Raw genomic sequence first — 95,624 nt, 5'->3', positions numbered from 1 at the left:
CCAGAATTTAAAAATTCATATTGCACTTGGGAGCACTGATATGCGTAAATCCATTGATGGGTTATCCATACTTGTGAGTGAAACATTGAATTTTAGATCCATTCTCAGGACACATGTTTGTATTCTGTAATCGGAAACAGAATATATTGAAAATCCTGTATTGGGATCGTAATGGATTCTGTCTCTGGCACAAGAGGCTGGAAAAGGATTGTTTTCAATGGCCCAAGTCAAAAATGAGATTTTAACCATTGGCGCAAAAGAACTTTCCTGGCTAATGGACGGGCTCTCAATTCATCAGGAAAAGCACATAAGCCATTAAAATATTCGGCTGTTTTTTGAAGAAAAAAACTGTCAAAAACAGCGTGGTTATGGTATATACAACGCATGAATCAAGAGGCTTTTGCGAACATAAATGACGTTGAGAAATTAAAAGAAATAATGGCTTCTTTTGTCAGTGATTTTTCAGATAGAGAACACAATTATAAAGCCGAAATAAAAATTCTCAACGAGCAGATTAAAAGCCTTCTGGACCGACTTTTTGGCAAAAAGACAGAAAAAATTCATAAGGATGACGGTCAACGCTCCCTTTTCGATACTTTTGAACCGGATACTCCCATATTAGACGACGAGCCCGAAGAAATCAGTGTGCCTGCCCATAAAGGGGAAAAAACAGGGCGCAAGCCTTTGCCTGCAAACCTTCCACGGGTTGAAGTGATCCACGATCTGAGCGAAGGAAGAAAAAACATGTGGCTGTGGTTGCATGAAATCGCGTTGTGGCCAGGAAGAATCTGAACAGCTTGAGATTATTCCGGCACAGATGAGAGTGATCAAGAATATCCGTTATAAATACGCAATGTAAAAACTGTGAAGGTGTTGAAGATGACGGCCCGACAGTGCCCATTGCCAGAATGCCGGAACAAATGAATCCCCAAAAGCATTGCAACCCCAGGACTTCTGGCTCATATCCTGACCGCCAAATTTGCAGATGCCTTGCCTTTCTACCGGCAGGAAAAACAGTTTCACCGAATTGGAGTAGACATTCACAGATCAAATATGTGCAATTGGGCCATAAAAGTGGCCCAGGGCTGTGAGATCCTGCTGGAATTCATGAAGGGTGAAATCCTTAACGGTCCAGTGATCAATATTGATGAAACAACTGTCCAAGTTCTGAAAGAACCGAAACGGTCAAAATGCTATATGTGGGTGTTCAAAGGAGGAACACCGGACAATCCCATTATTCTGTTCCAGTATCACCCAACTCGATCCGGGGACGTTGCCCGTAATTTTTTGAACGGCTATCAGGGTATTGTCCAAACGGATGGTTATGGTGCATATGACTTTCTTGATCATATTGAGGGAATCATTCATGTTGCCTGCTGGATACACGCACGTCGAAAGTTCATGGAGGTGGTCAAAGCTGCCGGGAATAAAGACGGCAAACCGACAGGAATCTCCGGCAAAGCCCTGAAGTACATCAGCAAATTATACAAAATAGAGAGAGAGGCCAAAGAACTTGGTTTGTCTGCTGATGGGACTTTACCGGAAAAGGCAGGAACAAGCCTTGCCTATCCTTGATGAATTTAAAAAATGGTTGGATGCTCAAGTTGAGAAGGTGCCCCCCAAAAGCCTTCTTGGCAAAGCCATCAACTACACCCTTAATCAATGGCATCGGCTGGTCCTGTATACGGAAAGTGGTCTGGTAATGCCCGACAATAATGTGGTTGAAAATGCAATAAGACCCTTTGTGGTCGGTAGAAAAAATTGGTTATTTTCGTGTACATCCGAAGGCGCCAGGGCCAGTGCCTGCATTTACAGCCTAATCGAAACCGCCAAGGCCAATGGACTTGAACCTTATTGGTACCTCAAATTTCTTTTTGAAAATTTACCGGAAGCCATGACGGAAGACGAATTTAAAGCTTTGATGCCACAAAACGTGGATAAAAACTTGCTGGAAAACTATACAACACCCCGATAGGCTTAAAAAGGTGTGGTTCATACACCGCTTACATTCAAAATTTAATGGTTATCCCAACGTTGGTTCGGACCAACGTTGGGGATTAATAAAATTATCACTCGATCATCAAGTTTTTAGGGAATTTGTTCAAATTCAAGGCGGAAACAATTTTTAACCGGATGAATATACAACATATTTTGAGGATTAAAAATTGTTTCCAACGCCGAAGTTGGGCAAATTAACAAAAACTTGATCATCGAGTATCAGGTCAATCCCCCGGTAATGAAGGAAAGCCCACTCATCTAAAGTCAACTATACACCTTTGGGTGCAATGTGCATCGGTGTTGCGTTCTGCGACATCGATGCAACAGTCTTTAATATTCGTATTAATCATGAAATCTTATGCTTTCAATGTGTTAAATAGAATTCAGATCTTGGTACACTCTTTGCTTTTACCATAACCAGAACAATCGACATCGTTTTTTATATGAAAGTCAAAGTAACTTATTGAATTACTTTTATGTTTCGTTGTGGGTTGAGTCTTGGTGCTGATGGGCCTGGTCGGCCCATGGCCGTTAATACAAAAAGGTTCCGGTAATTATGGAGAACAAAGAGCTCAACAATAACCTTGTTCACGTGTTTATCAATGAGGCGAACCACGAAGTATCGGCATTATTGTCTTCGCCGATACCGTCGATTTTCCATGATGTGTTGGACGTTACATATGAACAGATCCAAAAGGTTGCTGTAACGGTTTGATTGGTACGCACTTAGCGTTTTAGGGCAAAGGACCGCGTTAGGCGGATAATTATTATTAATATGGAGACCATGACTAAGATGTTTCTAAATGATGTGAAATCAGCCGAGAATCTATCAACCTGGTATTTTTGTCCGTATTGTCAAAAACGGCTGTTCAAGGGGAACGTTGAAACACTGAGAATGACCTGTCCCAATTGCAACCGGCTCATTGAGTCGGACGGGAAATCTTCTCTGAGTTTAAAAAGAAGAGGATCGCAATCAGTCCCTGGAAAACACCTAATCTAATGACTGTTTGAACCATATAAAATTCCAAAGAATAAAAAAACATCATTAAGGAAGCAATATGATTTTAAAAAATGAGCAAATGGATCTTTGCATCCATTGTATGAATATTCATCACTGTTTTTATTATAAAAATAAAAAGGAATCTGTCTTGTTTTGCGAAGAATATGCCTTGGAATATGTCTTCAAGGATATTGCGGCATCCTTGAATGATGTTAAACAGCTCAAAAGAACTGGGGTGATGTTTTTGCCTGGAGAAAAACCGGAATTGTTCAATCAGGAGGGCGTATAAATGAGTTCATTTTTCCTGACTGGAAGCATAGGGACCAGTGTGCCCCTTAAACGGGTGTGCCCAGAATGTTTAACTGTTCAAATTGTGGCCTTCAGCAACAGGTTTAAATACGTTAAATGCAATTTTTGTGGTTCGAAGATTCCGCCCGGGAAAGGCAGAAAATAAAACTAAAAAATTTGAAGTTACTGAAGCCTTTGGATAAAGAAATAGCGTGTAATGCAAGGAAAGTGAAATGGAAAAGGAAATATTGGTAACGGAGTTTGATTTAGAGCGTTTGGAAAGCCTTTTGGATATGTGCTGGGGCTGTAGCAGTTTTGATGAAAAAAATTTAGAGTCCCTGCAAAAAAAGATATCAAATTGTATTGTTGTGCCACCTGAATTCATTCCGAATAATATTATTACAATGAATTCGACCTTCACTGTTGAAAATGAGGTCACCAAGGAGAAAAAAACCTATACTCTGGTTTTTCCAGAGGATGCAGATATCAGAGGCAACAAGATTTCGATTCTGGCTCCAATAGGTATTGCAATCCTTGGGCATAAAGTGGGGGAATCCATAGAATGGATTGCCCCCTCCGGGTTGAAAAAAATGGAATTCATAGAGATTCATTATCAACCTGAAACCTGCGGACAGTTCAAGTTGTGATCAAGAGGAGACATTATACCAATTTAGACTAAGTGTTTAATTTTATAAGTTTATTGAAAGTAAATTCCCAATTAAAATCAATGAGTTATGAAAAATCGGTATAATGTCTAATATATAGAATTCAGGGCTTGGTCCTAACTTCGCTCATTTATAGGGGAGAATGATAAAAAAAATTTAAATTGAAATAGTACGAGATATTTTAAGCTCGATCTGATACGAAAACTTACTTATTTTCAACCACAAATACCAGATCGAGCCATGAATAAAGCGTACAGCGATTCATTAAATGCAGCAAGCAAAAAAAAGGTATGGGAACGAGCCGCTACGGCAAAAATAGTTTTTGATTTTGAATCAAGGGAACAAACTGTTACTCGATCATCAAGTTTTTAGGGGATTTGTTCAAATTCAAGGCGGAAACAATTTTTAACCGGAGGAATATACAACATATTTTGAGGATTAAAATTTTTTTCCAACGCCGAAGTTGGGCAAATTAACAAAAACTTGATCATCGGTGCGCCACGAGGCGCCTATACTACTCGTGGATGAAAGTTCCACCGGAAAAGCGTAGACCCAGCGCATTCCGTATCGAGTCTTGGGCTTGTGTCGGTAACGGCACAGGCTAAGCGTAGACAGAGAGATTGCAGGCCGTAAGCATTTGCTGAAGTGATTGAGCCCCGAAAAAAGTATGTTGGAATGGCCGATGATTTCGATGATTCAGAAGGCAATATTCCATGTGTCGTTTATGGGAAGATACACGGAGCATTCCCGGGGTCTGAGAGCATGGCATGTAATCAAAGCAGATAGGTGAACGTGGGAGATCCTGACGTCTCTTTCAAGGAGGAAAGTATTGACTGACAAGTGTAAAGGCGAGGAGGTCAAGATGGATGGCAGGAAGTCAGATGAGTCATAGTACCGTTGAACCGGGGTAACGCCTGGGGAGGGAAGGACACTGGGTAAAATCGATCTATGAGAGGACACGTTATGAAACCAACAGAGTTTCAGATGTTGACGGAAACAAAATTGAATAGAATAGCCTGGCTGTCCTCAAGGGATGACGAGAAGGTGTTTGATAATTTGATGCACCTATTCAACAAAGAATCTCTAAGGGGTTGTTTCAGCGAGCTTGATGGAAGGAAGGCCGTTGGAATTGATGGCATAGATAAGGATGCATATGGAGCCGAACTGGATAGAAATCTCGAAGATCTACTTGAGCGCATGAAAAAGATGGCTTATCGGCCCGGCCCCGTGCGTCAGGTGTTGATCCCCAAGGAGGGAAAGCCTGGTGCTACGCGGCCATTGGGCATCGGTAATCTCGAGGATAAAATGGTACAGATGATGACTCAGAAGGTTCTGGAAAGCATATATGAACCTCTGTTCTATGAATGTTCCTATGGATTCAGACCAGGCAGGGGATGTCACGATGCAATCAAGGCCTTGAATCAGCACCTCTACCATAACGAACTCCAGACGGTTATAGACGTTGACCTCGCCAATTATTTTGGATCTATTAACCATAAAAAGTTGGAAACTATACTTAGGCTGAAGATCAAAGATGAGCGTTTTATTCGGTATCTCATCCGAATGTTCAAAGCTGGAGTCTTAACTCAAAGAGAGCTGACAGTCAGTGATGAGGGGGTACCACAAGGTAGCCCCTGTAGTCCCGTTTTGGCGAATATCTTCGCCCATTATGTAATTGACGTATGGTTTCTGAACGTCGTGAAACAGCATTGTGACGGAAGGGTGGAATTGTTCCGCTATTGTGATGACGTGGTGATCTGCTGCCAGTTTGAATATGATGCAAATCGGATAACACAAGCCCTTGGTAAACGCCTCGAAAGATTTGGACTGAAGCTGAACGAACTCAAAACAAAGTTGGTATCGTTCTCAAAGCAGGAAATGAGAAGTGGTAAAAAGCAGGGTACCTTCGATTTTTTGGGTTTTACCTTTTATCTTGGTAAGGCTCGAAAGGGGTTCATCGTTCCGAAACTGAAAACTTGCGGAAAACGCTTTAGAAGTAAACTCAAGAAAATCGGGGCATGGGCTCGTAGCGTAAAAGACCGTTTTGATCTCAAGGAAATATGGCGAAGATTCTGCAGCAAGATGAGGGGACACATCCGATATTATGGGGTGTCCAACAATGGCAAATGCTTGAGCCAATTTCGAAATCATGCTGTTCTGATAATGTTTAAATGGTTAAATAGGCGAAGTCAGCGTAAATCCTTTAACTGGGAGAAATTCAAGTTGTTTCTTGAAGCGTATCCTCCGCCGAAAGTTAGGATTTATCATACCCTTTTCTAAACCAGACAGACAGGTGAATGATTATATCTCGAGCCCATTGCCTAAATAGGGCACGATGGGTTCCAAATGGGGGGGAGCCGGGTGACCGGCTCCTCTACCAGATAGTAACAAAAACGCATAGCTCCGCCTGGTCAATTACAAACTGACTCAAGAATGGGTCTTAAATAGACAACAGTCGAGAAGTCTCGACTGAAATTTAATTGAAATTTTAAAAAATCATACAGTCTTAATTTAGTTGTGAAAAAGTAAAAAACCTTTCAAAAAAAGAGAGATTGTATGCTCGAATAATTCTATATAATTCATTATTCGATTTTCGTAAAGTTTTTTCACGTCATCGCATATGGATAATTTTTACCATCATCGTTCTTGGATTTATTGGTTGCAGTGAGATGGTGGCAGTTACCTCACTTTACCGCTTGGTTCATGTCGCGTTTTGGGTCTTTTGAAATTTGGCAATACCGCAAAACTCACCCCCCAAAACGGTTGAATAGACGTATTCGCATGGGGGCGTGCAACCGTTTCTTGACGGACAGCAACAAGAACAGCGATTTCCTGATGCGACATCGATCTTTGGTGGAATAGCCGCAGTATACCAGAAGGCTGAGTGATATTTTTTGCCCGACCTTGAAAAACCTCGGGGTCTGCTATATTTTTTGAAGTTGGAAGAAAATTGTGTGATCCACTATAATTATTTAAAACTTTAAAACAAAGGAGATTAGACATATGGGAACCATGGAAAATTTAGCAGCAGCATTTGCAGGAGAAAGTCAAGCTAATCGTAAATATCTCGCTTATGCCGCCAAAGCGGATAAAGATGGATTTCCCCAGGTGGCCAAATTGTTTCGGGCGGCCGCTGAAGCCGAAACCATCCATGCCCATGCCCATCTGCGGGCAATGGGAGGGATTAATTCAACTTTGGAAAATCTTCAGGACGCCATTGCCGGTGAAGCCCATGAATTCACGGAGATGTATCCCGAATTTATTTCCGAAGCCGAAAAAGAAGGAAACAAAAAAGCTGTCACCACCTTTAAATTTGCCATGCCTGTGGAAGAAGTCCATCACGGCCTCTATGCCAAGGCATTGGACGCAGTAAAAGGCGGCGGCGATCTGCCGGAAGCAAGCATTCTCATTTGTCCTGTCTGCGGCCATACCATTGAGGACTGTGCCCCGGAAAAATGTCCGATTTGCAATACGCCCGGCACAAAATATATTGAAATATCCTGATCGTAAATAATTGAAGTTAGTGTCTGAACAAAAATCTGGAAATTTTACGGCTTTCAAACGGGCGAGCGTTAAGGAGTCTAATGGGCTGGCATATAAAACCAAAAATAGCGTACATTCTTGATAAATCCCTTGATGACGGCATCAGCCGGGAAGAAGCAGAAACCTTGATCCGGATGGATCTGCACAGCAAAGAAACCTATGCACTGATGGAGACAGCGGACCGCTTCTCCCGGCAAACTTTCGGATTGAAAGGGGAGAATCATCTGCACATCGGAGTGAACCTGGAACCCTGTCCTTTGAACTGTCGCTTTTGCTCCCTTACCAAAGAAGCCGGCATTTTTACAGAAAAGATTGAATTTGACTACCAACAGATCCTGGCCTGGTCCATGGAGGCCCAGGCCGCAGGGGCAGATGGGTTAAATCTTATGACCACGGGGACCTATCCCTTTAAACGGTTGCTGGAATTGGGCTCGCGGCTCAAACAAGAGCTGACCCTTCCCCTGGTGGCCAATACGCGGGATATCACCCATGCCGAAGGCGAACAGCTTTTGGAGGCGGGATTTGTCGGCGCCTACCACGCTGTCCGGCTGGGGGAGGGCAGGGATACCCCGTTGAAAAAAGAAAAACGGATCCGGACCATCCAGGTTTTTAACGATGTGGGCCTCAAATGGATGAACTGCGTGGAACCGGTGGGACCGGAACATACGCCTGAAGAACTGGTGGAATTAATGTTTCTGGCCCGGGAGTACCACGCCACTTATTCCGGTGTCATGCGCCGGGTGAATTTCCCGGGCAGCCCCATGGAAAAATACGGGATGATCACGGAATTTGAAATGGCCCGCCTGGTGGCAGTCAGTCGCCTGGTCATGGGACGGGTGCCAAAGGCCCATTGTACCCATGAACCCCATACGGCTTCGATGACTGCGGGCGCAAACCTCTTTTTTCCGGAAAAAGGCTCCAGCCCCAGGGACGATCAGGCCGATACGGGAAAAGGGCGGGCCAGGGACATCAATGAATGCCGGAGGCTACATTGGGAAACCGGCTGGGACCCGGGATTGCCCTCAAATTGTTTTTAAGGATATACAGGCATGGCAATATTAAAGGTGTTTGTGTCTGCTTTTATTTTTTTCCTGGTGGTCTGCTGCCCGGATCCTGGGTTTGCGTTTAACGCAGGCACCTGGAAGACGGCCCAGACCATCCAGCCGTTTTTTTATGACCGGTTCACCGGGACGGGACAAAATGTTAAGGTGTTTTCCTTTACCAATCCGGCTGATCAGAAAACTGCGCTGATGGCAGGCAACCTGGATATCTGCGGTACCACCATCGCCCATGCCATTCATTCTGCAGCCCTGGGTCAGCCCGTGGTCGTGGTGGCCGCGCTTTGTAACAAGTGCTCGGCTTTCGTGGTCGCCGCAGACAGTCCTGTCCAGTCTCCCGCCGACTTAAAAGGTAAAAAGATCGGATATGTGCCGGGTACCATGCATGAGATTCTTCTGAGGGAAACCCTTATCCGTTCCGGTCTCTCTCCGGACCGGGAGGTGGCCCTGACCCGTGTGGATTTTTTTGATATGGGCCTGGCCCTGGCACGCGGCGGTATTGACGCCTTTGTCTCGGGCGAACCCTTTCCCACCATCGCCGTAATCAAGGGGTATGGCAGAATTCTTTCCTATCCCTATTACGGGGAATCCATCGGTACCATCAATGCCGGGATGCTGGTTACCCGTAATTCAATTGAAAAAAATCATGGCCTGGTTCTTGAGATGGTCAGGGCCCATGCCCGGGCCACCCGGTTTCTCAAGCAGCACAGGCAATTATGGCTGGCAAAAGCATCGGAGTTCGGCACCCCTATGAAAATACTGGAGGGAGCGGCCGACAACATGGAATTGGCCTGGGACATGGATCCCGATTTCGTTGAAAAGGCCCGGGCCCTGGGGGGGCGCATGCAAGCCCTTGGCCTGATCCAGCGCCAGCCGGATTACAGCCGGTTGTTTGATTTGAGTTTTGTGAACCAAATCCGGGCGGAGATTAAAGATTAAGTTATATCGTATCCTTCCCTGGATTTTACCGGCCACAGCCTTGTGTGTATGGGGACTTGCATCAAAACTGGACTGGCTGCCGCCTTATCTGCTGCCATCGCCCGGAGAAATTTTGGATACTGCCGGGATCTATATCTTCGGGACGGACGGGCATGGGCCCTACGCCGGCCGTTTTGCAAGGGATGCACTGGCCAGTCTGGGGCGGGTAGGACTAGGATTCTGTCTGGCCACGGTATTTGGACTGACTCTGGGTGTCTGGTCCGGCCGGGTTCCTGCCGCGGCACGGTTGCTGAACACACCGGTGAACGGGTTGAGAGCTGTGCCCGGCATCACCTGGCTCCCACTGGCAATGGTCTGGTTTGGTATTGGTCTGAAAACCACGGTGTTTCTGGTGGCTTTGGCCGCGTTTTTTCCCATTTATCTGAATGCCGCCTCCGGGGCCGCCCAGGTCAACCCGTTGCTTCTCCAGGCCGGGGCCATGATGGGGGTGAACCGCCTCCGGGGCACATTTGCCATTCTTCTGCCGGCTGCCATGCCAGCCATTGTCACGGGCCTGCGGCTGGGCCTGGGGATTTCCTGGGCATACCTTGTACTCGGAGAGCTGTCCGGTGTCTCTGCGGGGCTGGGGGCCGTGATCATGGATGCCCGGATGTTGGGGCGCATTGATATGATCGTGGTGGGGATTATCCTCATTGCCCTCATGGGGCAGACCAGTGACTGGCTGCTGAAAAACGCATTAAAATTCTGTTTTCACAGTGCGGCGCGCCAGATATGAATATCCTGTCAAACCAGTTCGCTTCAGGCCCCATCCTGGATGTCCAGGAGCTTTCGAAAGCATTCTCGGTCAACAGTGAACAGACCCCGGTGCTATCGGGTTTAAGCTTTCAAGCTGGTCCTGGGGAGTTTATCTGCATTATAGGACAGAGCGGTTGCGGTAAATCCACCCTGATCAAATTGCTGGCCGGATTTGTTCCACCGACATCCGGCCGGATTTTGTTTAAGGGAAAAAACATAACCGCCCCTGGGCCGGATCGTTGTGTGGTCTTTCAGGAGGACGCTCTTTTTTCCTGGCTCACCGTGGCTGAAAATATCGGGTTCGGCCTGAAAAGAAAAGCCTTGTCTGCAGCTGAAAAACAGGGCCGGGTAAACCGGTTTTTAGATCTTGTGGGCCTGACCGAATTTAAAAATTACCTGCCACGGGAGATTTCAGGGGGAATGAAGCAGCGGGTGGCCCTGGCCCGGGTTCTGGTACTCAGCCCCGAGGTGCTGCTCATGGATGAACCCTTTGCTGCCCTGGACGCCCAGACCCGCGAGCAAATGCAGAATCTGCTTTTATCCCTGTGGGAACAATTGAAACAGACCATTGTATTTGTTACCCATGATGTACGCGAAGCGGTGACACTTGCGGACCGAACCATGGTAATGGGCAGGATAACAGGAAAAACAATTATAAATCCTACTCACCTGGTTCCCATTCCCCTGGAGCGTCCCCGTATTCAGAACAGTCGCGAATTCATGAAATTGGCAGCACAGTTGAAAGCCATGGTTTTCCGGATTTAATCATAACTGGGGAAAAGTCAATTTTCGCGCCAAGGGAAAATTCAACTAAACCCAGACGGTTTTAGAGATAACGGCTTCATCAGTTCACAAACTCATCTCTTATACCGTCTATTTCCTGGTGTTTTTGTTCGCCGTGAGAATGATAAACATTCCCTATCATCAATAAGCTATCTTGATTACAGGCATCGGGTATGCTATTAGACTCCAACCATGAAAATTGTACCCCGGCGCTGCGGACGTCGTAACGTTGGGGAGTAGCGTCAGTATATACGATAACACCTTGCACAGTATCCGCCAGGGACAATACACCACTATGACATCGCAACTTGATTTAGTTAGGGCTATTCATAATATCAGCCGGCCGCAGCTGCTTATAAAAAATTTTGACGGGATACATATCAGCCGGCCATCACAAAGTAATATGGCCTCGCTGTCAGAGCAGATCTATGTGCCGGCCATACGCCCGGAAAACCTTGGGGATTCGGAATTTAAGCGGCGTCATGGTTTAAAATATGCCTATGTGGCCGGTGCCATGGCCAACGGCATCGCGTCCACAGCACTTGTGAAGACCATGGGCGAAAACGGGATGCTCGGCTTTTTTGGTGCCGGCGGATTAAGCCTTGAACAAATAGAAACCGCCATTCTTGAACTCAAGACCGGTCTTGGGGACAAACCCTTTGGATTCAATCTGATCCACAGTCTGGCAGACCCGGACCATGAAATGGCAACGGTAAAACGCTATCTTGACCATGGGGTCACTCTGATATCTGCAGCAGCCTTCCTGCGTATCACCCTGCCTTTAGTATATTATCGTGTCAAAGGCATCCATCGAAACAATCAAGGTGACATTGTCACCCCAAACCGCGTTATTGCAAAAGTGTCACGCATTGAAGTGGCCCGGCAGTTTTTCGCACCACCACCGGAAAAGCTGCTTGAGCAGTTGGTTGACCGGCAAATGATCACTTCAGATGAAGCAATGCTTGCCGCTCACATCCCCATGGCCCAGGACCTCACTGCCGAGGCTGATTCGGGCGGACACACGGATAACCGCCCTGCCCTGACGCTTTTACCAACCTTCATTGCCCTAAAGAACGAAGCCATGGCAACATATAATTTTCAAAGCCCGCTATGTGTCGGGCTTGGCGGCGGCATTGCCACGCCGGAATCCGCCTCTGCCGCTTTCAGCATGGGTGCCGCATATATCCTTACCGGCTCCATTAACCAGGCATGTGTGGAGGCCGGTATCTGTGAAGAGGTTAAAAAACTGCTCAGCCAGGCAGAACAGGCGGACGTTGCCATGGCTCCTTCCGCAGACATGTTTGAAATCGGCGCACGGGTTCAGGTGCTTAAACGCGGGACGTTGTTTCCTGTACGGGCGGAAAAACTGTATCAATTTTACAAAAACTATGCCTGTTTTGCTGACCTTCCCCCGGCTGCCCAAAAGGAGATTGAGGATAAATTCCTATTAACTTCGTTTGATGCAGCATGGCAGTCCACCCGGGATTTTTTCCTGTCACGGGGACAACAGCAGGAGGTGGATCGAGCAGAGCGGGATCCGGCTCACAAAATGGCCCTGGTTTTCAGATCCTATCTTGGTCAGTCTTCCAGGTGGGCAATCCAGGGTAATCCCCAGCGTAAGATGGACTACCAGATCTGGTGCGGCCCTGCCATGGGTGCATTCAACCAATGGGCCAAAAGCAGCTTCCTTGAACCCCATACCAACCGGTTTGCAGCAGAGATCGCCATGAATCTGCTCACCGGGGCCTGTGTTGTCACCAGGGCCGCATTTGCAAGGGCCCAGGGCATTGAACTGCCCCCCGGTGCAGGACTTTTTTCTCCCATGCCCTTCGATGAAATATTAAAGCTGATTTCCTCATAACCTATGTAAAACTTTTGTCAATATCCTTGCTGGGGGATGCTCCGAGCCTCTTTGCCATATATATAGGTTCCATAAAATATATTTTAAACCAGCAACCATAATTACTTTTCATATATGACACCCAAAGCCGCAACAGAAACACAGACGCCTTGCACACCCAAAACGCCCATTGCCATCATCGGCATGGGCTGTATTTTTCCTGAATCCAGAAACCTGAAAGAATTCTGGAGGTTGGTGTTCAACGGCATTGATGCCATCACACAAGTTCCCCAGGACTCACACTGGCGTCTGAAAGATTATTTCAATGAAGACCCGGACTGCCCTGACCACACCTATTGCAGCAGGGGGGGGTTTTTACCGGACATTGCCTTTGATCCTTTAACCTACGGCATTCCCCCCAAAAACATCGAAGCCACGGACACCTCCCAGCTTCTGGGTCTGGAAGTGGTTCGCATGGCACTTGCCGATGCAGGCTACCCTGTGGGCCATGCCCATCTGAAAGAAAAACGGGTAAATGTAATCCTCGGGGTAACCGGCACCCAGGAACTGGTGATTCCCCTTGGCGCAAGACTGGGACATCCATTCTGGAAAAACGCCTTGGATGCAGCCGGCATCGCCCCGGATAAAAAGGAACGCGTATTAAAACTGATCAGCGATTCCTATGTCAGCTGGCAGGAAAATTCATTTCCAGGCCTTCTAGGCAATGTGGTGGCGGGAAGAATCGCCAACCGTATGGACCTGTCAGGTACCAACACGGTGTGTGATGCAGCATGTGCAAGCTCCTTTTCCGCCATTCATACGGCGATGATGGAACTTGAAACCGGACGGTGCGATATGTCCATCACCGGCGGTGTGGATACCCTCAACGACATTTTCATGCACATGTGCTTTTCCAAAACCGGGGTATTGTCTCGCACCAGTGACGCCAGGCCCTTTTCAGTAAACGCCGACGGCACGGTACTGGGTGAAGGTATCGGCCTGCTGGTGCTCAAGCGGCTGACGGACGCCCAACGTGATCAGGACCGGATTTATGCGGTCATCAAAGGCATGGGTACGGCCAGTGACGGGCGCACCTCGGCCATATACGCCCCGGAGGCCAAAGGACAGATCAAGGCCCTGGAAAACGCCTATGGCAATGCAGGTATTTTACCCGAATCCGTGGGTCTGATTGAAGCCCACGGTACAGGCACAAGGGTGGGTGATAAGGTTGAATTTACTGCACTGAAAAAATTTTTCAAAGACAAAGCAGCCGGATCCACGGCCATAGGATCGGTGAAATCCATGATCGGCCACACCAAGGCCGCAGCCGGTGCCGCAGGCATGATCAAGGCAGCCCTGGCCCTGCACCACAAGATTCTGCCTCCCACACTGAAAGCCCAAACCCCTGACCCGGATCTGGATATACTGAACTCCCCCTTCTATCTCAACCAGACCGCCAGGCCATGGATCGGCGGCGGCGCAATGAATTCCTTGAGGTGTTCCGGCGTTTCCGCCTTTGGATTCGGCGGATCAAACTTCCATGCCGTGCTTGAAGAGTATACGCCTGAAAAGGCCAATATCTCCTGGGACGGCACGGTCCAGATCCTGGCGCTTTCCGGAAAGAGCAAAAAAGAAATTATTAAAAAGCTCAACAGCATTTCTGAAACCATACAAACATATGATAGTAGGGACAAATCCGCTTTTAACCAGGCCATTGCCTGGCAGGCAGCGCAATCCAGAAAAGCCTTTTCATCAAAACATGATGTGAGGCTCTTAATTTTGCTCTCTGACCAGGATGATCTTTTTGAACGGATGACCCAGGCAAAAGGTACGGTCAATGGCGAACAACCTGCCAAACCGCCTATATTCTTCGGGCAGGGGAAAGCATCAGGGAAGCTGGGATTTGTCTTCCCGGGCCAGGGAAGCCAATACACCGGAATGGCCGGTCAGATTATCTCTGTTTTTCCCGAAAGCCTTCAAATACTTGAGATGGCCCAGTCCTGTGTCACGAATACGGATGCGGAAGATGACAGCGTGCTCTCCGCCTATATCTATCCGCCGCCGGAATATGCCATGGATAAAAAATCCGCCGAGGCAGCCCTGCGTCAGACCCGCATCGCCCAGCCGGCCATTGGTGCGGTCTCTTTATCCATGCTGAAAATTCTCTCCCGGTTCAAGGTAATCCCCCAGATGACCTGCGGCCACAGTTACGGAGAATTGTGCGCATTATATGCCGCCGGCTGGATTGATGAGAAAACGTGTCTTGAACTTTCGGCTGCCCGGGGCAACTTCATGGCCAAGGCCGGTCAAAGAGCCGGCGATCCAGGCAGCATGCTCGCAATCCAGGCCCCTATTGAAAAGATCAAAGCCCTCATTCAAGAAGAAAAACTCGATCTTGTCCTGGCCAATAAGAACAGCCCGGTTCAGGGCGTGTTATCCGGAGAGACCCAACAGATCCTCAAAGCTGAAAAAATTTGCAAAAGCCGCAACATGCGGGCCGTCAAACTGCCTGTGGCCGCAGCGTTTCACAGCCACCTGGTGTCAGATGCCGCAGCACCGTTCAATAAGTTGACACGGAAAGCAACCATCACGCCGACACAAATTAACGTATTATCCAATACAACCGGCTCGCCCTATCCTGAAGACTCAGCCCAGGCCCAGGATCTTTTAGGCCGGCAGTTGATGCACCCGGTGGATTTTATTGGTGACATCAAACAGATGTATGAGCGAGGCGTTGACACCTTTGTGGAGATTGGGCCCAAGTCTGTTTTGTGCGGCTTGATTCAATCCATTTTAAAAGACCGGGATGTACAGACCATTGCCTTAGATAAATCAGCTGGAAAATCAGCCGGAAGAAATTCGGGCATCCAGGACCTGGGGACGGGATTATGCACCCTTGCCGCCTTAGGTCACCCTGTGGATCTTTCCGCCTGGGAGGAAGATGCGGCACCGCCTGAGTCTAAAAAACTTATTATTATGCTCAACGGAGCCAATGCAAAGCCCCCGTTACCTGAAATACCTTCGACGAAAGGTATTCAGACTGAACAGGCACCTGTTCATGCCCATAGCACGCCATTACAAGCCCGGGCAGCGCAAGATTACAAAAACGAAAACATTGGACTGGATTCATCTGTTAATACAACGGTTTTAACCCAACGGAGATCCACCACACAAGGAAATACCATGACATCTTTTCCACACCCTGAATTTAACGAGACCCACCCCCAAACAACGTCAAATTCAATCCAACATGTGACTGCAAACCAGATTCCGGCGAACCCGGATATCCTTGTCCAGGGGCTCAATGCCATGCAGCAGCTCCAGGCCCAGACCGCCCGTGCCCATGAAAAGTTTTTGGAGACCCAGGCCCAGGCCGGCAAGGCCTTAGCCGCACTGATGTCACAAACCCGTGGACAGGTGTTCACCCCGGCAGCCCCTGCAATTCAACCGCCGGCCCCAGCCCCGGCACAGGCCCTGCCATACCGGCAGCCCCAGATCTCTGAGCCGGCTGCATTACCATCAATTCAGAAAACAACATCAAAACCCGACGCTTCTCAGGTCCGCCCCCCCCAGCCATCAGCAGCACCGGTGACCCCTGCGCCGACGGCGGCTGCCCCTGCTCCGGAGGTTAAAAACCTCCTGTTTGAAATTGTCAGCCGTTTAACAGGGTTCCCGGTAGAGATGCTGGAACCAGAAATGGATATTGAATCGGACCTCGGCGTTGACTCCATTAAAAAAGTTGAGATCATTTCGGAACTTGAAAAAGCATTTCCCGACAAAGAGGATCTATCCGCCCAACGCCTGGGTTCAGTCAAAACCCTTGGAGATATCTGTACGGCTGTTGAAACAGATCAGGGAAAGACCACTGTGCCCGAACAACCAACCGCGCCCACGCGCAATGGGCAAAACAAGTCGAAAAACAACCAGCCGGCCCAAGATACCCTTGGCATTCTGGTCAACATCATCAGTGAATTAACAGGGTTCCCCAAAGAGATGCTCGAACCCGAAATGAATCTTGAATCTGATCTTGGCATTGACTCCATAAAACGGGTTGAGATTTTGTCGCGACTCGAACAGGAGAAGCCCGACGCCAGGGCATTGTCGCCGGATGATATGGGCAGCTTAAAAACCATAGCCGACATCATAAATTACTTAACACCTGAACAAACAACGGTTTCCAAAGAAACCGCTAAAAAAAAACTTCGCATGACCCCATAAGTGACCCAAGCCAGGCGGGAAAGGCTGAAAAAACAAAAATAAAGGCGCTTGGCAGACAAGAAGTCGTACTTACAGCCCTCCCCACCCATCAGGTCCGCTTCTATAATGGGTCAAGAATTCACATACCTGCCGGTAAAACCATTTACCTGACAAGGGATAATGCAGGCATTGCCACGGCATTTGAAAAGGCGTTTAAAAAACTTAATATAGCCGCACGGATTATTGATGCCACCCCGCAGAACATTCCGGATCTGCCCGATGCGGCAGGGCTTGTCCTTATACCGGACACCTTTTGCCAACCCGGCGACGATGCTGTGGCAAGTCAGTTTCTTTTGACGGCTTTCAGCCTGGCCTCAAAAAACGGCCCCCACCTGACAGCAAGCGCCAAGGCAGGCGGCAGCTTCATGACCTGTATCAGCTTTCTTGGCGGCGGCTTTGGGTTTAAAAATTTTAAAACACAAATCAGCCCTGTTTACGGTGGCATGGCAGGCCTTGCCAAAACAGCCGCCCTTGAATGGAAATCGGTCCTTTGCCGGGCCCTTGACCTGCCATTTGATAAAAAAGCCATAAAAGAAAACGCCGAAGCCGCCGCAGGGCTGATGCTGACCCGGGGGGCCGTGGAAATGGGGCTTGACGGCGAGCAATGTTACATTCCAGAACTTGTCTCAAAACCTGTCAGGGAACCTTTGGAAATTTGCCTGGACAAATCCGATGTTGTTGTAATTTCCGGCGGTGCCAGGGGCGTTACCGCAGCGTGTGCCATTGCCCTTGCCGGGCAGTGTCAATCGAAAATAGCCCTTTTCGGCAGATCTGAACCGCCCTTTGACGAACCGGCATGGCTTAAAGGCATGGATACACCCGCGCAAATGAAAAAAGCCATTTTTGCCAATGCCTTTGAAAAAGAAAAGCCAACACCTGCCCGGGTGGAGGCGGAATATCGCCATTTTGCCTCAAACCGCGACATTAAAGCCAATCTGGAACGTATACAAAAATGGGGCAATGAGGTTGCCTACTACTGTGTGGACATCCGGGATCAAGCCCTTGTCAACGCGGCCATGGAGAAGGTGACCGAGCAGTTGGGTCCGGTGACCGCACTGATTCATGGGGCTGGTGTCCTTGAGGATAAATTGATCTGTGAAAAAACACCCGACCAATTTAAAAATGTGTTTGGCACCAAAATCAACGGGCTTTTTGCGCTTCTTTCATCAGTGGATCAAGATAAACTCAAGTACCTGGTGATGTTCTCATCGGTTGCGGCAAGATTCGGCAATACCGGCCAATGCGACTACGCCATGGCCAACGAAGTGCTCAATAAAATCGCCCAGGCCAAACAGATCACCCATCCCCATTGCAGGGCTTTGGCCATCAATTGGGGACCCTGGGACGGCGGCATGGTCACGGAGAGCCTGAAACGGGAATTTGAAAAACGTCAGATTGAACTGATCCCCATCCAGGCCGGCGCACAACAGATGGTCGCGGAAATGGGCAATGCCGACAGGTCCTGCGTTGAGGTCGTTGTCGGGGGCACGATATCTTCGGACGTGCCGGAACGATCTTGCGCAATGAATAAGGTTCTGTCCCAGACCTTCAGCAGCCGGGACAGTTGTATCATTGAAGACCATAAAATTGATAATGCACCGGTTGTTCCCCTGGCCTTAATGGTGGATCTGCTGGCCTGCGGAGCCGAGAGAAACAATCCAGGTCTGCAATGTGCCGGAATGGAAAAGGTGCGTCTGCTCAAAGGGATTGTGCCCGCCAATGACAAAACAGAGGTCCAGGTGGAGATTGGAAAATGTGTCTCCATTGATCATCAGCTCTTTACACCCGCTCGTATTACCTCTTTGGGTAAAAACGGATTAACAATCCAGCATGCCGGGGCCCAGGTGTTATTGGCAGAGAAGCTGCCCCAACCACCGGTTTTATCAAAATCAGCAGACATGGATCTTACCCCCTGGAACATCACTATGGAGCAGGCCTATGAAACCATTCTTTTCCATGAAGGCGCCCTCCAATGCATTACCGAAATTTGCGGGGTGTCGTCCAAGGCAATTGAGGTGATGACAACCACAGCACCTGACATCAGCCAATGGTATAAAACACCCCATGCAAAACAATGGACCATGGACCCCATGGTTTTGGATGCAGCCTTCCAGGCCGCTATTTTATGGACCTTCCATAATTGCGGACAAGTCTGCCTGCCTGCAAGCTTTGCCGATTTGCGGCTTTTTGACGCTTTTCCCAAACAAAGCGGACAGAAGGTTCGGATAGTCTTTACAGTCAACCACCAGGGTCAGCATAAAATCAAAGGATATTTTACATTCCTTGATGAAAACAAAACGGTTATTGCAAGCATGATGGGATTTGAAGCCATCATGGACCCAGGGTTGCTTGATAAATTCAAATCCAGACCCCTGTTTGACCGGGATAAAATTTTAGCTTTTGCCCAGGGCAATCCATCCGAGGCATTTGGAGAACCCTATAAAATTTTTGACAAAACGCGTGAAATTGCAAGGCTGCCAAGACCACCCTACTTTTTTATGGACGCGGTGACAAAAGCAGACCACCCGGCCTGGCAGACCGCACCCGGCGGGTGGATAGAAACCACCTACAAAATTGATAAAGACGCATGGTATTTCGCAGCGAACCATAGCGATACCATGCCTTTTTGCATTCTTCTTGAAGTGGCCCTTCAACCCTGTGGCTGGCTTGCGGCCTATGGCGGTGCAGCCCTGATCAGTGAAGAACGTCTGCATTTCAGAAACCTTGGGGGAAAAGCCAAACGGATCAAAAATCTGACCCGGAGCTCCGGATTGGTAAAAATCCGTGTCAGAATGACCGACGTTTCCAAGGCCGGCGGCATGATCATCCAAAACTTTGATATGGATGTGCAAAACAAGGGAGAATCTGTTTACACAGGCACCACCAATTTTGGATTTTTTACGGCTGATGCGTTATCCAAACAGGTGGGAATCAGGGACCCCCGAGCGCTATTGCCCCTTGAAAACAATACCCAACAGCCTGAAACAATATTTGAAGATCATGCACCCTTGACCCCGGAAGATCAAAATATCGGTCCCAATACGGGGATGCCGGCAAAAGCCTTGCGAATGATAGACAAAATTACCTTTCTTGATTTCAAAGCAGGCTTGCACGGCCAGGGGCTGATTCAAGGTGAAAAACAAGTGGACCCTGATGAGTGGTTCTTCCACGCCCATTTTTATCAGGATCCGGTCTGCCCGGGGTCGCTAGGCATAGAATCATTCATCCAGCTGATCAGATTTTTCATGATCAAAAAATTCGATCTTGCCCCGGAGAAGTTTGCCCCTGCCATTGATGAAGCAGATGAACATGAATGGACATACCGGGGACAGATCATCCGCTCGAATTCAAACATTGTTGTCCAGGCCCACATAAGCGCATGCACCATGGATGAAACAGGTTGCCGGGCAACGGCTGACGGGACCCTAAGTGTGGACGGGATATGCATATATGAAATGAAAAATTTCTGTTTCTCTTTCAAAGGAACGCCATGCAGCACTATGTTGCCAGACAGGACCGACTCCGGGTGGATGCCTCATCATGGCAGAAACCCCCATGGAATGCCGTCTCCAGCCAGAAACTGACCTGCCATATGGGAGAACGTCCCCGCCACTTCCCGGACACCCGGGTCAAGCTGGCCTATGACGACCAGGCCCTTTACCTGATGTTCCGGGTTCAGGACCGGTATATCCGGGCCCTGGCCCGGACCGATCAGGATCGCGTATACCAGGACAGCTGCGTCGAATTCTTCTTTACTCCGGGGCCGGACCCGGACCAGGGGTACTTCAACCTTGAGATGAACTGCGGGGGCACCATCCTGTTTCACTTCCAGACCCTGCCCAGGAAAGATCCCGTTGAAATCCCGGTATCAGACTGTGCCCGGATCCTTCGGGACGCCTCCCTGCCCAAGATTGTGAACCCAGAGGTCCAGGATCCAGTACTCTGGTTTCTGAGTGCGAAAATCCCCTTTGACCTGCTTTCCTCGTACACGGCCGTAACTCACCCCGAACCGGGCAAGGCCTGGCGGGCCAACTTTTACAAATGTGCGGACAACACCTCCCACCCCCACTGGCTGACCTGGGCGCCGGTGGACCTGCCGGCCCCGGACTTTCACCATCCCCGTGCCTTTGGCGCCCTCTGCTTCCAATGACGCCAGGAAAAAGCGTCCTTCCGACAGACGGTATCACAGGTAATTGTTGGTAGACGGATTCCATGCCGGCGCAATGCGGGTACCATTTGCATCGGCATTAACATAGCGTCACTTCGCCTGCCGATCAATCATTGAACCCTATCCAGCCCCTGGCGTTTGTGGTGATGTTACTGGTTGCAGTACCCACACTTGGATTTTGGAACGATTTTACCTTGTCAAACATATTGAACGTGTACGATATAAATTAACTGTGTTAAATTGGCATTTTCTCAACCCAAAAAGGTGTTTATAATGACAAACAACACAACCATCTCCTTCACGCCCATCGGTTTTGTGAGAACCAATGCAACAAAATTGCCCCGGCACTGGTCCGTGTCACAGGAAAAAGGGGTATTGGAAATTCAGCCTGAATTTGTGCCTGGCTTGCGTGATATTGAAATCGGACAAAAGATTGTGGTGCTTTTCCATTTTCATAAAAGCCCGGCATTCAATTCAGGATACCTGTTCCAGACCCCGCCCCACCGCTCCTCTTCCAGAGGCGTGTTCAGCATTTGTTCGCCCATCCGTCCCAATGCCATCGGCATGAGTGTCGTTGAGGTGACAGATAAAGACCAAGAACGCATTGGGGTCAAACACATTGATATGATTGACGGCACACCGATTTTAGATATCAAGCCCCTGATCACGGGAGAAGAGGATTGTCCAAGCGCAGAATAAAAAAGGAGTATCCATGTCCGACCCCGCCAAATTTCGTTTTTCCGTCGACCGCGGCGGCACCTTCACGGATATCTATGCCGAGGTGCCCGGAGAACCCGGGTTCAGAGTCATCAAGCTTTTATCCGAAGATCCCCGGAACTATCCTGACGCACCCCGGGAAGGAATTCGGCGCATCATAGAAAAGGTGACCGGCAAGCCCGTACCCAAAGAACTGTTCGAATCCGACCGGATTGAGTGGATTCGCATGGGGACCACCGTGGCCACCAACGCCCTGCTGGAACGAAAAGGCGCGCCCAGCGCCCTGGTGGTGACCCGGGGATTCGGTGATATTCTTCAAATCGGAAACCAGGACCGTCCCCGGATTTTTGACCTGGAGATCAAAAAACCCGAAATTCTGTACCGGGAGGTCATTGAAGCGGACGAGCGCCTGAGGATCTTGCGGGAGGATGAGGACGCCTCGGCAGTAGAAGGCAAAATCGTGAAGGGGATCACCGGTGACCGCCTGGCAGTGATTCGTCCCCTGGATACAGCGGCCATAAAATCCGATCTTAAGGCTGTCTATGATCGGGGCATCCGCACTCTTGCCGTCGTGCTCATGCACGCCTATGCCTGGCCGGATCATGAACGAACCATCGGCCGCCTGGCCCAGGAGATCGGATTCACCCAGATCTCCCTCTCCTCCAAAGTCATGCCGCGGGTGAAGCTGGTGGCCAGGGGAGACACCACCATGGTGGACGCCTACCTCAACCCGCATATTCGCACCTACCTTGACAGCTTTAAACACGGGTTCAAGGACAAGCTTACCCATACAGGCCTTCTTTTCATGCAGTCCGACGGCGGCCTGGCCGGTGCTGACGGGTTCACCGGCAGCCGCGCCATCCTCTCCGGACCGGCCGGCGGAGTGGTGGGATATGCCATGACCACCTTTGATTCTGAAAAAAAACAGCCCGTCATCGGCTTCGACATGGGCGGCACATCCACCGATGTCTCCCGGTTCGGGGGGGAATATGAGCTGGTCTTTGAATCGGAAACCGCCGGAGTGCGCATCCAGGCCCCCCAACTCCACATCAGGACCGTGGCCGCCGGCGGGGGCAGCCGCCTCTTCTTTGACAACGGCATGTTCCTGGTGGGTCCCGAATCTGCCGGGGCACACCCTGGTCCGGTCTGCTACCGAAAAGAGGGCTACCTGACGGTCACGGACGCCAATCTGGTGCTCGGCCGTATTCAACCTAAGCACTTTCCCCATATTTTCGGCCCCACCGAAGATCAGCCGCTGGACGTGGAAGCGGCCTGTACGGCCCTGGCCGGCCTGACAGAGGAAATCAACAGGTACTGCGCCGGTGCCGGGCTGCCGCCCATGACGGTGGAGGAGGCTGCCCTGGGGTTTATCCGGGTGGCCAACGAGGTGATGGTCAGGCCCATCCGTGAAATTTCGGTGATGCGGGGATTCGATATCAAGGCGCACATTCTGGCCACCTTTGGGGGCGCCGGTCCCCAGCATGCCTGCGCCATTGCCCGGACCCTGGGAATATCCAAAATTTTTATCCACCGATTTTCCGGCATTCTGTCCGCCTACGGCATGGGCATGGCCGATGTGGTCACGGAGCGCCAGCAGCCCTGCTCCGCTCTCTTATGCCCACAAGCGCTGAAAGAGGCTGAAGCGGTTTTTAAACAACTTGAAGAAGCGGCTCGCCGGGAACTTCAGGATCAGGGATTCTCCCCGGATGCCGTTGACACCACCCGGTTTCTTAACCTGCGATACCATGGGACAGACACGGCCATTATGATCTGCCGGCCTGAAGACAATGACTATACAAAAGCCTTCAGGACCCTCTACCGCAGGGAGTTCGGATTCGATCTTTTTGGCAGGGAAATCCTCATCGACGATATCCGGATCCGCGCCCGGGGCAAGTCTGAGAATCTGCGCCGGATCAGCATCCCAAAGGCCCAGGGGGCACCGCCGGTGCTGGATATGACCCAGTGCTATTTTGAAGAGGGCCGGCAGAAAACCTTGATTTACGATCTGGAAAAACTTGCCGCCGGCCATTGCATCCCCGGCCCGGCCATTCTGATCCACCATACTTCCACCATTCTCATCGAACCCGACTGCACCGCAGAGATTACAAAAAACGGGGATGTGGAAATCAAGGTGGGCTCGGGCACACGGGAGCAAATCGGCACAACGCTTGACCCGGTCCAACTTTCCATTTTCAGCAATCTATTCATGTCCATTGCCGAACAAATGGGCCGGATGCTTCAAAAAACCGCCATCTCTACGAATATCAAGGAGCGCCTCGATTTTTCCTGCGCCCTGTTCGGGCCCGATGGTGAACTGGTGGCCAACGCGCCCCATCTGCCGGTCCATCTGGGGAGTATGAGCGACGCGGTAAAGGCGCAGATCCAGATGCAGGGAAGCGGTCTTACGCCCGGGGATGTATTGGTCTCCAATCATCCGGCTGCAGGGGGCAGCCACCTGCCCGACATTACGGTCATCACCCCCGTGTTCAAGGACGATCAGGTCATTTTCTGGGTGGCAGCCCGTGGGCATCACGCCGACATCGGCGGCATCTCTCCCGGCTCCATGCCCCCTAACTCCCGCCGCCTTGAAGAGGAAGGGGCCTGCATCACCTCGTTCAAGCTGGTGGAGAACGGCATTTTTCAGGAACAAGGCATTTCGAAACTGCTGCTGGCCCCGGGCAAACTGCCCCCGACACCGGGGCGTCCGGCCATCTCGGGCACCCGCCTTCTGGCAGACAATATCTCCGATCTTAAGGCCCAGGTTGCCGCCAACCAGAAAGGGATTGAACTGGTGCTGGAGATGGTTGATCTCTACGGCCTCGACGTGGTTCAGGCCTATATGAAACATGTTCAGGATGCGGCTGAAGAGGCCGTTCGCCAGAGGCTCAGTGCGCTTTCCGTATCCAAGGGGATGGCCGAACGGGACACGATTCGCGCCATGGACTATCTGGATGACGGCAGCCCCATTGCCCTATCCCTCACCATAGACCGCAAGAACGGCAGCGCACTATTTGATTTTCAAGGCACCGGACCTCAGATCTGGGGAAACTGCAATGCTCCCAAAGCCGTGACTAAATCGGCGATCCTTTACTGCCTCAGATGCCTGATTGAAAAAGACCTGCCCTTAAACCACGGCTGCCTTATCCCCATCACCGTTGATATCCCCAAGGGCTCTCTGCTTGATCCCTCTTCGGAAGCCGCGGTGGTAGGCGGTAACGTGCTGACCTCCCAGCGGATCACCGACGTGGTCCTCAAGGCGTTCGGCGTGGCTGCCGCCTCCCAGGGCTGCATGAACAATTTTACCTTCGGCAATGACCGCTTCGGCTACTATGAAACCATAGCCGGCGGGGCCGGCGCCGGCCCGACCTGGCACGGGCAGACCGGGGTTCACACCCACATGACCAACACCCGAATCACTGATCCGGAGATCCTGGAGCGGCGATATCCCATAATTCTCAGGGAATTTTCCATCCGCCGGGGGTCCGGCGGCAGGGGGCGGTTCAACGGTGGGGACGGTTTAGTGCGTGAAGTGGAATTTTTAAAGCCCCTCAATGTCGCCATCCTTTCCGAACGCAGGGTTTTCGCCCCCTACGGGCTGGAAGGCGGCGAATCCGGCAGCAAAGGGGTGAACCTGTTCATCAGAAAAGACGGCACCTCAATCTGCATGGGTGCCAAGAACGAAATCATCGCGCAACCCGGCGAGCGTTTCCGTATCATGAGCCCCGGCGGAGGTGGATTCGGCACGCCAACAGTGACTAAAAAAAATACAAATAATAAACAGGACTTCAGCTGTGATCCCCGGCTTTGAGGAGAAAAATTCTTTTATCCTTGAGGCTGTCGATGACAAATGAGGACTGGATGCTCTGGATGCCCTGTATCCGGGTCAGTTTTCGGTTCATGAATTCTGCATAGGCTTTGATGTCCTTTGCAATGACCTTGAGGATAAAATCATGGGCACCGGCAATCTGATAGCATTCCACAACCTCCTCAAGCTCCGAAAACTTTTCCTTGATTAAAGAGACCGAAGAGAGCTTGCTCAAGCTCAGCGTAATGCTGACAATGACCATGATAGGGAATCCAACCTTTTCCGGATCCACCACAGCCATAAAATGGGAGATTACACCCGCTGTTTCAAGGCGCTTGACCCGTTCCAGCGTAGCAGGCGCTGAAATTCCCACCATCCTGGAGAGCTGGGCATTGGTAATTCTCCCGTTTTCCTGGAGAATATTCAGTATTTGCTTATCAATCCGGTCCAATCGCCTTGTTCCAATGCGTTGAGAATTTAGGACTGCAGGTAGTCTAAAAGAATGTCTCCCGATTCATCCAGAACACCGACATAAAAGAGATCTGCAGATGAATTCTTCCATCATCTCTTATTTTTCAGGGCTGCCCTGATAAATGCCTTGAAAAGAGGATGGGGAACCATGGGTTTGGACTTGAATTCCGGATGAAACTGGCAGCCCAGAAACCACGGATGATCTTTAAGTTCCACAATTTCCACCAGGTCATGGTCCGGAGATGTCCCTGAAATGACAAGTCCGGCATCCACGAGCTTGTCCTTATATTCATTATTGAACTCAAAGCGGTGGCGATGCCGTTCGGAAATATTTTCAGTCTTATAGGCATTCATGGCAAAGGTATCTTCAACCAGAAGACAGGGATAAGCACCTAACCGCATGGTGCCTCCTTTATCCGAGGATTCATCCCGTTTTTCCACCTTGCCGGTCTGTTCATCCACCCACTCTTTCATCAGGTAAATCACCGGATAGGGCGTGTCAATGTCAAACTCCTCGCTGTTGGCATCCTCCAGGCCGGCAAGATTGCGTGCAATCTCAATCACGGCCATCTGCATGCCAAGGCAAATGCCGAAAAAGGGCACCTTATTTTCACGGGCATACCCGGCAGCAAGAATCTTTCCTTCAATTCCTCTGTTCCCGAACCCGCCCGGTACCAGGACACCATCGACCTTGGACAGCACGTCAGCCACATTCTCCTTTGTCAGGTTGGAGGAATCCACAAATTGCAGATTCACCTTGGTGTCATTGGAGATACCGCCGTGGGTCAGTGCCTCGTTCAGGCTTTTATAACTCTCGGTCAAGTCCACATATTTGCCCACAATGGCGATGGTGACACTGTACCTTGGATTTTTCAGACGCTCCACCATCTCCCGCCAGCCGTCAATGCGCGGGGCCCTGGCCCAGATGTTCAGTTTTTTAAGAATCATGTCCCCTAAGCCTTCTTCGTTGTAGACAATGGGCACATCATAAATGCAGTCCACATCCTTGGCGGTAAATACGGCATCAGGTCCGACATTGCAGAACAGGGCAATCTTGTTTTTAATCTCCTGGGTCAAAAGACTCTCCGTGCGGCACAAAAGGATATCCGGCTGGATACCGATGCTTCGAAGTTCCTTGACACTGTGCTGGGTGGGTTTGGTTTTCACCTCACATGCGGTTTTGATATATGGCACCAGGGTCAGGTGGATGTAAATCACGTTGGCGGGACCGGCATCAGTCTTGAACTGGCGAATGGCTTCAAGAAAGGGAAGGGATTCAATATCCCCGATGGTGCCGCCGATTTCAACAATCACCACATCGGTATCCTGGGAAACCAGGCAAATGGCCCGTTTAATCTCGTCAGTAATATGGGGGATCACCTGAACAGTGCCGCCAAGATATTCGCCCCGGCGCTCCTTGGTGATGACCTGGTGATAGATCTTTCCTGTGGTAAAATTGTTGTTTTTGCCAAGCTTGGCATTGGTGAACCGTTCATAATGGCCCAGGTCAAGATCGGTTTCCGCACCGTCATCGGTGACAAACACTTCACCATGCTGGAAGGGGTTCATGGTTCCAGGGTCGACATTTATGTAAGGATCGAGTTTCTGAATGGTCACGGTCAGCCCCCGGCTTTCCAGAAGCATTCCGATGGCAGCAGATGCCAATCCTTTTCCCAATGATGATAACACCCCGCCCGTTACAAAAATATATTTAGTTATCTCAGCCATCCATTCCTCACTTCCACGCTTTTTTAATCATAAAGGTGAGGCATTTATCAAAATAAACACCTCACCTTTTCCTCATCGAATAAATAAAAAAAATTATTATTTTAAAACAAACAAATCTTCCGGAAATACGGCACAATCGCCCAGTTCCTCTTCTATGCGAATCAGTTGATTGTATTTTGCCACACGGTCACTTCTGGACATGGAACCGGTCTTAATCTGTCCGGAATTTACCCCCACAGCAAGGTCGGCAATAAAGCTGTCTTCGGTTTCACCGGACCTGTGGGAGACCACGGTGGTATATCCCGAATCTTTGGCCATCTGGATCGTGTCGAGGGTTTCGGTCAAGGTGCCGATCTGGTTAAGCTTGATCAGAATGGAGTTTCCCACACCCCTGACAATGCCTTGTTTAAAAATATCCGGGTTTGTAACAAATATATCATCACCCACAATCTGAATACGGTTACCCAGGCGTTCGGTCATGAGTTCCCAGTTATCCCAATCCCCTTCTGCCAGACCGTCTTCAATGGAAACCAGAGGATATTTGTCAATCAGACTTTCATAATAGTCAATGAGCTCAGCAGGGGACATTTCCCTGTTTTCCGAGGCAAATACATACTTGCCGTTTTTGTAGAACTCGCTGGCTGCGGCATCCAGGCCGATGCCGATGTCCTTGCCCGGACGATAGCCGGCAGCTTCAATGGCCGCAATAATGTTTTCAATGGCCTCTTCATTAGACTGAAGGTCCGGAGCGAATCCGCCTTCGTCTCCGACGCCTGTGGCAAGCCCCTTGCCTTTAAGTATTTTTTTCAGGTTATGAAAGGTCTCCGCGCCCATGCGGACAGCTTCGGACACATTGGCGGCCCCAAAGGGAAGAATCATAAACTCCTGGATATCCAGGTTGTTGGCAGCATGGGCGCCGCCGTTGATGATATTCATCATGGGAACAGGCATGACCCGTGCATTGAGGCCGCCGATATGGCGGTACAATGGCATCCCGTTGGCTGCAGCTGCAGCCCTTGCAGCGGCCATGGAGACGCCCAAAATAGCATTGGCACCCAGTCGTGATTTGTTTTCAGTGCCGTCAATGTCAATCATAGTCCGGTCCAACCCGGCCTGGTCCATGGCATCATAGCCGATGATCTCCGGGGCTATCACTTCATTGACATTGGCCACGGCATTGAGCACGCCTTTGCCCATAAAACGGTTTTCGGCGTTGTCACGAAGCTCAAGGGCTTCCCTTGTGCCGGTTGAGGCACCGGAAGGCACAGCGGCCCGACCCTGTGCGCCGCAGGCCAGGGTTACATCCACTTCAACCGTAGGATTTCCCCTGGAATCAAGAATCTCCCTTGCCCTGACATCAATCAGTTCCGTCATTTTTTTCACCCCTTATTTTTATATGAATAATTATTTTAATGTTTACACCGGATTGTCTGAATTAAGAATCTTGCGTATAACCTGCCCTTAATATCAATTTGCCGGGGCATATTCAAGGTCTTGTCCCAATTTAATTTCGACATAAAGGACAGATTATGGGGTTAAAATTGGAGATAAATATGGACTATACCTAAATCTTACAATCAGGTGGCTCGCACACGGCTGAGGTACTTGTGGCTTTCTGTCGATTTTCCTTGATAAAATTTCCAATATTGATATTTTTTTAAAAAAAAGACCGACTTACAAAGATTTCACAAGGCATATACGCCCGGATTTGCTGTTTTAATTTCATGAACAAAATTGCTTTCATAGATACAGAAATGGATTTAACAGGCAAAAACCTGCTTGATGCCGGAGGTATCTGTGACAACGGGGGGACCATCCACTGCGGTTCAGCCCCAGCCCTTTTCGATTTTATCAGTCGGGCTGAATATACATGCGGCCATAATATTACCGGTAAAACTGATCCAGACTAATGAATTATACAGTCTTTATGATTTACTTGAGGTCAGATATTTTATCAACCAACTAAACTTTTCAGATGACAGATATACCATCAGCGACCAAAACTGGACGAGCGCCAAAAAATTGTTGTGGCAGAAATATAAAAACAGCGAACAGATTGAAACCTGTATTCATCTGATAAACGATTTTGAGCTCAGCCATAATAAGCAAAAGTATCAGTCCGATTTCGAGGTTTTTGTGCGGGAGTCCAAAATAGAGGATTTCACGCAAACAAGGGGAGAAACAATTTTTGTTTCAACAATCCACAAAGCCAAGGGAAAGGAGTTTTCAACCGTCTTTCTCATGCTTGCCGAATCTTTTCCCGACAGCAATGAGAAAAACAGACAACTGTACGTGGCAATGACAAGGGCAAAAAATAATCTTTTCATCCACATAAACGGTAACTATCTTGACAATATTTCCTGTCGGGACATGAAAAAAAAACTCGATCCATTCCCTTACCAAAAATCAAATCTATTGATTATTCAGCTGACCCACAGAGATATCTGGCTTGATTTTTTTATTGAAAGGCAGAAACTGATATCCTGCCGGAAATAAGGCTCATATTGGGGGCAAGATAAAGTCAAAACTATTAATATGGTGGGAGCTGGAGGTTGGTTATCCTGCCGGCCATTTTGAGCATCCATAGCTACTTGATAGGATAGCACCGGCTGTTTTCTGGATTGCGCCTCCTTAAGTTTATCGGTGAGTTTGTCTCTTTGCGATACTTAGCCAAAGCATATACAGCACATGAAGGAAGGCCGCAATACCTTGACAAAAAAAGGGTAGTCCTATATTACGGATTCTTGATTATGTCGAACGTGTTCCGACAGGACATGAATATAAACCAACCTCAAGGAGTGAAGATGAACATTTTATTTTTCGGCCCCAACGGCAGCGGCAAAGGCACCCAAGGAAAAATTCTGAAAGACAAATACAACATTGCCCACGTTGAATCCGGTGCCATTTTCCGTGACAACATCAAGGGTGGAACCGAACTTGGCAAAAAAGCCAAGGCATATATCGACGCAGGCGATCTGGTACCTGATGAGATCACCATCCCTATGATGATCGACCGAATCAAAAAGGACGACTGCAAAAAAGGCTGGCTGCTGGACGGTTTTCCAAGAAATAAAGTTCAGTCTGAAAAACTGCATGCCGCGTTAAAAGAACAGGGCATTAAACTTGACTACGTTATTGAAATGCTGCTGGATCGTGAAGTTGCCAAAAACAGAATTATGGGCAGACGGTTGTGCGAAAATGACAACAACCATCCCAACAACATTTTCATTGACGCCATCAAGCCTAACGGAGACAAATGCCGGGTATGCGGCGGTGCATTGAGCACCCGTGCCGATGACCAGGACGAGGCTGCCATCGACAAACGCCACTCCATTTATTATGACACCAATACCGGGACCCTGGCCTCTTCTTACTACTTTAGAGATCTGCCTGATGCAGAGTTCAAATACGTTACGCTCAACGGCGAGCAGCCACTGCCCGACGTAACTGCAGAACTAATCTCCAAGCTGTAAAAATATATCCTGCCCGGATGCATCTATGCGTCCGGGTTTTTTAAAAACTCTGAAGAAACAAATCCCCCAAACCATTTTCTCCTTGCCTTAATGCATTCAATTTGTTAAAAGACCCTTTCATAAATATTTTTATGTGAAAGTCACAACATTTTTTTTGAATTACTTTCATGTTTTGTCATGGGTTACGCTCTAATATCAATAGACCACCTCAACCCATGCCGGTTATATTTAAATCCATTTTGAAAGGGGCGATGCTGCTTGAAAGAAATTACTGTCACAGTTATTGATAATGACGTTGAAAAAGCGTTGCGCATTCTGAAGAAAAAAATTCAGAATGACGGACTGTTCAAACGTCTCAAGGTTAAGAAAAATTTTGAAAAACCTTGTCAGTACAGAAGACGTAAGATGAGAGAGGCAATAAGAAGACAAAGAATTGCAGCCTCAAGATCACGCAGAAAACGTAGCTAACACACTGAAAATTATCCGGTGTATCACTTTTTTAGTTGATACGCCGGGTTTTTTTTCTGGACATCTTCAATGCCAAACGCCCCTTATGAACTGTGCCTGGAAAAAATATATAACCTGGGCCGGTTCGGTATCAAGCTTGAGCTGGATACCATTTTAAACATCCTTTCACAACTCAACACGCCTCAAGACAATTACAGCATGATCCATGTGGCCGGAACCAACGGAAAAGGTTCCACGGCGACCTGCATTGCCTCAATCCTCAGAGCTGCCGGGTTTAAAACCGGCATTTACACAAGCCCTCACCTGGTCCGATTCAATGAGCGGATCTGCGTGAACGGGCAACAGATCAGTGATGCAGATGTGGTCAGTGCATACGAGGCTGTGGACGCTGCAGATAATGGATTACGCCCGGCCACCTTTTTTGAAATTGTCACGGCCATGGCCTTTTACCATTTTGCCCGGGAAAAGGTGGAATGGGCGATCATTGAAACCGGCATGGGGGGAAGATTTGACGCTACAAACATTATTACACCACAGGTCAGTGTTATCACCAACCTCTCCATTGAGCACGCCGAATACCTTGGACATACCATCAGGGATATAGCCCGGGAAAAAGGCGGCATCATAAAATCAGGTGTACCTGCGGTTACGGCCGTATCCCAGCCATCTGGAATAGACAGGCTGAGCAAAATCGCCAAAGATCAAGGAGCCGCCCTCTACCGATTTAAAAAAGAGTTTTCCATCCGCAAAACCCCTGGCCAGGCAACATATAATTACAAGGGAATTTATCAAAATTTCAAGGGTCTTACCAAACCGTTATCCGGAGAACACCAGCGGGAGAACCTTTCTTTGGCCCTGGCCGCCGTGGAGCTGGTGTTTGAACAAAACCAAATCACTGATCCACGATATAAACTGACCCAGGAAGTGGTTCATAAAGGGCTTGCCCAGGTTAATTGGCCTGGACGCCTTGAAAAAATCATGGATCGCCCCCTGGTTATTCTAGACGGCGCCCACAATTTCAAGGCATGCGTTCTGCTGGGCAAATACCTTAACCAAACCTTAGGGGATAAAAAACTGACCCTGGTTATCGGCATCCTGGATGACAAACCCTATGAAGCCATGCTGGCTCAGCTTTTGCCCAGGGCCCAGCGGGTCATTGTGACCAAAGCCAAAATCAACCGCAGCATTGAACCTGCAATACTCACCGCAGCAATCAAAAAAATATTCAAAGGAGACCTGCAGGTTATCGAAGACGTAAAAAATGCAGTATCACATGCGATATCAACAAGTTACGATGATGACGCCATATGCATTTCAGGTTCCCTGTATGTGGCAGGAGAGGCCAAGGAAAAATTTGATATGGATTTTATCAACTAATATGGTATAACAGCGCGTAACTTTATGCGCCCGTAGTGCAGTGGATAGCACGTCAGCCTCCGAAGCTGAAGATCGCTGGTTCGATTCCAGCCGGGCGTACCATCTAAGATCCTCCCATGAAATCATTTTATAAAACAGGCCTACGCATCGGACTGATCTCCTACCGGTCCAACCCCCATTGCGGGGGACAAGGTGTTTATATCCGTCATTTAAGCCATGCGTTATCCGATCTGGGTCATCAGGTGGAAGTCATTGCAGGTCCCCCGGACCCTTTGCTCAATGCCGGGGTCAACCTGACCATGCTCGACACCCTGGATTTATACAACCCAGAGAATCTGTTCAGAACACCCCGTATTGATGAACTCAAAGATCCCGTCAACCTGATTGAATGGCTCGACATCTCAGCCATGGGGTATCCCGAACCCATGACATTTGGCATGCGGGTAAAGCGCTACATGAAAGGCAGAACAAAACGCTATGATATTCTCCATGATAACCAAAGCCTTTCCTATGGCGTTTTGTCCCTTACCCGGGATCTGCCCGTTACCGCCACCATTCACCATCCTATAACCGTGGACCGGCGTCTGGCGCTTAAGGCAACCAGGTCTTTTTATAAAAAGCTCCAAGTCCTTCGCTGGTACTCCTTTATTGGCATGCAAAAACGTGTTGCCCGAAGATTATCGTCTATTATCACGGTATCTGACAGCTCAAAAACGGATATTGCCAAAGAATTTAAAATACCTGAGTCAAGGCTCAAAACCGTTCCCAACGGCATTGATCTGGATAATTTTTTCCCCTTGGACCATGTAAAAAAGGAACCCGGACGCCTGATCGTCACCAACAGCGCGGATATGCCCCTTAAAGGCTTATACCACCTGCTTTACGCACTGAAAGGGGTGTTAACGCACAAAGAGGTCTCTTTAACGGTCATTGGCATCCCCAAAAAGAACGGCGGCATCGAAAATCTGGTAAAAAAACTTGATCTTGGACGCCATATTAACTTTACCGGCCGCATTGATCACCAGCGCTTTGTCCTGGAATATGCAAAAGCCCAGATTGCGGTAGTACCCTCCATGTACGAAGGGTTTGGCCTGCCGGTTGGAGAGGCGATGGCCTGCCGGGTACCGGTGATTTCAACAACCGGTGGGGCATTACCCGAAGTTGCAGGGGATGCGGCAAAACTTGTGCCCCCCGGGGATGCCAAAGCCCTTGAAAAGGCGATCATTGAACTGCTGGACGATGAAAAACAGCGTGAAAATCTGGCCTGCCGGGGGTATGAGCGGGTCAAAAGGGAATTTACCTGGGAAAAATGCGCCATGCGCACGGTCCAAGTCTACCGGGAGGTGATAGATGATTACCATGGACTTTAAACGTCTGGGCATTGCCCCCGGAAACCTGGTTCTGGATATCGGGTGCGGCGAGGGGCGCCACACCATCAGGGCCTGCCGGGAATCCTGTGCGGTTTGCATTGGTGGGGACTTCGGATATGACAACCTTATGGCCACCAAAAGCAAACTTGAATTTCACGCGGACCTTGATGACCTATCCTGCAGAAACTGGGCGTTGTCTGCCATGGATATCACGGCGCTTCCCTTTGAGGATAACAGTTTTGATGTGGTGATCTGCTCGGAGGTCCTGGAACATATCCCGGACGACGATAAAGCTGTTTCAGAACTGATCCGTATTGTCAAGCCGGGCAAAACACTGGCCGTAAGTGTTCCCCGGGCCTGGCCCGAATGGATCTGCTGGCAGCTGTCAGATGAATATTACAACGCCGACATGGGTCATGTGAGAATCTACAGTAAAAAAAATATTATTGAAAAATTTCGGAACAAAGGCCCCAAGTACCTGGGTTGCCACTATGCCCACAGCATCCACAGTCCCTATTGGTGGCTTAAATGTTTTGTGGGCCCCACCCGGACCGATTCGATTGCCGTCAATCTCTACCACAGACTTCTGGTATGGGATCTGATGAAAAAACCGGCACTGACCACCTTTATTGACCGCCTGCTAAACCCGGTGCTTGGAAAAAGCCTGGTTCTGTATTTTAGAAAACCGGGTTAAAAGTACCAGGCCAGGGTGCCGATCAGTATGTCAATTCCATCATTAGGCTCTTTTAACCCGGCGTTGGAATAATGCATGTAGCGGAAACTGATATCCACATTTTTAATTCTGATACCGGCCCCAACCCTATCTTCAAACAGAAGATTTGAGGACAGGTTCCTGTCATTGATAGTATAATCGTCAAGACAGGCAACACCAACCCCTGCCTCTATATATGGATACCAAGTCGCATTTCCTGCATAGAAGACATACTGAAAGACCGGAGAGAATGCAACGGCGTTAACATCTTCCCTGCCCGACTCCCAGCGGTTATATGACAACTCAAAATAACCGCGCGCATAACCGGTTTTGCTCTCAATCCATTTTGCATTCAATTGTTTTAAAAACCCTGCACGATAAATATCAACATGGTCTATACTTTGACCATATCCTAATGAAACGCCCCATTCCCCAAAATCGAAATGATCCTGGGCTGCGACATAGGTACTGGTAGCAAAAAAACAAATTAACAAAAACAGAACGCTTTTCATATCTGCCCTTTCTTGGAAAAACTGATTTGACACCGGAAAGGAGCATTACCGGCAGCATTGTATCTAATTAATAAAATGCAATAGTGGATACACTATTTTCAGACAAAAATAAACATTTACCATAAATTTTTTCTTAACGAAAACCATCAGGGGTAATTATCTCTCACGCGCTGGACAAAAGCCCAAAACACGGCAACTTTCATTCAGAAACCAAATCAGGTTTACCCTTGACATAAAATTGGGGGGAGTTTATATCCTTCTATCAATTGCGCAAATTAACCCGTTGACATTTTATAAATAAAGATTAATACACCGTGAAACAAATTATAAAAAAAAATCTGAATCAACTGCTGGACAGCTGGTTCCGTGCCACCATCAATACCTATCCTGAAGAATCCGCAAGGATTCTGGGCAAAAATTCCAACCGTTTTGACAATCCTATAGGGGCTGTCACCCGGGAAACCCTTGAAGATGTTTTAAACCTTATTACAGAAAATTTCAGCCGGGATGGTCTTGAAAAAGCCCTTGACCCGGTCATTCGAATTCGTGCGGTTCAGGCATTTGACCCTGCAAATGCCGTAAGTTTTGTATTTGCATTAAAGGAAATTGGTGAAAGCATCATTGAAAAGGCAGATATTATAAAATTTTATCGCCTGGTGGACGAAATTGCCCTGGCTGCTTTCAACCGGTACATGAAATGTAGAGAGGATATTTTCCTTTTAAAGGCCACGGAGAGCAAACGACGCATCCATCGCGCCTTTGAAAGGGCAGGTTTAGTAGCGGAGCTGTCAGAGGAAGACCTCTTAGGCTCCAAAAAATCTTAACATGTATGGCGCGATAATGGCGGGCCATACATAAAATAATGAGGTGGTTATAACATGAATCAAAGGTACTTGATCCCCCTTACTGCTGTCTTTCTGCTCTTCCTGTTGGCTTATGCAGGGGTTGAGGGACTCGGGCTTCAGGTGGTCTTTGGTGTACTGATTCCGTACCTGGCAGTTGCCGCATTCCTTATTGGCTTTGTGATCAAGGTCAAAGGATGGGCAGACTCTGCCGTGCCGTTTAGGATTCCTACAACCTGCGGCCAGCAGAAATCTTTGCCATGGATCAAACAGAACACCATTGACAACCCGAACACATCTACCGGCGTTTTTGTAAGAATGCTCCTGGAAATTTTTGCTTTCAGGTCATTGTTCAGAAATACAAAAGCGGCGTTTAACCGGCATGCGTCCAATAAACTCACCTATTCCTGGGAAATTTTTTTATGGGTAGGCGCGCTTGCATTCCATTACGCATTCCTGGTGGTTCTTCTCAGGCATGTAAGATTTTTCACTGCGCCTGTTCCCGGAAGCATTCAGTTTCTTGAATATCTGGACGGAATTATCCAGGTTGGTCTTCCCGGGCTGTTCATTTCCGGGCCTGTGCTTCTGCTGGCAGCGCTTTTCCTTTTAAGCCGCAGAATTTTTGATGCAAAAATCAGTTATATCTCCCAGGCTGCTGATTATTTCCCCTTGTTCCTGATCATCGGCATTGCCGCAACCGGTATTGCCATGCGCTATTTCACCAAGGTGGATATCACCGGCATCAAGGAACTGACCATGGGACTGGTTACCTTCCATCCCCATATTCCTGAAGAAGTCGGCGGACTGTTCTACGGCCATCTTTTCCTTGTGAGCATTCTGTTCGCCTATTTCCCCATGAGCAAACTGATGCACATGGGCGGCATCTTCTTGAGCCCGACCCGGAACATGGCCAACAACACCCGGGCCAAACGGCATATTAACCCCTGGAACTATGATGTGCCCATCCATACGTATGAACAGTATGAGGACCACTTCAGAGACAAAATGATTGAAGCCGGCCTGCCGGTGGATAAAAAGGAGTGATAGATGGCTGACGAACTTACACCGGATGAAGCATTAGACAAAATTAACTATCGTCCCCGGTCTAGCTCCGAGCCCAGCAACTGGCTGGACACTACCAAATCCGTTCAGATCCGGCCCGGCATGTACTGCTATGCCGCTAAAGCGGAAAGTGTCCAAACCTTGGGTCTTCCCAATGCCAGGGAATGGAATCCCCTAGATAGTGACTGGAAACTGCCTGAAAACTGGCAAGAGATCCTACATGAGGGGATCAAAGAACGGCTGGAGCGTTTCCGTACTTTTAAAATATTTATGGACATCTGCGTACGCTGCGGTGCCTGTGCAGACAAATGCCATTTCTTCCTTGGAACCGGTGATCCCAAGAATATGCCGGTGCTGAGGGCTGAATTGCTACGATCCATTTACCGTAACGATTTCACCATGGTCGGCAAGATCATGAAAAATATCCCGGGCGGCAAACGTCTTTTAGGCGCAAGAGAGATGACCCTGGATGCACTCAAAGAGATGTGGTACTACTTTTTCCAGTGCACAGAGTGCCGACGCTGTTCAGTATTCTGTCCCTACGGCATTGATACCGCTGAAATCACCATTATCGGCAGAGAATTGCTTAACCTTTTGGGCCTGAATATCGACTGGATTGCCACACCGGTTTCCAACTGTTACAAGACCGGCAACCACTTGGGTATCCAGCCCCACGCCTTCAAAGACATGCTGGAATTCTTTGTTGAAGATATCGAAGCAATCACAGGTGTCAACTGTGCACCCCAGTTCCAGAAAAAAGGCGCTGACATCCTTTTTATCACCCCATCGGGCGACGTATTTGCCGATCCCGGCACATATACTTGTCAGGGCTATCTGATTCTGTTCCAATATCTTAAAGATAAATACGGACTGGATGTCACCTGGTCAACCTACGCTTCCGAAGGCGGCAACTTCGGTTTCTTTACTTCCCATGAGACCATGAAACGGCTCAATGCCAAAATGTACGCCGAAGCAAAACGCCTGGGCGTCAAATGGATTCTGGGCGGGGAGTGCGGTCATATGTGGCGGGTCATCAACCAGTACATGGATACCATGAACGGCCCTGCCGACTTCCTTGAAGTACCGGTGAATCCCATCACCGGCACCCGGTTTGAAAATGCCGCATCCACCAAGATGGTTCACATCTGCGAATTCACAGCGGACCTGATTAAACACGGCAAGCTGGAACTGGACAAGAGCCGCAACGCCAACCGGATCCTGACCTTCCACGATTCCTGCAACCCTGCGCGTGGCATGGGAATTCTGGACGAACCCAGGTATTGTATCAAGGCATGTGCAGATCATTTTTATGAAATGCCGCCGAACACCATCAGAGAGCAGACCTTCTGCTGCGGTTCCGGTGCAGGTCTGAATGCCGGTGAAAATATTGAGCTTAGAATGGCCGGCGCCCTTCCCCGGGCGAATGCCGTTAAATATGTTCATGAGAAATTCGGGGTTAATTCTTTAGCCACCATCTGCGCCATTGACAGGGCTGCACTTCCTACCATGTGTGAATATTGGGTGCCTGAAGTCGATGTCATCGGTGTTCACGAGCTTGTGGGCAATGCGTTGATTCTACCGGGTGAAAAGAAAAGAACCGAGGACCTGAGAATGGAACCCCTGCCCGGGGTAGAGGAGGAATAAGATGAGTAAAAATATGATTATGGCAGGACTTGTGGTATTTGTACTCGCCGTTCTTTCTCCGTTCTGGTTTAACCTGATCACAAGCACACAGGCCGCCCCCAAACCGGAACTGCTGGGAAAGGCGGCAACAGCTAAGAAATGTGTTCTGGACAAATATGAAATGCGGACAGAACATATGTACCTGCTGGATGTGTGGCGCGATTCTGTTGTGCGCAACGGTGACCGAAAATACACCGGAACCAACGGCCAGACCTTTAACATGAGCCTGTCCACAGGTGAAAACTCCTGCCTGGGCTGCCATGAAGATAAAGCAAAATTCTGTGACAGCTGCCACGACTATGCCTCTGTGAGCCCCTATTGCTGGGAGTGTCACACCAACCCCAAGGAGATTAAATGATGATAAAGAGCAGAAGAAGCTTTCTTAAAGTAGCGGGTATTGCTGCCATCGGAATGGGTGCTGCTCCGGTAATGAATCTTGCCGCATCAGAACCCCACGGCAGTGCCCAACCTGTAATATCAAAAAACGAAGAGGCCCTGCATGCCAAACGCTGGGGTATGGTCATTGACACCTCCAAACTGAACGAAGAAGTTGCTGAAGCAGTCAGGGAAGCCTGTCATAAGGCCCATAACGTACCGGATTTTACCATGACCCCGGACCCTGAAAAGTATCCCGGCACCCGTCCGTTCAGGGATGGACAGGATATTAAATGGATCTGGCCCGAGCAATTCCACTATGCTTTTCCGGACAAGGAGGATGAATTTCTGGCTGAAAAGTTCCACCACCTTCCTTTCCTTGTGACTTGCAACCACTGCAAAAACGCGCCTTGTGTACAGGCATGCCCCACCCAGGCGACTTTCAAGCGGGAAGATGGCATTGTCCTTATGGATTTCCACCGCTGCATCGGCTGTCGGTTCTGTATGGCGGCCTGTCCCTACGGCGCAAGGAGTTTCAACTTCAGAGATCCACGTCCCTTCATTGAAGAGACAGTCCCGGGTTTCCCCACCCGCAGCAAGGGTGTGGTTGAAAAATGTAACCTCTGCGCCGAACGTCTGGCTAAAGGTGAACAGCCCCATTGTGTGGAAGCAAGCAAAGGCGCTATCGTCGTAGGCGACCTGGAAGATCCAGAATCTGAAATCCGTGGTCTGCTGAAAGAACATTATACAATCAGACGTAAACAGGAACTGGGTACAGAACCCAGTGTTTACTACATCGTTTAAGAGAGGCGACTATGCTTGAGATAGCTTTTAAAGGAAGTAAAAAATATTGGTTGTGGATCGTCCTTTTGCTCGCTGTCATGGGCGCAGGAGGCCTTGCCTACCTTGACCAGTTCATAAACGGTCTGCAGATCACGGGCATGAGCCGGGACGTTTCATGGGGCTTTTACATCGCCAATTTCACCTTTCTTGTGGGTGTTGCCGCAGGTGGTGTTATGGTGGTTATCCCCTATTACCTGCATGATTACGAACGGTTCCACCGGATCACCATTTTAGGTGAATTTCTGGCCGTTGCCAGCCTGATCATGTGCCTGCTGTTCATTGTTGCGGATTTAGGTCAGCCCATTCGTATGCTGAATGTGCTCTTGTACCCCACCCCCCACTCCATGCTTTTTTATGACATGATTGTTCTCAACGGGTATCTGTTTTTGAACATTGTTGTGGGATGGAAAGTGCTTGAAGCTGAAAGAAACCAAATAGAACCGGTATGGTGGACAAAACCCCTTGTGTATATCTCCATCCCCTTTGCCATCGGTATCCACACGGTAACAGCCTACCTGTACTGCGGTCTGCCCGGCCGCGGTTTTTGGTTGACGGCCATTCTGGCCCCCAGATTCCTGGCATCTGCCTTTGCCGCAGGTCCTGCGTTTCTGATCATCCTTTGCTACATCATTAAAAAATTCACCAAATTTGATCCGGGCTGGCAAGCCATGCAGACCCTGGCAAAAATTGTCTGCTACGCCATCATTGCCAACCTGTTCTTCTTTGCTTGTGAAGTTTTCGTGGTTTACTACTCCGGCATCCCCAGTCATCTGTCCCATATGCAATACCTGCTATTCGGTCTGCACGGGCACAACATGATGGTACCCTGGATGTGGAGCGCTCTGATTCTTATGAGTGTAGGTGCCATTTTCCTGCTGATTCCGAAACTGAGAAACAATCACGCACTGTTGCCTGTTACCTGCGCCATGATATTTTTCGGTGCCTGGATCGACAAGGCGCTTGGCATGATCGCCGGTGGTTTTGTTCCTTCTCCGCTGCATCACGTGAATGAATATGCCCCCACACTCCAGGAAGGAATAATTGCCTTGGGTGTTTACGGCACAGGTTTTTTTGTACTGACCATCCTGTACAAACTTGCCACCACAGTTAAAGAAGAGGTTCGCGGATAGTTAAAAAACATTTATCTGCAATATTTAGCTGATATTTTCAAGGGGGCTTTTTTTACAAAAGCCCCCTTGATATTTAAAAAGGAATTAATTTTGGGTTCATCTGTTTTTCAAAACATCATTGTCACACCGGATGCTCCAGTCGAAGACCTAAAAAACAGGGTTGTTGCAGCCCTTTTTTCCGGAAAGACAAAGCGACTCAAAACGCTGCTTGATCAGACCACGGGTTGGGCAAAACCCGCTGAACTCGGGGAAACAGATGAAAAATATCTGCGCCAGGTGTTGACCGCCCTTATAAGGCACAAACATCTGGTTGATGATCATCCTGATCTGAAAAAACAGACCAAAAATCTTAAACATCTGCTGGCAGACAAAGTACATAATGCCGATCCCGGCCACATGGCATATGACACATGGAAAAAGCGGCTGGATCTCGCCCCGTGGCAAAACCCTTATATATTCAGTGAGGCCATTACCTTTCAGATGACGTCGGGCTGTTCCAATTTCTGCCGTCGCTGCAATGAGTGGGCTTTGCCAAAGGTCCGGTGTCATTTCAACTTTGATGCGGTAAATACATTTATTGATACATTTCTGGCGCATGGAAACAGGGATTTAGCGCTCTACGGCGGCTCAGATCCCCTTGACTGGTGTGATGGTTCCCATGATATCATCCATGTGCTGAACCGCCTTGGAAAGACCTGCCAATTCAGTCTGCTGACAAAAATACCAAGAGGGAAAGGAGACCTTGCAAAAGCATTGATTAAGGCCGGCATCCCCTTGTCGGTCAGCCTGACCGACCGCAACCGGGACAGAATTCTATGCCTTGAAACCCAGATGGGAGAATCCTTTAGCAAGCAGCATGCCACTGCCGATCTTTTGATCCCGGCCGGCCTGGATGAAGACTTTTCCACGGTCAAGCCCTCCATTACGGACAGCTATGGCACTGAAATCTCCCTGGACGGGTGTTTTGCCGTCATCCCTGCATTCACCAGTGCATTACACCCCTTTGGCCATAAAAAAATCAGGATCACGGCCCAAAGCGCATTTATCCCCAGAAAAAAAATAGGCCGCCCTGCCCTTTTAGTGGATTATTTCAAACCCCTTGAAGTGCTTACCGAACAGGGCCTGTCCATTTTGCCCGCACTTTTAGATGTTCAGGTGGAAAATATCCTTTTTGATAACGGCCGGGATGAACTGACACCACCGGGCATGAGAAGCATCAGGGAGTATTTTGATATTTTTTCGGACAAGGCACGGCTGAAAAGAAAAAAAATGATCCCGTCAGTGGTCAAACGGATAAAAAACAGGTATCTGCATGCCACCCGTTTCCATGAGCTCTCTGCAGAAATGCAGACAGCCCTGAAAAACGAAATCCTTGACCATGTCCAATTTACAAGAAAAAATATTGTTGCAGGCGCAAAAACCTGCAGTATATCTTTTTTCCTTTCAGGCATTTATGCTTATACTCAGGTTCACCCGACAAAATGTCATATTATCCGTCATATGACCCTGCAGGAGTATATGCAGCGAAAAAAGCGGTTCCAAAATCCTGACCCGACGCTCCCCATCGCCCAGAGGCTTGAAAACCCGGACACTGATCCATGGGGTCTGTTCAGATATTATGCCTTAACCCTGGTTCACGAGGGCCCCGAAAAACAGGTGGCCCAGTTTATCCAAACCTGTCCCGCCGCCTTTCATCCGGAAAAGGACCGGTTTATTCCGGCAAATTTGGGCACATGCTCGAAATACTGTTTGACTCAAATTGAGCCCCCCTGATATACACACGACATAAGGAAGGCCGTCTTCATTTATATTTCATCGTGATACGTGTTTCACTGCATGAAAAAAATATTTTAAACCTTTATACAATCGACCGGAAATTTTGCTATGTCAGTTGAAAAAAATATGTGTCCCAAATGTAATTCACCTTATGCCTATCCTGATGGACTCCTGTGGATATGCCCGGAATGTGCTCATGAGTGGACACCTGATCAGACCGCCGATACACCCTTGGAAGGTGCGCTACGATTCTTAGATGCCAATGGCAATCCTTTGCAGGATGGAGATACCGTCACCACCATCAAAGATCTTAAGGCCGGGAAGGACACAATCAAATTGGGCACAAAAGTCAAAAACATCAAACTTCTTGATGACCCCGTAAATGGTCACGATATTTCCTGTAAGATTGGAGGATTCGGCGCCATGTACCTTAAATGCGCTGTTGTTAAAAAGGCATAAAAAAGAGATTTGCTCCATTCCGGAAGGATGGTTTTAAATGCTTCAATCATCTGAAAAAGAGAACGAAAAACTATTATCAGTAACCATCACCGGATAGCATGGAAATCAAAAATGAGAATTGACAATACAGGCAAATAGTTATATTATGCGGAGTTTTTTTTAAGTACCCGATATATGATGTCAGATTGTAAGGAGATAAACCCATGTATGCAGTAATCAGAACCGGGGGCAAACAATACAAGGTCCAGGAAGATCAGGTTTTGAAAGTTGAGAAGCTTGAAGGCACCGAAGGATCTGAAATTGAATTTAATGATGTCCTTTTATACTCCGATGGTGAGACCTTAACTTTAGGCGCACCCCAGATAGAGAATGCAAGCGTCAAAGCTTTTATCGTGGAACAGGGCCGGAGCAAAAAACAGCTTGTATTTAAATACAAACGGCGCAAAGGCTACCGAAAAATGAGAGGTCACAGACAGCACTACACTGAAATCAGGATTAACTCCATTTCAGCTTAATTGTTTGTCCTTAAGGTATAAATTTGTAGCGTGTTAATGAAAGAGAGAGAAGCATGTCACATAAAAAAGCAGCAGGCAGTTCAAAAAACGGTCGTGATTCAAACTCCCAGCGGCGGGGCGTGAAAAAATTCGGCGGCGAGCAAGTCACCGCCGGCAATATCATTATTAGACAGTGTGGCACCAAAATCCATCCCGGCAACAATGTCGGTATGGGCAAAGATTATACCATTTTTGCCAAGATCGACGGTGTCGTGACCTTTGAAAGAAAAGGTCGTGACAGAAAAAAAGTCAGTGTTTATGAAGCGTGAAATTTGTTGATGAGGCCATTGTTACGATCAAGTCCGGAAGTGGCGGTGCAGGATGCGTCAGTTTCCGGCGTGAACGTTTCATAGAAAAAGGCGGGCCTGACGGCGGAGACGGCGGCGATGGGGGGGATGTCATCCTCCGGGTGGATCCTTCAAAACGGACCCTGTATGATTATCGCCGCCAAAAAAACTTACGTGCACAAAACGGGGCTCCAGGCCTGGGTCGGCAGAAACGTGGCAAAAACGGCAGCCACTGCTATTTATCACTTCCTCCTGGTACCATTGTTTTTGATGCGCAAACCTCACAGGTCCTTGTCGACCTCACTGATCCCGACAAAGAAATAGTTATAGCCCAGGGCGGCATGGGCGGACGGGGCAATAAACGGTTTGCCACATCCACCAACAGGGTGCCCAGATTTGCCCAACCCGGAATCCCGGGCGTTGAGATGAAACTTCGCTTAGAACTCAAACTCATGGCAGATGTCGGGCTTGTAGGGCTACCCAATGCAGGCAAGTCCACCCTGATTTCAGCCATGTCAGCGGCCCGCCCCAAAATTGCGGACTATCCCTTTACCACACTGACCCCCACCATCGGCATGGTGGAACCGCCCTTTGGCGAACCCTTTGCCGTAGCCGACATTCCCGGGCTGATTGAGGGTGCCCATGAAGGCGTGGGGCTTGGGATAAAATTTCTTAAACATATTGAACGTACCGGTATTCTGGTGCATCTTATTGATTCCAGCGACATTGATCCGGAAAATCCGTTGGCACAATTTGCGCTCATCAACAATGAACTGGCAATGCACAGCGATACCCTGGCAAACAAAACCCAGGTTGTGGTTCTCAATAAAATTGATCTTACGGGCACTGAAAACCGGATTGAGGCCTTTAAAAACGCTTTGCCCGATCAGTCTATTTTTACCATTTCCGCAGCTACGGGCAAAGGCGTTAAAACCCTGATCAAACACCTGGCTCAACTGCTTCAACCTGCAGTACCTGAAGACAAGGAATAGTGCCGGGCAACGGATACAGCCAAGATGAAGGCAGGACTTTTCGGCGGCACATTCAATCCCATTCACAACGGTCATTTAGGCATTATCCAATATGTCAAGGCGCATTATGCCTTTGAGACAATCATACTTTACCCGTCAGCCCTGCCCCCCCACAAACCGAACCTTAACCTGGCTTCCGCCCGGGACCGGCTTACCATGGTAAAACGCGCGATAAAAAATCTAAATGGGTTTCAGGTGTCTGACATTGAACTGCAGCGTAAAGGTCCGTCATTTACCATTGACACCATATCCCAGTTTAAAACCATATTTGGCAGCCACACCCGTTTTCATCTGCTTTTAGGCTCGGATGCTTTTTTTGACACGCCCTCTTGGAAACAGGCCAATAGAATTTTTGGGGCCCTGCCCGTGATCGTTATGCAGCGCGGTGAAAAAACCGACATGGAACCTTATGCTTCCTTTATTGACGAACACGTTTCAAAAGGCTACAAACTTAAGAGCGATAATATTTTTGTCCATGACCGGCTTTTTCCCATCCGTATCTGCAATGTTCCAAGAATTGATATTTCATCGACACAGATACGGAACCGAATCAAATCCGGCAAATCTATCTCGGGACTTGTACCTGAAGATGTTGAGACTTTTATCAAAACAAAGGATTTATATAAATGATCGCCCTCCAAGAGGAATATATACCCTATCTTGCCCCCATATTTGACCGAAAACCCAAACGCGTAACCGCACTGATGGTCAGTGAATTAACCTCCTACACAGACATGGTGGTCATTGTGGAAGCCGGATCAAGCCGGCAGGTAACCTCCCTTTCCGAACATATTATAAAATCCCTTAAGGAGGCAAAGATAAAAACTTTAGGTACAGAAGGGGTCAAGGAAGGCCAGTGGGCGCTACTCGATTTCGGACACCTGATCATCCATATCTTTGAATCCGATGCCATGGCATTTTACGACCTTGAAGGACTTTGGAGTGATGCCGCATCGGTTGATCTCTCCGAATTTGGTAGGCAGACACAAACAGATATGGAGGATGACGATGGGTTCTGAAAAAAGACCGGTCAATATCTTGATGATACTTGACGGCTGGGGCATCAACCCATCGGAAGAAGGCAATGCAGTGGCCGCAGCCAATACACCGTTTCTGGACAGACTCATAGACGAGTACCCAAACACAACTCTTAAATGCTGCGGTGAGGCTGTGGGACTTCCCGACGGTACCATGGGAAACTCCGAGGTAGGCCACATGAACATCGGGGCCGGCAGGATCGTGGCCCAGGATTTTGTCCGGATCAACACGGCCATTCGGGATAATAGTTTTTACTCCACCCCGGCGCTTGTTTCAGTTATGGACAAGGTTAAAAAGAGAGATAAAAATCTTCATCTTTTGGGATTGCTTTCCGATGGCGGGGTTCACTCCCACATCAATCACCTGTTTGCTTTAATAAAAATGGCCAAAAATAAGGGCATTACCCGGGTTTATATCCACCCCATCATGGACGGCAGGGACACCTCTCCCACATCCGGCATTAAATTTCTAAAACAGCTTGATGAAAAAATCCAGGATATTGACACAGGAAAGGTGGCGACCATGACCGGACGCTTCTGGGCCATGGACAGGGACACCCGCTGGGAACGGGTACAAAGAGCCTATGAACTTTATACCGAAGGTATAGGCGTTGATGCATCCAATCAGTCACCAGTCCAAGCCATCCAGGCCGCCTACGACAGGGAAGAAACCGATGAATTCATCAAACCGGTATACTTTTGCCCAGGCAATGAAGGAAAAATTGAACAAGGAGATGGCCTTATTTTTTTCAACTTCCGGGCCGACCGGGCCAAGGAGATCACCCGGGCATTCACGGAAAAAACCTTTGACGGTTTTGAGCGTACCACCTGCCCAAGCCTTTGTGATTTTGTGTGCATGACCCAGTATGACGAACACTTTGATCTGCCTGCAGCCTTTGCCCCCGAACATCTGGACAAAATTTTCGGGCAGATCCTAAGCGAAAATAAAATTTCCCAGCTTCGCATTGCAGAAACTGAAAAGTACGCCCATGTCACCTATTTTTTTAACGGCGGTGATGAGGCGGTTTTTGACGGGGAAGCGCGTATCCTCATCCCCTCTCCCCGGGATGTTGAGACCTATGACCAGAAACCTGAAATGAGTGCGGACAAAGTAGCGGACAAAGCCTGCGAGCAGATCCGTTCAGGCAAATTTCAATTTGTGGTGCTTAACTTTGCCAACATGGACATGGTGGGGCATACTGGTATATTTGACGCGGCGGTAAAGGCATGTGAAACCGTAGACAGATGTGTAGAAAAAGTGGTGGAAGCTATCTGGGAAACCGGTGGTACCGCTTTTATCACCGCAGACCACGGCAACTCAGAACAGATGCTGGCCCAGGACGGGTCCCCCCATACGGCCCATACATTAAATCCGGTAAGGTTTATTGTTGCAGCCAAACCAGCACTTGCCATCAGCCTTCTGGACGGCAAACTCGGAGATATTGCGCCGACCATACTCAATGTTCTTGGAATAGCGCAGCCTTTGGAAATGACAGGCCAATGCCTGATCCAGGATAAACAAATAAAAGATAAATAAATAAAACAATATCAATAATGATTTTTTAATTTAACAGTTTATTAATTATGACACTTGATCAAGTTACCGACTATATTACCGGCAAAGAGATAGATAATGTCGGCGCTGAAGCCAGCCGACAGATTTTTGAAAAATTCCTGGTCGAGAGCAAAGGATACCCCAAATCAGATGTTCTTGTGGACGTTCCTCTGACCGTCCAGTTCAAGGGCGAAGATTATCCATCCGTGATTGATCTGATTGTAAGCGTGGAAGAGCGCCCCTTTATGGCCATCACCTGTGTGGCGGGGTCTATTGGATCCTATGAAAGGGAAATTCTGGCCGGTGCCAGACTGGTTTATGACCACATCATTCCCTTTGCCATATCCACGGATGCCAGAGACGCCATTATCAAAGATGCCTGCACAGGAAAAACCATCGGACAGGGACTTGACGCCATTCCGGATTATTCCCAGGCCCAGGCCATTCTAAAGAAAATTGAATCCACGATCCTTGATCCGGATAAAAGAAGCGGTGAGATGATTATCTACAGATCTTTCAACATAGAAAAGATCAACAAATTATAACGCCTACGGTTATCCCGTCAAGCAGGGTCTGAATTTCAGGAATCGTGAAATTCAGACCTTCCAGGTTTACTGCATCACACACAAACTCGGGCATCATTCTTTTCGTGTGCATGAATGCCCGGTTTTTATCGGGGGTATTCCCCAATAACGGCCCTGCAGACCATTGGCCTTGTTATGCCCGGGGCACATCCTTGCCGCAATGTTTGCATACGGTGGCCCGGTTTTTAATGATCTCGGCACAAAAAGGGCATTCCCGCGTAAAATGGCGTTCATGAAGCTGTTCAATTGCTTTTTTCACCCCTTCCTGTAATACCGGGGTCGGGAACTTATGGTTGATCAAATGCTCCACAGCCGTTGCATCACCTAACTCACCCACCATTTCTACGGCTTTCAGCCTTGCCTTGGGCGGAATTTTTGGGTTCAGACAGATCTTTAAAATCTCATCCCAGTCTTTGGAAATATAATAATCCGTGAGGATGGAAAAGGTCTGTTTCATCAGCTCTTGCCGGGCTTGTTCCGCCACAAGCGCCGCATCATCCAGAACAGAACCTGTACCGCCCAGGGGACTGAACACGGGCATGTATTCAAAATTCTTGGCGCCTGGCTCGCAAAAACATCTGTACGAGGCGGGTGCTTCCACTGAGTCCATCAGATGCTGCCAGCCCTTTTTATAAGAAGGGCAGTCATCGTTAAAACAGACAAAAAGATAGGGGGTCTGCCAGCCCAAACCGTCTGAAAAATTGATAGGCGGGATCTCCCACAGGGTCATGACCTCATCGCAATGAGGACAATGGGGTTTTTCCATTTTTAGATATTTTTCAAGCAGTTCTTCTTTGGTTTCAAATGCCATTGTTTTCTCCTTATGATAGTGGTGCCGGATCACACACCGGCATCAACTATCATAATAAGCACAGGGGGATGGTTGTCAAACCATCCCCCTCCCCCTATTGTGTTCTATTTGAGTTATTCTATGGTTGCCAGTACATCATCCTTGGCCACTGAATCACCTGTTTTAAAATTAATGGCGGTAATGGTTCCGTCGACTGTTGCCAGCAGGGCATTTTCCATCTTCATGGCCTCAATCAAGACAACAGTATCGCCTGCGTTCACCGCATCTCCCACATTTTTCGTATACTTGACAATCATGCCGGGCATAGGAGCCAAAACAGGCGTCCCGGAGCCACCTGCCGGTGCAGCAGGTTTGGGTTTTGGTGCGGGTGCGACCGATTTTGCTGATGCGGGCTTCGGAGCCGATACTGCAGGGGGTGCAGGAGGTGTTGGTGCTGCAGGGGCAGACGGTGCAACGGGAGCTGCCGCAGGTGCGACGGAAGCAAGGGCGGCATAAGAAATCATTGGAGAACCACCCACTTCATCGACACCAACTTCAAAACATTCACCGTCCACAAAGACATTAAAGGTTCTGGCAAACTCGCTTTTTTCAGGAAGATCCGCAGCAGGTTCAATGAGCTTGCCTGCTTTGGCTTTTTTAATCATATCATCTTGTTTTTTAACATCTTCCAGGGTAATGGGTTTCACCGTGTCAGGCACCTGTTCCTTACCGTATTTTTGCATCAGGTATTTTTTGCCGGTTACGGGGAACAGGGCACAGAGAATAAGATCCTCATCATCCACAGCCAGATCGCCGATCTCTTTCCTGGCTTTTTCAAGTTCGGGCATCAAAACTTCTGCCGGACGGCAGGTGATAGGCTCTTCGCCTCTTTCATAGCCCTTGAGCGCTTTTTTCTGCAGGTCAGCATCAATGGGAACTGCTGTTTTGCCGTACAGGCCGTAACATAAATCCTTGACCTGGGCGGTAATCATTTTGTAACGCTCTTCCTTGGTGTCAAAAAGCACATTGTTCACCGTCTGGGTACCCACAATCCGGCTGGTTGGCGTTACAAGGGGAATCTGACCCAGTTCTTTCCTTACCCTGGGCAGCTCTTTGTACACCTCATCAATTTTGTCCAATGCATCCATTTCCCGAAGCTGTTTTTGCAAATTGGCGCGCATGAAGTCAGGTGTCTGGTACATAAGCACATTGATATCAATCAGTGAGAGCTTGGTGTTATCCAGCAGATGCTTATATTTAGGTATCACATCTTTTTCCAGGGTCTCATTGATCCGGGTAAGGGCCTTGATATCAAATCCCGTATCCCGACTTGTGCCCAAAAGGCTCATCACAAGAGGCTCAAGTGCTGCATGGGATGTTCTGTATGCATAAGGGGTCATACAGGTATCAATAATATCAACGCCTGCCTCTACGGCCTTGAGATGGGTCATGGGGGACATGCCCGATGTAAAATGGGAATGCAGGTGAATCGGGGGCTTAACTTCTGCTTTCAGTGCTTTTACGAGCTCAAAGGCGTCATAAGGGGCCATCAATCCTGCCACATCCTTGATGCAGATGGAATCGGCACCCATATCCTCAAGCTCTTTGGCCTTTTTCACATAATATTCCAGGTTATACACCTCTCCGCCCAGGCGGGGCTCTGTCAGGGTATAGCAGATGCAGCCCTGAAAATGCGCACCACACGATTTGATTACCGGTACCACGGTTTCGAAATTTCTGTAATCATTAAGGGCATCAAAGGTCCTGAAAATATCCAGCCCGTTTTCCACGGTCTTTTTAACAAAAAGTTCGGCCAGGTCATCAGCATAATTACGGTACCCCACAAGTTTTTGGCCGCGCAGCAGCATGGAAATTGGCGTTTTCTTGAAATACCGTTTCAGGGTGCGAAGCCTCTGCCAGGGGTCTTCGTTGAGATACCGATGCATGATGTGAAAGGAGGCGCCGCCCCAAACCTCCACGGCCCAGAATCCGATTTCATCCATCTGCTCGGCCACAGGAATCATATCTTCGGTACGGCCCCGGGTGGCAAACAATGACTGATGGCCATCTCGCAGGGACAGATCCTGAATTTTCAGGGGATTTTTTACCTTTGGTCGCGTTTCTGAATAATCCATCTCAACCATTTTAACTTCATTGTGATCGGTCATAATATCCTACATAAATTATCTTTTATTGTATTTTATCATTTCAGCATTCTTTGCCGTATCATTGCGTTGGCATTCATAATTGCCTGCCGTCCGGAAAGCCCCCAAAGGTTGATCTGGCCAACCGGGGCAGGTTTCACCGCAGCATTGGAAGCCTGTTTTTGCAGTGCAATAATGGCTGCCTCTTCCTGCGTTCTGATGTACATCTGAACAGCAGCCATGGCAGCAGCCAATTTTTTATTTTTCATAAAAAAGGTCTCCTTGGCTTTAAACGGGTTAGCGTATTAAGCTATACCTTGCCAGGTCAGCCCATGGCTGTTATACAGGAATATTTCCATGTTTCTTGGCCGGCCGGAATTCCCGTTTGTTTGCAACGGCCTCAAGGGCATCTATGAGCCTTGGCCGGGTTTCACTCGGCACGATCACCGCATCCACATAGCCCCTTGCTGCGGCACAATAAGGATTGGAGAACTGCGTATTATACTCGTCTATTTTCTGCCTGCGCATGGCGGCCGGATCCTCGGCATTTTTAATCTCCCTTGCATGGATGACGTTTGCCGCGCCTTCAGCCCCCATGACCGCCACCTCGGCCATGGGCCAGGCAAAGGCCATATCCGCACCAAGGTGCTTGGAGCACATGGCGATATATGACCCGCCGTAGTCTTTTCTTGTGATCAGCAAAAGCTTGGGCACCGTGGCCTCGGAGTAGCACCACAGAAGTTTTGCGCCATGCCGGATGACCCCACCCCACTCCTGGTTGGAACCGGGCAGATAACCGGGCACATCGGCAATGGTGAGCATGGGAATGTTAAAGGCATCACAGAACCGGATGAACCGGGTGGCCTTGTCAGAGGCGTCAATATCCAGGCAACCTGCCATAACCATGGGCTGGTTGGCAATGATGCCGATGGGACGACCATTGAGCCGGGCAAAACAGATCACAATGTTTCTGGCAAAATACTGGTGGGGTTCAAAAAAGTAGCCGTCATCCACGATGGCGGCAATGACCTGTTTGACATCATATGCCTGGTTGGATTTGTCCGGAATAATGGTATCAAGGACCGGGGCCATGCGATACGGTGAATCGTCCGTGGGTTTGATCGGGGGATCTTCCATGTTGTTGGACGGCAGGAATGATAAAAGCTGCTTGATCTGTTCAATACAGTCTTCATCAGACTCACATGCGAACTGGGCTACCCCGGACTTTTCGTTATGGGTCATGGCACCGCCAAGCGCCTCGAAGGAAATTTCCTCGCCGGTGACCGCCTTGATAACGTTGGGCCCGGTGATGAACATATAGGAAGATTCCTTGACCATAAAGATAAAATCGGTCATGGCCGGAGAATAGACTGCCCCGCCGGCCGTGGGGCCCATGATAGCCGAAATCTGCGGAATCACACCCGAAGCCGCAGAGTTACGAAAAAATATTTCGCCGTAACCGGACAAGGCGTCAATCCCCTCCTGAATCCGGGCACCCCCGGAATCGTTCATGCCGATAACAGGTGCGCCGGCTTTTATCCCCAGATCCATTACTTTACATATCTTTTTAGCCTGCATTTCGCCCAGGGATCCGGCTGAGGCCGTAAAATCCTGGGCATAGGCAAAGACCAGACGACCATCCACCTTTCCATGACCGGTGATTACACCGTCTGCGGGAATTTCCTTGGTTTCCATGCCAAAATTGGTACACCGATGGGTCACAAACATGTCCAGTTCCCTGAAGGTTCCGGCGTCAAACAGCAGGTTAAGACGCTGCCTGGCGTTAAGAACGCCTTGCTCACGCCGTTTAGCCAGGGCTTTTTCACCGCCCATGGCCTTGATCTTTTTCTCTTTCTGCCTTAATTCCTGAATTTTGTCGGAAGTGACTCCCATAATTCCTATTTCTTCTTAAAATTTTATAGTTGTATAAGTTATTTGTTTATTTGACTGTTTTTCTCAAACTGAAGAAACCTAAGACACCGGGATTAAAACATCACGGTGTCAGGGTAAATCGCCATGCGCAAAACCACGTTTCAGGATGTGGATCCGGCGGGCACCCGATGCATTCGGTTTTAATTCTGTCATCAACGCCTTCGGCAAAACGGGCGTATTCAACAAGACCGCCGGACTTGCAGGGATAATCATCCAGACCCTTGCGCATCCTTGCCCGCTGGACCCTGCATTCATTCATCTGAAAAATAAAACTGTCGGAAGTTTCCTCTACAATGCTCTGCTCGTTGATAAATGCGTACATCCTCAAATTCAGCGCTTTTTTCAACCCCTCAAGTCCAGGATGTCTGCCCAGACCCAGAATATTTTTTATGCGGTGGGCTTCGAAGGGGGAAAAACGGGCCCAGCAGGAGTCATTGCACCGTTTGGCATCGTTCATGCCGTGCTCAAACTCCACAGCCTGAAACCAGACCCCGTCATTGGCCAGCCAGGCTTTTCCCACGGCTGCCATTAATTTTTCAGTTGTAGCGTCATCCAGAGACATCACCGCTTTGGGCATGCCCTGGTCCAGCTCAAATCCCAAGGTGAGGGACAGATGTTTCATGAGGCTTGCAATTGAAGATTGTGTGGCCTTATCCAGCGCGGTAAGTGCCTTTTCCATCCCCATCTGGTGCTGAACCTCATTGAACCAGAGGCCGTAGTGGACAACAATACGGGTAAACATGTCGATCAGTTGGGTTTTCTGCATATCAGGGGTAAGGTCCTGAGCTTGGAACGGAGTTGAATCTTGCATGAATCGTCCTCCTTGTTAAACGTTTGCTCACAAATTACTCAAAGTATCCCCCTGTGTCAAGATGCTTTGTTCACCAGAACAGGGTAACCGAATATAGCTTTTTTTAATCTATTTTCTTGTTTTTTTTACCACGAAGGAGCCGAAGTTCACGAAGATATCAGGGACTTAAACTTCCTCTCCTTCGTGATCTTCGGGGTGAATTAAATGATAAAACCTATTTGAGATTTACATTACTTTTACATCCGAATGTTCTAAATTTTTATGACCGGCCTATTTGTTCATTGATGTCGTTACTCAATTAGGTTCACGAAGCCAGTCCAGCTCTTTTTTTAAATAATGGAAAAACCGATCATGGACATTGTCGGCAAAGACCACAAATGATCATTTGACCATTATTTTTTATTGACAGCACAGCATAACGACCTATATTATGGTCAAATGATCAAAACAAAAAAAAACAACAAGCCAGCACTCAGACAAATTATGGAGGAAGACGTAAAGTTAGTTGAAATAACCTGATCAAAGTCAGTGGGAGAAGATATTACAAAATCCGGGGAGCAGGCCGTTGAAGATGCAGCCGGCTCCCTTAACAGACAGGGTGAAAAACCCTGGTAAAATAAAAATGAAAGGAGAAAACATCATGCCAGGATTTAATCAGAGAGGACCACAAGGATTGGGACCCATGACTGGAAGGGGTCTGGGTATTTGCGGAAACCGCAACATGGCCGGTGTCGGATATGGTGCAGGTTATGGAGCCGGATATGGCGGTCGGGGATGTGGCCGTGGATTTGGCGGTGGCGGTCGTGGTATGGGGCGTGGATTTGGTTTTGCTGGTGTCCCTGTTCCCGGGCCTTCAAATGAAGTTGCGCTCCAGGAGAGGGCCAGGATGCTGGAAGAGGAGCTCAACGCCATTAAGGCCCAGCTCAATACCACATCCGAGAACGAATAATCATTGATACAGCCCCGGGTAAAAAGGTAACCCTTTTTCACCCGGGGCATCTACAAAAAAGAAATCAGCCGTCGGGAGGCAACTCCGACGGCTGATTTCTTAAGGATACTAAGAAGGTTATTCAGCCAGTTTTTTCGAATTCAAAATTGGCGTTAAAAATAACCTACCATAATTCTATAATTTGTCAATAAAAAAGTTTTTCTATCATAACTTTATCTGATTTTTGCCAAAATTCGGGATGCCCATTTGTCATCACCCAGACGACCTTTAACGCTGGTGCCTAACTGAGACAATGTATCATTGGTCAAGGCATTGCGCTCGGCATCTTCATACACAGCAGCCGCGTTCTCTGCATCCTGGGCGTCGATCAAAAAGGTTTCAGCCAAAAAGAGCTGGTCACTGAATTCGGTCAATTTCTGGCGACCCAGGACCAACAGTTCTGAAAGCATGCTCTTGTCGGCAGTCTGCTGTTTAACCAACGCCACCAGACCGGCATAATCCTGCTTGGTACGGCAAAGGCCTTCGGCAGATTTATACAGCGCCAAAGCCCCGTCCCTGTTTTCAAGCAACTTGAGGGTAGCACTGCCTGCAAAGGTATAGTCGTAAACGGTCTTGGCCTTGCCGGCTACGGCACCCACAAGTTTTTGTGCCCACGCTTTGTCCTTAAACTTCTCAATGGCTACAGCGGCAAGCTTGATGAGATCGCCGTTGCCGGCAGCCTTTGTCTCTAAGCCGGCATAGATCTGTTTTACCCAGGCGCTGTCCCCAAGAGTATCCTGGATGGCATTGGTCAGGGTGTTGTAATCACCAAAGCTCTTGCATTTGTCCAGAAGTGCCGTATAGATCTCTTTGATCCATTCCGTATCCTTAAGATCACCATGGATGGCGGCAGCCAGCTTGATGAAGTCGCTGAAATGAATGGTAAGTTTTTCGGACTTTTTGTACAGTTTGGCTGCATAAAAGGTATCACCGGTCTCTTTAACCACTTCACCGGCCAGGATACGCATGGGTGCACAAGTTTTGATCTCATTTTCCTGGAGGGCAAAATCATCGTACAGTTTTCCGAACTCTTCACGTTTGGCTTTCTGAAAAGCAATGGCGTCTGTCCATGCTTTGTCATCCTTGGCCACCTCAAGAATGGCGCCAGCAGTTTTAAGGAAATCCGCATTATTTTTCACGGCAGCCTGGGCCTGTTTCAATACAGGCAGGGCAGCAGCGGTATCACCCAAATCCTTGGCCATGGCCAGTGCCATGGAAACCAGCTGTGTACAGTCGGGATTAGTGGCGGCGGCTTTCTGGTAAACACCTGAAGCAAAGGCTTTCTCACCGGTATTCTCGAAACTTGCCTTGGCCAGTTTGAGGTATTCATCAAACTTTGTATACTGGGCTTCTGCTTTCTTATATACAGACAAAGTAAATTCCTTGTCATCGAGCTGTTCCTTGACGATTACCGCAAACTTGAGCAGTTCATCCCCTTTTTCCAGAGACCCAACCGCTTTTTCATAAATGGCCCGGGCAAAATCCTTATCACCGAGATCTTTTATTGCGCCTGCGGCAAGGGCGCTGAATCCGTCAGCCGTAGTGGCGGCAGCGATGCCTTTTTCGTAAATCTCCTTGGCCTGATCCTTATCCTTGGTGCTGTCCAGGATGGATTTGGCAAAGGATACAAAATCTTCCGGTTTGGTACATTTTGCAAAAGCCTTGTCCATAACCTGTTTGGCCATGTCCGGATCGGTTTTTATCAGCTGGTTGCTCAGATTGAGGAAGTCGGTGAGCTTGGTGCATTTGCCCATGGCAGCCTCATTCATCTCCTTGGCCATATCCTCCAGGCCAAGTTTACCTGCAGCAGAGCCAAGGCCGATGAAATCTGCCGCACTCATGCACAGCATTTTGGCGTTGGAAAGAAAATTGCCCACCACATCATCGTCACCGATAATCTCTTTGGCCGCCTCGGCGTAAACCACGGCCTCATCATAGGTCTGGGCCCATTCAGCACCCGCTTCCATCAGTTCAACCGCCCAGTCCTTGTCATCCAGGCCTGCTATAATCTCTTTGGCCACACCAATATATTCTTCCGGTGAATCACAGCTTTCCGCTTTCTCTTCCAGTTCTTCTTTGAGTCCCATAATCTCTCCTTATTTGGTTTTGTTTAATGATTTAAGGGTATTATTCGTCAATTAATTATTTTTAACGGGAAACGCCCGTCAGCAAGCAATCATTCCATAGGGGTAACCAGCAAATATATAAACTTCCACGACTCTAATAACATACTGATATAAAAACAGACAATGGGGATTTTGAATAAAGTTAAATTTTTTAATTTAGAATGCGATTGCCCAAGCTGCACCGAAGTAGAAAGTTTCATCCTCACCGGTTTCTCTCTCATCAATCATACCGACTTCAGGGGTAACCGTAACACCCGGAGCCAGGGTAATGGGAGTCTGCAAATAATAGGACTGAGCAATATTACTTTCGCTTCCGGTCCAAGCATTATCATCAATTTCATCATAGATATAACCATAACCGGCTTCAAGGGTGAGCATGTCATTAACTACGAAAGTCACACCAATGGTACCGCCAATGGATTCACACTCGTAAACCTTATTACCGTCATAAATGGCCAGTCCTTGGTATCCAGCGGCACTATCAACACCCATGTTACTTTTACTTCGGCAGCAATTGCGGCGGCTTCATACAAATCTGCTGCATACGCAGAACCTGTCACCAGGGCGAACGCCAAAGCAGCTACAATAATTTTTTTTCATTTTTTCTCCTTTTAGGATTAATAACCTGAGTGATTCGTAGCAATCACCATAAAGTAATGATGAACTAACTATATTCAAAAAATGTTCTTTTTTCATACTGCACAAAGTTTGTCAAAAAATATTTAAAAGTATACGCCTTTGCCAAAAAACATTGACGGTATAATCCGGCTCCATTATTCTTACCATGCGTCAATCGGAAGCGGTCTCTGTCTTTATTTTTAAGGCTTTCAACGCCAAAGGATTTGGTTCATGCCAAAACGCTTTTTTTTTCTGTCAGACACCCCCTGGTCAGACATCTGTCTGATTTTTATTTTTATTACCCTTTTCACAGGCTGCAAAGCCGTGGGACCGGACTACAAACCGCCGGATCTTTTCCCTGAAGGATCCTGGCATGCCCCTATGCAAAAGGGGTTGGCCCAAGCACCGGTGGCCCCTGAACAGCTGGCGCAATGGTGGACGGTACTCGACGACCCGGTGCTTACGGAGCTGATTTCCCGTGCGGTTCAAAACAACCTGGATGTAAAACTCGCCCTGGAGCGCATTCGCCAGTACCGGCTGCTCAAGGGAATTGAAGAGGCAGACAGGCTGCCCACCGTCAATGCATCGGGCGGGGCCTCCTGGACCGGCACCAGCAATGAGGACGGCACCGGCACCACTACAAAATCTTACAGCGCCGGCCTGGATGCAAGCTGGGAAATTGACCTGTTCGGGCGGATCCAGCGCGCCATTGAAGCTGCTGACGCAACGCTTTCAGCCAAACAGGAGGCGCTGCGGGACGCCTTGGTCAGTCTTGTGGCGGATCTTGCAGACAGTTATATTAATGTACGCACGGCCCAGATACGCCTGAATGTGGTCCGGCAGAGCATTGACTCCCAAGCTGAATCCTTCCAGCTCACCCAGTGGCAGAACCAGGCAGGCCTGACCGATGAACTGGATATCCACCAGGCCCGGTACAGCCTGGAAAACGCAAAAGCCCAGATTCCGGCCCTTGAATCCACCCTGTCCGACGCCATGAACCGGGTGGCCGTACTCTCGGGTCTTGCCCCCGGCACCCTGAAGAAAAAACTGGCATCGCCCCGCCCCCTGCCCGCTTTACCGGCGACCATTGCCGTGGGTCTTCCCGCAGATACCCTGCGAAGACGACCCGATATCAGAGAGGCCGAATACGAACTCGTTGCGCAGACCGCCCAGGTCGGGGTGGCCACGGCAGACCTTTACCCCAAACTGACCCTGTCCGGCTCCATTGGTGTGGATGCCCTAAGTCCTGCCGCACTCATTGACAATACCTTAGATCCATCCCACTGGGCGCGATCCCTGGCCGCAAGCCTGTCCCAGACCCTGTTTGACGCAGGCAGCATCCGTAAAAATATCGAGGTCCAGAACTCTTTGCAGAAACAGGCCCTAATCCAGTACGAAACAGCTATCCTGTCCGCCCTGGAAGAGGTGGAAAATTCCCTGGTGGCCTATGCCAAGGAACAGATCCGGCTGGAACACCTGACGGTTGCCGCCCAACAGGCCCTGATTGCCGAAAACCTGGCCAAAAAGAAATACGAATCCGGCCTGATTGATTTCACCACCGTGCTGACATCCCAGCAGACCGTATTATCTTATGAAAGTGATCTTGCCACAAGCCAAGGGAGGTGTGTCTCCAACCTGATCACCCTTTACAAGGTCCTTGGCGGGGGTTGGACCCCGATCGCATCCGACGCCTCAAAAGGCGGACAAAACAAGTCTCAAATAGAGTCAACCCCCTAACATCTCTGGAGTTCACATGGATTTAACCGATGATATCAATGCCACATTAAAAAACACCGGTCCCCGAAAAAAAGGCAAAAAGCGTATCTTTATAATTCTTTTTATTCTGATTGTCGCTGCAGCAGGGGCATATTTTCTTCTGGGGCCCAAAGGCCGACCGGACGACGGTATGGGGGTGGATCCAGGCATCACGTTTAAGACATCTCCGGCCGCAATCACCGATATTCACGTAACGGTTTCCGCCACTGGCACCCTGGAACCCACCAATGAGGTGGAGGTGGGCAGTGAATTATCCGGCACCATCCAGGAGGTTTTTGTGGATTACAATGACCGGGTCACCGTAGGCCAGCTCCTGGCCCGGCTCGATATCACGGATCTGCAGGCCCAGGTGCGCAAAAGCAGGGCATCTCTGGCATCGGCCCGGGCATCGGTGCGCCAGGCCCAGGCCACGGTGGAAGAGACCGACCGGAAATTAAAAAACCTGAAAAAAGTCCGGGAATTGAGCGGCGGCAAGATGCCGGCCCAGACCGATATGGATCAAGCCCGGGCCAACTACACCCGGGCCCTGGCCGACCGCGCCATGGCCGAGGCAAGTGTCGCAGAGGTCCAGGCATCTTTGGACAGCACCTTAACCGAATTGTCCAAGGCGGATATCATCTCCCCCGTAAACGGCGTGGTCCTGACCCGGGAGATTGAAAAGGGCGCCACCGTGGCCGCCTCATTTGAGGCCCCGGTGCTGTTTACCCTGGCAGAAGATTTAACCCAAATGAAGCTGAACGTGGATGTGGATGAAGCAGACATCGGTGTGGTCAAGGAGGGACTTGACGCCCGCTTTACCGTGGATGCCTATCCCAAACGCAAATTTGAAGCAAAAATACTGCAAGTTCGGTTCAATGCCACCACCACGGACGGAGTGGTGACCTATGAAACCATCATGACCTGTGACAACGCCGATTTAGCTTTGCGCCCGGGCATGACGGCCACGGCAGACATTATTGTTAAGCAGGCCGACCAGGTATTGTCCGTACCCAGTGGCGCCCTGAGATTCTCAATGCCCAAGCCCGAAGAGAACAAAAGCAGCCCATCGCTGTTAAGGATGTTCATGCCCGGCCCGCCCAGGCGCGGCGACCGGTCGGCCAAACATGTCACCATCACAGGCGGCAATAACCAGGATACCATATGGATTCTGGACAAAAACAAGCGGCCAAGGCCTGTACCTGTAAAAACAGGCTTAAGTGATGGCATCAACACCCAGATTCTGGAAGGCGAGATCACCCGGGGCTCTGAGGTGATTGTTTCCGCAACCACAAAGGGCAAATGACGCCATGGCTGAAAAAGGACACCCTTTGATCTCCCTGACCCGGGTCACCAAGGCCTACGGCAGCAACGAAGCCAGGATCTTTGCGCTGCGCGGCATTGACCTGACCATTGACTCCGGGGAATTTATTTCGGTGATGGGGCCGTCAGGCTCGGGCAAATCCACCTGCATGAACATCCTTGGATGCCTGGATACCCCCACATCGGGCCAGTACACCTTTGGCGGGGTGGAAGTCAGCCATATGAGCCGCAAACAACTGGCCACCCTGCGCAGATTTTACCTGGGCTTTGTATTCCAGGGATTCAACCTGTTGAACCGGACCACGGCCATGGAAAATGTGGAACTGCCCCTGGTGTACAGGGGCATACCGCCTAAAGAACGCAAAGCGCTGGCGCGCAAGGCTCTCGAACAGGTGGGGCTTGCAGGACGCGAAGCCCACACCCCCGGCGAGCTTTCCGGGGGACAGCAGCAGCGGGTGGCCATTGCCCGGGCCATCGCCACCACCCCGTCGGTATTGTTTGCCGACGAACCCACGGGCAACCTGGACATGGCCAGAAGCCACGAGATCATGGAACTTTTAAAACAATTGAACCGGGAACAGAAAATCACCGTGGTCATGATCACCCATGAATCAGATATGGCCGCATACTCGGACCGAATTGTTTACTTTGTGGACGGCCAGGTGGCAGACATTGAAAACGGGCATGCCCCGGCAGTAAAAGGAGGTCAGGACCGATGATCTGGAACACTTTTATCCTGGCTTTGCGGGGCATCCGGCGCAATGTCATGCGCTCGGTGCTCACCATTTTAGGCATCATTATCGGCGTGGCGGCCGTGATCACCCTTGTGACCATCGGCAACGGCACCACGGCCCAGGTGACCCAGCAGATCGCCGCCATGGGCACCAATGTACTTCTCATTAGCCCGGGCCAGCGCCATGGCCCCGGCGCGGCCTCGACCGCGCCCAGTTTTTCCATTAAAGATGTCCAGGCCATTGAACAGCATATCACTGATCTGGCCGGTGTGGCCCCGTCCGTATCCGCATCTGCCGTGGCCGTGGTGGGCAACCAGAACTGGAGCACCACCATTACCGGCACTACCAACGATTTTTTTACGGTACGCAACTGGACCATGAAAGCCGGACGAACTTTTTCCGAAAATGAGATCAACTCCGGACGAACCGTGTGTGTGGTGGGGGACACCATCAGGGAAAACCTGTTTGGGGACGGGGACCTTGTGGGGCAGAAACTTCGACTGGGCAAGGTATCCTGTCAGATCATAGGCCTTTTAGAGGCCAAGGGCAACTCCTCCATGGGCCGGGACCAGGATGATTGTGTGATCATGCCCATGAAAGCGGTCCAGCGCCGTTTTTCAGGCAACAAGGACATCCCCTTTATCCAGGTGGCAGTAAAAAGCGACGCCTCCACCACTACGGCGTCAGCCGCCATCCAGTCGCTTTTGAGAAAACGCCGGCATCTATCGGATAATGAAGAGGACAATTTCAGGATCATGGACACCAAGGAGCTTGCCACCATGCTCACCTCCACCACCAAAACCATGACCGCCCTGCTTGGTGCCGTGGCTGCGGTCAGCCTTCTGGTCGGAGGCATCGGTATCATGAACATCATGCTGGTATCCGTGACCGAGCGCACCCGGGAAATCGGCATCCGCCTGGCCATCGGCGCCTATGAGCACGAAGTGCTGCTCCAGTTTTTAGTGGAATCCGTGGTACTCTCCTCCTTTGGCGGTATTTTCGGTATCATCCTGGCCCTGGCAGCCTCCTTTGGTGCCGCAAAAATGCTGGCGATTCCCTTTGTCCCGGACCTCTCCATCATCATTATTGCGTTTTTCTTCTCTGCGGCTGTGGGGGTTGTTTTCGGGTATTTTCCGGCCCTGAAGGCAGCCCGCATGGATCCCATTGACGCTTTGCGGCATGAATAACGCATCGGGAAGGTGAATCTCCATAAATTGATTCTCAAACAACATAAAAAACATCAAAAAATAAGGGTTTCCATGATAGACATTTATCCTGGTTAGTGATACGAAATCAATCGGGGTTAATCTCTATTTTATCTTGATTCTGTTTTTGTAATGACCGGGTGTAATCGCTTAAATCATTCTAATTTTAAAACTTGGAGCCCATTCTACTTTGGAAAAATGAAAACTGAATTGCAAAATATAAAAGGAATAAACAGAATCCACAAACAGCGCGGGTCCGGTGAGCCGGAACGTTCACGGCGGCTCCGCCGCCGTGAATCGCGGTGCCGGACGCAGTCAGCACCGCGATTATGTAAAAATAAAGGAGATCAATGGAATCATCTACACTTATCTTACAACTGCTTGGAAAATTTTGGTATTTCATACCTATTTTCATTGTCTTAAGGGTATTGAAAACGCCATGGTTCAAAGGAATTTTGGGAGAATTTATTATTAATGTCAGTGCCAAAATATTCCTGGACAAAGAACAATATCATCTCATTAAAAACGTAACTCTTCCCACGGAAGACGGCACTACTCAGATAGACCACATTATCGTTTCAAAATTCGGTGTTTTTGTAGTAGAAACAAAAAATATGAAAGGCTGGATATTCGGAAATCCAAATCAAAAAACGTGGACACAGAAAATATATAAACATACCCGCAAGTTTCAAAATCCCCTCCACCAGAATTACAAACATATCAAAACTATAGAAGCCTTGTTAGATCTAAACGATCAACAAATTCATTCTGTCATAGTATTCATTGGCGATAGTACTTTCAAAACAGACATGCCGGAGAATGTCACATATGGTGGCGGATATCTCCGCTATATTAAATCTAAAACCAAACCATTGTTATCCGAAGCAGAAGTTAAGGAAATCACGAATAAGATTGAAAGCGGTAGGTTAGTGCGATCTTTCAAAACAAATCGCGAGCATGTGGCGCATGTGAGGAACATTATCGCGGAAAATGAAATAAAATAATAAATCGCAATACCGTAAAGGAATCGGGGTAGAGTAGAGCACTGATTCGGCCGGTTTCTTCAGCCCTTTTTATATTCGAGACGCCTTGCCGCACGCGGCTACTACGTGTTCCAAAGGCCTTGCATCCTCAGTGCTCCCTCATCAAACCGTGCATACGGTTCTCCCGTACACGGCTTTCCGATGTTCTTCATTGTAAGGCTTGCGCCCTTTTCCACTTTGCGTAAGTTGGGATTCTATACAAATACAACTTGTTGTACAGAAAATCTGTAGAAAACCGTTTATACCCATTTGTCCTGGTACGAACTTTATGCCGTACGCATAAATGCTTACGGACCCTTTCTTCGGTAAACCATTTGACCCGAGCCATCACTTTCGTGCTGTGCTGGTAGTGAAAGTAAGCTGACCAGCCTTGGGTCGCATAGTTGATCTCATCAATCAAGTCCGGCACCGATACCGGTGTTCTTCGGCGGTGAGTTAACCTTTTCACCGTTGCCTTGATGCGCTCTTCCGAGCGTTTGGATGGCTCAGTGTGTGGGTACCACTTCCCGCTTCGGGGGCTGCGTCTCATTTGAAATCGGAACCCAAGGAAATCAAAGCTATCTTGATAGGCATTGATTATCTTGGTTTTCTGATCATTGAGCCTGAGTTCGCATCTATCCAGAACCATCTTCACCATTTGTATCGGTGCGTCTATTTTACCTTTACAGAGTATCACAAAGTCATCGGCATATCTCACCAGTCGCCCCCCGTAAAAACGGGGCAGGTCATGGCGTTCCCATATTCTGTCAAGAAGATGAAGATACAGATTTGCCAGGAGTGGTGAAATAACTCCTCCCTGTGGGGTGCCTAACCGATTCTTCTTGCCTCCACCAATTATTCGATGCTTGTTTCCATCCTGTTCGACAACCGGCGCTTTGAGCCATTGCTTGATTAAGGATAGTATCTCCTTGTCTGCAATTCTCGTCGCAACTACTGTAAGCAGTTTTGAGTGCGGAATGGTGTCAAAGTATTTGGATAAATCAGCATCTACAACTTGACGATGCCCTGTCAGCAATGCTTCGCTTATTGCGTCTACTGCATCATGGGCAGACCGTTTCGGTCGAAAGCCATAAGAACTATCGCAGAAATCAGCTTCAAATATCGGTTCAATCACAAGCTTTACAGCCATCTGAACAACCCGATCACGAATTGTCGGAATACCCAGTGGCCGTTGGCTACCGTCAGGTTTCGGAATCCACACCCGCCGGACTGGTTGACAGCGATATTGCTTCTCCTTTAGTTCCTGTTCCAACTTTTGCACAAATTTGATTTCTCCTCCATCCTTCTCTATGGACTTAAAGCTGACACCATCTATTCCAGGTGCACCTTTGTTTGCCCGGGCAAGGCGATAGGCATGACCAAGGATGTCAGCCCGGTAGACCTTGTCATATAAAGAATAGAAACGAAAATCCGGTTCCTGCTTGGCCTTACAATAGAGCTTCCTCTGAAGCGTCCTGATCCTATCCGGAGTTAGTAGCATATTGCAATCTCCTGATCCTCCGCTCGTTAGTTACGTGAACAAAGTAGGGTCCCTTTCCTTGGCCGGGGTTATGTTGTCCCTCAGCCTCAATCGGTACTATGAACCCCTCCGACTCCCAATACAGCCCCATGGAATTTCGGATCTCCTTATATCCATCAGTTAACGGCCCTTCACCGTAACCGCATTGGGTCTCCCGCACTGCACTGCAATTCTTCCGATACATGCCATCCCTGCTACCCCGGAAGATCACCTGAAAGGATTTCCGTTTTCTACTCCCAGGCACTACGGCCTTCCCTTGATGTCCAAAAGGTCGGCATCTTCAATTAGTTGACGAGGCTACATATAGGTTCACTTTCGTTACGGCCTGCATCTTTGCCCATAAGAAACTTACAACCTCTGGTTACCCAGACGCTGCTTCCCGGTGCTAAGAAGGCGTACGGACAATTCCTCCTTCAGGACTTTAACCTGTTAGAACTACAGTTGTTACGGCATACTGACACCTTACTTAATTATGGGTAATTAAGTAAGGTGTCACCCGATTACGAACCCGATTACGATTAGTATGGGTATAAATAATTTAGAAATACCTTTTTCATTCTTTGAGTCTGACAGCAAATGATTCCAGGGAAGCTGGATAAACAATACATGTCGACGACTGCCTGATCAGCGCTTTTACAGCTTATGAAAACAGTTGATACACTCAAAGATTCAGTTAGAAGAAGACTAACTCTTGAAAATGATGACAGAAGTTATTCTCCTATTGATCTATTGCCAGTCTGCTCAAAACTGAATATTCCGATGGTATATGATGTTCATCATCATCGATGCCTTCCGGACACTTTATCTATAGATGAGGTGACACAAAAAAGCATGAAAACCTGGGACCGTGAGCCATTGTTCCATTTATCATCTCCCAAAGACGGTTGGAACTCTACTAACCCCAGAAAACACCACGACTATATAGATATCAATGATTTTCCCAAAGAGTGGTTATCTCTGGATATCACTGTAGAGGTGGAAGCAAAAGGAAAAGAACTGGCCATAGAAAAATTGATTAAAGATTTAGGATCTCTTTGATCGGGTCCGATTGGCTCACAATTGAATTATAGTTTTAAAGGCTATCGACATAACGCGGGAGATTTTCACCCTAAACCCTAAACACTACTAAACACCAGCGTTGACCTCAAAAACTAAATCTTTATGCTTGGCTGCGATTGATATTATCGTATTTTCTATGGCGAAAAATCCATCTACAAGTTTGGGATCAAATAAGGATTTTCTCCCCTCAAGAATGATGTTCATCGCTTTTTCATGGGAAAACGCCGGTTTATAACATCTTTCACTAATCAGCGCATCATAAACATCACAAATGGCCATGATTCTACCACAAAGTGGAATCATTTCGCCACAAAGACCGTCCGGGTACCCCTTGCCGTCCCATCTCTCATGGTGTGTGCCGGCAATCTGAGCCCCCATCATTAAAAAATAATTATCATGGTCACCCCTTGCGGTTCTTTGGAGTGTATCTCTTCCAAGAGAAGAATGGGTTTTCATAATTTCAAATTCTTCATTGGTCAGCGTACCGGGCTTTAACAATATTTTGTCCGGGATACCCACTTTACCGATATCATGGAGCGGTGAAGCGCGATAAAGCGTCTCGATATAATCATCCGTCAAAATATCGAGGAAGAATCCGGACTCTTTTAAATGAACAGCCAATGCCCTTGCATAATTTTGGGTTCGCACGATATGCTGTCCGGTTTCCGGGTCGCGTGTTTCAACAAGGCTGACAATAGCTTCTATTGTAATTTGCTGGGCTTGGGCCAACATTTTAAACCAGCCAAAAGATGCTTTCCTGGCAGCTGTAAAACGCACAAAAGAGGCAAAAACAAATGTAAAAACCGTTAAAATAAAAGGCGATACAGGAGAAACAAACACGGATAATTTAATAAAACAAAGCAAACTGGATATCAGCAAAAGACTCCCCCAGACAACGGTTCCTGTTAAAAGAACTATGGGGGAGGATGAAAAAAAAAGCAAAAGCATCATGAGAATGCCGGTAAAAATACAAACCCCGGAAATAAAAGCGTTGAACCAGATGGGCTTAATGACCTGACAATTTTCATAAATACTGCTTAATATAGCTGCATGTATTTCCAACCCCGGGTAGCCTGGGTCAAAAACAGTATGATGGATATCATTTAAACCGATTGCAGAAGAGCCAATAAAAAGAATTTTGCCCTGGATGTCGGCCGGGGAATAGTTTTGATTTAAAATATCAGCAGCACCGATAACTTTATGGGCTCTACCCGGACCGGTAAATCTTATGTGGATATATCCATCCCGTGTTATTGGAATTTTGTATTTATCTGCTTTTATATAAAGACCGAAAAAATTTTTTAATATTTCCACTTCCTTAATTTGATGGGCCTTTAAAAAAGTCGAAAGAGATAAATTCGTAAAGATCTGGTCTTTAAATGAGATCAAAATGGGCGTAGATCTTAACAGACCATCTATATCAGATTTATTATTTAGGAATCCCGTATACTTGAGCGCCTTTTCAATTTGAGGGGTATTGGTCAAAACACCTTCAGCCTGATTGGCGTTTAAACGTCCTGATTTATCAATAACATCGAAAGCGACGCGTAAAGGGGGCGGTTTTTTGTTGAAATGATCAAAATAAAAATACCTGGCACCCACGATGTCGCTCTGCCTGAAAATATGCGCCAGGAATAAATCGTTATCCTGCATTTCAGGCGGAATCCCTGTAAATCCAAGATTAAGAACGAAATCTTTCCGGAATTGACGTTGAATGTTTTTCAATGAGCTCCGGTCCGGTTCAGGAAACAGTATATCAAGCCCCATGGCGGCAGGTTGATTGACGGACAACTCTTTTACAAGATTAGCCAGCAAATATCTTGGCCATGGCCACTGCCCGACTGATGATAAGCTGGTTTCATCAATATCGATAATGGTAACCTGGCTTGATACGTTTCCTGTTGCAGTAATTTGAAGCAAAAAGTCATAAAAAAAATTATCTGCTTTTTTGAATAAAGCACTTTGGGTGTATGACCCTATACACCAAAACAGTGTTATGAATAAAACGACCGTAAATTGCCACCATTTTGACGTACTGTTTCGAAACAAATTTTCAAATTTTGCTTCCAAAAAGAACTCCGCGTTTATGCGTTTAGGCGCATGGCCTAAGAGCCTGTTTAAAAATTAGGGAATCGAAACGAAATCTGCGGGCCTTACTTGACCATTATCTCAACTCTTCGATTTTTTTCTTCTGATACATTGTCACCCGTAATCACTAAGGGATCATTTTCACCATGGGAGGTAACCGACATATTTTTCAAATCAATATTTGCATCTTTTATAATTTTTTCCACTAGTTTGGCTCGATCCAGGGCCAGCTTATAATTATAATCCGCTTTTCCCATGGAATCAGAGTGGCCAATAATACTTACCTCAGAGGGTTCCCGCTCTTTAGATAGTTTGAGTACATCGACAATTAAGGCTGCAGACTCAGGTAACAAACGATCCGAGCCAAATTCAAAATAAAGAAGAATAGAGACAGGTTTTAACGGTTCTGCCTGAAAAAGCGCTTTGTAGTCATCCTCAACTTTGTTCTTTTCAATTATTTTTGTATCAATCCTTGATTTCGAATTGCCGACCGTTGCGCAGCTATAGGGTTTTTCCAGCGCTATAGAGGACCTATCGTTTGATACGATTACAGCACTTGCATTATTATCCTGCTCCGGCAAAAGGATTACAGAGGTCTTCGCACTGCAGGAAATAAGAAAAAGAGCTCCCGCAAAAAAAAGAATATAGCGAATCATTTCAGTTTCCTTTCTTAATTTACTTGAATAATAAAATGCGTTCCCCTGGTGCCGACAATTGCATTTGGCGTCTTTAACGAGACTTTGTCCGGCGCAAGTTTTCCAATTCTGCCTGAATTATAGATCGCTTTTCCCTTTTTAAGATACAGGTTAAAGGCATATGCATTTGCTTTAGGTTCAAACATATAGTTCTCAATGTTACATTCCGTATTCTGGCCTATGGCAATCGTTGTCCCGTCCGTAAATATGATTCCAACAGAACTGTCAGTTTTTGTAATTAACACATCTGATTTAAGAATCGGATCCCCTTGAGCAGTAGCAACGATTGTTTCTCCCCGTTTGATTGAAACATCGCCGGAAAGCTTTTTGATAAATCCAACCTTTCCATCTTGAGCAAATGCAGTTGCCCAACACCCAACCATAAAAAATATAACAATCTTTATAATATGCTTCATTAATTCCCCCATAAATTTATGTTAAACGTGATTAACATCATCCATTTCGACTTTATTTGTTTTGCGCTTTCCCTTTTTTATCCACCATTTGTTGATTTGCTCCATCCCGATTTTGTTCAATTTTACTTTTTTGAGCTTGCGCATATGTTTGTTCTGCCACTGGAGTTATTCTTCTGTCAGTTCAATCACCGAGGTTTTTGTACATTTTTTGTTTTTTTGTTGACAAAATTCCGCACTATTCAACACAAACACTTCAATCATTATAAGGGCGATCGCCTTTGCTGTGATTATTTTGCTTTCATTTCTTCTTCTTCTTTAATAAAAATTATCATTGGATAGGTCAAACAAGCAAAATATATACCGAGTTTTAGATATTCGCATGCATGAAAGATTCAAACACTTTGTTTATAGGGTCTGTTGATCATGAGCATGTCACTGTTTAAATCGTCTACAAAAAAGTGAGCGCGGACTCGCAAATTGATGGATTGATGATCAACAAATATGATGGACGAATTGTGCGTATCGGTCGTGTTTTTTAGGATATGAGCAGGAAGGCGTGAGCAAAAATTGAGATGTATTCAATTTTAACCGATAATTTTTTCTGCTTTCAGTAAAGTCCTCGTCAGATACTGTGCTTTTCTTCGCTCACCAGCATGATTGCTCCAATCCTGTCTTTGCTAAATAATACGATTGTAAATTTCCGTTCGGGTAAACCCTCTTCGATAGAGAGCCAAAGCATATGCTAAATCAGTGGCGGATTCGTTACCTTTATTATAAAGGGACCGGTTAATATTGTTTTTATGACACACTCCCCCCTGGGGTTGATGGGAAAAAGCCTTTTGAGAACAGGAGGGTAGTTGTATTTCAGGGATATTCGCCTGGTTTTTCCAATCAACCCAGACAAGTTTTGCCAATGGATACTGCCCTGAAAGCGTTTTGTGTTTTGCTTTTCTATTCCTGAACCCGGGGCATCTACCCCATCTGTTTTTAGGGTCTGCGCCGGGGTCGCTGTGCAGTTTTTCCAGCCAATATCGTTTTTCAGCAAGGTCAAGGGGGCGAGAACTATGAATCCATACCTGATAGTTGCCGGGCGAAGTTTCTATGACCATTCTGCCGGGTTTAAAAACTCCCGGTTTGAATTGATGATGTCGGGTAAGCAGGTCGCTGTTTAAATCGTCTGCAAGAAAATAATACGGTTGGATAGCAGAATTCGGTTTAAGCAGGATGTGTCTGCCGCCGGCATTTTCGGCTTTAAGATAGGGGATATTTTTAGGGGAAGGGGCGACTGGCCACTTGCCTGTTGATTCGTCAAGAACAGCCAAGCTGAAGTGATGGTTAAAATAATTACAGATTTTCCAAATTTTATTTTTGGGGTGGTTGTCTGATAAGAATTTTAATTTTGTTTTGGTCTGGATCGGCTGGGTGAGAATAATTGAAAAAATAAAGCTTCGTCGATTTTTGGCAATTCTTTCACTGCGGCAGCATTTAGAAGCTCTGCAGCCATCTGGTTGAGAATCCGCAGATTGTTGGCGGCATGGCCGGCCAGGGTCCGTATCAATGCGTCGGTCATCAACTGGCTGTTTCCTGCCTGATCCAATGCAAAATGAAGATAATCCTGTAACTGATCCGGCGTCAAATGTGTCAACAGGATCTGTCTGGGAAATTTCAGGGGAGATCACCCGGCGTTTTCCTGAAGCATTGGCGGTTTTGTCCTGGGGCAGCAGTTGTGCAAGGGGGGCATCGGTCTTGGGGTCCACCAAAGTCAACTGACTTCTATCCCAGCCGGCAAAACGTAAGACAACCGATTCCATGTGGCTGAACCGGGACGGCAGTTCATAGCGAATACCGCCAACAGCGACGGTGGCGTCACTACGCCTTGGCTTACGGGTCACCCTGCGTGTAAAGGCAAGGCGCAGGACCTCACTTTCCGGGATATTCCTGGCAACGCTTTTACCGTTAAGAAGGCGATCCAAAGGGGTTGAGTTAATCTCCCGGTTGAATCTGCGATGGTAATCCTGCTCGACCCAGGCTTGGGCTGCCTGATTTAAAAAGGACAGTTTTAAGTCCTTGTGTTTGCGTACCAGCTCCAAAAGCCGCCCTTCAAGCTGGCCCCAGAAGACTTCCTGCTTGCCATTTTGATATGGGGAGTAAGGCAACGTGGTTTTGTGATCAATGCCCAGACGGGCAAGCCCTTGTGTGGTTTCCTCTGCCAGCATTGCCGACCCGTTATCGGTCATCAATGACCTGGGCAGCCCCCGTTTCATAAACGCCTGGATCAGTCCATGAACCAGGCACTGGGCAGTTTCGGCCAGATAAAACTGCAGGTGGCAGCAAATACGGGAATGGTCATCAAGGATCGCCAGTACCATAGGCTGAAGCCAGTTCCCGGACGCATCCAGCAGTGCTTCGGGCATGGCCCAGCGTATCCCAGCGTCGGATCGAAGTTTTCGCCCCAGGACAACTACCGGATCATCAACCACTTTGGCTTTATAATACCACCGTTCAATGGTCGATGCACCCAATGTGAATTTGCGGTTTTCGTCAATGGGGTGTTGATAAATTTTTTGTGAAAGCCGTTGAATTTCCTGCTGCAGCTGCCCCTTGGCAGGCGGGCTGGACAACAGTTCACCAATCACTGAGAAACGAAATTGTCCCCAGCGCCGCCAAATAGGCGCTTGCGTGTTGCTCATGGCGTCTCTCCTTTCGGTTTGCTTCCTCCGGCCTCCACCATGGAGGTAAACGGGGGCAAAACCGTGAGCTGACACCTTGTAACAAATTAATGTCCCCCTGGAACCAGCCCAACTTCTGCGTGGCCGGCGGCATCCTTCACGCCCGCAGCAAAGGCTGTAACGAAGCTCAAAGACTTTTTCAAGATCTGGAGGGCCGCCACGCGGTTTACGCCAGTAGTTGGCATCGTGCAACGGTCCCTCACAGTAGGGCAGCGGCACTCTTTGGTTTGCCTCGCCAGATCTAAGTCAATTTGATGAAGAAGAGAAAATAACGATTGTTGGGTAAGCACGTCTAATGATATCATAGTTCCCGCCATTGGTTAATGTGGCAGGGGCCCTCCATCAACGCACCGGCCAAGGAACGTGAGGGGGCCCCTTACTTTTTCCCTCACTTTTCTGGACCATTTTAACGATTTTTTCCATCATTTTTTGAGGCCGCACTCATTATCCCGGGGTAACCATTTAATCAGAGCATGCTCGGTATCATGTCCAGCGGAAAAGATCCGGTTTTTTTTCCGAGTCCCTAACGCAAAGTTCCGTACGGATTCTGGATGTCATTAAACATCTTTTTCACCTGGGACCGAATCGGACTCATCATCCTTAAGAACGCCTATTTTTTTTATAAGATAGTCTGTAAAAAAAGCATTGGACCAGAGGGTCAATTCTTCTTTCTGGCTGGCATTTTTAAGAAAGGGGGCAACATCTTTTTTTGCCAAATCAAAATCAATCCCATTTGCTTTTTCGCATAATAACTTGTGAAGCATTCCCTCCGATAAAATCTGGGTTGTTTCAAGATGGCCAGTCTGAATCATTTTATTCTGAAGGTAATACAAATCGCAGGGAACGCCTGCTTTTACAAACCAAACAAGATCGTACCAGTCCCGGCCTTTAATATTGTCTTTCCTGGCCCTGCATAACAATGCATGGATTTTCCCACCAAACAAGCTGGGTAACGACATGGTTTTAATGGTGAATGCCATGGGATTGAGATGATATTTCGCCTCGCTTGTAAACCCGGCTGCCGGATCTTGATCAATTTCTAATTTGATTTTCATCATCGCGTTCCTATGCGTTTTTAAGCCAGTGTTTACCTTCAAGAGATGAATGAGCGTATTGGCCTTTATAAAAGCTGAATCGATAGGACTTTCCACCTTCTTTTCTACTTTTACGGCCGATATTTCAAACCCCCATGATTCCAATTCCGTTACAATGGAACTCAAGTGCTTTTCTATATTAAAATTTTGCTCTGGTTGAATTAATGAAAAATCCAGATCCTCAGAAAACCTGTCCAGGCCATACAAAATCCGTAAAGCGCTACCACCATAAAAATTCTTTTACCATCCCCTGCCTCTTCAAGTCTAACGCCAATACCATATACTCTTTTCCGGCAATACAGATAAGAGAAGTCACCAACCGGTGTCGCGAAGAATTTTTTTCTTTTAAATGTCATGCTGATAATCAATTCAACTCTCTCCGGGATTAAACCCCAGTATGACAGAGCGGTTTGCGCTGTAACGTAGGATGGACCATACATCATATTGGCCAAAACATATTTATTGTAAGGCTTGTTGTACCCAGGACCTAAGACATAGATTCCCTTTTTTACCCTGATGATATCCTGGTTTTGGACCAGGTTTCGAATCTTATCCCTGGGCTTTTGATAATCTCTTAGTACATACATCAAGAGATGTATAATCGAATTCTGCTGGGAGCTGTATTAATTCCTTCATTTTTAACCAATAGGTCTATTTTTTTGGACTTACTGGCTGAATATATATGATATAGAAAAGGAAAATGTCAAGGCTCATATTCAGACAGGCAGAATCGTTCTGACTATCAGATCCCCCAGGCAAACCTCCCATCTGGGGGATTATTAATGAAAAATTTGTGAAAGGATGCCCTGCCAGCCCAGCCGATTCATGCGATTTTCAATTTCCGTCCAAGATAGGAGATAAATTCCTCATAGGGCATGGGCTTGGCAAAAAGATAGCCCTGGATCATATCACAGCCTTCTTTGGCAAGGTAATCCATCTGGCTTTGGGTTTCCACGCCTTCGGCGATGGTTTGCAGCGACATGGCCCGGGCCATGGCAAGGGCCGCGCGGACAATGGCTCTGCTGGACTCATCCTTTTCAATGCCGCGGATCAGGGAGGCGTCTATCTTCAGCGCGGTCAGGGGTAAGTTTTTAATGGAGTTGAGCGAAGAATACCCGGTACCGAAATCATCCAGCTCAACCTGCAGTCCCATGCTGCCAAGTTCCTTCATAATGTTTCCGGCACGGTTCATATCCTGGACAAGGCTGGTTTCGGTGAGTTCAAATTTCAATCGTAACGGCGTGACGCCGGTTTCATGGAACACCCGTTTAACGGTTTTGATAAAATTTTCATCGGCAAACTGCAGGGCACTGATATTCACAGCCAGGGCAAAATCTTCGGGGAGCTGGTATTTTTCCAAATCCATGACAATGGTGCAGGCCTGCTTAAGCACCCATTCCCCCAAAGGCAGAATCAGACCGGTACTGTCAGCCACAGGGATAAAAGAGTCCGGGCTGACAGGTGGTTTATCCCGGGGCAGCCATCTGAGCAGGGCTTCTGCACCGCACAGCATACCGATTTTCAATACCTGGGGATGAAGATAGAGGCAGAATTCGCCGTTATCCAGGCCGGTCTGCATATCCAGGGCCATGGCGCTTCTGGTGTCCACAATGACCTGGCGAGCCTTGGAATAAAAACAGGTGCGGTTGCGGCCCAGGTCCTTGGCCTCGTACATGGCCACATCAGCGTGTTTGAGTATCTCGCTTTCATCCCGGTCCCTGCCGCGAAAAATGGCCACCCCCACAGAGACACTGGTGTGGTGAACATGCCGGCCATCTCCCAGGATATAGGGGCGGTTCAGTTCCGACCTGATTTTTTCCGCCACAGCCATAACTTTGTCATTGCCTATGGTTTCATCATTGCCCAGACACTCCAGAAGCACAACAAATTCATCCCCGCCAAGGCGGGCCACGGTATCTGCTTCCCGGACACAGCCGGCAAGGCGTCTGCCCACTTCCACGATATCATGACCTTTGGTATCATTCACGCTTTTAAAATTATCCAGATCCAGCATGAGCACAGCACCATACTCTTTGTTCCTGCCGGACAAAGCAACGGCATGGGCCAGTCTGTCCATGAGCATGCGGCGGTTGGCAAGCCCGGTCAGCGGGTCATAAAGTGCCAACCGTCGAATCCGGTTTTCTGCCAGCCGCCGTTCGGTGATATCCCAGATATAGCCGTACCACAATGTGCCGCCGTCCATCATTTGCTCCGGGGTGGCATGGCCCTATTTAATCTGGGCAAGGGCATTGAAATGATTTTTAACAATGTTTTTATCATCCGGATGGATAAAGGTAAGTACATTTTCACTGTTCATTTCAACAGTGCCCATGGATCTTCCGATAATCTCATAGACCTGATCCGAACAGCTCAACGCCCCGGAGACCACATCCATCTCCCAGTCCCCGACCAGGGCAAGTCTTTGGGCTTCCACCAGACGCTGGTGGGTGTCTGTCAACTGGGTCACGGAGGCCTGCAGGGAGTTAAGGGCCTGGCGCACCTGTTTTTCCAAGGGTCTGAAAATAAAAATGCCTCCAGGAGCAAAGCGGCCAGGGCTGCCAGCCATACAATCCCTTCAAACCGTTCTATTTTGACAATGGCGGCTCTGCCGATGCGCTCATATTCGTCAACCGCTGCATCCAAAAGGGGGTCAAGCACATGGGGGCCGTAATTGACCAGGTATATATAGTCAATGGACCCGATGGACAAACTCTCCAGATCTGTTTCATACACATTTTGGGCCCGTTCCAAAAACCGTTGCAGGGCAGAGTCCAGACCCATCATAGGGTCTTCGTAAATGGTTTCCAGGGCTTCATTGGTCACCTTGGGAATTCGGGTTTCACTATCCCCTTCTCTTAAGGCCTTGTGGGCGGCCTGCATTTTATGGATGGTCAGACCCACCTGACTTCGGGCCTGGTTGAATTCGGTTTCATCATCGGTGGCGGCCATCAGGCTTGCAAAATACGCAATGCGGTTGGTAAGGCCGGCCTGGTGCCCGGCAAGGTTGATCAGCTGGGAGAAATCACGCTGTTTTGAAATGAGATGCTGCATGGTAAAGAACGAGGTGGTCACAAGAATGGCAATGGCACTTAAACCAAACACATAACGCAGCCGCAGATTTCCAACAATACTCAAAGCTAGCCCTCCTCTTTATTTTATCAACTTCCATTAGCCAACATTCTTTACCATGCATTTGTTAGTGTAGAATTAAAAATCGGGACAGATAGAACAGGGCGGCAGAATCCCACCGCAAAAAAAGATTTGAGTTCACCCAAACTGTTTTCGGCATCTCTTTTTTCGTTGAATCTTGAACTGTTTCAAATTAGATTAGAGCCTGGGCTTTGTGAATAAATCTCTATTGGAGGCAGACGTGACACCTGTGGAGCAAGGAAAAGTATGAATAGAAAAGAACCCGACCATCTCAACCTGCTGTTCGACATGGGGGAACTTGCCTCCATCATCACCAGCGGATCGGACATTGAAGCATTTCTGACAGGTGCCACCGAACTTGTGGCAAATCACCTTCAAGCCCATGTCTGCTCCATCTACCTTTTTGACTCACGTTCCAAAGAGTTGGTCCTGAAAGCCACCCGGGGTCTGAAACCCGAAGCCGTTGACCGGATCAGGATGCTGCCCGGAGAAGGCCTGGTGGGTCAGTGTTTCTCCCAGGACCGGGTTCTGCGGGTGGGAAACGCAAGAACAAGCCCGGGGTTCAAATATTTTGACAATGCCGGAGAAGAACCATTTAATTCTTTTCTTTGTGTGCCCATCCGACGCGGGGTGGTGAAGATCGGTGTTCTGGTGGTCCAACAACGGGAAATGGACCATTTTACCCTGCTTGATGAACGTGCATTGAGAACGGCCGCCACCCAGCTGGCCGGTGCCATTGAAAATGCAAGACTGCTTATGGCCCTGGCCTCTGAGCCGGCCGATCCAGACGAAGATGCAGAGACCATTGCAAAAACATTCCCCGCATTCATTAAAGGCAAATCCGACGGATATGGCTCAGCCTTTGGCACGATCCGGCCTTCGAGAAGAAAACGCAAAGCCATCCTGTTTGAGGCGGACCCATCCAATGTCACCTATTCCCCGGGTGATTTTCAAACCGCCGTGGAAAAAACCATTGATGAGTTAAAGGCACTGCAGGATAAATTTGCCGCAAGTCTTCCGGAAAGTGAATCTTTGATCTTCACGGCCCATTTCATGATGCTCAAGGACAAAAATTTCACCGGAAAAATGAAAACCCTGATAGAACAGGGCCTTTCTCCTGTGGCAGCCATCCAGCAGGTCGCTCTGAAATACATCAAGGTTTTCTCGGATAATCCCAATGCCTATATGCAGGAAAAAGCCGTGGATGTTGAGGATTTGGGCATACGTCTTTTGTCCCATCTCAAGGCCGTGCATACGCCCAAGGCCGCTGACAGGGGAACGATCTTTGTTACCCAGGACATTTACCCCTCGGACATGATGAAACTCACCGCCGACGGCATCCGGGGCATTGTGCTGGTGGGCGGCGGCGTCACCTCCCATGTCACTATTCTTGCCCGTTCCCTGTCCATCCCGCTGATCATTGCCGATGACCCTGTATTTCTGGATCTGCCCGACACCACCCGGCTGCTGCTGGATGCCGGCCAGGGCAATATTTACATCAATCCCGATGATAACACCCTTTCCATATTCAAGGCTAAACAAGAGGCAGAAAATCGGACAAAGACCCGGGCGATGCAGCCGGCCACCTACACCCTTGACAACAGACGCATCCGGTTGCTTGCCAACATCAACCTGCTCAGTGAAATTCGCCTGGCCCGAAAACTGAAAGCCGAAGGCATTGGCCTCTACCGCACGGAATTCCCGTTTCTCATCCGGGGCGGTTTTCCTTCTGAAGACGAACAATATTTTATTTATAAGGGCCTGTTTGACAAAACCGAGCCCGGAACCGTCACCACGGTTCGCACCCTGGATGCCGGCGGAGAAAAAGTCATAAAGCACACGGATTTTATCCAGGAGGCCAACCCGGCCCTGGGGTTGCGTTCCATTCGCTTTTCTTTGAAATACCGCCAGATTTTCCAGGCCCAGATCAAAGCCATTTTAAGGGCGGCCCATGGCAGGGAAAAGGTTCGCCTGATGTTTCCATTAATATCCTCCATTGACGAATTCGTAGCGGGAAAACAGGTAATGGCCGAATGCATACGTCAGATGGAACAGGAAGGCGTACCCCACAAAAACGACCCTGAGGTGGGCATGATGATTGAACTGCCCTCGGTGCTTGCCACCATAGATGAATTTGCTCAACTGGCAGATTTTTTTGCCATCGGCACCAACGACTTTATCCAGTATATGTTGGGTGCAGACCGGGGCAACAAACTGGTGGCCGAGTACTATATCCCCTATCATCCTGCCGTGAACCGCGGTATTGCAACCATTGCAACGGCGGCTGCCGGCCATGGCACTGATGTATCCGTATGCGGAGAGATGGCCCATGATCCCGACCACATCCCCTTTCTGATCGGAGTGGGCATCACCACCCTGAGCGTGGATCCCAAATTCCTGCCCAGGGTCCAGGCCACGGTCATGGAGACAAGTTTTTCCCGGGCAAAGGTCTATGCCCAGCGTCTGCTGGAACAGACCCGGGTCAAGGATGCCGCTGAAGTGTTGAAAACCGGACCCGGAAAATGAGGGTTTGTTTTCTTTGGCTATCACTAATTTTTCCCGTCAGAGATTAAGGCCGATGAGCCTAACCTTTATTTTCAGATTTAGCATCATCCAGAACTTTTCGAACCATCGACGCAAAATCTGATTTTACAACGGGCTTCATTAAGAAGCCTTTTACCCCAATAGCTTCAGCCTGCTCTTTGTTTATCCTTTCGCTGAACCCGGTACAAATGACAATAGGTATATCCGGTTTTATGGATAAAATCTTTTCTGCGAGTTGATCACCAGTCATATTCGGCATGGTCATGTCAGTAATGACAATGTCAAAGGCATCCGGATTTGAACGAAAAACCTCAACGGCATCCAGGCTGCCGGTACGCATCGTAATTTGATAACCAAGCCGTTCAAGTATCTGCTGTTCAAGGTTGGCGACTGCGGCGTCATCATCAACCAGAAGAATATGTTCATGCCCCATCTTAATTTCAGTTTTTATTTCTGCAGCCCCTTGGTTTTCTGATTGACTCATTAAGGGTAGATAGACGCTGAATATAGTACCTGACCCGATTTGCGTTTGGACTTCAATTTCGCCACCATATTCTTTAACGATCCCGTACACCACGGCGAGTCCAAGACCGGTTCCCTTACCTTGCTCTTTGGTCGTAAAGTAAGGTTCGAATATCTTGTTTTTGACTTTGTCCGTCATACCGGTACCATCGTCGGAAACAGTAAACAGCAGATACTTTCCTGAATGAATGCCGGTATCCGTTAAATTGGTCCGGTCAATTTTGATCTCCTCAAGAGCAACAATTATTTTGCCGTTTTTTTCCTGAACCGCATGGTATGCATTGGTAATAAGATTCATACCGACCTGATGGAGCTGTGTGGCATTCCCCATAATGAACCCGCAATTTCGTTGAATTTTGTGCTCTATCTTAATATTTGCCGGAATCGTCGCCCGACAAAGCTTGAGGACCTCTTCTAAAATATCCTGGAACCTTATCGGCATTTTTTTCTGATCTGATTGACGGCTGAAGGCGAGAATCTGTGCCACCAATTCTTTGGCTCTATGGCCGGCCTTATATATGGCATGTGCGTATTTGTACTCCAGGCTTCCGGACGACAGATCCTCCATCAGCATCTCCGACATTCCAATGATGGGAAATAAAATATTGTTAAAATCGTGTGCAATGCCGCCGGCAAGGTTACCGATCGCTTCCATCTTTTGTGCTTGTTGAAGGCGCTTTTGCAATTCTATGAGTTCCGTTGTATCCCTGAATACAGAAAGCTTGGACAAAGATCCGCTTTCATTGACAAAGACAGTAGTTGAAACATTGAAAGAAGACTTGTCCAGAGGGCTGAAAATATTTTTTTCGGCATGACCCGCCTGAAATGTCTCACCATATTTGCACCACCGACATTTTCTATCGAACCGATGAAGTGCTTGGTAACACAACTCCCCTGTGGCATCACGGCCGACCCTGTCAATCATGGCTTGATTCATATATTGTATTATAAAATCCTCCGAACAGATATAAACCGGGTCTTTTATCGCCTCCATCATTGTTCGGTATTTGATTTCGCTTTTCCTTAATTTATCTTCAGAACGCCTGCGTTCAGTAAGGTCAACCCCCAAACAAGTCACATCAACCACATTTCCTTCAACATCCTTGGTCAATACATTAGACCAGGCGACATTAAAAACCTGGCCGGATTTTCCAAGGATTTCATTTTCAAAATTCAAGAACCCAAGCGTATCCTTTTGCCCCATTACAGAGTGGAAAACCTTTCTGACATCTTCCCGGAGATTTTCCGGAATGAACAAGTCAAACCAATTCCGCCCCATAACTTCATTTTCTTTCCATCCGGTGAGGGCCAGAAAGTGATCATTGACGAAAGTAATTTCAGCGCTGGTATTTATTGAAATACCAATTTGAGGGGTGTTGACAAGGATATTGCGCCATTTCAGACTGTTTCCGCTCTGTGATATCCATGTGGGTACCGAGCATTCTGACAGCCTTGCCCTGGTCATTTCTTTCAACAGCCTTTCCCCGGGCTAAAATCCAACGCCATTGATTCTCTTTCGTGCGCATACGATATTCGATCTCAAATGGCTCTGCATATTTAAGATGTCGAAACACGGTTGCCTCTGATTCAGGCAAGTCATCAGGGTGGAGCAAGCTCCGCCATGTTTCAAAATTCTGGGGCAATTGGTAAGCCTCATATCCGAGCATGGTATACCAACGTGAACTGAAATAGACCTCACCGGTATGAACTCGCCAATCCCAAACAGCATCCGAGACTGAATCAAGCGCCAGTTTCAGCCGTTCATCGCTCTTTTGTAATGCCTCGTCGGCTATACGCTTTTCAATCAAAAGAAGGATATTTGATACAAAGGCCTGAACTTGAGATACATCTTGACTTGTATAATCGGAATCCTTATTGGCCACCGCAGCCAAAGCGATTACTTTTTCATTTCTAAGAATTGGGACAGAAAGGAAATTTTTGATGGGAACATGTCCATCAGGCAATCCTTTTTTGCGGCTATGATCAAGGTTGTAATCATTCCAGAAAAGCGGCTTTCGTTCAAGGACTGCCTGACTCCAAAGTCCTGCTTTGGCAATGGGAAAATGAATGGGTTGGTCTTGGACGCGGCACTGATTCATGGCTTCTTTTGACCAAGCGTTGACTTCCAGTTGATCTTCCGCATCGTTAATAAAACCAAAAAATGAATACCGGCTGCCTGTAAGCTCTTGGGTTTTCTCCAACACCAAGTTGAACAAAACCTTGGGGCCGGCTTCGGTCATTTGGGCTAGAGACCAAAGTGACTCAAGGCGATCTTGCAATGATTTACGATCTGTTATATCTCGAAGGAAACAAACACATTGCCCGCCTTCCTCAGGTCGGAATTGAAGACTGACTTCAACATCGAAGACGGTTCCGTCTTTGCGGCGATGTTTAGATTCAAATCGATCTGATCCTTTCAAGGCGACCTTTTTCATATGTTGGGCTACCAGCTCTGGTGTTTCTATAATTTCAAAGTCCGAAATGTACATAGAGAGCAGTTCTTTTTCACTATAGCCGCTCATGCGGCAATACGCATCATTAACCTCAAGGAGTTTGCCTTTGGTGTCCGTAAGCCAATAACCGTCCAAAGAGGCTTTAAGAATTGATCGATATCGGTTTTCGCTTTTTTCGATTTGTTTTCTATGTTCTATCTCCGTCAGTCTTTTCAAACCACTCTTGGAGATGACGGCAATCAATTTTTGTTGGAAATGTTCCATGTCAATGAGATCTTGTAGGCTATATTTCATCATTTACTCTATTTATTTAGGATGCAGTTCTTTTACCTCAGCATTGAAATCGCCTGAAACCCCACCCGATTCAAAATACCTGAGACAGGCGGCTAAAAGCACAGCCTTTGACACGCAGAATCCCTTGCCTTCGGCCAGAACCCGGCTTGCCTTAAAGCCCTCTTGGTGATTCGGAATCTTATAGGGGTCATACCGGATCTGATCCCTGACAGCGTAGAAAATGCTTACAGCCTTTTTTACGGGGTTATCCGACGATCCTGCATGCCGGGCTGAAAATGCAATAATCTTTTCATGATCCGAATTAATAAAAAACGTCGGTGTACAATACAAGGAAAACGGGTCAATATTCATATCTTTTATCCTGAAAATTAATCGTATAAGCCTCAATTCGGGAGTCGCACCACATCTTTTCCTATACCTGTTACCCGCCCTGAAAGCAACCCTCACCTGTATCGAGACACATTTGTGTGCCAAATATTGAGACAAACAAATCACGACATCGGACATCTTTTTTTCAAACCCCTTGAAAGACGCATCAGTAAGTCGTTTGATGGGATTCAACGATGGAATAAAGTTCAAAAGCCCTGCATAAAGAGACCTGGCATAATTTGTGCTGTTTAATTTAAGTTAAGAACCCCATAGGATAATTTCAAAGGCGGCCAACATCAATAAATATTAGAAAGAGAACAGCCATGAAACCATACGGCAGAAAAACAAAAAAGCAGGTAGGACAAATTCTTGCCCTTGGCAATCGCACCCAGGCCCTAAAAAGGCTGGCCCAGATTCCGGATGCCCAGCTCATCGGACATTTGTTCTCTTATTTTTACAACAAGGAGGAACTGATTAAGTTCCGCAGCGTAACCGCCATGGGGGAGCTTGCCGCAAGGATTGCCGATAATTCCATGGAAAAAGCCAGAATAGTTATGAGACGAATCATGTGGAATTTGAACGATGAATCCGGCGGCATCGGCTGGGGGTCCCCCGAGGCCATGGGAGAAATTTTAAGCAAAAGTCCGCCCCTGGCCCGGGAATTTAAATGCATCCTTTTTTCCTATCTGGATGACAAAGGCAACCATATAGAACATGAAATGCTCCAGCGCGGGGTTTTGTGGGGAATTGGCACATATCTTGGGACAGCACCCCAAAATATAACCGATATCGCCAGGGAACAGCTCCAGGCACATCTCGCCTCTACAGATCCGATAAAGCGTGGATATGCCCTAAGGGCACTGGCCAATGCCCGTGTTTTCGAATATATGCTTGTGCCCGATTTTATCCAGGCAGACAAAACAACCATTGATATTTACACAGGGTGGGATTTTACGGCTACCCGGATATCGGATATCGTCCATGCCTGCACCCCGGAACAGGTTGTGGCAGGCAATGAATAATTACCAATTTTATTTACCCTGGTGTGAAACGATTAAAGAGAATTCGCCATGCTGAAAAAAAAATGTGACATAAACATCGAACGCACCATTGAACTGGCCCATGAAATGATAGAACTGGCACAGACCGGATATGAACACCATGAAGACCCCCACTGCGGTATACTTTATGGAATTTTGCTGGATACAGGGTACAAGATTCTTGATCTTGCAGAAAAAGAGAAACAGGCCCATATTCTAAAAGGCTGGTGGCTTGAATCCATTGACAAAGGGATAATTTGATGAAAATACAAAAAAAACCGGTAATTGATCTTGGCTGCTGCAACCAGTGCGAGGTCTGTATTGATCTGGCGCCCCACGCTTTTAAAATGATTGATGCAGGTTATGTGGATGTACTACCCCTTGACAGCTATGAGGATGACGAAGATATTCTTGAAGCTGTGAAAAACTGCCCCCAAGACTGTATTTCCTGGGAATAATTCCCTAAAAAAGTTCCCCGTCAGCCCCAGGGACTTGGAAAAAACAGATGATATATTTTTTCCGAGTCCCTTGCCGTTGGGATATTCATTCGGTAGCGCCCATTTTTTCTTTTTACAGATGCAAAAAAACATTGCGCATGATACACAAATGTGCCATTTAAAAGACCGTTTCAAGAACAGCCTGGTATCGATTACTAAAAGCGCGTTGCCTGGAAATCAAAAATGGAAAAGTTTACACATTCTCTGCTGGACCTGCATAATCTCAACCTCGTGGTGGACAATCTCAAACTTGGTGTCATGGCACATACCACGGAGCGTATCATCACTGTTTTTAATAAAGAAGCGGAAAAAATTACCGGATATAGTAAAAAAGAGGTCCTGGGGAAAGACTGTCACGATGTGTTCCAGGCCCCGTTCTGCGGTTCCAAATGCTCTTTTTGCAATGATTCCCCGAAACTTTCCGCCGGAACCAAGGAGTATCCGGTTACCATAGTCACAAAAACAGGGGAGACCCGTCATCTGGAAATGACCGTTTACTGCATCCCGGACCATGAAGGGGAAATCCAGGGAGTTGTGGCCTCTTTCCGGGATATGACCGATTCCATACGTCTGTCCCTGAAAGCCGAAGACCTTTCCAATTTTGCGGGCATCATCGGCAAGGACAAAGGCATGCAGGACATTTTCCGGCAGATCCGGGATGTGGCGTTGTATAACTACCCGGTTCACGTATCCGGCGAAACCGGCACCGGCAAAGAACGGGTGGCCTATGCTATTCATGATATCTCGTCCTACGGCAACGGCAGTTTCGTTCCGGTCAACTGCGGGGCCATCCCCGAAGGTATTGTGGAAAGCGAGCTGTTCGGCCATGTTAAAGGCGCATTCTCAGGGGCGGTCAAGGAACGTCAAGGCCGGTTTGAACTCGCCCATAAAGGGAGCCTGTTCCTGGATGAAGTGGCGGAACTGCCCTTGAAAACCCAGGTAAAACTTCTACGGTTCCTCCAGGAGGGATCATTTGAAAAAGTAGGTGGAGAAAAAAATATCAGCGTGGATGTGAGAATCATTTCAGCCACCAACAAAGATCTGGCAGAAGAGGTCCGGGCCGGGCGGTTCAGGGAAGACCTTTATTACCGGCTCAACGTCATTCCCATCCACCTGCCGCCCCTGCGGGAAAGAAAGAATGATATCCCGCTTTTAGCCGAACATTTCCTGCGGGAGGCGGAAAAAGAAACTAAAAAGTCCGTACCGAAACTCGCCCCTGACACCATTCGGGAGATGATGGACTACCACTGGCCCGGAAATGTCAGGGAATTAAAAAATGTGATCCAGTTTTCCGTGGTCCGGGCCCGGGGCAACGTTATTTTGCCCACGGATCTTCCATTTGTTGCATCCAACAGACAACCCATGCGGCCTCTCTTATCAAATGAGCCCTCAGAGTCTGGTGCGCAATTTACCCGCGGCAAGCTCAATCAGGAAAATGTCCAAGCCGCCCTGGTCAAAACCGGCGGCAACAAATCCAAGGCTGCCCGTGTGCTGGGCGTGGGCAGGGCAACCCTGTACCGCTTTTTAGGTGAGCATCCTGAGATTAAATCCTTTTCAGACACGTTCTAACTTTTGGGGCATGTAATACTATAATAGAAAACAATCCCCCGGAACCTGCAAAGATTTTAGATGCAGGCCCGGGGGATTGTTTCTCTTTTTCCCACAAGCCCGATTATCCCATAGCGTTGAGACTCTTGGGGCCATGACCGGGAACAAGCCGGTTTTTTTCTCTGTCAAAGCGGAAGTGTACGGTCTCGCCTTCCAGATACTCCCCTTTAAGCAATGCCATGGAGAGCGGGTTTTCAATTTCCTGCTGGATCACACGTTTGAGCGGACGGGCACCAAACCCGGGGTCGTAGCCCTTCTGCGCCAGGAAGGTCATGGCGTCATCGTCCAGATAAACCGCCAGATTCCTTGCAGCCAGGCGCCTGTTGAGGGCGGCAATCTGGATGGCGGCAATATCCATGAGATGTTCGCGTTCCAGGGCATGGAAGGTGATGATCTCATCAATCCGGTTTAAAAACTCAGGCCTGAATGCGGCTTTAAGGGCCTGCTGCACGGCCTGTTCCACCTCCTCGGAAAAACCACTCTTCCCCGCCTCAAGCAGAATCCTGGATCCGATATTGGATGTCATGATAATGATGGTGTTCCTGAAATCCACGGTTCGGCCATGGCCGTCGGTCATCCGGCCGTCATCCAGGGCCTGGAGCAGGATGTTGAACACGTCCGGGTGGGCCTTTTCAATCTCGTCGAACAGGATCACACTATAGGGTCTGCGCCGCACCGCCTCGGTCAGGTATCCGCCCTCGTCATATCCCACATATCCGGGAGGGGCACCGATGAGACGCGCCACACTGTGCTTTTCCATGTACTCGGACATATCCAGCCGCACCATGGCATCCCTGGAATCAAACATGAACTCGGCCAGGGCCTTGGCAAGCTCGGTTTTCCCCACACCCGTGGGCCCCATGAAGATAAAGGTACCGATGGGCCGGTCTTCAGGCTGCAAGCCGGACCTGGCTCTTCGCACGGCATTGGAGACCGCATCAATGGCGTTTTCCTGGCCGATGACCCGTTTGGAAATATGGGATTCCATGGTGATCAGTTTTTCCTGCTCACCCTGGAGCATCTTGGATACGGGGATGCCGGTCCAGGTGGAGACCACCTCGGCCACGTCAGCCTCTTCCACGTCTTCTTTAAGCATCTTGCAGGTCTGCTGCAGGGTGTCAAGACTCTGTTTTTTCTCCTCAATTTTTCTGTTGAGATCTGCAATGTTGCCGTATCTGATCTGGGCCACCTTTGCAAAGTCGCCGGCACGCTCGGCAAGCTGGGCCTCGGTCTGGAAGCGGTCAATATCCTCCCGCATGGCCGAGATCTCCCGGATAATGGATTTCTCATTATCCCAGTGCAGCTTCAGGGGCCTTATCTCCTCTTCCATGGCGGCAATGTTCTTTTCAAGGTGTTCAAGACGCTCCCTGGAGGCCTTGTCCTTCTCCTTGATCAGGGCCTGGCGCTCAATGGCCGCCTGGGTCAGCCGCCGCTGAATCTCGTCAATGGCCCGGGGCATGGAGTCAATTTCAATACGAAGCCTGGATGCGCACTCATCAATCAGGTCAATTGCCTTGTCCGGCAAAAACCGGTCAGCAATGTACCGATGGGAAAGGGTGGCGGCTGCGACCAAGGCTGAATCCTTGATCCGGATGCCGTGATGCACCTCATATTTTTCCTTTAATCCCCTGAGGATGGAGATGGTATCTTCCACGGTGGGTTCTCTGACAAGAACCGGCTGGAAACGCCTCTCCAGGGCAGCATCTTTTTCAATATATTTTCTATACTCGTCCAGGGTAGTGGCACCCACACAGCGCAGACTGCCCCGGGCCAGGGCAGGTTTAAGCATATTGGAGGCATCCACAGCCCCTTCGGCAGCACCTGCCCCCACCACCGTATGCAATTCGTCGATGAAAAGAACGATTTCGCCCTCGGCAGCCTCAACCTCTTTTAATACCGCTTTGAGACGATCTTCAAATTCGCCCCTGAATTTGGCCCCGGCCAGCAGCGCCCCCATATCAAGGGCAATGACCCGCCGGTCTTTCAATGTTTCGGACACGTCGCCTTCCACAATCCGCTGGGCCAACCCTTCCACAATAGCGGTTTTGCCGACACCCGGTTCGCCAATAAGCACAGGATTGTTTTTCCGGCGCCGGGACAAGACCTGAACAATACGCCTGACCTCCTCATCCCGGCCGATAACCGGGTCCAGTTTTCCCTGGCGGGCCAAATCTGTCAGGTCTTTCCCGAATTTTTCCAACGACTGGTATTTGTCTTCTGGATTCTGGTCGGTCACCCGCTGGTTTCCCCGGATATCCTTGAGCACGGACAGAATCACGTCCCTTGTAACGCCTAAACCCGAAAGAATTTCGCCGGCCTTGTCCTTACCCTGGGTCAGACTGATCAGAATATGCTCAAGGCTGACATACTGGTCCTTCATCTTTGCAGATTCCTTAAAGGCCAGATCCAGCATTTTCCGCCCGGGTTCCGACAGATAGGGCTTTCCCCCGGATACCTTGACCATATTATCCAGGGCTGAAGAGACAAGCTGTACGGCAGCACGGGGATTGACGCCTATTTTATTAAATATGGAGACAGCAATACCCTGGTCATCGGCCAGCATGGCCCCTAAAAAATGGATGGGCTCAATGGCCTGCTGTCCCTTTTCAACCGCAAGGGTGTGGGCGTGCTGAAACAGCTCCTGGGATTTTACCGTCAATTTTTCAAAATTCATAATATATCTCCAATTCTATTTACATTACTTTTTATTCATTATGGCATAAAAGTAATACCTGGTTCATCGCCGTCAATACCTGTCTCAAATAAACTTTATCCTTTCAGATAAAAAATGGCCGAAGACTTTATTTCTGTTAAAAGATCTCAAATTTCATTATTCAGCTGACAGGGAAAACCCATCCAGCGCTCTTTATAAAACTCTGGTATAATGCTTCATCCCATTTTTCCGCCATATGCGACCAGGAAAACCCTGCGGCATGGGCCGATAGAGCTGCGGCCCTCTCCTGATAGACTTGGGGCTGCACCAGGATATGTTCCAGCCTGGCCTCCAGATCGGCATCATCCCGGTAAATGACATCGGATTTTAAATGTTCGGGGATCAGTTCGGGGTATGACAAACGATTGGGCAGCAACGGAAAGCATCCATGGGCCACGGCCTCCATCACTGAAATACCGAAATTTTCCTGGATGGCGGTACTGATCACAACACTGCCTTTGGCCAGCCATTTTCTGTAATCCGCCACCTGTTCCTGGTACCCGTAAACAAGAAGTTCGGCATCAAACCTTTCCTCAATGCCTTTAAACTCTTCGGGAACAGTGCCATACTGTTCACCCATCACTGCCAGGTAAAACACAATACCCCGACGCTTAAGGCCTTCCAGTACGTTGAAAAAGGCCTTTGGATTTTTATCATACTCCCACCGGTGATTCCAGATCACCAGAGGTCGGTCAAGGCTGCTCTCCTGACGTTCCGAAGTAACAAAGCCCCTGGAGTCAAAATCAATACCCGGATACAGTACACAGGTTTTACCCCGGATTTTATCCAGAATCCATCCTGGGCGAAGGTCCGGCATTTTACGAATCAGGGCTTTTGCAGCGCTGAAAAAATCATCCCTGTGGAATTGCGAATTAAAAAACACCCCTTCCGCAGACAGGGCAGATATGATATTGGTGAACCCCAAATGAAAATCCCTTTTTTCACCGGGTTCCAGGGGATAGCTGAGTTGATTTTCATGGAAATAGAGGACCACGGGCGGGCATTGTGGGCCTGCCAGGGCTTTAAAATCTGTGACATCCACCATATCCGTGGCAAAAACAAGATCATACTCCGTCAAATTTTTAATCTGCCGAATAAATGCCAGGGCACTGCCTCGCATCCGCCACTTCCAGAATCTGGGGGCAAGGGATAAAATATCCACCTGATGGCGGGAACAGGCCGCAAAACCGTCTGCCACAACCTTGTGGGACCCGCCGTAAAAAGGCTCAAGAAATAAAATTTTCAAAAAATTTCACCAGAGACAATGATGGACAAAAATTAAATTTTTGTTTTTTTTGAATTATACGTCGAATCTGTTTTAATTCAAAACGATAGTTCGCTGTCAACATAATTAGAGATTAAACATCCCTTGTCGAAAATTGCAACAATCAATTCCAGGTTACATGCCATTGCCCTGTACCCAGACAATCCCGATCTTGATTTTACTCCCGGCTTGGTGATAAAGTCCGCTCCATGATTAATTCTGAACTCATATCCTTTCATGGCGGACATTCAGGCCAGTTCTGCTGCCATGCCCAGGACAGCCTTGAAGATCTTATAAAAGCCTATATCAGCAAAGGATTTAAAGCAGTGGGCATCAGCGAGCACATGCCCCCGCCCGAACACCGACTCATCTACCCGGATGAACTTGAGCAAGGCTTTTCGGTCAAGGATCTTGGGGACCGGTTTTCAAGATACTTTTTTGAACTGGAACGGCTTAAAAAAAAATATAAGTCAGATATCCTGATATTTAAAGGATTTGAGACCGAAACCGTCACCGGAAGCCCGGCCCTTGTACGGTCCTTGATCCGGGAATTTAATCCCGACTATATTGTGGGCTCGGTCCATCATCTCAATGACAGATGTTTTGATTATTCCAGGCAGGATTATGAGGCCATTGCAGCGGATTTCAACGGTCTTGATGCCATGTATACGGCCTATTTTGACGCCCAGTATAAAATGATCCTGGATCTGCATCCCTTTGTTGTGGGTCATTTTGATATTATACGCATTTATGATCCTGACTTTGAGGCACGGCTTGACAAACCTGAAATTGCTGAACGCATCCAGCGCAACCTTTCTGTGATAAAAGAGTTGGGACTGGTGCTGGATTATAACCTGCGCCCCCTTGCCAAAGGAAAAAAAATGCCATACCTGACCCCGGCAATTCTGGAAAGGGCAAAAGCCTTGGGTATTCGCGTGGTTCCCGGGGACGACGCGCACAGCAAAGAACAGGCAGGCATGTTTGTGGACAGGGCGGTTCAATCCTTAAAAGATATGGGATTTTCCACGAACTGGCCCAGGCCCCGATGCATGACGCCCGCCTAAATTTTTTATCCCGGTATTTAAAACAGACAAATCTTAAGGAAACCGATGAAAGCCATTGTTCAACGGGTTAAAAAAGCTCATGTTACTGTAGACAACACCATTATATCCAGCATTGAAACAGGACTTGTGGTACTTTTGGGCGTGGCCCATGGCGACAACGAAAAGGATGCCGAATACCTGGTGGACAAAATCATCAATTTAAGAATATTTGAAGATGATAAGGGAAAAATGAACCGGTCTCTTCTTGATGTCAAAGGCGAGCTTCTGGTGGTTTCCCAGTTCACGATTATGGCAGACTGCCGCAAGGGACGGCGCCCCTCGTTTACGGATGCAGCCCCGCCCGAGCCTGCATGCCGGCTTTACCGTTTTTTTGCCCAAAGGGCTGTCTCACTGGGCGTTACAGTTAAAAAAGGGAAATTCCAGGCCAATATGGATGTATCATTGATCAACCAGGGGCCTGTCACCCTGATTCTGGAATCCCCCGGAAACTAAAAATCCAATATTCAAAAATCAAAATGCCATGAACCATCTCAGTATTATCCTTGTCCGCCCCCAGGGCCCAATCAACATTGGTGCAGTGTGCCGGGTCATGATGAACTTCGGATGCACCCGGCTGCGTCTTGTCAGCCCCTGCAGTGCTTATAAATCCCTTGAAGCAAAAAAAATGGCCCTATCCGCCTATCATATCCTTGAACAGGCGCAGATATTTGAAACCCTGGAACAGGCGCTTTTTGATGTCCATTCCGCCTACGGCACCACTCGTCGGTTTGGCAAATATAGAAAAGGGTTTTTAACACCGGCCACGGCGGGAACCCTGATCGAAGAGCAGAAACAGGAACATCACAGTGCCCTGGTTATGGGACCGGAGGATACCGGTCTTGAGACAAAGGACCTGGAGCTGTGCCGGTATTTTATCACCATACCCACCCATGAGGCCTACCCGTCCATGAATCTGAGCCACTCCCTGGCAGTGCTGCTTTACGAGGTTTCCCTTAATTCCGGGGCCGCAAAAAATTTCCATGACCCCGGGGTTAAAGATCCTGCCCGGGGAGAAGCACTTGAATCGATGTTTGCGCACATGAGAAAGACACTTTTAGATATTGATTATCTTGATCCCCAAAACCCGGATCATCTGCTGCGGACCTACCGCAGGATATTCTCTAATGCGGGTCTGTCATCCAGGGACGTCAGAATTATCCGGGGACTTTTAAGCCGCATTGACTGGACCGAATCCCAGCGCCGATTAAACCAGTCCTGATCATTCAATCATATAGGCATGCATCGGATAGATGCAGCAAAGTGGTTTTGAAATCTTCCGGCATAGGGGCTTCAAAATAGAGCCGTACACCTGAATAAGGGTGACGAAAGGACAAGGTCCAGGAATGAAGCATCTGACGTGGCACGATAGGATCTTTTTTCCGGAACCGTCGCTCCCGGTAAATGCAATCACCAAAAAGGGGCATACCCTGGTCATAAAAATGAACGCGAATCTGATGGGTTCTACCGGTATATAGACGAACATCCATAAGACACCCTGAACTAAACCGTTTTAATACACTAAAGCAGGTTTTTGCGTATCTGCCGTTCTCATCCAGGACGGCCATGCGTTTGCGATGGTAAGGGTGCCGGCCAATGGGGCGTTCAATCACCCCCGATTCCGGTATATTTTCTCCCCTTGCCAGTGCCAGGTAGTGCTTTTCGACTCGCCTTTGCTTAAATTCCTTTTGTAGAAATTCAAGGGCGTTCAGTTTTTTTGCAATAACCATCAACCCGGAGGTATCTTTGTCCAAGCGGTGAACGATACCCGGCCGTTCCCTGTCCCAGTCTTTTTCGCGAAAAGCCGGGTGATGCCCAAGCAAGGCGTTAACCAGGGTACCGGAATTATTCCCCGCCCCGGGATGCACCACAAGGCCTGGAGGCTTATCAATCATAAGAATATGCTCATCCTCGTAAAGGATGTCCAAAGGTATGGATTCGGGAAGAATGTTTTTTGTATCCTGTTGATCCGGTGATGGGAAATCCCCCTCAATCAGGTCATTGGGCTTAACTTTATAACCGGGGCGTTTACACGCGTGGTTCACCAGAATAAAGCCCTGGGAGATCAGACTTGCAACCCTGGAGCGGGATATCCGGGATTGGGAATCGGCAACAATCTGGTCAAGCCTGACGCCAGCCTGATCCGGTGAAATTTCTATCTGTATGCGCATGAAAAAATACAAAACCGGCAGTGTGACACGTGCCGGTCTATTTGTGTTATCAGAAATTAAGGTGTTTAGTTGAACAGATTTTCAATCTCTTTTATCATGTAGGCTTCATCAACATCTTTGGCCATGGAGAGTTCCTGGACAAGGAGATTCTGGGCAGTATCAAGCAGTTTTCTTTCGCCAAAACTAAGATCTTTTTCAAGCTTAAGCTGGAAAAGATCCCTGAATACCTCGGCCACATCATAGATGGACCCGGTTTTGATCTTATCCATGTATTCTCTGTAACGACGGTTCCAGGTCTGGTTGTCACTGGCCTGGGCTTTTTTCTGCATAACCTCATAAACCTGGGGCACTTCAGTTTCAGGGATCACTTCCCTCAAACCCACGGATTCAACATTGGATGTAGGGATCATGATCGTCATACCGTTTTCCACAATTTTCATCATGTAGAAATTCATGGTATCCCCATTTATTTCCTGGGTTTCGATCGATTCAATACAGCCGACGCCGTGTGCAGGATAGACGGCCATGTCGCCCTTTGAAAACGCTTTTTTGGTTGACTTGCTATTTTCTTTAGCCTTGTTTGTCCCAGATTGTTTTGCCATTTATGCCCACCTTATTGTTTAAAGATACAAGTTATCCATTCTCAGGCAGAAAACCACATCTAAACAATATTGTCAACTGAATATTTTTTGAATAAACATTAAGCCAACAAACACAAAATTAAAATTCAGCCCTACCACATAGGACTAAACAGATCTGAACAACAGGGGAAAATAAACAACAGGGAAACGCTTTTTATCCGGAGGAATTAACGAAATTCATGGCCTTGACGACCCCTTTTTCCAGGATAGCGAGGCAGGCGTCACAGGCATCATTAAGAACATGATCCAGACAAGCCTGTTCGTCCGGGGTATATTTACCCAGGACATGTCCGGTGACGGATCTGTCGCTTTCGGGGCGGCCAATACCCACCCGAACCCGGACACATGCCTTTTGACCAAAGGCATCAATAATTGAACGAATGCCGTTATGGCCGCCATGGCCCCTACCCTGCACAATCTTTATCTTTCCAAAGGGAAGGTCCATGTCATCGTGGACCACAATGATATTCTCTATATCGATCTTGAAATAATCTGCCAGCTTCTGGAGGGGAATACCGCTTCTGTTCATATACGAAAGGGGCTTGACCAGAAATATCTCCTGGAGCCCCATACGCACGCCGGTGTAGGCGGCATTGAATTTTTCCTTGTTCAGACGGCACCCGGACCGATCCGCCAGGGCATCGACGACATCAAAGCCGATATTATGACGGGTCCGGGAATACTGTTCTCCAGGATTTCCCAGACCCGCTAATAATCGTTTTGAGTCAGCCATGACTTTAACAATCTAAAACTAAAAAACGCCTTAAACAAAAATGAAACGAACACGCAAAAAAAGGCGTTGTATCTATTCAGCACCAGCTTCAGCGACTTCAGCTTTTTCTTCGCCTTCCTCATCATCCGAACCACTCTCAGGCGGAACAATGGTGACTACGGTAAAATTGGTATCAAACGGAATCTCAATTTCAGCACCCAGGTCAATATCTGCGACATGGATGGAATCCCCGATCTCAAGTTCTGAAATATCAAGTTTAATGCTTTCGGGGGTA

79 protein-coding genes, 1 tRNA gene and 3 pseudogenes (1 of these 83 cut by a window edge) are annotated in these 95,624 nt (G+C 48.2%); 53 read left to right on the top strand and 30 right to left on the bottom strand.

The window, feature by feature from the left end; genetic code table 11:
* The first annotated feature begins 113 nt into the window (after nucleotides 1-113).
* The 16 genes and pseudogenes from tnpB (at nucleotide 114) to DESPODRAFT_RS14900 (ending at nucleotide 25,859) form a co-directional block, all read left to right on the top strand.
* On the top strand, nucleotides 114-245 hold the full coding sequence (tnpB, locus tag DESPODRAFT_RS21755) for an IS66 family insertion sequence element accessory protein TnpB (RefSeq protein WP_216594011.1): 132 nt from the start codon (nucleotides 114-116) through the stop codon (nucleotides 243-245).
* Between the two features lie 139 nt (nucleotides 246-384).
* Nucleotides 385-1,975 (top strand): annotated as a pseudogene (tnpC, locus tag DESPODRAFT_RS21995) (IS66 family transposase).
* 1,081 nt (nucleotides 1,976-3,056) lie between these two features.
* Nucleotides 3,057-3,287 carry a hypothetical protein gene (locus DESPODRAFT_RS14970; RefSeq protein WP_004074495.1) on the top strand — a complete coding sequence of 77 codons (231 nt, stop codon included), beginning with the start codon at nucleotides 3,057-3,059 and terminating at the stop codon, nucleotides 3,285-3,287.
* A gap of 232 nt (nucleotides 3,288-3,519) precedes the next feature.
* Nucleotides 3,520-3,933, top strand: coding sequence for a nucleoside diphosphate kinase regulator (gene rnk / locus DESPODRAFT_RS14965; RefSeq protein ID WP_004074493.1), 414 nt, complete (start codon nucleotides 3,520-3,522; stop codon nucleotides 3,931-3,933).
* A 981-nt stretch (nucleotides 3,934-4,914) separates the two neighbouring features.
* A complete protein-coding gene (gene ltrA / locus DESPODRAFT_RS14960; RefSeq protein ID WP_004074492.1) occupies nucleotides 4,915-6,231 on the top strand; it encodes a group II intron reverse transcriptase/maturase in 1,317 nt (438 codons plus the stop codon).
* Nucleotides 6,232-6,954: 723 nt separating this feature from the next.
* A complete protein-coding gene (locus DESPODRAFT_RS14955) occupies nucleotides 6,955-7,455 on the top strand; it encodes a rubrerythrin family protein (RefSeq protein ID WP_004074491.1) in 501 nt (166 codons plus the stop codon).
* Between the two features lie 80 nt (nucleotides 7,456-7,535).
* Nucleotides 7,536-8,531 (top strand): biotin synthase BioB, encoded by a 996-nt coding sequence (locus DESPODRAFT_RS14950; RefSeq protein ID WP_004074490.1) that lies wholly within the window; start codon nucleotides 7,536-7,538, stop codon nucleotides 8,529-8,531.
* Nucleotides 8,532-8,543: 12 nt separating this feature from the next.
* Entirely contained in the window at nucleotides 8,544-9,491 is a 948-nt protein-coding gene (locus DESPODRAFT_RS14945) for an ABC transporter substrate-binding protein (protein WP_004074489.1), read from the top strand.
* 40 nt (nucleotides 9,492-9,531) lie between these two features.
* Nucleotides 9,532-10,266, top strand: a complete 735-nt coding sequence (locus tag DESPODRAFT_RS14940; protein ID WP_004074488.1) for an ABC transporter permease — start codon at nucleotides 9,532-9,534, stop codon at nucleotides 10,264-10,266.
* The gene (locus DESPODRAFT_RS14935) at nucleotides 10,263-11,051 is read left to right on the top strand and encodes an ABC transporter ATP-binding protein (RefSeq protein WP_004074487.1); all 789 of its coding nucleotides are present in this window, start codon (nucleotides 10,263-10,265) and stop codon (nucleotides 11,049-11,051) included. The genes DESPODRAFT_RS14940 and DESPODRAFT_RS14935 overlap by 4 nt, the downstream gene beginning before the upstream one ends.
* Nucleotides 11,052-11,472: 421 nt before the next feature.
* Entirely contained in the window at nucleotides 11,473-12,930 is a 1,458-nt protein-coding gene (locus DESPODRAFT_RS14930; protein WP_245531930.1) for a PfaD family polyunsaturated fatty acid/polyketide biosynthesis protein, read from the top strand.
* Nucleotides 12,931-13,044: 114 nt separating this feature from the next.
* Complete coding sequence (locus tag DESPODRAFT_RS14925) at nucleotides 13,045-17,127, top strand: type I polyketide synthase (RefSeq protein ID WP_004074485.1); 4,083 nt, start codon at nucleotides 13,045-13,047, stop codon at nucleotides 17,125-17,127.
* Between the two features lie 314 nt (nucleotides 17,128-17,441).
* Nucleotides 17,442-20,750 (top strand): SDR family NAD(P)-dependent oxidoreductase, encoded by a 3,309-nt coding sequence (locus tag DESPODRAFT_RS14915; protein WP_004074484.1) that lies wholly within the window; start codon nucleotides 17,442-17,444, stop codon nucleotides 20,748-20,750.
* Nucleotides 20,657-21,316: a carbohydrate-binding family 9-like protein gene (locus tag DESPODRAFT_RS14910; RefSeq protein ID WP_040016015.1), complete on the top strand. Its 660-nt coding sequence runs from the start codon at nucleotides 20,657-20,659 to the stop codon at nucleotides 21,314-21,316. The genes DESPODRAFT_RS14915 and DESPODRAFT_RS14910 overlap by 94 nt, the downstream gene beginning before the upstream one ends.
* Before the next feature lie 291 nt (nucleotides 21,317-21,607).
* On the top strand, nucleotides 21,608-22,033 hold the full coding sequence (tsaA, locus tag DESPODRAFT_RS14905; protein WP_004074482.1) for a tRNA (N6-threonylcarbamoyladenosine(37)-N6)-methyltransferase TrmO: 426 nt from the start codon (nucleotides 21,608-21,610) through the stop codon (nucleotides 22,031-22,033).
* A 13-nt stretch (nucleotides 22,034-22,046) separates the two neighbouring features.
* Nucleotides 22,047-25,859, top strand: coding sequence for a hydantoinase B/oxoprolinase family protein (locus DESPODRAFT_RS14900; RefSeq protein ID WP_004074481.1), 3,813 nt, complete (start codon nucleotides 22,047-22,049; stop codon nucleotides 25,857-25,859).
* Here DESPODRAFT_RS14900 and DESPODRAFT_RS14895 read toward each other — a convergent pair.
* The 3 genes from DESPODRAFT_RS14895 to eno form a co-directional block, all read right to left on the bottom strand.
* Nucleotides 25,837-26,307 (bottom strand): Lrp/AsnC family transcriptional regulator, encoded by a 471-nt coding sequence (locus DESPODRAFT_RS14895; RefSeq protein WP_004074480.1) that lies wholly within the window; start codon nucleotides 26,305-26,307, stop codon nucleotides 25,837-25,839. The genes DESPODRAFT_RS14900 and DESPODRAFT_RS14895 overlap by 23 nt on opposite strands.
* Before the next feature lie 110 nt (nucleotides 26,308-26,417).
* Nucleotides 26,418-28,055: a CTP synthase gene (pyrG, locus tag DESPODRAFT_RS14890; RefSeq protein ID WP_004074479.1), complete on the bottom strand. Its 1,638-nt coding sequence runs from the start codon at nucleotides 28,053-28,055 to the stop codon at nucleotides 26,418-26,420.
* 96 nt (nucleotides 28,056-28,151) lie between these two features.
* Complete coding sequence (gene eno / locus DESPODRAFT_RS14885) at nucleotides 28,152-29,429, bottom strand: phosphopyruvate hydratase (RefSeq protein ID WP_004074478.1); 1,278 nt, start codon at nucleotides 29,427-29,429, stop codon at nucleotides 28,152-28,154.
* Between the two features lie 423 nt (nucleotides 29,430-29,852).
* On the opposite strand from eno, the gene DESPODRAFT_RS14880 reads away from it, so the two are divergent.
* From DESPODRAFT_RS14880 to DESPODRAFT_RS14850, 7 genes are all read left to right on the top strand, one after another.
* Complete coding sequence (locus tag DESPODRAFT_RS14880; RefSeq protein WP_004074477.1) at nucleotides 29,853-30,551, top strand: 3'-5' exonuclease; 699 nt, start codon at nucleotides 29,853-29,855, stop codon at nucleotides 30,549-30,551.
* Between the two features lie 308 nt (nucleotides 30,552-30,859).
* Nucleotides 30,860-31,528: an adenylate kinase gene (locus DESPODRAFT_RS14875; protein WP_004074476.1), complete on the top strand. Its 669-nt coding sequence runs from the start codon at nucleotides 30,860-30,862 to the stop codon at nucleotides 31,526-31,528.
* A 258-nt stretch (nucleotides 31,529-31,786) separates the two neighbouring features.
* Nucleotides 31,787-31,996: a 30S ribosomal protein S21 gene (gene rpsU, locus DESPODRAFT_RS14870; protein ID WP_004074475.1), complete on the top strand. Its 210-nt coding sequence runs from the start codon at nucleotides 31,787-31,789 to the stop codon at nucleotides 31,994-31,996.
* Between the two features lie 69 nt (nucleotides 31,997-32,065).
* Nucleotides 32,066-33,373: a bifunctional folylpolyglutamate synthase/dihydrofolate synthase gene (locus DESPODRAFT_RS14865; protein ID WP_004074474.1), complete on the top strand. Its 1,308-nt coding sequence runs from the start codon at nucleotides 32,066-32,068 to the stop codon at nucleotides 33,371-33,373.
* Nucleotides 33,374-33,399: 26 nt separating this feature from the next.
* Nucleotides 33,400-33,475 (top strand) — tRNA-Arg (locus DESPODRAFT_RS14860).
* A 14-nt stretch (nucleotides 33,476-33,489) separates the two neighbouring features.
* Nucleotides 33,490-34,743 (top strand): glycosyltransferase family 4 protein, encoded by a 1,254-nt coding sequence (locus tag DESPODRAFT_RS14855; protein WP_004074473.1) that lies wholly within the window; start codon nucleotides 33,490-33,492, stop codon nucleotides 34,741-34,743.
* On the top strand, nucleotides 34,724-35,437 hold the full coding sequence (locus DESPODRAFT_RS14850; RefSeq protein WP_004074472.1) for a class I SAM-dependent methyltransferase: 714 nt from the start codon (nucleotides 34,724-34,726) through the stop codon (nucleotides 35,435-35,437). Before DESPODRAFT_RS14855 ends, DESPODRAFT_RS14850 begins: the two co-directional genes overlap by 20 nt.
* Here DESPODRAFT_RS14850 and DESPODRAFT_RS14845 read toward each other — a convergent pair.
* A complete protein-coding gene (locus DESPODRAFT_RS14845) occupies nucleotides 35,434-35,967 on the bottom strand; it encodes an acyloxyacyl hydrolase (RefSeq protein ID WP_004074471.1) in 534 nt (177 codons plus the stop codon). The genes DESPODRAFT_RS14850 and DESPODRAFT_RS14845 overlap by 4 nt on opposite strands.
* A gap of 314 nt (nucleotides 35,968-36,281) precedes the next feature.
* On the opposite strand from DESPODRAFT_RS14845, the gene DESPODRAFT_RS14840 reads away from it, so the two are divergent.
* From DESPODRAFT_RS14840 to DESPODRAFT_RS14770, 15 genes are all read left to right on the top strand, one after another.
* Nucleotides 36,282-36,791 carry an RsbRD N-terminal domain-containing protein gene (locus DESPODRAFT_RS14840; protein WP_004074470.1) on the top strand — a complete coding sequence of 170 codons (510 nt, stop codon included), beginning with the start codon at nucleotides 36,282-36,284 and terminating at the stop codon, nucleotides 36,789-36,791.
* A 54-nt stretch (nucleotides 36,792-36,845) separates the two neighbouring features.
* On the top strand, nucleotides 36,846-37,853 hold the full coding sequence (dsrM, locus tag DESPODRAFT_RS14835; RefSeq protein ID WP_004074469.1) for a sulfate reduction electron transfer complex DsrMKJOP subunit DsrM: 1,008 nt from the start codon (nucleotides 36,846-36,848) through the stop codon (nucleotides 37,851-37,853).
* Between the two features lie 3 nt (nucleotides 37,854-37,856).
* Nucleotides 37,857-39,515, top strand: coding sequence for a sulfate reduction electron transfer complex DsrMKJOP subunit DsrK (gene dsrK / locus DESPODRAFT_RS14830; protein ID WP_004074468.1), 1,659 nt, complete (start codon nucleotides 37,857-37,859; stop codon nucleotides 39,513-39,515).
* A 1-nt stretch (nucleotide 39,516) separates the two neighbouring features.
* Nucleotides 39,517-39,912, top strand: a complete 396-nt coding sequence (gene dsrJ, locus DESPODRAFT_RS14825) for a sulfate reduction electron transfer complex DsrMKJOP subunit DsrJ (RefSeq protein ID WP_004074467.1) — start codon at nucleotides 39,517-39,519, stop codon at nucleotides 39,910-39,912.
* The gene (gene dsrO / locus DESPODRAFT_RS14820; protein WP_004074466.1) at nucleotides 39,909-40,733 is read left to right on the top strand and encodes a sulfate reduction electron transfer complex DsrMKJOP subunit DsrO; all 825 of its coding nucleotides are present in this window, start codon (nucleotides 39,909-39,911) and stop codon (nucleotides 40,731-40,733) included. The genes dsrJ and dsrO overlap by 4 nt, the downstream gene beginning before the upstream one ends.
* Before the next feature lie 11 nt (nucleotides 40,734-40,744).
* A complete protein-coding gene (gene dsrP / locus DESPODRAFT_RS14815; protein WP_004074465.1) occupies nucleotides 40,745-41,902 on the top strand; it encodes a sulfate reduction electron transfer complex DsrMKJOP subunit DsrP in 1,158 nt (385 codons plus the stop codon).
* A 90-nt stretch (nucleotides 41,903-41,992) separates the two neighbouring features.
* Nucleotides 41,993-43,675, top strand: coding sequence for a hypothetical protein (locus DESPODRAFT_RS14810; protein WP_004074464.1), 1,683 nt, complete (start codon nucleotides 41,993-41,995; stop codon nucleotides 43,673-43,675).
* A 111-nt stretch (nucleotides 43,676-43,786) separates the two neighbouring features.
* Nucleotides 43,787-44,137, top strand: a complete 351-nt coding sequence (locus DESPODRAFT_RS14805; RefSeq protein WP_004074463.1) for a zinc ribbon domain-containing protein YjdM — start codon at nucleotides 43,787-43,789, stop codon at nucleotides 44,135-44,137.
* 203 nt (nucleotides 44,138-44,340) lie between these two features.
* Nucleotides 44,341-44,652 carry a 50S ribosomal protein L21 gene (gene rplU / locus DESPODRAFT_RS14800; protein WP_004074462.1) on the top strand — a complete coding sequence of 104 codons (312 nt, stop codon included), beginning with the start codon at nucleotides 44,341-44,343 and terminating at the stop codon, nucleotides 44,650-44,652.
* 53 nt (nucleotides 44,653-44,705) lie between these two features.
* The gene (rpmA, locus tag DESPODRAFT_RS14795; protein WP_004074461.1) at nucleotides 44,706-44,960 is read left to right on the top strand and encodes a 50S ribosomal protein L27; all 255 of its coding nucleotides are present in this window, start codon (nucleotides 44,706-44,708) and stop codon (nucleotides 44,958-44,960) included.
* Entirely contained in the window at nucleotides 44,957-45,970 is a 1,014-nt protein-coding gene (obgE, locus tag DESPODRAFT_RS14790) for a GTPase ObgE (protein WP_004074460.1), read from the top strand. The genes rpmA and obgE overlap by 4 nt, the downstream gene beginning before the upstream one ends.
* A gap of 24 nt (nucleotides 45,971-45,994) precedes the next feature.
* Nucleotides 45,995-46,639 (top strand): nicotinate (nicotinamide) nucleotide adenylyltransferase, encoded by a 645-nt coding sequence (gene nadD / locus DESPODRAFT_RS14785; protein WP_004074459.1) that lies wholly within the window; start codon nucleotides 45,995-45,997, stop codon nucleotides 46,637-46,639.
* On the top strand, nucleotides 46,636-47,028 hold the full coding sequence (gene rsfS, locus DESPODRAFT_RS14780) for a ribosome silencing factor (protein ID WP_004074458.1): 393 nt from the start codon (nucleotides 46,636-46,638) through the stop codon (nucleotides 47,026-47,028). Before nadD ends, rsfS begins: the two co-directional genes overlap by 4 nt.
* Nucleotides 47,018-48,583, top strand: a complete 1,566-nt coding sequence (gpmI, locus tag DESPODRAFT_RS14775) for a 2,3-bisphosphoglycerate-independent phosphoglycerate mutase (RefSeq protein ID WP_004074457.1) — start codon at nucleotides 47,018-47,020, stop codon at nucleotides 48,581-48,583. Before rsfS ends, gpmI begins: the two co-directional genes overlap by 11 nt.
* A 47-nt stretch (nucleotides 48,584-48,630) precedes the next feature.
* Complete coding sequence (locus tag DESPODRAFT_RS14770) at nucleotides 48,631-49,146, top strand: type I restriction enzyme HsdR N-terminal domain-containing protein (RefSeq protein ID WP_004074456.1); 516 nt, start codon at nucleotides 48,631-48,633, stop codon at nucleotides 49,144-49,146.
* A gap of 172 nt (nucleotides 49,147-49,318) precedes the next feature.
* On the opposite strand, the gene DESPODRAFT_RS14765 is transcribed toward DESPODRAFT_RS14770, so the two are convergent.
* From DESPODRAFT_RS14765 to DESPODRAFT_RS14745, 5 genes are all read right to left on the bottom strand, one after another.
* Nucleotides 49,319-49,996: a zinc ribbon domain-containing protein gene (locus DESPODRAFT_RS14765; RefSeq protein WP_004074455.1), complete on the bottom strand. Its 678-nt coding sequence runs from the start codon at nucleotides 49,994-49,996 to the stop codon at nucleotides 49,319-49,321.
* Between the two features lie 113 nt (nucleotides 49,997-50,109).
* Nucleotides 50,110-52,143, bottom strand: a complete 2,034-nt coding sequence (locus tag DESPODRAFT_RS14760; RefSeq protein ID WP_004074454.1) for a pyruvate carboxylase subunit B — start codon at nucleotides 52,141-52,143, stop codon at nucleotides 50,110-50,112.
* Between the two features lie 35 nt (nucleotides 52,144-52,178).
* Nucleotides 52,179-52,388: a hypothetical protein gene (locus DESPODRAFT_RS14755; protein ID WP_004074453.1), complete on the bottom strand. Its 210-nt coding sequence runs from the start codon at nucleotides 52,386-52,388 to the stop codon at nucleotides 52,179-52,181.
* 70 nt (nucleotides 52,389-52,458) lie between these two features.
* A complete protein-coding gene (locus DESPODRAFT_RS14750) occupies nucleotides 52,459-54,012 on the bottom strand; it encodes an acyl-CoA carboxylase subunit beta (protein WP_004074452.1) in 1,554 nt (517 codons plus the stop codon).
* A 100-nt stretch (nucleotides 54,013-54,112) separates the two neighbouring features.
* Entirely contained in the window at nucleotides 54,113-54,862 is a 750-nt protein-coding gene (locus tag DESPODRAFT_RS14745; RefSeq protein WP_004074451.1) for a DUF6125 family protein, read from the bottom strand.
* A 640-nt stretch (nucleotides 54,863-55,502) separates the two neighbouring features.
* Between DESPODRAFT_RS14745 and DESPODRAFT_RS14740 the strand changes: the two genes are divergently transcribed.
* Nucleotides 55,503-55,811, top strand: coding sequence for a DUF5320 domain-containing protein (locus DESPODRAFT_RS14740; protein ID WP_004074450.1), 309 nt, complete (start codon nucleotides 55,503-55,505; stop codon nucleotides 55,809-55,811).
* 212 nt (nucleotides 55,812-56,023) lie between these two features.
* Here the strand turns inward: DESPODRAFT_RS14740 and DESPODRAFT_RS14735 are convergent, their stop codons facing one another.
* Both DESPODRAFT_RS14735 and DESPODRAFT_RS14730 read right to left on the bottom strand, forming a co-directional pair.
* Nucleotides 56,024-57,937 (bottom strand): tetratricopeptide repeat protein, encoded by a 1,914-nt coding sequence (locus DESPODRAFT_RS14735; RefSeq protein WP_004074449.1) that lies wholly within the window; start codon nucleotides 57,935-57,937, stop codon nucleotides 56,024-56,026.
* A gap of 195 nt (nucleotides 57,938-58,132) precedes the next feature.
* Complete coding sequence (locus tag DESPODRAFT_RS14730) at nucleotides 58,133-58,468, bottom strand: hypothetical protein (protein ID WP_004074448.1); 336 nt, start codon at nucleotides 58,466-58,468, stop codon at nucleotides 58,133-58,135.
* A gap of 357 nt (nucleotides 58,469-58,825) precedes the next feature.
* On the opposite strand from DESPODRAFT_RS14730, the gene DESPODRAFT_RS14725 reads away from it, so the two are divergent.
* The 5 genes from DESPODRAFT_RS14725 (at nucleotide 58,826) to DESPODRAFT_RS14705 (ending at nucleotide 64,612) form a co-directional block, all read left to right on the top strand.
* Entirely contained in the window at nucleotides 58,826-60,331 is a 1,506-nt protein-coding gene (locus tag DESPODRAFT_RS14725; RefSeq protein ID WP_004074447.1) for an efflux transporter outer membrane subunit, read from the top strand.
* Nucleotides 60,332-60,347: 16 nt separating this feature from the next.
* Entirely contained in the window at nucleotides 60,348-61,652 is a 1,305-nt protein-coding gene (locus DESPODRAFT_RS14720; RefSeq protein ID WP_004074446.1) for an efflux RND transporter periplasmic adaptor subunit, read from the top strand.
* Between the two features lie 4 nt (nucleotides 61,653-61,656).
* The gene (locus tag DESPODRAFT_RS14715; RefSeq protein ID WP_004074445.1) at nucleotides 61,657-62,388 is read left to right on the top strand and encodes an ABC transporter ATP-binding protein; all 732 of its coding nucleotides are present in this window, start codon (nucleotides 61,657-61,659) and stop codon (nucleotides 62,386-62,388) included.
* Nucleotides 62,385-63,590, top strand: a complete 1,206-nt coding sequence (locus DESPODRAFT_RS14710) for an ABC transporter permease (protein ID WP_004074444.1) — start codon at nucleotides 62,385-62,387, stop codon at nucleotides 63,588-63,590. The genes DESPODRAFT_RS14715 and DESPODRAFT_RS14710 overlap by 4 nt, the downstream gene beginning before the upstream one ends.
* A gap of 368 nt (nucleotides 63,591-63,958) precedes the next feature.
* Nucleotides 63,959-64,612 (top strand): nuclease-related domain-containing protein, encoded by a 654-nt coding sequence (locus DESPODRAFT_RS14705; protein WP_004074443.1) that lies wholly within the window; start codon nucleotides 63,959-63,961, stop codon nucleotides 64,610-64,612.
* Between the two features lie 187 nt (nucleotides 64,613-64,799).
* Here the strand turns inward: DESPODRAFT_RS14705 and ltrA (DESPODRAFT_RS21180) are convergent, their stop codons facing one another.
* Nucleotides 64,800-66,131 (bottom strand): group II intron reverse transcriptase/maturase, encoded by a 1,332-nt coding sequence (gene ltrA / locus DESPODRAFT_RS21180; protein ID WP_004074442.1) that lies wholly within the window; start codon nucleotides 66,129-66,131, stop codon nucleotides 64,800-64,802.
* 681 nt (nucleotides 66,132-66,812) lie between these two features.
* Between ltrA (DESPODRAFT_RS21180) and DESPODRAFT_RS14695 the strand changes: the two genes are divergently transcribed.
* Nucleotides 66,813-67,208 (top strand): apurinic/apyrimidinic endonuclease family protein, encoded by a 396-nt coding sequence (locus DESPODRAFT_RS14695; protein ID WP_083843585.1) that lies wholly within the window; start codon nucleotides 66,813-66,815, stop codon nucleotides 67,206-67,208.
* Between the two features lie 87 nt (nucleotides 67,209-67,295).
* Here the strand turns inward: DESPODRAFT_RS14695 and DESPODRAFT_RS14690 are convergent, their stop codons facing one another.
* The 9 genes and pseudogenes from DESPODRAFT_RS14690 to DESPODRAFT_RS21165 all read right to left on the bottom strand — a co-directional run bounded on the left by DESPODRAFT_RS14690 (nucleotide 67,296) and on the right by DESPODRAFT_RS21165 (nucleotide 77,386).
* Nucleotides 67,296-69,278, bottom strand: coding sequence for a CHASE2 domain-containing protein (locus tag DESPODRAFT_RS14690; protein WP_245532076.1), 1,983 nt, complete (start codon nucleotides 69,276-69,278; stop codon nucleotides 67,296-67,298).
* Nucleotides 69,279-69,382: 104 nt separating this feature from the next.
* Nucleotides 69,383-69,973, bottom strand: a complete 591-nt coding sequence (locus DESPODRAFT_RS14685; protein WP_004074440.1) for an OmpA family protein — start codon at nucleotides 69,971-69,973, stop codon at nucleotides 69,383-69,385.
* A gap of 14 nt (nucleotides 69,974-69,987) precedes the next feature.
* The gene (locus tag DESPODRAFT_RS14680) at nucleotides 69,988-70,428 is read right to left on the bottom strand and encodes a FecR family protein (protein WP_004074439.1); all 441 of its coding nucleotides are present in this window, start codon (nucleotides 70,426-70,428) and stop codon (nucleotides 69,988-69,990) included.
* A 677-nt stretch (nucleotides 70,429-71,105) separates the two neighbouring features.
* Nucleotides 71,106-71,684, bottom strand: a pseudogene (locus DESPODRAFT_RS21990) (DNA-primase RepB domain-containing protein); the annotation flags it as partial.
* Nucleotides 71,685-72,059: 375 nt separating this feature from the next.
* Nucleotides 72,060-73,118: pseudogene (locus DESPODRAFT_RS21985) on the bottom strand (DDE-type integrase/transposase/recombinase); the annotation flags it as partial.
* A 596-nt stretch (nucleotides 73,119-73,714) separates the two neighbouring features.
* On the bottom strand, nucleotides 73,715-74,458 hold the full coding sequence (locus DESPODRAFT_RS18785) for a nucleotidyl transferase AbiEii/AbiGii toxin family protein (RefSeq protein ID WP_245531929.1): 744 nt from the start codon (nucleotides 74,456-74,458) through the stop codon (nucleotides 73,715-73,717).
* A gap of 616 nt (nucleotides 74,459-75,074) precedes the next feature.
* Nucleotides 75,075-76,457: a putative bifunctional diguanylate cyclase/phosphodiesterase gene (locus tag DESPODRAFT_RS21175; protein ID WP_245531928.1), complete on the bottom strand. Its 1,383-nt coding sequence runs from the start codon at nucleotides 76,455-76,457 to the stop codon at nucleotides 75,075-75,077.
* Between the two features lie 21 nt (nucleotides 76,458-76,478).
* Nucleotides 76,479-76,718 carry a PAS domain-containing protein gene (locus DESPODRAFT_RS21170; protein WP_040016011.1) on the bottom strand — a complete coding sequence of 80 codons (240 nt, stop codon included), beginning with the start codon at nucleotides 76,716-76,718 and terminating at the stop codon, nucleotides 76,479-76,481.
* Nucleotides 76,715-77,386: a type IV pili methyl-accepting chemotaxis transducer N-terminal domain-containing protein gene (locus DESPODRAFT_RS21165; protein WP_004074435.1), complete on the bottom strand. Its 672-nt coding sequence runs from the start codon at nucleotides 77,384-77,386 to the stop codon at nucleotides 76,715-76,717. The genes DESPODRAFT_RS21170 and DESPODRAFT_RS21165 overlap by 4 nt, the downstream gene beginning before the upstream one ends.
* A gap of 261 nt (nucleotides 77,387-77,647) precedes the next feature.
* On the opposite strand from DESPODRAFT_RS21165, the gene ptsP reads away from it, so the two are divergent.
* Nucleotides 77,648-79,927 (top strand): phosphoenolpyruvate--protein phosphotransferase, encoded by a 2,280-nt coding sequence (gene ptsP, locus DESPODRAFT_RS14640; protein WP_004074434.1) that lies wholly within the window; start codon nucleotides 77,648-77,650, stop codon nucleotides 79,925-79,927.
* 58 nt (nucleotides 79,928-79,985) lie between these two features.
* On the opposite strand, the gene DESPODRAFT_RS14635 is transcribed toward ptsP, so the two are convergent.
* From DESPODRAFT_RS14635 to DESPODRAFT_RS14625, 3 genes are read right to left on the bottom strand one after another with little or no spacing between them, the layout of a single operon-like run.
* Nucleotides 79,986-81,821, bottom strand: coding sequence for a hybrid sensor histidine kinase/response regulator (locus DESPODRAFT_RS14635; protein ID WP_245532075.1), 1,836 nt, complete (start codon nucleotides 81,819-81,821; stop codon nucleotides 79,986-79,988).
* A complete protein-coding gene (locus DESPODRAFT_RS14630) occupies nucleotides 81,805-83,184 on the bottom strand; it encodes a PAS domain S-box protein (protein WP_172635731.1) in 1,380 nt (459 codons plus the stop codon). Before DESPODRAFT_RS14630 ends, DESPODRAFT_RS14635 begins: the two co-directional genes overlap by 17 nt.
* A 42-nt stretch (nucleotides 83,185-83,226) precedes the next feature.
* On the bottom strand, nucleotides 83,227-83,565 hold the full coding sequence (locus DESPODRAFT_RS14625; protein ID WP_004074431.1) for a transglutaminase-like domain-containing protein: 339 nt from the start codon (nucleotides 83,563-83,565) through the stop codon (nucleotides 83,227-83,229).
* A gap of 341 nt (nucleotides 83,566-83,906) precedes the next feature.
* On the opposite strand from DESPODRAFT_RS14625, the gene DESPODRAFT_RS14620 reads away from it, so the two are divergent.
* The 4 genes from DESPODRAFT_RS14620 to DESPODRAFT_RS14605 all read left to right on the top strand — a co-directional run bounded on the left by DESPODRAFT_RS14620 (nucleotide 83,907) and on the right by DESPODRAFT_RS14605 (nucleotide 86,689).
* Nucleotides 83,907-84,605, top strand: a complete 699-nt coding sequence (locus DESPODRAFT_RS14620) for a DVU0298 family protein (protein ID WP_004074430.1) — start codon at nucleotides 83,907-83,909, stop codon at nucleotides 84,603-84,605.
* 48 nt (nucleotides 84,606-84,653) lie between these two features.
* Nucleotides 84,654-84,884, top strand: a complete 231-nt coding sequence (locus DESPODRAFT_RS14615; RefSeq protein WP_004074429.1) for a hypothetical protein — start codon at nucleotides 84,654-84,656, stop codon at nucleotides 84,882-84,884.
* Nucleotides 84,884-85,081, top strand: a complete 198-nt coding sequence (locus DESPODRAFT_RS14610; RefSeq protein ID WP_004074428.1) for a ferredoxin — start codon at nucleotides 84,884-84,886, stop codon at nucleotides 85,079-85,081. The genes DESPODRAFT_RS14615 and DESPODRAFT_RS14610 overlap by 1 nt, the downstream gene beginning before the upstream one ends.
* Nucleotides 85,082-85,303: 222 nt before the next feature.
* Entirely contained in the window at nucleotides 85,304-86,689 is a 1,386-nt protein-coding gene (locus DESPODRAFT_RS14605; protein ID WP_004074427.1) for a sigma-54 interaction domain-containing protein, read from the top strand.
* 103 nt (nucleotides 86,690-86,792) lie between these two features.
* On the opposite strand, the gene clpB is transcribed toward DESPODRAFT_RS14605, so the two are convergent.
* Together clpB and DESPODRAFT_RS14595 are read right to left on the bottom strand one after the other, a co-directional pair.
* Nucleotides 86,793-89,402 (bottom strand): ATP-dependent chaperone ClpB, encoded by a 2,610-nt coding sequence (gene clpB, locus DESPODRAFT_RS14600; protein ID WP_004074426.1) that lies wholly within the window; start codon nucleotides 89,400-89,402, stop codon nucleotides 86,793-86,795.
* A 160-nt stretch (nucleotides 89,403-89,562) separates the two neighbouring features.
* The gene (locus DESPODRAFT_RS14595; protein WP_004074425.1) at nucleotides 89,563-90,687 is read right to left on the bottom strand and encodes a tRNA-queuosine alpha-mannosyltransferase domain-containing protein; all 1,125 of its coding nucleotides are present in this window, start codon (nucleotides 90,685-90,687) and stop codon (nucleotides 89,563-89,565) included.
* A 227-nt stretch (nucleotides 90,688-90,914) separates the two neighbouring features.
* Here DESPODRAFT_RS14595 and DESPODRAFT_RS14590 point away from each other — a divergent pair, with 227 nt between their 5' ends.
* Genes DESPODRAFT_RS14590 through DESPODRAFT_RS14580 form a run of 3 tightly spaced genes read left to right on the top strand, consistent with a single transcriptional unit; the run spans nucleotide 90,915 to nucleotide 93,027 of the window.
* Nucleotides 90,915-91,769 carry a histidinol-phosphatase gene (locus DESPODRAFT_RS14590; protein ID WP_004074424.1) on the top strand — a complete coding sequence of 285 codons (855 nt, stop codon included), beginning with the start codon at nucleotides 90,915-90,917 and terminating at the stop codon, nucleotides 91,767-91,769.
* 45 nt (nucleotides 91,770-91,814) lie between these two features.
* Entirely contained in the window at nucleotides 91,815-92,261 is a 447-nt protein-coding gene (gene dtd / locus DESPODRAFT_RS14585) for a D-aminoacyl-tRNA deacylase (protein ID WP_004074423.1), read from the top strand.
* A gap of 28 nt (nucleotides 92,262-92,289) precedes the next feature.
* Entirely contained in the window at nucleotides 92,290-93,027 is a 738-nt protein-coding gene (locus tag DESPODRAFT_RS14580) for an RNA methyltransferase (protein ID WP_004074422.1), read from the top strand.
* A 4-nt stretch (nucleotides 93,028-93,031) separates the two neighbouring features.
* On the opposite strand, the gene DESPODRAFT_RS14575 is transcribed toward DESPODRAFT_RS14580, so the two are convergent.
* The 4 genes from DESPODRAFT_RS14575 to DESPODRAFT_RS14560 form a co-directional block, all read right to left on the bottom strand.
* Nucleotides 93,032-93,976 carry an RluA family pseudouridine synthase gene (locus DESPODRAFT_RS14575; protein ID WP_004074421.1) on the bottom strand — a complete coding sequence of 315 codons (945 nt, stop codon included), beginning with the start codon at nucleotides 93,974-93,976 and terminating at the stop codon, nucleotides 93,032-93,034.
* 65 nt (nucleotides 93,977-94,041) lie between these two features.
* Nucleotides 94,042-94,578 (bottom strand): CarD family transcriptional regulator, encoded by a 537-nt coding sequence (locus DESPODRAFT_RS14570; RefSeq protein ID WP_004074420.1) that lies wholly within the window; start codon nucleotides 94,576-94,578, stop codon nucleotides 94,042-94,044.
* A gap of 193 nt (nucleotides 94,579-94,771) precedes the next feature.
* Nucleotides 94,772-95,350, bottom strand: a complete 579-nt coding sequence (gene pth / locus DESPODRAFT_RS14565) for an aminoacyl-tRNA hydrolase (RefSeq protein WP_004074419.1) — start codon at nucleotides 95,348-95,350, stop codon at nucleotides 94,772-94,774.
* Nucleotides 95,351-95,422: 72 nt separating this feature from the next.
* Nucleotides 95,423-95,624 carry the 3' portion of a 50S ribosomal protein L25 gene (locus DESPODRAFT_RS14560; RefSeq protein WP_004074418.1) on the bottom strand. It continues 422 nt past the right edge of the window, so the window shows 202 of its 624 coding nt (coding positions 423-624); its start codon lies beyond the right edge, outside the window; the stop codon is at nucleotides 95,423-95,425.

Source organism: Desulfobacter postgatei 2ac9 (genome assembly GCF_000233695.2).
GTDB lineage: Bacteria > Desulfobacterota > Desulfobacteria > Desulfobacterales > Desulfobacteraceae > Desulfobacter > Desulfobacter postgatei.
The sequence above is the reverse complement of the archived record's forward strand: the minus strand, read 5'-3'. Positions and strand labels throughout refer to the sequence as shown.

Coding starts and splice junctions, on each gene's coding strand:
- tnpB (WP_216594011.1), top strand. CDS start 114: ATGTTTGTATTCTGTAATCGGAAACAGAATATATTGAAAATCCTGTAT.
- DESPODRAFT_RS14970 (WP_004074495.1), top strand. CDS start 3,057: ATGATTTTAAAAAATGAGCAAATGGATCTTTGCATCCATTGTATGAAT.
- rnk (WP_004074493.1), top strand. CDS start 3,520: ATGGAAAAGGAAATATTGGTAACGGAGTTTGATTTAGAGCGTTTGGAA.
- ltrA (WP_004074492.1), top strand. CDS start 4,915: ATGAAACCAACAGAGTTTCAGATGTTGACGGAAACAAAATTGAATAGA.
- DESPODRAFT_RS14955 (WP_004074491.1), top strand. CDS start 6,955: ATGGGAACCATGGAAAATTTAGCAGCAGCATTTGCAGGAGAAAGTCAA.
- DESPODRAFT_RS14950 (WP_004074490.1), top strand. CDS start 7,536: ATGGGCTGGCATATAAAACCAAAAATAGCGTACATTCTTGATAAATCC.
- DESPODRAFT_RS14945 (WP_004074489.1), top strand. CDS start 8,544: ATGGCAATATTAAAGGTGTTTGTGTCTGCTTTTATTTTTTTCCTGGTG.
- DESPODRAFT_RS14935 (WP_004074487.1), top strand. CDS start 10,263: ATGAATATCCTGTCAAACCAGTTCGCTTCAGGCCCCATCCTGGATGTC.
- DESPODRAFT_RS14930 (WP_245531930.1), top strand. CDS start 11,473: ATGGCCTCGCTGTCAGAGCAGATCTATGTGCCGGCCATACGCCCGGAA.
- DESPODRAFT_RS14925 (WP_004074485.1), top strand. CDS start 13,045: ATGACACCCAAAGCCGCAACAGAAACACAGACGCCTTGCACACCCAAA.
- DESPODRAFT_RS14910 (WP_040016015.1), top strand. CDS start 20,657: ATGCAGCACTATGTTGCCAGACAGGACCGACTCCGGGTGGATGCCTCA.
- tsaA (WP_004074482.1), top strand. CDS start 21,608: ATGACAAACAACACAACCATCTCCTTCACGCCCATCGGTTTTGTGAGA.
- DESPODRAFT_RS14900 (WP_004074481.1), top strand. CDS start 22,047: ATGTCCGACCCCGCCAAATTTCGTTTTTCCGTCGACCGCGGCGGCACC.
- pyrG (WP_004074479.1), bottom strand. CDS start 28,055: ATGGCTGAGATAACTAAATATATTTTTGTAACGGGCGGGGTGTTATCA.
- eno (WP_004074478.1), bottom strand. CDS start 29,429: ATGACGGAACTGATTGATGTCAGGGCAAGGGAGATTCTTGATTCCAGG.
- DESPODRAFT_RS14875 (WP_004074476.1), top strand. CDS start 30,860: ATGAACATTTTATTTTTCGGCCCCAACGGCAGCGGCAAAGGCACCCAA.
- DESPODRAFT_RS14865 (WP_004074474.1), top strand. CDS start 32,066: ATGCCAAACGCCCCTTATGAACTGTGCCTGGAAAAAATATATAACCTG.
- DESPODRAFT_RS14855 (WP_004074473.1), top strand. CDS start 33,490: ATGAAATCATTTTATAAAACAGGCCTACGCATCGGACTGATCTCCTAC.
- DESPODRAFT_RS14850 (WP_004074472.1), top strand. CDS start 34,724: ATGATTACCATGGACTTTAAACGTCTGGGCATTGCCCCCGGAAACCTG.
- DESPODRAFT_RS14845 (WP_004074471.1), bottom strand. CDS start 35,967: ATGAAAAGCGTTCTGTTTTTGTTAATTTGTTTTTTTGCTACCAGTACC.
- dsrM (WP_004074469.1), top strand. CDS start 36,846: ATGAATCAAAGGTACTTGATCCCCCTTACTGCTGTCTTTCTGCTCTTC.
- dsrK (WP_004074468.1), top strand. CDS start 37,857: ATGGCTGACGAACTTACACCGGATGAAGCATTAGACAAAATTAACTAT.
- dsrJ (WP_004074467.1), top strand. CDS start 39,517: ATGAGTAAAAATATGATTATGGCAGGACTTGTGGTATTTGTACTCGCC.
- dsrO (WP_004074466.1), top strand. CDS start 39,909: ATGATGATAAAGAGCAGAAGAAGCTTTCTTAAAGTAGCGGGTATTGCT.
- dsrP (WP_004074465.1), top strand. CDS start 40,745: ATGCTTGAGATAGCTTTTAAAGGAAGTAAAAAATATTGGTTGTGGATC.
- DESPODRAFT_RS14805 (WP_004074463.1), top strand. CDS start 43,787: ATGTCAGTTGAAAAAAATATGTGTCCCAAATGTAATTCACCTTATGCC.
- rplU (WP_004074462.1), top strand. CDS start 44,341: ATGTATGCAGTAATCAGAACCGGGGGCAAACAATACAAGGTCCAGGAA.
- rpmA (WP_004074461.1), top strand. CDS start 44,706: ATGTCACATAAAAAAGCAGCAGGCAGTTCAAAAAACGGTCGTGATTCA.
- nadD (WP_004074459.1), top strand. CDS start 45,995: ATGAAGGCAGGACTTTTCGGCGGCACATTCAATCCCATTCACAACGGT.
- rsfS (WP_004074458.1), top strand. CDS start 46,636: ATGATCGCCCTCCAAGAGGAATATATACCCTATCTTGCCCCCATATTT.
- gpmI (WP_004074457.1), top strand. CDS start 47,018: ATGGGTTCTGAAAAAAGACCGGTCAATATCTTGATGATACTTGACGGC.
- DESPODRAFT_RS14770 (WP_004074456.1), top strand. CDS start 48,631: ATGACACTTGATCAAGTTACCGACTATATTACCGGCAAAGAGATAGAT.
- DESPODRAFT_RS14765 (WP_004074455.1), bottom strand. CDS start 49,996: ATGGCATTTGAAACCAAAGAAGAACTGCTTGAAAAATATCTAAAAATG.
- DESPODRAFT_RS14760 (WP_004074454.1), bottom strand. CDS start 52,143: ATGACCGATCACAATGAAGTTAAAATGGTTGAGATGGATTATTCAGAA.
- DESPODRAFT_RS14755 (WP_004074453.1), bottom strand. CDS start 52,388: ATGAAAAATAAAAAATTGGCTGCTGCCATGGCTGCTGTTCAGATGTAC.
- DESPODRAFT_RS14750 (WP_004074452.1), bottom strand. CDS start 54,012: ATGGGAGTCACTTCCGACAAAATTCAGGAATTAAGGCAGAAAGAGAAA.
- DESPODRAFT_RS14745 (WP_004074451.1), bottom strand. CDS start 54,862: ATGCAAGATTCAACTCCGTTCCAAGCTCAGGACCTTACCCCTGATATG.
- DESPODRAFT_RS14740 (WP_004074450.1), top strand. CDS start 55,503: ATGCCAGGATTTAATCAGAGAGGACCACAAGGATTGGGACCCATGACT.
- DESPODRAFT_RS14735 (WP_004074449.1), bottom strand. CDS start 57,937: ATGGGACTCAAAGAAGAACTGGAAGAGAAAGCGGAAAGCTGTGATTCA.
- DESPODRAFT_RS14730 (WP_004074448.1), bottom strand. CDS start 58,468: ATGGGTGTTGATAGTGCCGCTGGATACCAAGGACTGGCCATTTATGAC.
- DESPODRAFT_RS14725 (WP_004074447.1), top strand. CDS start 58,826: ATGCCAAAACGCTTTTTTTTTCTGTCAGACACCCCCTGGTCAGACATC.
- DESPODRAFT_RS14720 (WP_004074446.1), top strand. CDS start 60,348: ATGGATTTAACCGATGATATCAATGCCACATTAAAAAACACCGGTCCC.
- DESPODRAFT_RS14715 (WP_004074445.1), top strand. CDS start 61,657: ATGGCTGAAAAAGGACACCCTTTGATCTCCCTGACCCGGGTCACCAAG.
- DESPODRAFT_RS14710 (WP_004074444.1), top strand. CDS start 62,385: ATGATCTGGAACACTTTTATCCTGGCTTTGCGGGGCATCCGGCGCAAT.
- DESPODRAFT_RS14705 (WP_004074443.1), top strand. CDS start 63,959: ATGGAATCATCTACACTTATCTTACAACTGCTTGGAAAATTTTGGTAT.
- ltrA (WP_004074442.1), bottom strand. CDS start 66,131: ATGCTACTAACTCCGGATAGGATCAGGACGCTTCAGAGGAAGCTCTAT.
- DESPODRAFT_RS14695 (WP_083843585.1), top strand. CDS start 66,813: ATGAAAACAGTTGATACACTCAAAGATTCAGTTAGAAGAAGACTAACT.
- DESPODRAFT_RS14685 (WP_004074440.1), bottom strand. CDS start 69,973: ATGATTCGCTATATTCTTTTTTTTGCGGGAGCTCTTTTTCTTATTTCC.
- DESPODRAFT_RS14680 (WP_004074439.1), bottom strand. CDS start 70,428: ATGAAGCATATTATAAAGATTGTTATATTTTTTATGGTTGGGTGTTGG.
- DESPODRAFT_RS21175 (WP_245531928.1), bottom strand. CDS start 76,457: ATGATGGACGGCGGCACATTGTGGTACGGCTATATCTGGGATATCACC.
- ptsP (WP_004074434.1), top strand. CDS start 77,648: ATGAATAGAAAAGAACCCGACCATCTCAACCTGCTGTTCGACATGGGG.
- DESPODRAFT_RS14630 (WP_172635731.1), bottom strand. CDS start 83,184: ATGGAACATTTCCAACAAAAATTGATTGCCGTCATCTCCAAGAGTGGT.
- DESPODRAFT_RS14625 (WP_004074431.1), bottom strand. CDS start 83,565: ATGAATATTGACCCGTTTTCCTTGTATTGTACACCGACGTTTTTTATT.
- DESPODRAFT_RS14620 (WP_004074430.1), top strand. CDS start 83,907: ATGAAACCATACGGCAGAAAAACAAAAAAGCAGGTAGGACAAATTCTT.
- DESPODRAFT_RS14615 (WP_004074429.1), top strand. CDS start 84,654: ATGCTGAAAAAAAAATGTGACATAAACATCGAACGCACCATTGAACTG.
- DESPODRAFT_RS14610 (WP_004074428.1), top strand. CDS start 84,884: ATGAAAATACAAAAAAAACCGGTAATTGATCTTGGCTGCTGCAACCAG.
- DESPODRAFT_RS14605 (WP_004074427.1), top strand. CDS start 85,304: ATGGAAAAGTTTACACATTCTCTGCTGGACCTGCATAATCTCAACCTC.
- clpB (WP_004074426.1), bottom strand. CDS start 89,402: ATGAATTTTGAAAAATTGACGGTAAAATCCCAGGAGCTGTTTCAGCAC.
- DESPODRAFT_RS14590 (WP_004074424.1), top strand. CDS start 90,915: ATGATTAATTCTGAACTCATATCCTTTCATGGCGGACATTCAGGCCAG.
- dtd (WP_004074423.1), top strand. CDS start 91,815: ATGAAAGCCATTGTTCAACGGGTTAAAAAAGCTCATGTTACTGTAGAC.
- DESPODRAFT_RS14580 (WP_004074422.1), top strand. CDS start 92,290: ATGAACCATCTCAGTATTATCCTTGTCCGCCCCCAGGGCCCAATCAAC.
- DESPODRAFT_RS14575 (WP_004074421.1), bottom strand. CDS start 93,976: ATGCGCATACAGATAGAAATTTCACCGGATCAGGCTGGCGTCAGGCTT.
- DESPODRAFT_RS14570 (WP_004074420.1), bottom strand. CDS start 94,578: ATGGCAAAACAATCTGGGACAAACAAGGCTAAAGAAAATAGCAAGTCA.
- pth (WP_004074419.1), bottom strand. CDS start 95,350: ATGGCTGACTCAAAACGATTATTAGCGGGTCTGGGAAATCCTGGAGAA.